General features: G+C 60.5%; 88 protein-coding genes and 2 pseudogenes (2 of these 90 only partly in view). 37 read left to right on the forward strand and 53 right to left on the reverse strand.

Annotated elements, in window-relative coordinates; translation table 11 throughout:
* Both ACN9MU_RS18295 and ACN9MU_RS18300 read right to left on the reverse strand, forming a co-directional pair.
* Positions 1 to 197, reverse strand: the 5' end (the start) of a protein-coding gene (locus tag ACN9MU_RS18295; protein WP_426172230.1) for an alpha-ketoacid dehydrogenase subunit beta. It extends 808 nt beyond the left edge of the window; only the first 197 of its 1005 coding nucleotides appear in the window; its start codon is at positions 195 to 197; its stop codon lies off the left edge, out of view.
* A gap of 28 nt (positions 198 to 225) precedes the next feature.
* The gene (locus tag ACN9MU_RS18300) at positions 226 to 1458 is read right to left on the reverse strand and encodes a 3-methyl-2-oxobutanoate dehydrogenase (2-methylpropanoyl-transferring) subunit alpha (protein ID WP_426161813.1); all 1233 of its coding nucleotides are present in this window, start codon (positions 1456 to 1458) and stop codon (positions 226 to 228) included.
* A 212-nt stretch (positions 1459 to 1670) separates the two neighbouring features.
* Between ACN9MU_RS18300 and ACN9MU_RS18305 the strand changes: the two genes are divergently transcribed.
* Complete coding sequence (locus tag ACN9MU_RS18305) at positions 1671 to 3083, forward strand: hypothetical protein (RefSeq protein WP_426318158.1); 1413 nt, start codon at positions 1671 to 1673, stop codon at positions 3081 to 3083.
* A 3-nt stretch (positions 3084 to 3086) separates the two neighbouring features.
* Here the strand turns inward: ACN9MU_RS18305 and ACN9MU_RS18310 are convergent, their stop codons facing one another.
* The 3 genes from ACN9MU_RS18310 to ACN9MU_RS18320 form a co-directional block, all read right to left on the reverse strand.
* Entirely contained in the window at positions 3087 to 3689 is a 603-nt protein-coding gene (locus tag ACN9MU_RS18310) for a serine hydrolase domain-containing protein (RefSeq protein WP_426343243.1), read from the reverse strand.
* 71 nt (positions 3690 to 3760) lie between these two features.
* Complete coding sequence (locus ACN9MU_RS18315) at positions 3761 to 4006, reverse strand: hypothetical protein (RefSeq protein WP_426161817.1); 246 nt, start codon at positions 4004 to 4006, stop codon at positions 3761 to 3763.
* 59 nt (positions 4007 to 4065) lie between these two features.
* Positions 4066 to 4803, reverse strand: a complete 738-nt coding sequence (locus tag ACN9MU_RS18320) for a substrate-binding periplasmic protein (protein ID WP_426161818.1) — start codon at positions 4801 to 4803, stop codon at positions 4066 to 4068.
* A gap of 174 nt (positions 4804 to 4977) precedes the next feature.
* Between ACN9MU_RS18320 and ACN9MU_RS18325 the strand changes: the two genes are divergently transcribed.
* The 3 genes from ACN9MU_RS18325 (at position 4978) to ACN9MU_RS18335 (ending at position 11446) form a co-directional block, all read left to right on the forward strand.
* A complete protein-coding gene (locus ACN9MU_RS18325) occupies positions 4978 to 6117 on the forward strand; it encodes an SLC13 family permease (RefSeq protein WP_426318160.1) in 1140 nt (379 codons plus the stop codon).
* Positions 6118 to 6539: 422 nt separating this feature from the next.
* The gene (locus ACN9MU_RS18330) at positions 6540 to 9335 is read left to right on the forward strand and encodes a TonB-dependent receptor plug domain-containing protein (RefSeq protein WP_426318161.1); all 2796 of its coding nucleotides are present in this window, start codon (positions 6540 to 6542) and stop codon (positions 9333 to 9335) included.
* Positions 9336 to 9349: 14 nt separating this feature from the next.
* Positions 9350 to 11446, forward strand: a complete 2097-nt coding sequence (locus tag ACN9MU_RS18335; RefSeq protein ID WP_426343244.1) for a prolyl oligopeptidase family serine peptidase — start codon at positions 9350 to 9352, stop codon at positions 11444 to 11446.
* Between the two features lie 28 nt (positions 11447 to 11474).
* On the opposite strand, the gene ACN9MU_RS18340 is transcribed toward ACN9MU_RS18335, so the two are convergent.
* Complete coding sequence (locus ACN9MU_RS18340; protein WP_426318163.1) at positions 11475 to 12224, reverse strand: helix-turn-helix domain-containing protein; 750 nt, start codon at positions 12222 to 12224, stop codon at positions 11475 to 11477.
* Positions 12225 to 12598: 374 nt separating this feature from the next.
* On the opposite strand from ACN9MU_RS18340, the gene ACN9MU_RS18345 reads away from it, so the two are divergent.
* From ACN9MU_RS18345 to ACN9MU_RS18360, 4 genes are all read left to right on the forward strand, one after another.
* On the forward strand, positions 12599 to 15271 hold the full coding sequence (locus ACN9MU_RS18345; protein ID WP_426318164.1) for a TonB-dependent receptor: 2673 nt from the start codon (positions 12599 to 12601) through the stop codon (positions 15269 to 15271).
* Between the two features lie 125 nt (positions 15272 to 15396).
* The gene (locus ACN9MU_RS18350; protein WP_426318165.1) at positions 15397 to 16464 is read left to right on the forward strand and encodes an OmpA family protein; all 1068 of its coding nucleotides are present in this window, start codon (positions 15397 to 15399) and stop codon (positions 16462 to 16464) included.
* A 181-nt stretch (positions 16465 to 16645) separates the two neighbouring features.
* Entirely contained in the window at positions 16646 to 17158 is a 513-nt protein-coding gene (locus tag ACN9MU_RS18355) for a hypothetical protein (protein WP_426335881.1), read from the forward strand.
* Between the two features lie 63 nt (positions 17159 to 17221).
* Complete coding sequence (locus ACN9MU_RS18360; protein ID WP_426323781.1) at positions 17222 to 18472, forward strand: styrene monooxygenase/indole monooxygenase family protein; 1251 nt, start codon at positions 17222 to 17224, stop codon at positions 18470 to 18472.
* Here the strand turns inward: ACN9MU_RS18360 and ACN9MU_RS18365 are convergent.
* Both ACN9MU_RS18365 and ACN9MU_RS18370 read right to left on the reverse strand, forming a co-directional pair.
* The gene (locus ACN9MU_RS18365) at positions 18439 to 19323 is read right to left on the reverse strand and encodes a class I SAM-dependent methyltransferase (protein ID WP_426343245.1); all 885 of its coding nucleotides are present in this window, start codon (positions 19321 to 19323) and stop codon (positions 18439 to 18441) included. The two genes, ACN9MU_RS18360 and ACN9MU_RS18365, sit on opposite strands and share 34 nt — an antisense overlap.
* Before the next feature lie 9 nt (positions 19324 to 19332).
* Positions 19333 to 20226, reverse strand: a complete 894-nt coding sequence (locus tag ACN9MU_RS18370) for an NAD(P)/FAD-dependent oxidoreductase (protein ID WP_426343246.1) — start codon at positions 20224 to 20226, stop codon at positions 19333 to 19335.
* An 83-nt stretch (positions 20227 to 20309) separates the two neighbouring features.
* On the opposite strand from ACN9MU_RS18370, the gene ACN9MU_RS18375 reads away from it, so the two are divergent.
* Positions 20310 to 20972, forward strand: a complete 663-nt coding sequence (locus ACN9MU_RS18375; protein ID WP_426161830.1) for a TetR/AcrR family transcriptional regulator — start codon at positions 20310 to 20312, stop codon at positions 20970 to 20972.
* 38 nt (positions 20973 to 21010) lie between these two features.
* On the opposite strand, the gene ACN9MU_RS18380 is transcribed toward ACN9MU_RS18375, so the two are convergent.
* The 4 genes from ACN9MU_RS18380 to ACN9MU_RS18395 all read right to left on the reverse strand — a co-directional run bounded on the left by ACN9MU_RS18380 (position 21011) and on the right by ACN9MU_RS18395 (position 24182).
* Entirely contained in the window at positions 21011 to 22012 is a 1002-nt protein-coding gene (locus tag ACN9MU_RS18380) for an NADP-dependent oxidoreductase (protein WP_426161832.1), read from the reverse strand.
* A 106-nt stretch (positions 22013 to 22118) separates the two neighbouring features.
* On the reverse strand, positions 22119 to 22727 hold the full coding sequence (locus ACN9MU_RS18385) for a TetR/AcrR family transcriptional regulator (RefSeq protein ID WP_426161833.1): 609 nt from the start codon (positions 22725 to 22727) through the stop codon (positions 22119 to 22121).
* Positions 22728 to 22894: 167 nt separating this feature from the next.
* Positions 22895 to 23404, reverse strand: a complete 510-nt coding sequence (locus ACN9MU_RS18390) for a hypothetical protein (RefSeq protein WP_426161834.1) — start codon at positions 23402 to 23404, stop codon at positions 22895 to 22897.
* A 16-nt stretch (positions 23405 to 23420) separates the two neighbouring features.
* On the reverse strand, positions 23421 to 24182 hold the full coding sequence (locus tag ACN9MU_RS18395) for a hypothetical protein (protein WP_426161835.1): 762 nt from the start codon (positions 24180 to 24182) through the stop codon (positions 23421 to 23423).
* Positions 24183 to 24578: 396 nt separating this feature from the next.
* Between ACN9MU_RS18395 and ACN9MU_RS18400 the strand changes: the two genes are divergently transcribed.
* Entirely contained in the window at positions 24579 to 27176 is a 2598-nt protein-coding gene (locus ACN9MU_RS18400) for a discoidin domain-containing protein (RefSeq protein WP_426335885.1), read from the forward strand.
* Positions 27177 to 27222: 46 nt separating this feature from the next.
* Here the strand turns inward: ACN9MU_RS18400 and ACN9MU_RS18405 are convergent, their stop codons facing one another.
* The 10 genes from ACN9MU_RS18405 to ACN9MU_RS18450 form a co-directional block, all read right to left on the reverse strand.
* Positions 27223 to 28623, reverse strand: a complete 1401-nt coding sequence (locus ACN9MU_RS18405; protein WP_426161837.1) for a glycoside hydrolase family 43 protein — start codon at positions 28621 to 28623, stop codon at positions 27223 to 27225.
* Between the two features lie 40 nt (positions 28624 to 28663).
* Positions 28664 to 29524: an alpha/beta hydrolase family esterase gene (locus ACN9MU_RS18410; protein ID WP_426343247.1), complete on the reverse strand. Its 861-nt coding sequence runs from the start codon at positions 29522 to 29524 to the stop codon at positions 28664 to 28666.
* A gap of 106 nt (positions 29525 to 29630) precedes the next feature.
* The gene (locus ACN9MU_RS18415) at positions 29631 to 30008 is read right to left on the reverse strand and encodes a hypothetical protein (RefSeq protein WP_426343248.1); all 378 of its coding nucleotides are present in this window, start codon (positions 30006 to 30008) and stop codon (positions 29631 to 29633) included.
* 32 nt (positions 30009 to 30040) lie between these two features.
* Entirely contained in the window at positions 30041 to 31222 is a 1182-nt protein-coding gene (locus ACN9MU_RS18420; RefSeq protein ID WP_426343249.1) for an MFS transporter, read from the reverse strand.
* Between the two features lie 85 nt (positions 31223 to 31307).
* Positions 31308 to 31889, reverse strand: a complete 582-nt coding sequence (vioE, locus tag ACN9MU_RS18425) for a violacein biosynthesis enzyme VioE (protein ID WP_426343250.1) — start codon at positions 31887 to 31889, stop codon at positions 31308 to 31310.
* 10 nt (positions 31890 to 31899) lie between these two features.
* A complete protein-coding gene (locus ACN9MU_RS18430) occupies positions 31900 to 33018 on the reverse strand; it encodes a tryptophan hydroxylase (RefSeq protein WP_426343251.1) in 1119 nt (372 codons plus the stop codon).
* Positions 33018 to 34307, reverse strand: coding sequence for an FAD-dependent oxidoreductase (locus tag ACN9MU_RS18435; RefSeq protein WP_426318176.1), 1290 nt, complete (start codon positions 34305 to 34307; stop codon positions 33018 to 33020). The genes ACN9MU_RS18430 and ACN9MU_RS18435 overlap by 1 nt, the downstream gene beginning before the upstream one ends.
* Before the next feature lies 1 nt (position 34308).
* Complete coding sequence (gene vioB, locus ACN9MU_RS18440) at positions 34309 to 37329, reverse strand: iminophenyl-pyruvate dimer synthase VioB (protein ID WP_426343252.1); 3021 nt, start codon at positions 37327 to 37329, stop codon at positions 34309 to 34311.
* Positions 37326 to 38630, reverse strand: coding sequence for a flavin monoamine oxidase family protein (locus ACN9MU_RS18445; protein ID WP_426343253.1), 1305 nt, complete (start codon positions 38628 to 38630; stop codon positions 37326 to 37328). Before ACN9MU_RS18445 ends, vioB begins: the two co-directional genes overlap by 4 nt.
* A gap of 670 nt (positions 38631 to 39300) precedes the next feature.
* A complete protein-coding gene (locus tag ACN9MU_RS18450; RefSeq protein ID WP_426318179.1) occupies positions 39301 to 41364 on the reverse strand; it encodes a beta-galactosidase in 2064 nt (687 codons plus the stop codon).
* 315 nt (positions 41365 to 41679) lie between these two features.
* Between ACN9MU_RS18450 and ACN9MU_RS18455 the strand changes: the two genes are divergently transcribed.
* The 3 genes from ACN9MU_RS18455 to ACN9MU_RS18465 all read left to right on the forward strand — a co-directional run bounded on the left by ACN9MU_RS18455 (position 41680) and on the right by ACN9MU_RS18465 (position 46338).
* Positions 41680 to 43221 carry an alpha-L-fucosidase gene (locus ACN9MU_RS18455; RefSeq protein WP_426343254.1) on the forward strand — a complete coding sequence of 514 codons (1542 nt, stop codon included), beginning with the start codon at positions 41680 to 41682 and terminating at the stop codon, positions 43219 to 43221.
* A 151-nt stretch (positions 43222 to 43372) separates the two neighbouring features.
* Positions 43373 to 45742, forward strand: a complete 2370-nt coding sequence (locus tag ACN9MU_RS18460) for a dockerin (protein ID WP_426343255.1) — start codon at positions 43373 to 43375, stop codon at positions 45740 to 45742.
* A gap of 14 nt (positions 45743 to 45756) precedes the next feature.
* Complete coding sequence (locus ACN9MU_RS18465; protein WP_426343256.1) at positions 45757 to 46338, forward strand: hypothetical protein; 582 nt, start codon at positions 45757 to 45759, stop codon at positions 46336 to 46338.
* Here the strand turns inward: ACN9MU_RS18465 and ACN9MU_RS18470 are convergent.
* From ACN9MU_RS18470 to ACN9MU_RS18480, 3 genes are read right to left on the reverse strand one after another with little or no spacing between them, the layout of a single operon-like run.
* Positions 46335 to 47255: a putative DNA-binding domain-containing protein gene (locus ACN9MU_RS18470; RefSeq protein ID WP_426343257.1), complete on the reverse strand. Its 921-nt coding sequence runs from the start codon at positions 47253 to 47255 to the stop codon at positions 46335 to 46337. The genes ACN9MU_RS18465 and ACN9MU_RS18470 overlap by 4 nt on opposite strands.
* Positions 47242 to 48189 carry a DUF692 domain-containing protein gene (locus ACN9MU_RS18475; RefSeq protein WP_426344896.1) on the reverse strand — a complete coding sequence of 316 codons (948 nt, stop codon included), beginning with the start codon at positions 48187 to 48189 and terminating at the stop codon, positions 47242 to 47244. Before ACN9MU_RS18475 ends, ACN9MU_RS18470 begins: the two co-directional genes overlap by 14 nt.
* Positions 48189 to 50186: a ferritin-like domain-containing protein gene (locus ACN9MU_RS18480; RefSeq protein ID WP_426343258.1), complete on the reverse strand. Its 1998-nt coding sequence runs from the start codon at positions 50184 to 50186 to the stop codon at positions 48189 to 48191. Before ACN9MU_RS18480 ends, ACN9MU_RS18475 begins: the two co-directional genes overlap by 1 nt.
* 490 nt (positions 50187 to 50676) lie before the next feature.
* Here ACN9MU_RS18480 and ACN9MU_RS18485 point away from each other — a divergent pair, with 490 nt between their 5' ends.
* Genes ACN9MU_RS18485 through ACN9MU_RS18515 form a run of 7 tightly spaced genes read left to right on the forward strand, consistent with a single transcriptional unit; the run spans position 50677 to position 64271 of the window.
* On the forward strand, positions 50677 to 52230 hold the full coding sequence (locus tag ACN9MU_RS18485; RefSeq protein ID WP_426161854.1) for a TolC family protein: 1554 nt from the start codon (positions 50677 to 50679) through the stop codon (positions 52228 to 52230).
* Positions 52227 to 53000 carry an efflux RND transporter periplasmic adaptor subunit gene (locus ACN9MU_RS18490; RefSeq protein WP_426161855.1) on the forward strand — a complete coding sequence of 258 codons (774 nt, stop codon included), beginning with the start codon at positions 52227 to 52229 and terminating at the stop codon, positions 52998 to 53000. Before ACN9MU_RS18485 ends, ACN9MU_RS18490 begins: the two co-directional genes overlap by 4 nt.
* 32 nt (positions 53001 to 53032) lie before the next feature.
* Positions 53033 to 53869, forward strand: a complete 837-nt coding sequence (locus tag ACN9MU_RS18495; RefSeq protein WP_426318187.1) for a phage tail protein — start codon at positions 53033 to 53035, stop codon at positions 53867 to 53869.
* Positions 53870 to 53912: 43 nt separating this feature from the next.
* On the forward strand, positions 53913 to 54896 hold the full coding sequence (locus ACN9MU_RS18500) for a tetratricopeptide repeat protein (RefSeq protein ID WP_426343259.1): 984 nt from the start codon (positions 53913 to 53915) through the stop codon (positions 54894 to 54896).
* Position 54897: 1 nt separating this feature from the next.
* Positions 54898 to 60804, forward strand: coding sequence for an Ig-like domain-containing protein (locus ACN9MU_RS18505; protein ID WP_426343260.1), 5907 nt, complete (start codon positions 54898 to 54900; stop codon positions 60802 to 60804).
* A complete protein-coding gene (locus ACN9MU_RS18510) occupies positions 60801 to 62159 on the forward strand; it encodes an efflux RND transporter periplasmic adaptor subunit (RefSeq protein ID WP_426343261.1) in 1359 nt (452 codons plus the stop codon). Before ACN9MU_RS18505 ends, ACN9MU_RS18510 begins: the two co-directional genes overlap by 4 nt.
* A gap of 9 nt (positions 62160 to 62168) precedes the next feature.
* Complete coding sequence (locus ACN9MU_RS18515; RefSeq protein WP_426343262.1) at positions 62169 to 64271, forward strand: HlyD family efflux transporter periplasmic adaptor subunit; 2103 nt, start codon at positions 62169 to 62171, stop codon at positions 64269 to 64271.
* Positions 64272 to 64334: 63 nt separating this feature from the next.
* Here ACN9MU_RS18515 and ACN9MU_RS18520 read toward each other — a convergent pair whose 3' ends face one another.
* The 6 genes from ACN9MU_RS18520 to ACN9MU_RS18545 all read right to left on the reverse strand — a co-directional run bounded on the left by ACN9MU_RS18520 (position 64335) and on the right by ACN9MU_RS18545 (position 68817).
* Positions 64335 to 64775: a hypothetical protein gene (locus tag ACN9MU_RS18520; RefSeq protein WP_426343263.1), complete on the reverse strand. Its 441-nt coding sequence runs from the start codon at positions 64773 to 64775 to the stop codon at positions 64335 to 64337.
* A 593-nt stretch (positions 64776 to 65368) separates the two neighbouring features.
* Positions 65369 to 65932, reverse strand: coding sequence for an imm11 family protein (locus ACN9MU_RS18525; RefSeq protein ID WP_426343264.1), 564 nt, complete (start codon positions 65930 to 65932; stop codon positions 65369 to 65371).
* 48 nt (positions 65933 to 65980) lie between these two features.
* Entirely contained in the window at positions 65981 to 66358 is a 378-nt protein-coding gene (locus ACN9MU_RS18530; RefSeq protein ID WP_426343265.1) for a hypothetical protein, read from the reverse strand.
* A 46-nt stretch (positions 66359 to 66404) separates the two neighbouring features.
* Positions 66405 to 67235 (reverse strand): hypothetical protein, encoded by an 831-nt coding sequence (locus ACN9MU_RS18535; protein WP_426343266.1) that lies wholly within the window; start codon positions 67233 to 67235, stop codon positions 66405 to 66407.
* Positions 67236 to 67476: 241 nt separating this feature from the next.
* Positions 67477 to 68499 carry a diguanylate cyclase domain-containing protein gene (locus tag ACN9MU_RS18540; protein ID WP_426335898.1) on the reverse strand — a complete coding sequence of 341 codons (1023 nt, stop codon included), beginning with the start codon at positions 68497 to 68499 and terminating at the stop codon, positions 67477 to 67479.
* Between the two features lie 69 nt (positions 68500 to 68568).
* Positions 68569 to 68817: a hypothetical protein gene (locus ACN9MU_RS18545; RefSeq protein WP_426343267.1), complete on the reverse strand. Its 249-nt coding sequence runs from the start codon at positions 68815 to 68817 to the stop codon at positions 68569 to 68571.
* Positions 68818 to 69225: 408 nt separating this feature from the next.
* On the opposite strand from ACN9MU_RS18545, the gene ACN9MU_RS18550 reads away from it, so the two are divergent.
* Positions 69226 to 69435 (forward strand): cold-shock protein, encoded by a 210-nt coding sequence (locus tag ACN9MU_RS18550; RefSeq protein ID WP_426318194.1) that lies wholly within the window; start codon positions 69226 to 69228, stop codon positions 69433 to 69435.
* Here the strand turns inward: ACN9MU_RS18550 and ACN9MU_RS18555 are convergent.
* Both ACN9MU_RS18555 and ACN9MU_RS18560 read right to left on the reverse strand, forming a co-directional pair.
* Positions 69422 to 69676: a hypothetical protein gene (locus ACN9MU_RS18555; RefSeq protein WP_426161871.1), complete on the reverse strand. Its 255-nt coding sequence runs from the start codon at positions 69674 to 69676 to the stop codon at positions 69422 to 69424. The two genes, ACN9MU_RS18550 and ACN9MU_RS18555, sit on opposite strands and share 14 nt — an antisense overlap.
* Positions 69677 to 69904: 228 nt before the next feature.
* A complete protein-coding gene (locus tag ACN9MU_RS18560; RefSeq protein WP_426161873.1) occupies positions 69905 to 70252 on the reverse strand; it encodes a hypothetical protein in 348 nt (115 codons plus the stop codon).
* 618 nt (positions 70253 to 70870) lie between these two features.
* On the opposite strand from ACN9MU_RS18560, the gene ACN9MU_RS18565 reads away from it, so the two are divergent.
* The 3 genes from ACN9MU_RS18565 to ACN9MU_RS18575 all read left to right on the forward strand — a co-directional run bounded on the left by ACN9MU_RS18565 (position 70871) and on the right by ACN9MU_RS18575 (position 73183).
* Positions 70871 to 71140, forward strand: a complete 270-nt coding sequence (locus tag ACN9MU_RS18565; protein WP_426161874.1) for a hypothetical protein — start codon at positions 70871 to 70873, stop codon at positions 71138 to 71140.
* A 92-nt stretch (positions 71141 to 71232) separates the two neighbouring features.
* Positions 71233 to 71541 carry a transcriptional regulator gene (locus ACN9MU_RS18570; RefSeq protein WP_426161875.1) on the forward strand — a complete coding sequence of 103 codons (309 nt, stop codon included), beginning with the start codon at positions 71233 to 71235 and terminating at the stop codon, positions 71539 to 71541.
* 391 nt (positions 71542 to 71932) lie between these two features.
* The gene (locus ACN9MU_RS18575) at positions 71933 to 73183 is read left to right on the forward strand and encodes a cation:proton antiporter (RefSeq protein ID WP_426323785.1); all 1251 of its coding nucleotides are present in this window, start codon (positions 71933 to 71935) and stop codon (positions 73181 to 73183) included.
* A 785-nt stretch (positions 73184 to 73968) separates the two neighbouring features.
* Here ACN9MU_RS18575 and ACN9MU_RS18580 read toward each other — a convergent pair.
* Together ACN9MU_RS18580 and ACN9MU_RS18585 are read right to left on the reverse strand one after the other, a co-directional pair.
* Positions 73969 to 74619, reverse strand: a complete 651-nt coding sequence (locus ACN9MU_RS18580) for a hypothetical protein (RefSeq protein WP_426161878.1) — start codon at positions 74617 to 74619, stop codon at positions 73969 to 73971.
* A gap of 18 nt (positions 74620 to 74637) precedes the next feature.
* A complete protein-coding gene (locus ACN9MU_RS18585; protein WP_426161879.1) occupies positions 74638 to 75060 on the reverse strand; it encodes a hypothetical protein in 423 nt (140 codons plus the stop codon).
* A 277-nt stretch (positions 75061 to 75337) separates the two neighbouring features.
* Between ACN9MU_RS18585 and ACN9MU_RS18590 the strand changes: the two genes are divergently transcribed.
* The gene (locus ACN9MU_RS18590) at positions 75338 to 75547 is read left to right on the forward strand and encodes a cold-shock protein (RefSeq protein WP_426161880.1); all 210 of its coding nucleotides are present in this window, start codon (positions 75338 to 75340) and stop codon (positions 75545 to 75547) included.
* A gap of 1439 nt (positions 75548 to 76986) precedes the next feature.
* Here the strand turns inward: ACN9MU_RS18590 and ACN9MU_RS18595 are convergent.
* The 4 genes and pseudogenes from ACN9MU_RS18595 to ACN9MU_RS18610 form a co-directional block, all read right to left on the reverse strand.
* Positions 76987 to 78171 (reverse strand): DesA family fatty acid desaturase, encoded by a 1185-nt coding sequence (locus ACN9MU_RS18595; RefSeq protein WP_426318197.1) that lies wholly within the window; start codon positions 78169 to 78171, stop codon positions 76987 to 76989.
* 27 nt (positions 78172 to 78198) lie between these two features.
* Complete coding sequence (locus ACN9MU_RS18600; protein ID WP_426161882.1) at positions 78199 to 78795, reverse strand: hypothetical protein; 597 nt, start codon at positions 78793 to 78795, stop codon at positions 78199 to 78201.
* A 204-nt stretch (positions 78796 to 78999) separates the two neighbouring features.
* A complete protein-coding gene (locus ACN9MU_RS18605) occupies positions 79000 to 79332 on the reverse strand; it encodes a hypothetical protein (protein WP_426161883.1) in 333 nt (110 codons plus the stop codon).
* A gap of 97 nt (positions 79333 to 79429) precedes the next feature.
* Positions 79430 to 80238: pseudogene (locus tag ACN9MU_RS18610) on the reverse strand (GGDEF domain-containing protein).
* A 198-nt stretch (positions 80239 to 80436) separates the two neighbouring features.
* On the opposite strand from ACN9MU_RS18610, the gene ACN9MU_RS18615 reads away from it, so the two are divergent.
* Both ACN9MU_RS18615 and ACN9MU_RS18620 read left to right on the forward strand, forming a co-directional pair.
* The gene (locus ACN9MU_RS18615) at positions 80437 to 80781 is read left to right on the forward strand and encodes a hypothetical protein (RefSeq protein ID WP_426335901.1); all 345 of its coding nucleotides are present in this window, start codon (positions 80437 to 80439) and stop codon (positions 80779 to 80781) included.
* A gap of 416 nt (positions 80782 to 81197) precedes the next feature.
* Positions 81198 to 83105, forward strand: a complete 1908-nt coding sequence (locus ACN9MU_RS18620; RefSeq protein ID WP_426318200.1) for a PAS domain S-box protein — start codon at positions 81198 to 81200, stop codon at positions 83103 to 83105.
* A 369-nt stretch (positions 83106 to 83474) separates the two neighbouring features.
* Here the strand turns inward: ACN9MU_RS18620 and infA are convergent, their stop codons facing one another.
* The 4 genes from infA to ACN9MU_RS18640 form a co-directional block, all read right to left on the reverse strand.
* Positions 83475 to 83741: a translation initiation factor IF-1 gene (gene infA, locus ACN9MU_RS18625; protein ID WP_426161886.1), complete on the reverse strand. Its 267-nt coding sequence runs from the start codon at positions 83739 to 83741 to the stop codon at positions 83475 to 83477.
* A 900-nt stretch (positions 83742 to 84641) separates the two neighbouring features.
* Positions 84642 to 84890: a DUF86 domain-containing protein gene (locus ACN9MU_RS18630; protein WP_426318201.1), complete on the reverse strand. Its 249-nt coding sequence runs from the start codon at positions 84888 to 84890 to the stop codon at positions 84642 to 84644.
* Entirely contained in the window at positions 84887 to 85093 is a 207-nt protein-coding gene (locus tag ACN9MU_RS18635; protein ID WP_426318202.1) for a hypothetical protein, read from the reverse strand. The genes ACN9MU_RS18630 and ACN9MU_RS18635 overlap by 4 nt, the downstream gene beginning before the upstream one ends.
* 213 nt (positions 85094 to 85306) lie before the next feature.
* The gene (locus ACN9MU_RS18640; RefSeq protein WP_426343268.1) at positions 85307 to 86827 is read right to left on the reverse strand and encodes a nucleoside hydrolase-like domain-containing protein; all 1521 of its coding nucleotides are present in this window, start codon (positions 86825 to 86827) and stop codon (positions 85307 to 85309) included.
* 1065 nt (positions 86828 to 87892) lie between these two features.
* On the opposite strand from ACN9MU_RS18640, the gene ACN9MU_RS18645 reads away from it, so the two are divergent.
* The 5 genes from ACN9MU_RS18645 to ACN9MU_RS18665 all read left to right on the forward strand — a co-directional run bounded on the left by ACN9MU_RS18645 (position 87893) and on the right by ACN9MU_RS18665 (position 97152).
* Entirely contained in the window at positions 87893 to 88954 is a 1062-nt protein-coding gene (locus ACN9MU_RS18645) for a non-reducing end alpha-L-arabinofuranosidase family hydrolase (protein ID WP_426343269.1), read from the forward strand.
* 98 nt (positions 88955 to 89052) lie between these two features.
* A complete protein-coding gene (locus ACN9MU_RS18650; RefSeq protein ID WP_426343270.1) occupies positions 89053 to 90591 on the forward strand; it encodes an alpha-N-arabinofuranosidase in 1539 nt (512 codons plus the stop codon).
* 97 nt (positions 90592 to 90688) lie between these two features.
* The gene (locus ACN9MU_RS18655) at positions 90689 to 93763 is read left to right on the forward strand and encodes a family 43 glycosylhydrolase (protein WP_426343271.1); all 3075 of its coding nucleotides are present in this window, start codon (positions 90689 to 90691) and stop codon (positions 93761 to 93763) included.
* 378 nt (positions 93764 to 94141) lie between these two features.
* Positions 94142 to 96052 carry a cellulase family glycosylhydrolase gene (locus ACN9MU_RS18660; protein ID WP_426318207.1) on the forward strand — a complete coding sequence of 637 codons (1911 nt, stop codon included), beginning with the start codon at positions 94142 to 94144 and terminating at the stop codon, positions 96050 to 96052.
* Between the two features lie 416 nt (positions 96053 to 96468).
* The gene (locus ACN9MU_RS18665) at positions 96469 to 97152 is read left to right on the forward strand and encodes a PA14 domain-containing protein (protein WP_426343272.1); all 684 of its coding nucleotides are present in this window, start codon (positions 96469 to 96471) and stop codon (positions 97150 to 97152) included.
* 13 nt (positions 97153 to 97165) lie between these two features.
* On the opposite strand, the gene ACN9MU_RS18670 is transcribed toward ACN9MU_RS18665, so the two are convergent.
* Positions 97166 to 98212: an RNA-guided endonuclease InsQ/TnpB family protein gene (locus ACN9MU_RS18670; protein WP_426318209.1), complete on the reverse strand. Its 1047-nt coding sequence runs from the start codon at positions 98210 to 98212 to the stop codon at positions 97166 to 97168.
* Positions 98213 to 98517: 305 nt separating this feature from the next.
* On the opposite strand from ACN9MU_RS18670, the gene ACN9MU_RS18675 reads away from it, so the two are divergent.
* Positions 98518 to 99753: a glycoside hydrolase family 27 protein gene (locus ACN9MU_RS18675; RefSeq protein WP_426318210.1), complete on the forward strand. Its 1236-nt coding sequence runs from the start codon at positions 98518 to 98520 to the stop codon at positions 99751 to 99753.
* Here the strand turns inward: ACN9MU_RS18675 and ACN9MU_RS18680 are convergent.
* From ACN9MU_RS18680 to guaB, 7 genes and pseudogenes are all read right to left on the reverse strand, one after another.
* Positions 99636 to 100232 (reverse strand): tryptophan 7-halogenase, encoded by a 597-nt coding sequence (locus ACN9MU_RS18680; protein ID WP_426343273.1) that lies wholly within the window; start codon positions 100230 to 100232, stop codon positions 99636 to 99638. The two genes, ACN9MU_RS18675 and ACN9MU_RS18680, sit on opposite strands and share 118 nt — an antisense overlap.
* Positions 100233 to 100404: 172 nt before the next feature.
* Positions 100405 to 103548 carry a TonB-dependent receptor gene (locus ACN9MU_RS18685; RefSeq protein ID WP_426318212.1) on the reverse strand — a complete coding sequence of 1048 codons (3144 nt, stop codon included), beginning with the start codon at positions 103546 to 103548 and terminating at the stop codon, positions 100405 to 100407.
* Between the two features lie 95 nt (positions 103549 to 103643).
* Positions 103644 to 104915: a hypothetical protein gene (locus tag ACN9MU_RS18690; RefSeq protein WP_426318213.1), complete on the reverse strand. Its 1272-nt coding sequence runs from the start codon at positions 104913 to 104915 to the stop codon at positions 103644 to 103646.
* 1014 nt (positions 104916 to 105929) lie between these two features.
* Positions 105930 to 107042 carry a helix-turn-helix domain-containing protein gene (locus tag ACN9MU_RS18695; protein WP_426343274.1) on the reverse strand — a complete coding sequence of 371 codons (1113 nt, stop codon included), beginning with the start codon at positions 107040 to 107042 and terminating at the stop codon, positions 105930 to 105932.
* A gap of 291 nt (positions 107043 to 107333) precedes the next feature.
* A pseudogene (locus ACN9MU_RS18700) lies at positions 107334 to 107639 on the reverse strand (tyrosine-type recombinase/integrase); the annotation flags it as partial.
* A 133-nt stretch (positions 107640 to 107772) separates the two neighbouring features.
* A complete protein-coding gene (guaA, locus tag ACN9MU_RS18705; RefSeq protein WP_426161887.1) occupies positions 107773 to 109374 on the reverse strand; it encodes a glutamine-hydrolyzing GMP synthase in 1602 nt (533 codons plus the stop codon).
* Positions 109375 to 109430: 56 nt separating this feature from the next.
* Positions 109431 to 110891: an IMP dehydrogenase gene (gene guaB / locus ACN9MU_RS18710; protein WP_130312186.1), complete on the reverse strand. Its 1461-nt coding sequence runs from the start codon at positions 110889 to 110891 to the stop codon at positions 109431 to 109433.
* 228 nt (positions 110892 to 111119) lie between these two features.
* On the opposite strand from guaB, the gene ACN9MU_RS18715 reads away from it, so the two are divergent.
* From ACN9MU_RS18715 to ACN9MU_RS18730, 4 genes are all read left to right on the forward strand, one after another.
* Entirely contained in the window at positions 111120 to 111617 is a 498-nt protein-coding gene (locus tag ACN9MU_RS18715; RefSeq protein ID WP_426318216.1) for a gluconokinase, read from the forward strand.
* A gap of 19 nt (positions 111618 to 111636) precedes the next feature.
* Positions 111637 to 112950, forward strand: a complete 1314-nt coding sequence (locus tag ACN9MU_RS18720; RefSeq protein ID WP_426343275.1) for an MFS transporter — start codon at positions 111637 to 111639, stop codon at positions 112948 to 112950.
* A gap of 33 nt (positions 112951 to 112983) precedes the next feature.
* Positions 112984 to 114051, forward strand: coding sequence for a porin (locus tag ACN9MU_RS18725; RefSeq protein ID WP_426343276.1), 1068 nt, complete (start codon positions 112984 to 112986; stop codon positions 114049 to 114051).
* Between the two features lie 94 nt (positions 114052 to 114145).
* Complete coding sequence (locus ACN9MU_RS18730) at positions 114146 to 114670, forward strand: DUF4124 domain-containing protein (RefSeq protein WP_426318219.1); 525 nt, start codon at positions 114146 to 114148, stop codon at positions 114668 to 114670.
* Positions 114671 to 114750: 80 nt separating this feature from the next.
* Here ACN9MU_RS18730 and ACN9MU_RS18735 read toward each other — a convergent pair whose 3' ends face one another.
* Positions 114751 to 115032: an RnfH family protein gene (locus ACN9MU_RS18735; protein ID WP_426161893.1), complete on the reverse strand. Its 282-nt coding sequence runs from the start codon at positions 115030 to 115032 to the stop codon at positions 114751 to 114753.
* Positions 115025 to 115343: the 3' portion of a type II toxin-antitoxin system RatA family toxin gene (locus ACN9MU_RS18740; RefSeq protein ID WP_426161894.1), read on the reverse strand. The gene runs 113 nt beyond the window's last position; the window shows 319 of its 432 coding nt (coding positions 114-432); its start codon lies beyond the right edge, outside the window; it ends in the stop codon at positions 115025 to 115027. The genes ACN9MU_RS18735 and ACN9MU_RS18740 overlap by 8 nt, the downstream gene beginning before the upstream one ends.

A 115343-nucleotide genomic window follows, 5' to 3' on the forward strand; every position in this document is an offset into this window, starting at 1 on the left:
CCGATGGCCACGCCGACGATGCCGCCCTCGGAAATCGGCGTGTCGAACACGCGCGATTTGCCGTATTTCTTTTGGAGGCCCTCGGTGCAGCGAAACACGCCGCCGAAGTAGCCCACGTCCTGGCCGAAGACCACGACGTTTTCGTCCTTCTCCATCATCACATCCATCGCCGACCGCAGCGCCTGGATCATGGTCATGGAAGTTTTCACTGTGTTTTCCGCCATCTCAGATCCCCAGTTGCTGTCGTTGTACACGCAAGTGTTCCGGCAGCTCCTTATAGATGCCATCGAACATTTCTGCGGGACTGAAGGTATGGCCGCTGGCCATGGTGCCGTATTGTTCCGCCTCCTTCTGCGCGGCCAGTACCTCCGCCTCCAGCAGCTTCTGGGTTTCTTCGTGCTCCTGTTCGGACCAGGCGCCAGCCTTGATCAGGTACTGCTTCAGGCGTGCGATCGGGTCGCCCAGCGGAAAATGCGACCAGTCGTCGCCGGGACGGTACTTCGACGGATCGTCCGAGGTCGAATGCGGGCCGGCGCGGTAGGTGACCCATTCGATCAGGCATGGTCCGAGGTTGCGCCGCGCCCGCTCGGCCGCCCAGCGCGACGCTGCGTACACCGCCAGGAAGTCATTGCCGTCGACACGCAACGAGGCGATGCCGCAGCCGACGCCGCGCGCCGCAAACGTTGTATCCTCGCCGCCCGCGATGGCCTGGAAAGTCGAGATCGCCCATTGGTTATTGACCACGTTCAGGATCACCGGGGCGCGATAGACGTGGGCGAACGTCAGGGCGGTATCGAAGTCCGCTTCGGCAGTGGCGCCGTCGCCGATCCATGCCGAGGCAATCTTGGTATCGCCCTTGATCGCCGACGCCATGCCCCAGCCTACTGCCTGGATGTACTGCGTCGCCAGGTTGCCGGAAATCGAGAAAAAGCCGGCCTTTTTCACCGAATACATGACGGGCAACTGCCGACCCTTGAGCGGGTCGCGTTCGTTCGACATCAGCTGGCAGATCATGTCGACCATTGGATAGTCGCGCACGACGAGGATGCTTTGCTGGCGGTAGGTGGGAAAACACATGTCGTCCACATTGAGCGCCAGCGCCTGCGCGGTGCCGATCGCCTCTTCGCCAAGGCTTTGCATGTAGAACGACATCTTCTTCTGGCGCTGCGCCATCAGCATGCGGCTATCGAAGATGCGCGTCTTCATCATTGCGCGCAATCCTTTGCGCACGACTTCGATATCGATTTGCGGCACCCAGGGCCCCACGGCGTTGCCTTCGGCATCGAGCACGCTGATCAGGGAATACGCAAGATCGCGCGTATCCATTGGGGCTACGTCGACCTCGGGACGGCGCACAGCACCGGCCGGCGACAGCCGGAGATAGGAAAAATCAGTTGCACAGCCTGGACGTCCCGTGGGTTCGGGCACGTGCAGGCGAAGTGGTTCGCCCTTGCTCATTCAGATTCCTTCAATTGCGATGGTGACGCAGGATCATTCCCGGCGGGCCTGCGGCGGGTAGCCTCGGCCGGCCTGGACTGTGGAACCGCCCGCCGAGGATCGCAAAGCGGGCACGAAAAAACATTTCCTTCAAAGCAATGGTAGGGTAGCACGCTTTTTCGTGGCGAAGGGTCACAATTAAAGTTTCATTAATAAATCGCCGTTAAGGGGGAATGAGCCCAATCTCCTCCCTCTCCAACTGGCAACCGGCCGCCCGCTATGCCGTGACCGCCCCCGCGCGGAAGGCCGATCCTCTCCTGGCCAGGCTGGACGCGGCCACCGCTCCACCAGCTTCCACCATCGTGACGCTGAGCCCGGAAGCGATCGCCGCAGCCTCCGCGCCCGTCCCGACCAGCCTGCGCTACCAGGACCTTGGTGCGGACATGCTCAAGCAGCTCGGCGCCGGCTCGGTCATAGCGCTGGACCATGCCAGGCTGCCGGACAGGGTCGACAACAAATTCACGCTGGGCATCACCACGCGCAGCGGGACCCAGGTCGAGCTCACGCTGGCCGATGTCGATGACGAAATGATCTACCAGGTCAGCTCGAGCGCCAGGCTTGATGATGATGAGCGTAAAGCCCTGTCCACGCTGGCAGCGGGCTTCCAGGCTGCTATCGATGGGATGGCGGGAGCGGCCCCTCAGGTCCGGCTGAGCGGCCTGACACAGTTCGACAGCAGGTTTGTTCAGTCGATCGACTTCCATGCCGAAGTGTCCGGTCCTGAGCCTGCGCCGCAGACCCTGGATTTCCACATTGACGACGCGTTGCGCAAGGCACGCATCAACGGGCCTGATGGCCAGGCTGAAGTGAACGTGGACACAAGCACCCTGGAACACCTGGGCACCAGGAAGCAGCAGGCAAAAGCCATCAACAACTACCTGGCGCAATTCGACCAGGCGCTCGCACGCGGGCACGGTGACAAGAAGTTGATGTCCATGTTCAAAGACGCCTTCTCGGACATGAATCGAACGGCCGTCGCCGAAGAGACTGACGACTTCCTGCACATTCCATCGAAGTGGCAGCTGAATTCGGACGACCGTTCCGCGCTGACAGGTCTTTCCGATTTCAGCGCCTCCCTGACCCAGACGCCCAAGTCCAGCAATCCGCTCAAGGCATGGGAACAGGACACGTTCTCCTATGAGGTATCGCAAGCGACCAAACTGGAGGGGACAAGCCGCGACGACCGCAAGATTGGCCAGGACCAGCAATCGCGCCTTAGCGCCCAGTACCACACCGATATCGGCAAATCCAGTCCTCCATGGTTCGACGGGACCCTGCAGACCCAGAACTACGAATACCACCAGGTCGAGGATAGCGCGCGCAGCAATGTCTCCCTCGAATACCGGCTGGGCAAGCTGAAAAAAGCAAGCCTGGAACAGATCGCCGGCCAGTCGGAGCAAGTAAAGACGATCATCCTGGGCAAGCTGAAGTCAGACAAGTCCATTCCGAGCCAGCAGTCGCTTGTACGCGACCTGCTCCCATCGCTCACCTCATACGAACACATCAAAGGTGCGGATAATCTGAACGATCATGTCTTCCTGCTTGGTTCGCCTGGCGAAATCGTCGCGCGCAACGAGCAGTTCTAGGTCTCAGGCCACTGGCGGAAAACGGAAGGCGCCGTGATCCGAAGGCAGCACCTGCTGCGCGATTGAAGCGGCGAGCGGCATGCCCCGTTCGCTGTTTGTCAGGACCACAAAGCCATCCTTCGTCGTGGTCGACGCCATCGCAAATGCGCGGAAGCCGGGGTTGTTCCCCCACTGCCAGACATGGCTTCCGCCCGAGCCGCGCTCGATACCCCAGCCCAGCCCCCATGCCAGGCCAAGCGGCTTGCTCACGTCTACAGGCGCGGCAAGCGCCATCTGCATCAGCGCATCGTCGGCCAGGAAGGCCGACATGAAGCGCGCATAGTCTGCTGCCGTGGTGCAAAGGGTGAATGCGGCCAGCGCGTTCTGGAAACAAGCCCGCCGCGAAAAGCCAAGAAACATCTTGCCTGGGACGGCCCGTTCCTCGAATGCCTCGCGCCAGACCAGGCTCGTGTCGCGCATCTCCAGCGGCGCAAACAGATGCTGGTCGAGATAGGCTGCAAGGCCCGTCCGGGTAATGGCCTCCATGATGCCTTGCAGGAGCACGTAGCCTTCGCCGGAATAATTCCAGCCCTGGCCAGGTTCCGCAACAAAGGCCAGCGGTTTCATGGCTTCCCGCCGGGCGTAAAGTAAGGCGGAAAGTATTGCCCAAGCGATAACCGTTGTAAATTAAGTAAAGCTTAAAGCAGCACGCACGGTGCCGGGCGTCGCGCTTGCTGCAATAGCTCCGCACAACATGCCGCCTGCCCCTGTGCGGCAATCAGCGCCTGCTCATACGCGCGCAACTGGCTAAGCGAAGGGAGCACCCCGCTGCCTTTCACCGCCCTGGCCGCGACTGCCGTGATTTCCGTCATCAGGCGGTTGGTCTTGTCGTGCGCCGCCTTGAGTTCGGCCAGGTGATCCAGCAACGCTTCTTTTGCATCCATAGCTCCTCCTCGAAAACGTCGTAACCGGGCCAGTAATTTTTGGCCTGGCCTGGAAGATTTCAAGAGGAGTCGTGCGGCCTGTAACGCGCCAGGATCGATCGGATCGTGCCGCGGGCCTTGAGCGTAGCGATCGCCTGGTTCAGGTCCCTGATACCGAGTTTGCCTTGTGGATGAACTGCGCAATAAGTATCAAAATCCGTGATCTTCAGGTTATGGGATGCCAGGCGCGCCCGCTCAGGGTGAACCTTGCGCTGGTAGTCGAAATAGATGCGGTTGGTGAAAATGAAGTCGAAGCGCCCGAGCAGCAACTTTTCAAGGTTCTGGCTATCGTTCGCCGCGTTATCGCGCAGGATTGGTGGCTGCAAGTGTTCAATCTCCGGGTACCTGTATCCCCGGATCGTTCCCACCCGCAGGCCCGCGATAGCGTTCAGGGAGGCCGGCACTGGCGTTTCACTGCGCATGGCGACCATCATTCGATTCGAAATAATGGCGTCCGACCAGAGGAAGCCCTGGTTGTCGAGCCATTCGGGCCGCAGGTCGCACAGCAAATCGGCATGTCCCCGCAGCAGCGCGCCTTCAACACGCGTGCGCGGCAGGATCATATAACGGGGCTCGAGATGCAGCAAACCGCCTAGCGCGTCGCCGAATTCCTTAAGTATCCCGCCCTTGAGTTCCTCGCCGCGAATATCGGTCATCGGCATGCCACTACCGTTGGAGATTGCCATCACCAGATCGGATGCATGGACGGTCTTTGAAGCTAGGAGGAAAGCGAATAGTAATTGACGCGTGAAGTACATCGTGGACCCGCGAGTTATCGTAGGGCAAGCGTTATTGATCGGTTTTGCTGATGATAACCCTTCCGGAAGACGCGGAGCTTCACAATTGCGGCAATGCAGGCGTGCTTGGCCCTGCGCACGCGCCCTTGCCCGCTCCTGTTATCATGCGCACGTTTGCCCACGCAGAAAACTTACATGCTTGTGACCACCGAACCAACCACCGCGCAGCCATTCCTGCGCCAGATTATCCAGCCTTTCCTGCGCGACCGCCTGATGCACCTGCTGCTGCTCGCCGCCATTGCTCTTTCCATCCTGTCGCCGCATCCGCTCACGGAGTATAAGAACTGGGTAGACTGGCACACCATCGCGACGCTCGCCGGCATGCTGTTGCTAACCACCGGCATCGAAGCCAGCGGCTACCTGGAACACCTGGGGCGGCTCATCATCAACAGGCTGCGGCAGGAGCGGGTGCTGGCGGTGTTCCTGGTGGCGGCATCCACGGTGTTGTCGACCGTACTGACCAACGATATCGCGCTCTTCATCGTCGTGCCGCTGACTGTCGGCCTGTCCGGCATCCGCGGCCTGCCTGTCGGGCGCCTGGTGATCTTCGAAGCGCTGGCAGTCAACGCGGGTTCGCTGTTGACGCCGATCGGCAATCCCCAGAACATCCTGCTGTGGCAACGCTCGCACCAGTCCTTCGCTGAATTCACCTGGCAAATGGCGCCGCTTGCGTTGGCGGTTTTTGCCGTACTGCTGCTGGCGACCTGGTTCTGCTTCCCCAAACAGACCATCCATGCCGAGCTGAATGACGATCCCGCGGCCTACCATGTCGGCTTGCTCAGGACTTGCGGCATGCTTTATATCGCCTTCCTGGTGACTGTGGAACTCGGGTATCCCGGATGGGGCCTGGCCGGCGTGGGGCTCGCTGTCCTGCTGTCCTGCCGCGGCATCATCGCCAAGGTTGACTGGAGCCTGATCGTTGTCTTCATCCTGATGTTCATCGATATCCGGTTGCTGTCACAGCAGCATTTCATCCAGGGCTGGATTGAATCTGTTCCCCATTTCTCCCGACTGGAACTGTTCCTGGCAGGCCTGCTCGGTTCCCAGGTGATCAGCAACGTCCCGGCAACCATCCTGCTGGTCCAGCATTCCGTCGACTACAAGGTCATCGCCTATGCCGTGAATGCAGGAGGCTTTGGGCTGGCGATCGGCTCGCTGGCCAATATCATCGCCCTGCGCATGGCGCCCGAACGCCGCCTGTGGCTGCGCTTCCACCTGTACTCCTTCCCCTTCCTTCTGCTGTCGGCGCTGATTGCATGGGGGCTCCTGCGTTAATTGGCAACTCCACCGATTAATACGCGGTGTTCTGCAAGATTCTTATTGCCTTTGCGTTCTCCAGGCACCCCCATCTTGCTTTATAGTCCACCGCGTTGCGGCCGGCTCCTTTCATTCCCTGCCCTGAAGGACGGGTTTCTCGGAGCAACTCTGATAAATGATGTAGATACACGGCTGGGTTTCCGGCGCCGGGTTCTCCGATGAGGTGACTCGGAAGGATGATAGAAGTGCGCAGCGAGGTAATACCAGTATCAATGGGTATCTGCAAGCGCGGCGCGGTGCACAGGCCATTGGTCGCTGCGGTATGCCATTTTCAGCGTATTAGCGCGGGAAAACGCTCAAGACCGTGCGCTCCCTCGAAAGTATCCTTGCGACGACATGTAGAACGATCCAAATCGTCCATGAAGTACAAGGAGACAAACGTGAAGCACAGCAAGAAGTTGAAGTACAGCGTCCTGGTCGGATCAATCGTTGCCGCCTTCCCCGCGATCACCCTGGCACAGGCTGCGCAAGACAAGAACGTCCAGCGCGTCGTCGTGACGGGCTCGAACATCAAGCGCGTGGACCAGGAAACCGCGTCCCCGGTTCAGGTCCTGTCGCGCCAGGAGATTGAACAAAGCGGCGCGCAGACCGTTGCGCAAATCCTCGACAACCTGACCAGCAATGACCGCGGCGCGATCAGCGACCTGGGTGGTACCAATTCCTGGGCGAGCGGCGCCACCGGCGTCTCCCTGCGCAACCTCGGCACGGGTGCGACCCTGGTCCTGCTTAATGGCCGCCGGCTCTCCTCCTACGGTTTTGCGGACGGGCTTCAATCGAACTTCGTCAACATCGATTCCATTCCAAGCGACGTCATTGAACGCGTCGAGATTCTCAAAGACGGCGCTTCCGCGATCTATGGCTCCGATGCAGTTGCCGGTGTCGTCAACATCATCACCCGCAAGAATTATCGGGGCGTTGGCGTGAAAGCTTCGGCCCAGCAATCGCTGAAGCGCTCCTTCCTCGATCGCGAACGCAAGGCTTCGATCATCGGCGGCACCGGGGACTTCGAGGAGGACGGCTATAACGCCTTCGCTCATCTCGAAGTCTATTCGCGCGGCAAATTCACCGATCGCCAGGTGCGCCCCTTGCTCCCCGACTGGTTCATCCGCATGAACCCGGATCGCGACGCGACTTCCACCGGCTCGATTCCCGGCAACTATGTCGGCCGCTACCCCGCCAATTACCACGATCCTGCCCTGGCCGGCAAATCGATCAATGTCGCGGCCCCTGGCTGCGCGCCGGAGAACCTGAGCGGCGGCCTGTGCTTCTATGACTATTGGCAGGACAGCCTGGCCCGTGCGCCTGCCGAGAGGGTAACCTTCCTGGGTTCGGGACGCCTCAAGCTTTCCGGCGATACGGTAGCCTACGGCGAACTGCAGCTTGCCAAGACGCGCAACAACTACAACACGGCGCCTCCGCGCAGCAATGTCACCGGTGTTCCCCTGTCCTGGTATGATTCGATCAGCGGCACGATGCAGTACTTTACCGATCCCAAACTGCCGGTCGGCCATCCGAACAACCCATATGACTTCCCCATTGGCCTGAATTACCGTTTCGCCGACGATCGCGACATGTTCAAGAACGTCGGATCATCGGAGCAGTTCCGCGCCCTCGCCGGCATCCAGGGCGCAAGCTTTGGCTGGGAGTGGGATGGTGCAATCGGCCATATGGGCTCCAAGGCCCGCCAGCGCCAGCACCTGTACCGCGATCGTTACGGCTACTACGATGCCATCGTCAGCGGCGCCTACAAATTCGGCCAGCAGAATGACCGCGCCCTGCTCGAAACCATGTTCCCTGAAATGGGTTCGCATGGCGAGTACCGCCAGACCTTCCTGGACTTCAAGGCGAACCGCGAGCTGTTCATGCTGGGCGGCGGTCCACTCCAGCTTGCGACCGGCGTCGACCTGCGCCACGAGTCCTTTGAGCATCAGAGCAGCGACAACGTCCTGGCCGCGCGCATCGTCCAGTTCAGCGGCGTGAAGATCAATGGATCGCGCAAGGTCGCGGCGGCCTTCCTGGAGCTTGGGGCGCCATTCACCAAGCAGCTGGAAGCGAGTTTTGCGGTCCGCGGCGACAAGGTGATCGACGGGGCCGGCGCGGTCGTGCCCAAGCTTGGCCTGCGCTATACCGTGAACGACATGCTGATGGTGCGCGGCACGGTGTCCAAGGGCTTCCGCGCGCCAAGCCTGCCGGAGACCGGCAACGGCGGCGCGTCCTGGTTCAACAACGGCTACAACGACCCCAAACGCTGCGCAGCCGCCACGGAGCTCAGGAACATCCTGAATACCGGCAACGCGGCCGACAAGAACCTGGCCCTGACCGCCTATGGCCTGGGCTGCTCGGTCAGCTTCCCGTCCGCGGTCACTCCAAATCCCGACCTGAAGCCAGAATATACCAACAGCTTCACGGCGGGCCTGGTGCTGCAGCCGATTCGCGCGCTCAGTTTTACGATCGACTACTACAACATCAAGCGCCGCGATGAAATCGCCGTCAAGAGCATCGACCAGACGCTCGCCAACGAAGACCGGCTGGCCGGGCTGGTGGAGCGCGACCCGCTGACGTCACAGGACCTGGACATCGCACGCCGTGCCTTCGAGCTGTCCGGCAGAACGGTCGGCTTCCCTGTGGGACCAATCAGGACCATCGCAGCCCAGTATGAAAACTACGGCAAGTCGCGCGTTTCCGGTATCGACCTTGATGCCAAGGCGCGCTGGAACCTTGGCGAAGCCGGTACCCTTAACCTCGGCCTGGAACTCAACCGCCAGTTCAAATACCAGAGCTGGGATAGCTTTGCCAAGACCTACACCGAGAACTATGTCGGTTATCGCGACAAACCTCGCACGCGCGCCGTCGCCAAGATGTCGTGGGAACGGGGCCCGCTCGTTGCAGGCCTGCGCGCGAATTATACAGACTCCACCAAGCTCGCCTGGGGCGTACTTGATACGACCAGCAGCATCGAGGGATGCGAGGACCGCGGCGTGAGCGCGGGCGAATGCCATATCGCTTCTGATACGACGGTCGACCTGTGGACCCGCTATACCTTCCAGCCTGGCACCACCGTATCGGCGAACGTATTCAACCTCTTCGACCGCAAGGCCCCCGTCAAGCTGTATCCGGGAAGTTCCCTGCCCCTGCGCTCGCGTACCTTGATGCTGACGGTTGAGCACAAGTTCTGAGGAAATTGAGAAACATGCTTCCAATCGAAAAGCTGAGCCTGACGGCGGCGGCCGCACTCCTGTCCTGCACAATGGCGCAGGCACAGGCACCGGCGGCCGATGCCGATCCTTATCTTTGGCTTGAAGAAGTCAGCTCGAAGCGGGCGCTGGACTGGGTCAAGCAGTGGAATAGCCTCACCACCAACCAGCTGGACGGACTGCCGGGCATCCAGCAGACCACCAATGCAATCCGCGAAGTCGTCGACTCGCGCGAGCGGATTCCTTTCGTCGAGAAACAAGGCCAGTACCTCTACAACTTCTGGAAAGACGCCGAGCACCCGCGCGGCGTGCTGCGGCGTACCACGCTGGAACGCTACGGGACTGATGCGCCGCAGTGGGACGTGGTATTGGATCTCGACCGGCTGGCGCGGGATGAGAAGGAAAACTGGGTCTGGCATGGCATGGAGTGCCTCAAGCCGCACGCGGAGCGCTGCCTGTTCTCGCTGACCCGGGGCGGCGGGGACGCGCATGTTGTGCGCGAGTTCGACACGAGCAGCCTGCAGTTTGTCCCGCAGGGCTTCTACCTTCCCGAAGCGAAGAGCGACGTCAATTGGGTGAGCCGCGACCGCCTGTTCGTAGCGACCGACTTCGGCCCCGGCTCGCTCACCAGCTCAGGATATCCGCGCATCGTCAAGGAATGGAAACGGGGAACGCCATTGCAGTCTGCGAAGCTGGTGTTCGAGGGCAAGCTGGCCGACATCAGCGTGTCCGGGTACTCTGACCACTATCCGCGATTTAAGCGCGAATTTGTCCTGCGCTACACCTCGTTTTTCACGAACGAACTGTACTTCCGCCATGCCGGGAAGCTGGTCAAGCTCGACAAGCCGAACAGCGCAACGGCCTTCACCTTCAAGGACCAGCTCCTGATCCGCCTGCGCGGAGACTGGAACGTCGGGAATCGCCAGTACCAGCAAGGCTCGCTCCTGTCGATCGACTTTTCCGGCTTCATGGCGGGCAAGCGCAACTTCACCATTCTGTACGAGCCAGACGCCACCCGCTCGCTGCAATCGGTCGCGACGACCAGGAGCGCGATCCTGCTGACAGAGCTGGTCAATGTGCGCAGCCAGGTGCAGGAGCTGCGCATGCAGAAAGGAAAATGGGAACGCCGGACGGTACCGACGCCGGCATTTGCCAGCGTCTCGATCTCATCGCTGGACTACCTGGATTCAGACCAGTACTTCATGGTGCAGAACGACTTTCTCACCCCCACCACGCTGCACCTGGCTCAGGTCAGTTCCGACGAACGGCGGCAACTGAAATCGCAGCCGGGCTTCTTCGATACTTCGGGCCTCAAGGTGGAGCAGCACTTCGCCTCCGCCAAGGATGGCACGCGGATTCCGTATTTCGTCGTCATGCGCAAGGACCTCAAGTACGACGGCAGCAATCCGACGCTGCTGTACGGCTATGGCGGGTTCGAGATATCGATGAAGCCCTCGTACAATGCCACGGTCGGCCGCGCCTGGCTGGAAAAAGGCGGCGTGTACGTGCTCTCGAACATTCGCGGCGGTGGCGAGTTCGGGCCGCGCTGGCACGAAGCCGCGCTGAAGGAAAAGCGCCAGGTATCGTATGACGATTTCATCACAGTGGCCGAAGACCTGATTGCGCGGAAAGTCACGTCGCCGCAGCATCTCGGCATCATGGGCGGCAGCCTGGGCGGCATGCTGGTGTCCGTGGCAGCCTTGCAGCGCCCGGAGCTGTTCAATGCCGTCGTCAGCCAGGTGCCGCTGGCCGACATGAAGCGCTACCACCGCATGCTGGCAGGCGCCTCATGGATTGACGAGTATGGCGACCCGGACCGCCCCGAAGAATGGGACTACATCTCGCGCTATTCTCCCTACCACCTGCTCGACAGGAACCGGTCCTATCCGCCGGTGTTTTTCACCAGTTCGACCAGGGACGATCGCGTGCATCCGGCCCATGCCCGCAAGATGGTCGCGCGCATGAAGGAACAAGGCCACCAGGTCCTGTATTGGGAGAACATGGATGGCGGCCATGGCGGCGCGGTGAACGGTGAACAGCAGGCCCGCCTCTACGGCATGGTCTACAGCTTCCTTTGGGACCGCTTGAAGTAGGTATTTGCCGGCCGCGCGGGGACCACAGTCAAGTCCCCGTGCGGCCCGCCACGCGGCTGTATTCGGTCGGACTCATTCCCACCACCGATTTGAACTGGCGGCTGAAAGCGCTGTGGTCGGAATAGCCGCATTCATGAGCGATGTCGGCGATCCTGGCGTCCGGCTTTTTATCGATGATGGCCCTGGCCGCCGAAAGCCTGCACTGAACCAGCATTTGCCGCGGCGAGTGATGAAAGACTTTCTGGAACAGGCGCTCAACCTGCGAGAGCGATAGCCCCGCCTGGTCGGCCAGCTCCTGGACGCACACGTTGCGCTGATAATTCTCGCGAATGTAGTCCGCGATATGGGCAATCTGGCGGTATGCGGGATTCACGTCGTCGGGCAAGCCGAGATCGCGTGAAGTGCCGATCAGGCCGACAATCCTGCCCTTCGTGTCCTGCAAAGGCATCTTCCTGGTGATGCACCAACCGCGGCTGCGCCCCGGGTAGATGTGCAATTCAAGGTGCCTGTCGATGCAAGCGCCGCTGTCAATCACCTTGCGGTCCTGGGCAAAATAGGTTTCCGCCAGGGCCTGAGGAAACAGGTCCAGCGCGGTTTTTCCGATCACCTCTTCCTTGTCCCGCGCCCCGCAACGGCGCACCATCGTCCGGTTGATGCCGAAATAGCGCCCTTCCCTGTCCTTGACGAAAAAGGCAATGTCATTCAAAGCGTCGAACATGGTCAAGATGGCGTCGATATTAATCGCCTCCAGCTCGCCAAAGCATGCCTGACTGATCATCTCCATTCCTCCGCAGCACGAAAAATGTTCACTTTGCATTGGCTTGGCAAGGATGGCAACGCCACTGTTGCGCCCCGTGCCAGGACATGGCCGGACTATGCCGATTTCCGTGTGATCCCGATCGAAAACATGCAAATTGGAAGTCAGCAAAAACGTTGTAATCACAACGAAATTGCGACTTGCATGTGCTCCAGTGCGCACAAGTCGCACAACGTTGCATACACTGCAATTGTTCCATAACAACTCAAGCTTAGTTAATCGGGTACGAATACCAACTTACGAGGACTGATCGCATGAAAATACCTGGCACGCACAAGGCATCGGCATTCCGCCGCTCCCAATGCACCCATGCTGTATTGCTCGCACTTGGCTGCATGAGTTTGGACGCCGTCGCGCAAACCATGCCGCGCGTGGAAATCACCGGCTCCAGCATCAAGCGCATCGAGGGCGAGTCCGCACTGCCAGTTGAAGTCATCAAGCGCGAAGACATTGAAAAGACGGGCGTGACCACGGCTGCCGAATTGCTGCAAAAGATCTCCTCGAATGTGGGCGGCCTGACCGATGGCACCAGCGTCAGCGATGTCATGGGCGGCCAGCGCGGCTTTAACGGCGCCAACCTGCGTGGCCTGGGCGTCTCCAGCACGCTGGTGCTGCTGAATGGCCGGCGCATGGCCAACTTCGCCAGCCCTGGCGACAATTCCGGCGTCGACCTGAACAACATTCCCGCCGGCGCCATCCAGCGCGTGGAAGTGCTCAAGGACGGCGCATCGGCAATCTACGGCACCGATGCCATGGGCGGCGTGATCAACTTCATCACCCGCAAGGATTACCAGGGCGGCGATGCCAGCGTGTATGCCCTGCGTACGGACGAAGGCGGCGGCGGCAAGAAATCTGCCTCGCTGTCCGGCGGCGTCGGCGATCTGAACACCGACCGCTACAACCTGTTCGGCGCACTGGACGTGCAAAAGACGAACCGCCTGGCCAGTTCGCAACGCAAATTCATGCAGGAATATAGCCTGCCCGACCGCCTGTCGCCGCAGCTGTCGAGCTACTCATTCCCAGCCAACGTCGACCTGACTCCCGCCCAGTTGGCAACCCTGAACCAATCGAGCTACCTGAAGGGCTCCGGCCCTGGCGGCACCTGGGTGCCGTCGCCTGGTCGCCGCGTCAATTTCGGCAAGGAGTCCTGCGTGGACGGCAGCCCGAACGTGGTGCGGCCGCTCGGTCCCGGCGGCACGGAAGGCTGTTCCTTCAACTACATGGGCGATTCGGAAGTCTATCCGGAATCGAAGAAGCGAAGCTTTATCGGCCGCGCCACCTTCCAGGTGACGGATGCCCACCAGGTGTTTGCTGAAGTTCTGCTGAGCAGGGCCGAGACCAGCTATGCCGCCTCGCCTGCCGTATCGAGCAGCATCAACGGCACGACCAGCGGCATCTTCCTGCCGGCCGACCTGCAAGCCAGGACCGGCATCACGGACCCGATCAATTTCCGCTTCCGGCTGTCGGACGCAGGCCGCCGCACCTCGGAAGTGACCAGCAAAGCGTCACGCCTGGTGCTCGGTGCGACCGGCAAGGTGGGCGACTGGGATTACGATACGGCCTACAACCACAGCGTCAACAAGGCAACCGACCTGGATATCGATGGCTGGGTGTCGCACAGCAAGATGTTGGCCGGTATTGCCAGCGGCCAGTACAACCCCTTTGTCCCTGCCACGGATGACTCCGGCCGCAAGTTCATGGACTCGATCAAGATCCATGACGCGGCACGCATGTCCAAGGGCACCAGCGACAGCATCGATGGCAAGGTGAGCCGCCCCCTGATGGCGCTGGGCGGAGGCGATGCCGTGCTGGCCATCGGCGCTGAACTGCGGCGCGAAAAGACTTCGTTCACCTCCTCCGAAGCACTGCGCAGCAACGATGTGCAAGGTGACCGCGCCAGCTCGGACGAATTGCTGGCCGACTCGTCCAATTCGCGCCGGATCACCGGCATCTACGCGGAGATCGACGCGCCGTTCAGCAAGGAATGGGAAGGCCAGTTCGCCATCCGTCACGACCGCTACAAAGGCGTACATGATCCGCTGACCAATATCACCACGCCGGCACTGAACACCACCAACCCGAAAGTCGCAATCAGCTACCGCCCGAGCAAGGAAGTGCTGGGGCGCGCCTCCTACGGCACCGGCTTCCGCGCACCTTCGATTTCCGAAATGTTCCTGCCCGTCCGTTCCGATACCACGGCAAGCTTCGTGAAAGACCCGATCTCGGGCGAAGTAGCCCAGTTCGACCTGGACCGCTACGGCAACCCGCAACTGAAGCCGGAAAAGTCCAGGCAGTTTTCGGTCGGCCTGGTACTGCAGCCGAACAAGAACTGGAATGGCAGCCTCGACTACTGGATCATCCGCAAGACCGACATCATTTCGGAAATCGGCGAACAAACCGTGTTCGACAATCCGGTCTACTACAACGACCCCAACATCGTGGTGCGTGATGAAGATGGTGTCGTTTCCTTCCTTCAGTTCAAGAAGGAGAATCGGGGCAAGCTCAACACAGCCGGTCTCGATATTGACCTTAACTGGCACGGCGATGCCACTTCAATGGGCCGCTTCAGCGCCAGCCTGAACGGCACGCTGATCACCAAGTACAAGTTCCAGTCCGATCCGCTCTCGCCGATGACGAATGGCCTGGGCGTCTTCCGCGACGACAAGGCTGTGCAGCGCTGGCGCCACAAGCTGAATATCGACTGGAGCCAGGGGCCCTTCAGCCTGAGCCTGGGCAACACCTTCTTCTCCAGCTATCGCGACCAGAACATCGCCGGCCTGGCTGATCCGGGATGGAACGACCGTGACGTGAAAGCCTATTCGCTGTGGGACCTGACAGGCAGCTATGCCTTCAACAGCAAGCTCAAGCTGCGCGCCGGCGTGATCAATATGTTCGATACGCCGCCGCCATTCACCAACCAGTCGCGCTACTTCGAAGTGACCTGGGACCCAACCTATGGTGATCCGCGCGGCCGCTCGTTCTTTGCCAACCTGCAGTACAAGTTCTAGTGTGGCGTCGTTAATTCAGCCTTCCGATTACCGACGCGTTTGAATGGAGAGCGATCACGACGCAGTATAAGATTTACATCATTGCACTGCGTCGTGCTCTGACATTCTTCGCGAAAGGATAAACCTTGAAACTACTGTCCTCCCCTCTGGCACGCCACTTCGCCGCCACCGCATTCTGCCTGTCTTCGTTTGCTATCGCCGCCCCCGCCTCCGCCGGACCTGACTGGGCAATCGATGTCGCTGGCGGAGAAGACCATCCCCTGATCCAGCGCTATAACAATTCCTGGATGATGGCGTACAAGAAAATCGGCTTTGACCAAACGACTTTCCCCGGCAAAATGGGCTTGGACAGCCATAATGCTTTCCAGGCGCCGGTCACCGTGGAAGGCCAGATCACCCGCATGGTGTATTTCGCCCCGCTCGGCAAGTCGCCGCTGGAAGTACATCGCAACTATGAACAGGCCCTGAAGGCAGCGGGATTCAAAGCCATCGTCAGTTGCACGCCGCGCGACAAAGGCTGCGATAGCATGCGCTACGGTTTTGACGATCATTATGGCGCCATGAAGGAAGCCGACTTCCGTGCCAACCGCTCACGCCATCCGGAGAAATCCACGCTGTATAACCAGATGTATTCCCTGGGCGGTTCGAACATGCTCGGTACCGATGACATCTATTTTACTTACGGCACCTTGTCAAAGGATGGGAACCTCGTCCACGTGATGGTGAATTCAGGAAAGGTATATCGCACCGACTTCACCACGACTTACATCGAAATCGCCGAACCCCAGGCGATGCAAGGCGGACAGGTGACTGTCAACGCCGATGCATTGAAGGCAGCCTTGCAGTCGAGCGGCAAGATTGCCCTGTACGGCATCTACTTCGATACCAGCAAGGCAGAGATCAAAGCCGCGGAATCCAGGACCCAGCTGGACGAGATGGCGAAACTGTTGAAAAGCCAGCCTGCCCTCAAGGTCTACATCGTGGGCCACACGGACAACCAGGGCAATCTCGACGCCAACCAGCTGTTGTCGCAGCAACGTGCACAAGCGGTTGTCTCCGCGCTGGCGAGGCAGTACCAGATCCCTTCCACGCGCCTGACGAGCAAAGGTGTCGCCAGCCTGGCCCCCGTCGCTTCCAACGGAGATGAAACTGGTCGAGCCAAGAATCGCCGGGTGGAACTGGTCGTTCAGTAGATAAGCGAAAGTCCCGGCGTGCGCCCAGCCGGCAAGCACTAATCTGGGTATGGGACTCGACCTAAATTAGGTGGCAGTACCGATTCCCGCCCCGCTCCTCCAGCCCATGATAAGCAGGCCGTTGCCCCTCGCGGGCAGCGGCTTCGCTGTTCAAACAGTAGCGTTTTGATAGGAGACTGCCATGTGGATTGGATCGATCAGGCTGATTGTGCAAACAAAAAACGCAGCAAACGCCGGAACAGATAGCCTTGTTCAAGCCAGGATCTTGCGGGATGGCCACGAACTTCGCTTGCTCAATCTGGACTATCCGACGGAAGATGACCTGGAGGCCGGGGCCATCAGGAATTATGACTACATGGGGCCTACGAAACTGCCCCGGCGGAATGACAAGACACCGGAACTTCCACCGGGCGTGGGGCAGATACCCATGCCGTATCCGGGTTACGGCTTTGAATTCTCGAACGGGATGAGCCGTCACTTGCAGATTCAGTTGCGCATTCGCGGGGACGATATGTGGATCAAGGACAACGTCGACCTGTACGTCAGGTTTATCCGGCAACGCGCCACAAGTTTCGATACCTTGGCCTGGATCGAGGACCCGGACTGGACATACATCGCGAGCTGGGGCCGCGACGTCGCAATGAGCACGGACGCAAGAGAAGGCGTTACCACCTGGACCTTGAATTTGTCCTGATGCAGACAAGTGCACTGCGCCTGCAACGGCGAACTTCTTTGAGAAACGTATGGGAGAGAAATGATGCGCAAGATCGCCGTTGTAGGCAGTGGACAGGCCGGCCTGCCTCTGGCATTGGGCCTGTTGGCCAATGGCTTTGACGTCACCGTCGCGACCAACCGCACGCCCGACGACATTCGTAATGGCCGCGTCATGTCGAGCCAATGCATGTTCGATGCCTCACTGCAGATCGAACGGGACCTGGGCCTCAACCAATGGGAGGACGCATGCCCGACGGTGGACGGGATCGGACTGGCCGTTCCGAATCCCGATGCCCCACATGAAAAACTGATCGACTGGAGCGCCCGCCTGCAGCGTCCTGCGCAGGCCGTCGATCAGCGGATCAAGATGCCTGCCTGGCTGCAGCAGTTCGAAAGGCAAGGCGGCAGGCTGCTGATCGAAGACGTCGGCATTCCGGAACTGGAACGGCTCGCGAAGGAAAATGAACTGGTGATCGTGGCCGCGGGCAAAAGCGAAATCGTCAAGCTATTCGAACGTGATGCCATCCGATCCGCATTTGACAAACCGCAGCGCGCCCTGGCCCTCACCTACGTGAACGGTTTGCGACCAGCGCAGGAATATTCGCGCGTCGCATTCAATCTGATCCCCGGTGTCGGCGAGCATTTTGTCTTCCCTGCCCTGACCACCAGCGGCCCTTGCGACATCATGGTGTTCGAAGGCGTTCCCGGCGGCCCGATGGACTGCTGGCGCAATGTAGCAACGCCCCAGGCCCACCTGGCGCAAAGCCTCGCCCTGCTGCGTACCTTCCTGCCCTGGGAGGCCGAACGTGCCGCGCATGTGGAGCTGACCGACGCAAACGGCATCCTGGCTGGCAGCTTTGCGCCCACCGTGCGCAGGCCAGTCGCCACCCTCCCGTCAGGGAAAATGGTCTTCGGCCTGGGCGATGCCGTCGTGCTCAACGACCCGATCACCGGCCAGGGTTCGAATAACGCCACCAAGGCAGCGCGCATTTATCTCGACGCCATCCTTGCCCATGGCGACCAGCCCTACAGCCGCGAGTGGATGCAGCGGACTTTCGAACGCTTCTGGGTGTATGGCGAGCAGGTCGTTGCATGGACCAATTCGCTGCTCCGCCCGCCGCCGCCCCACGTGCTCAACATGCTGGGCGCGGCCGGCAATTGCCCTTCCCTTGCCAGCGCTGTCGCCAATGGCTTCAACAATCCGCCAGACTATTTCCCATGGTGGTTCGACGCCGAGGCCTGCGAACAGTTTGTCGCCCTTCACATGGCCAACGCTTCGCGCGCGGCAGCCTGATTGCGCGCCATGACGATCCACGCCGCGCCGTCGAACATCACCGACCGATCACCGGATTGACGCGCGAACACGGCACGCAGCGCGGCCGAGGCGCTGGCGCGGATGCCGTCGGGCTGGTCAGCGAGCGCACGCGACAACGGGCCGACCTCGAGCGCCATCTTTACCGCGTCGTCGATCGCAGCGTCGCGCGTCTCGCCTTCGCCCAACGGGATGGAAGCGTCGAAGGGCATGATGGCAATATCGGTGAAGCCGGCTGCAGCCAGGATGCACGCCACGCGCTCCCGGTCGCCGAACGAGAATGGGCCAGGCGCTTCTGGATCGGGCTGCGCGGCCGGCGGAACGATGCCCTTGATCGCACCCATCGGCAGGCGCACCCAATCGTTCTCGGCCGCTCCGCGCCAGCACACGAAAGCGACCCGCCCACCCGGCCGGAGCGCGCGCCGCATATGGGCGAACGCACCTGCCGGATCATCGAAGAACATGACCCCGAAACGCGAGAACAGGATGTCGAACGCGCCCTCGGGCAGCTCGGCGCTGCCGGCATCGGCCAACTGGAAACGGACCGGCGCATCCGGCGGCGCCAGCGCGCGCGCCCAGCCGATCAGCGGTTCGGAAATGTCGACGCCCAGCACTTGCCCGCTCGCACCGACGCGGGCGGCCAGCGCCAGGCTCGAAGTGCCCGCGCCGCAGCCAACGTCCAGCACGCGCTCGCCCGGCGCAGGAGCCACGGCGTCGATGGCGGCCTGGCCGAACACCGCCACCATGGCGTCAAGCCTGGCCTGGTGGGCAACCCAGCGCTCCCCGCTTTGACCATTCCAGTCGGCGACCTGGTAGATATTCCTTTCTGCCATGTCAAATCCTCACGCCAGCAGCGATTGCTGGGCGAAGATGCCCGCCATCGCGCCTTGCGATGACGCCTGGGTGACCGAAGGAAGGAAAGGCGTGGCGAGGTCGCCCGCGGCGTAGATGCCGGGCACGCTCGTTTGGCGGCGCTCGTCGACCTTGAGGACGATGCCGGTGGGCGTATCCACGGTGGCCAGGCCCAGTGTTTCGTGCAGGCTTGCGCACGGCTTGTTGCGCGGTTGGGCGAACAGGACGTCGACCGCGACATGACGGCCGGTATCGAGATCGACGGTGGCGATATGGCCATTGCGATGGGCGATCGCGGCGATCCGGCCGGCGACGACTGCTATGTTGCGGCCCGCCAGGTCGGCCTGGATATCGGCCGGAATGTCATGACCATCGGCGAAGACAGTCAACTTGTCGGTCCAATGCTGGAACAGCTTGACGGACTGGTGCGACTGCGGGCCTGTCCAGAGAACGCCCCAATGCCGGCCCGCGACTTCAAAACCGTCGCAATAGGGACACGGCACGATCGACGTGCCCCAGCTTTCGGCAAAGCCAGGTACATCAGGCATCTGGTCGGCGACGCCATAACTCAGGATCACGCGGCGCGCCGCAAAGGTTTCGCCATCGCCCGTGAGAACGGAGAAATGGTCGATGGCGCCGGAGACGCTGTCGGCCCGGGCATTGACCAGCCTGATCGCGGGATAACGCGCCAGCTGCTGCCGCGCCTCGGCCAGGATGTCCAGCGGCGGCTTGTGATCGTGGCCGAGCAGGCCATGCGAGTGGCCGGCGAAGCGATTGCGCGGCAGGCCGCTATCGAGAACGGTGACCGTGCGGCGGGCACGGCCAAGCTGCAGGGCGGCGGCGAGACCGGCAAAGCTGCCGCCGATGATGATGACGTCATTCATGATGATGGGCTCCGTTTGCAGATTTGAATACTACGTGGTATCCTAAATCATGACTTTGAATACTGTCAAGTACTATAATTATCATGACTGAAAACAGCCAGGGCCGGCGTGGCCGGCCAGCGAACGAGGCGCTTGCCCAAACGATCGTCGACGCCGCGTACGAACTCTTTGTGGAATTGGGCTTTCAAGCAACGACCATGGACAAGGTCGCCCAGCGCGCAAAAATATCCAAGCTCAGCATCTATCGGCACTTCGAGAACAAAGAGGCGCTATTCAGCGCCGCCATCTCGGCCCGCTGCCATCAGTTTGCACCGCAAGCCCTTTTTGAAAGCATCGGCGGGTCGGCCGAGGACCAGCTCATGGCGGTCGGATCATCCCTGCTGCGCACGCTGATGAATCCGGAAGTCCGCGGTGTCGAAGCCATGATCATGGCCGACAAGACGAATCAAAAGTCGTTAAGCAAGCTCCATTACGAAGCCGGGGCCGCCCATGTCACCGCCCAAATCGAGGTCCTGTTGCGCCAATTGCAGGCGAAGGGGGCGATGAAGGTGCCAAATCCTCGCCAGTCCGCCCGCTTGTTCGCCGCGCTTGTCAAAGGAGCCGACCTGCTGGCGATCGCACGCTTCGATGAAGCGAAAGCAATGGACGCCAGCGAAATCGAATCCTATTGCCGGTCGGCCGTCGCCATGTTCCTCGCCGCACACGGTTCTGCGCTGCCCAATAAAGGAATTGCGAACGCTGCATAGTGCTTCTTGGCTAAGCCATGTTTCCCTGCCTGAAAACATCACACCATCTGGACTACTACCTTGCCCTTGGCGCGCCCTTGTTCGAGGTGCGCCAGCCCTTCCTTCGCGCTCGTGAACGGAAACACCTTGTCGATGACAGGCCGAATGTGCGACGACTCCAGCATTTCTCCGATCTTGCCAAGCTGGCGTCCATCAGGGCGAACGAACAAGAATGAGTACCGCGCGCTGCGCTTTTGCGCCAGCCGAATGATCTTGCGGCTCAAGAGACCGAAGACGAACTTCATCAGGAAGTTCATGCCGCGCGCACTTGCAAATGCGGCATCCGGCGGGCCAACGAGGGAGACCACGCTGCTGCCAGGCTTCACGATCTTCAAGGCATTCTCAAGCCCGTCGCCGCGCACCGTGCCCAACACGGCGTCATAGCCACTCAGAGTATTCTCAAATTCCTGCTTCTTGTAATCGACGACTTCATCCGCGCCGAGACTACGCACCAGATCGACATTTGCCGTGCTGGTCGTGGTGCCCACTTTCGCGCCAAGCTGCTTGGCCAGCTGGATGGCAAAGGAACCAATGCCGCCAGAACCTGCCGGGATAAATACCTTCTGCCCTGGCTTCAACTGGGCGCGCTCGTTGAGCGCCTGCCACGACGTGAGGCCAACCATCGGAATCGATGCTGCCTGCACAAAATCCAGGTTGGCAGGTTTATGCGCTGCAGCGCGCTCAGGCACCGCAGCATACTCTGCCAGGGAGCCTGTGCCGAGATCGAACACGCTGGCGAAGACGGCATCGCCGACCTTGAAGCGGTTGACGCGGCTGCCGACTTCGACCACCACCCCAGCCAGGTCGCTTCCCATCGTGGCGGGCAAATCAAACTTGAGGATGGGCTTGAACGATCCTTTCGGAATCATGTAATCGATAGGATTGAGGCCGGCGGCATGCACGTGGACCAGGATCTCATCGGGTTTGATGCTTGGCCGTGGGACATCGGCAAAGGCGAGCGAGTCAATGCCGCCATAACGTTTCAGGACAAGTGCTTTCATTTGGACCTTCCTTCTTTATAAAAATAATACGGGCGGTCCTGGAGACCGCAATCCTGCTGCATCAATATGATGAGCATCATATTTTTGCGCAAAAAAAGTCAATGCCTCATTCGGCGGCAGCCGCAAACTGCTTCATCGTGGCTTCACACAACGCTTTGGACAAACGCGGGTCATCGACAGCGCGCGCCATTACCGTAGTGCCGATCAGGGCGCACACCAGCGCCATCGCCTGCTCATGCGCCTTTGGCTGGCCCCAATCCGGCATCTGGCGCGCGAACACGTCGATCATTTCCTTGATATGAATCGTCGCGGCTCGCCTTACTTCGGGCGATTGCCGCGGCATCTCCGAGCCCAGCGCCGATACAGGGCACCCGGTCTCGATCGCAGCAATATGCTGCGGCGACAGATATGCCTGCATCATGGCCTGCACGGCTTGGCCAGGGGGTGCGGCAGCCGCCACCCGCGCAGCCAGGGCAACCGACTCGGTGCCGGCACGATCGGCGGCTTCGGCCAGCAAAGCATCGCGCGATTCAAAGTGCGCGTAAAAGCCCCCGTGCGTCAGTCCAGCCTCTTTCATGATGTCGGCCACGCCGGTACCGTCATACCCGCTGCGACGAATGGCGCGCGACGCCACCTCCACGATACGCTCGTGGGTGAGTTCCTTGCGGCTGACAGGCGGGCGCTTGCGGGATTTGGTCGGCATGATGGTCATCATATACGATTTCAGCTAGATGTGCACGCAGCACATGCTGCCCGCCGTCGCCAACAGCGGCCATGGTTCGGTTGCCAAAAGTTTAAACTGCGAAAACGCTGGCCAGCGCGAATCAACCCGCGCCACGCCAGCGTTAATGGAAACCGGTACGGCCGGTCCAGGCCAAGCATTCACAAGTTCGAATGCACGATCGTTGCTCCCGTCTTTTTGTCCCGGACTGTTACGCTGCGTGCGCCAAGCGGACGGCCATCTGCATACAAGGGCACGACCAGGGCCCAGTCAAGCGTCCCCGTTTCATCAACCCATTGATAATCGGCGTGCGCCCTGGGGTATGCTTCGGCCTCGCGCCTCGCAGGGCTGTCGACATAGAAGGTGCGGGGCGTATCGCCCTCGATCATAACTTCCCACATCCCGCCCTCGCGGGCAAAGACCTTGGGCGCGTACGCCGCAATGCGCTTGACCGACTCGACCCGTGCGGCACGCACTTCGCCCTTCGCAACGTCAAGCTTGATCGCCAGTACGGCAACCTGCTGTTGTCCGGTCGGTGCGGCGGCTGGCCTGGCGCTTTCGATGCGCGCAGAACTTCGAAGCTCCCTCGCGCGCTCAGGGTCCTGTTGTTGGGCTTGCGCCAGGCCGAGGCCTGCCCCGCACATGCCGATGGCAATCCAGATCTTGTTCATGATGTTCTCCTCTCAATCAAGGGTGCCAAGGCGGCGGAACCGTGTAGCTCCAGTGGGCTGGTGCAAATGCGGCAGGCTGGGTGATGGTCGGGGAACCGGACAAGCCATGATAGGCCGCCCGCATCACTGCCCAATCGGCCGGCCCGGCCTCCCACACTTCGTCGCCGGCGTTGCGCATGATCAGGTTATCCGTGATATTGCCCTGCGAGCGCCACCAGACCGATCCATCCCGGCTGGACGTCATGGATTGGCAATTGCGCCAGCCGGCATTGGCGCCGTCCCCGTTACAGGCTGCCTGCGAACTGTACATGACCGGCGGCTTCACGAAGTATCCGCCATCGCAGCAATATTCGTCCGGCAGGCCGAACAGGCCATGGCCGGTTTCATGGACGATCGTTCGATAGCTGGTCGGTTCTCCAGTCGCGCGCCCGCCACCGCCGCAGTCACGCAATTCATTGCGGTGGATGAGCACGATCTGGTCGGCGAATACGCCGTCCGTGTTGACCTGCCCCGGCCAGGTAACGATCGGGCAGCGGAACTGGCCGCCCGGTCCCGGCGCTTGTTCGACAACGGAACCGCTGGCTGTCATGTAGAAGTAGTTGTACAGGCCCCAGGCGTTGAAGTAGGCGCGGTTCTGCCAGTATCCGTTTTCAATCACATTGGCCAGGTCGTTGACGAAAGCCTGGCGGTTGGCCAGGACCGACATGTCTCCATAAGAGGTGTCCGGAACGAAGAGCACGTTGAAAGCGCGATCGCGGTCGCTTTGTACAACATACATTTCGAACACCGTACTGCCGGACGCAGGCGGGTCGTCATCATGGACGACCCTCGTAATCTGACATCCCATGAGTAGCGATGCTGCAAGCGCCGCGAGCATCGCTCCCGGCAGGTTCCGTAGTTTTAGAACGTATTGCCATGACATGATGAACTCCCTTGTTTTGTTGACCGAGGCGGGCAGCAACCGCGCTGGCGCCTTGCGATGAACTTTAGGGAAGTGCGGACCGGCACGGATTGGTACTGACACCCAAATTTAGATGGCCGCGACACCCAGATTTCGGCCCAGCGAGCGTGTTTGATCAATTTCATTAAACCCGGTGGAAATATTCATAATTGCCAAGGTATGCAGCCGCGCCGACAATTGCCATGAAGCAATTTTAATCGTTGGAAGGATGGCATGAAGAGTTACAAGATGCGGACGATCGCCCTGTCGGTCATCGCAGCGAGCATCGCCGCGGGCTGCGGCGGCGATTTGAAGACTACCGGGAATACGGCTGCACCAAACAACGCCAGCAATTCCCCGGCTTCAAATGACGCTGGCGGAACGTCCGGCACTGGCGGTGCGGGCAACATTGGCAGCACGCCCGGCGCCGGCAGCACACCCGGCACAGGCACCACACCCGCAAATGACAGCGCTGTGGCGCGCGTTTTCACCCATCCAGGCGCCCCGCTCACCCGTTCGGACCTCCTCACGCTGAAGTCCTACGTCGACCAGGGCCGGGAACCATGGAAGTCCGCCTACGACCAGCTGGCAAACGATGGCAAGGCCAAGCTCACCTATGGCATGGCCGGTCCTTACGCGACGGTCGGTCGCGCGCCGAACGTCAACCTGTGGGCATGGCGCAATGACATGGTCGCGATCTGGAATCTCTCGCGCATGTGGCATTTCACTGGCAACCAGGAATACGCAAAGAAGGCGCGCGAGATCCTCATGGCGTGGGCCACAACCCAGGTGGAGTTTTCCGGCCGCGAGTCGATGCTCGACCTGGGCGACTATGCCTACATGTTCGTTGGCGGCGCTGACATCCTGCGCGGCACGTGGCCGGGCTGGACCGAAGCCGATACTGCCACCGTGAAGAAGTACTTCAAGAATGTCCTGATGCCGGCATCGAACCCTTATGGCGAACATCAGTTTGGCGCCGCCAACAAGGGGGCGTTGGCCCTGGTCGCCCTCGGCTTGATGGCCATTTTCAACGACGATACGGCGGCGCTGGACAAGGTGGTCTACCAGGTACGCACTCTGGCCCACATCGGACTGCGCAATTCCAACGATATCGGCATGCTCGGCGACTCCCTGCGCGACCAGGGCCACTTCCACGGCCAGCTGAGATCGCTGACCATGCTGGCAGAGGCGCTCTGGAAGCAAGGCATCGACATCTATTCCGACCTGGACGACCGCCTCCTGGCAGCTGGTGAGTATTTCGCGCGGGTGAACGAGCTCGTGCCAACCACCGCACTGCCTTTCGGCACCACCGATGCCTATTACACTGCTGACGTGACCAACCGCGGATGGGACGGCTGGGGTGGCGGGAACATCGTACTCAATCAGATCCATGCCGCCTACGTCCTTCGCAAGGGCATGCAGGCGCCGTTTATCGAACAAAGGCGCCGCTGGATGCCGGTGGACGGCAACAGCTTCATGTTCTTGAAGGAGGCCGACGCCTCCATCGCGGCGCCTGCACCACAGCTCAACCAGCCGTCTGCCACCTCGCTTACAAGTGGGTTGAACGGCATCGATATCGGCGGCGCCGCCCCCGGCGGCAGCGCCAGCTATAGCGCCGGCAAATGGACCGTAACGGGCGCCGGTTCAGAGATCTGGGGCACAAACGACAGCTGCCACTTCGCGTACAAGGCGCTCGTCGGCGATGGCGCCATTATCGCCAAGGTTGAATCGGTCCAGAACACAGGTCCGTCTGCCAAGGCGGGCGTGATGATGCGCACAAGCCTTGACCAGGGCGCCCCGCGTGCGTGGATGGCCATCAGCAATCGCATCCAGGCCGAGCAGAACATGCAGAAGCTCACGGCATATGGCGGCAGCAACTACGCGAACAAGGCCCTTCCAATTGCGAACCCTGCGGCCTCGTACTGGGTGAAACTCGAGCGCATCGGCAATGTCATCACCGGTTACCTCTCCCCCGATGGGACCAACTGGGCTGCCACGGACGTCGGCCGCATCGACGGTCCCCTGCCGGACACGATCTATGCAGGCCTGGTGGTCTCTTCGACCGTCAACGGCACACCTAACAGCTCAGTGTTCAGCAACGTCCAGATCACTGGAGGCGACGGTAATGCGCCGGCCGTGATCCCGGCAGCGCCGAGCGCACTGCTTGCCGCGCCGGGCGATGGCGCCGTTCCGCTGCGCTGGCAGCGCTCATTCGGCGCCACGCGCTACCTGGTCAAGCGCGCCACATCCAGCGGCGGCCCCTACACAACCATCGCAACGGATGTCAAGGGCGCCAGCTACACCGACAGGTCGGTGGCCAACGGCATGACCTACTACTACACCGTCGCTGCCGCAAACTCCGCCGGCGTGAGCGCCAATTCTCCCGAGGACGCGGCTACGCCGCTTCGGTCGATGGTCAACGTCGCCAGCGGCGGCACCGCCAACGACAGTGCGAACAATGCCGACAACGCGAAGCGCGCCTTCGACCATAACTCGGCGACGCAATGGTTCTACAAAGGTGTGCAGGGATGGCTGCAGTATGACCTGGGACACACGGAGACGGTCCAGCGCTACACCATCATCAGTTCCAACGACCAGGTTGCGCGCGATCCGAAGGCCTGGGAGCTCTTGGCTTCCAACGACGGCGTGACCTGGCAAGCACTCGACGCACAAACCAACCAGGCGTTCGCCCGGCGCTTCGCGCCGAAGAGCTACCCGGTCTCGCGACCGGGCGCCTATCGCTACTACCGGCTCAACATCACAGCCAATAACGGCGACGCTACCTTTACCGACCTCGCCGAATTCGGACTGTTCGCGGCCAGGAAAAATTGAAAATCATCGACAGCATCGGGCGCACCTCCGGGAGGTGCAACCGATGCTATTCAAACTGCCAGTAATCGATGCCGAACGGAACGTGGCGACCATGGGCGTTTAATACGAGGTAGAGGTCCTGCGTGCCGGTCACGTTCTCCGCAGGGACTGTGACGCTGCGCCAGGCGGACAAGGTACCGGTTGCGGGCACCTCGATGGTTGCGATCAACCTGCCTTCCGGCGAACCGGCCCGTACTTCGATCTTCCCTCCCGGCGCCTCGCTCGCGACGCTGATCGTGAACGTCTTCGGCCCCTTGCGCCCGAAATCGACGCCTGCCACCTGCGTGAACGCGCGTGCAGCCACAGGGGCAATGTACACGCCGGTCTGCCGATCCTTGACGCTACGCACCCCCGGTGCCCAATCAAACGGCATGTCCCGGTCGCGTTTCAGGCGCGATTCCCAGGCCATCGTCTCGGCCTCCACGCGGCGATACGGCGACAAGGGCTCCACTTGCTGGACGCCCGTCTTGTTCCAGAACGGCAGCGTCGGGATCGTGCCATCAGGACGGTAGGAAAAGTCGGCCAGGTTAACAGACCGCCGTTCACGGTGTATCGGCGTTTCAGCCCAGTTCAAGCGGTAGTTGAGCCCAAAGACATAGGACTTCCCCTTGAAATCGATGATGCCAGGGTGGTTGCCGGTTGACAGAGGGCTCGGGTCCATGATCTGCCCCCGGTATTCCCACGGACCGGTCGGCGCATCGCTCATCGCATACCCCAGTCCCTCGGAACAGCAGCTCGAGGCATACGCGAGGTAGTATTTGCCGTTGCGCTTGTAGACCCAAGGGCCCTCCTGGTAGTTGCGTGGCTTGGCGTCGATACGTGCGATCTCGCCGGCATAAGACACCATGTCGCGATTCAGCTTGACGTATGACAGATGGGGGTTGCCCCAGTACAGGTAGGCCTGGCCATCGTCGTCGATCAGGACTGTCGGATCGAAGTTCCCTTCCCCGCGTCCGATCAACGGCCGGCCCAGTGGGTCCTTGAATGGACCGTAAGGACTGTCCGATACCGCCACCCCGATGACGTTGCCGGGCGATCCGGCGACCGTAACAGGAGCGTACAAGTAATACTTGCCGTTGCGCGCAACGACTTGCGGCGCCCATGCATCGTTGTGCTGATTCGCCCAGGGGAATATGGAAAGATCGGCTACCGTACCATGGTCAGTCCAGTTCACCATGTCCTTCGAGGTGTACAGCTTCCAATCGACCATCTTGAACTCGAGCGCGTCGTCTTCGTCGTGTGTCGTGTACAAGAACACGGTGTCGCCGACTACCAGCGGTGCCGGATCGGCAGTAAAGCTGGTCTGGATGATCGGATTGGCAGCGAAGGCGCAGTTGCTGGCGAAACCGGCCACCACAAAAGCCAGGAGCGCCGCACGGACATCGGGCAACGCGGGTCTACGAACCATTTCCTTGATGATCGGCATGGGGCCGGCTCTCCTCATTGAACTACTTGAACCGGTCAAAGAAGGTTTTCGATTCCTGCGCCGAGAAATTGGGGTACCAGTGGCCGCCAGTCTCGGTGCCGCACCAGATCACCGGCTTGCCGCTGTCGCAGCCCTGGTACTCTACGCAGCCGTTGCTACCCAGCTGCACTGTGGCGGCGCCACAGCTATTGCGCTTAAGGAAAAGATCGCGCGCCTCCATCCCCGCGGTGTAAGGCACGACGTTATCGTCCTTGGCGTGAATGAACATGGCCGCCACCTTGTTGGAAGAACTGGCGCAGCCGCTCCAGAGCGAACCGGCCATGGGCACGATGGCCCGCACCACATCGCCCATCTGGCATCCGATGGCGTTGGACATCATTCCGCCGAAGCTGAAGCCGGTAGCGAAGACACGCCGGGTGTCGGTGCACGCGCCCTTCTGCACCTCGCTGATCATGGCGCGCAAGAAGCGGATATCGCGGTCGCCAGTGTTGGCCCACCCCTTATCCAGGCCTTGCGGGGCCACAAAGATGGCATTGTCGCCGTACAGGTTCTTCAGCCCGAAAAAGCCGCTCCAACCGTAGACATCGGCGGCGCTGCCATCGCGCCAGTGCAGCCCGATGATCACGGGATAGGCCTTGTTGCGGTCATAGGTGGCCGGCATCTCGATCCAGTAGCTGCGCTCGGTACCGTCGCTGGTGAGCGAGCGCAAGCCAGTGGTCAGGCTGGAACTGCCGCCGCAACCCGCAGTGCTCGTTGACGGCAGGGCGACGGGCGTCGAGGATGTTGATCCCAATGCCGGTGTTGGTGCGGTGCTGCTGGCGCCTGTTCCCCCTCCGCAAGCTACGACCGTGGTGAACAGTAACGCGGCCCAAACATATCTCATGTCTACTCCTTATTTGCATTGAGACGTTTCATGCGCGCTAAGTCTAATGGCCACGATCGGGACCGTCATTTATGTTTTTCGCCAACAGCCGACATGTTTTTGAATTTCAGGCATCGTCGCCACCCGGCTTCCGCCCGCTGGCGGGGCCGGTGCGCTTTTTCACCTCGGCTTCGCGCAGGAACGGAACATCTTCCATGATCGGCTCAATGGCCCGGAATAGTTGATCGGCATCCCGGCCATACAGATGGAGGCAGACCTCACTGCCGTCTGGCGCAGCTTCCTTGCCGCCATATTCACCAGCCCCCGCCCTGGCCAGTGCATGCCATATCCGGTCCTCCAGTTCAAGCACCCGGCTCAGGTCACGCGATCCGTACTGGAACCTGATGACCAGCGCCGGTCCTGGGTGAGGCCCTGCGTGGGCAAGCAAAAGCGTGCCCGGATAGCTCATGCCGAGAAACCCGGCAAGCGAAGCGAAAACTTCCATGCTGTCTGCTCCTTGGTAAAATCAGGCAGCGGTCAATCGGCGCGGGCCGCGAAAGCCGCGGCCTTCGCCTGGCCCGGTTTCTGCCCGAGGTAAGGCAGCAAGCTGAGCAGGCCTAGAAGCGCAAGCGCCACACCGACCCACAGCGGCGAGAGCAAGCCGTAACCGGCAGCGATGCCCACTCCGCCGATCCAGGCACCGGCACTCAGGCCGATATTGATGACGGAGGTGTGCACCGTATTGACCAGCGGCCCGGGATGGGCGACGCGCATCACGCGCGCAATGATGGCCGGGTTCATCGACATGCCGACCAGCCCGATAACGACCAGCAAAGCCAGGCTGGCGCTCTGCCGGTGGGCAAAGACGGCGAACAGCGCCAGGGCGATGCTGAGGACCACCATGCCGCCGGCCAGGATGGGTATCGTGTGCCGGTCTGCGAAGCGCCCTACCACGCCATTGCCCACCACGTTGGCAATGCCGTACACGCCCAGCAGCCAGGGAATCGCGCTGGCAGGGAAGCCGCTGACCGTGGTCAGGATGGGCGCGAAATAGCTGAAGGCGGCGAAAATCGCGCTGATGACAAGGGCGCTGGTGGCAAAAGCCGCCCACAGCTCGCGCTTGCGGAATTCGCCCAGTTCGCGGCCAAGGCTGATGTCCTCGGCCGGCCTGGAGCGTGGCACGAACAAGGCGACCAGCACCATGCACAGCAACGCCAGCACCACCACCAGCCAGAAGCTGGCCCGCCATCCCGCTTGCTGATCGATGAGCGTCGTGAGCGGCATGCCCAGCACCGACGCCAGCATGAGGCCGCCGATCACGACTGCTGCGGCGCGTCCGCGCACCGGCGGGCTGACGGCTTCGGCGCAGATGGCCAGGGAGACCCCGAAACAGGCGGCGCCGGCCACGCCGGTGAGCAGCCGGGCAGCGGCCATGAGTTCATAGCTGGCAGCCGAAGCGGCAGCCGCTTGGGCAACGGCATACATGGCGAGCAGGCAAAGCAAGCCCTGTCTGTTCGGGACGCGCAGCTTCAGCATGCCGAAAGTGACCAGGGGTCCGCCGATCACCATGCCCAGGGCATACAGTGAAATCAGGTAGCCGATGCGCGCTACCGGCTCGCCCAAGGCGTGGGCCAGCGATGGCATCATCCCCGCCACCATGAATTCAGAGGTGCTCAGCGAGAACACCGTCAATCCCAGAACATAGACAAGCAAAGGCATACAGATCTCCTGCAAAAGCCGGGCTCATGCCGGCATGAGCGGCAAAGGTGGGCGAACAGCACATGGACGGCAAACGCGCCGAGGCTCAGCCTGGCGGCGTCATGAACACGCTGTCCGGAATATCGCCGGCAAAGAAGTTGGGGAAGTCGCGCACCGAAAGATGCTGTGCGTCGTGGCCGGTAACCATGCGCAACAGGCGGTTGCCGCCGGCCTGGAGATAGAAGACCGACGGCGCCCGGCCGGCGTGCTCCACTACCCAGGCGTCGGCGGACTGGCCCAGCACGGCATGGCAGCCGTCATGGCGCGCCGCGCCGTCCTGCAGGATCGCCTGGGGCAGGAACAATTCCTGGAAGGGCGTTACCGTATCGGGCAGGGCCGCCTCGTCCAGCCGGACGCCGGCCGCCACCGTTTCCCTGGCATACGCCACCTTCTGCTTGCGGCTCTGGCCGCACCCGGCATCGCCGATTTCCGACATCCAGAGCCGATGCCCGGTATCCCGTTCCGACCAGGGATTGAACAAGCCGTCGATGCGGCAGATGTTGCGGCCATAATCGAACCAGCAATAGCCGGAGGTGATCTGGTCTTCCTCCCGCATCGGCAGCCAGTACGAGATATAGGCACTGCTCCATTGCTGCGGCAGCAGCGGCGGTGTGGCGTGGACGGGCATCGGCGTCTCCTCAACGGCCCAGGGCGTATCCCAGGGTGGCCATCAGCGCATCCTGCAGCGGCGGCAAGTCCTTGCGCCGGGCATCGAAGCTGGCGGTCAATTCCGCGTTGCTCAGTCCCATGCGTTCAGCCACGCTTTCAAACCACAGGCGGCTGCTGTTGGCATGCTCCTTGAACAGATGCGCCACAGGCAGCGCGCGGGCGTTGAAGTTGGCCAGGGCGGCCGCCGGATCGGTGTCGGCGTTGAGGGTTTTCACCAGCAGCAGGGCCAGCACCACCGCCATGGTCGTGCCGTGGCCGATCGAGAAGTGGCCCGATTGCAGCGCATCGCCGATCAGGACAAACTTGCCCTCGCAGGCGCGGTCGTGGCTGAGGGTCATGAAATTGCGCCAGCCCTGGCCGGGCTGGCTGACCAGGGCGTGGCCGCCCAGTTCGGCCTCGAACACCTTGGCGACATAGGCGGCGGCATCGCGCTCCGGGCGCATTTCCAGCTCGGCCCGGGCGTACGCCTGTTCATCGCATTCGACCACGAACGTGCTCATCGTGTCCGAATACCGGTAGGCATGGCCGATGAACATGCCTTGCGCATTGCCGCGGAACACCAGGTTCATCTGGTCGAACAGCTGGGTGGTGCCGTACCAGATGTATTTATTGCGCCCGAAGTCGATCTGCGGCGCCAGCGACGGCGGCAGCTCCAGCGTTTTGTGATTGACGCCATTGGCGACCACCACCAGGTCGTACTCGGCTTCGAGCTGCGCCTGGCTGGCCGGCGCCGTTTCGTAGCTGATGGCGATGCCGGCCGCCACGCATTTGGCGCGCAGCGCCTGCACCAGCGCGCGCCGCTCCACGCCGCACAGGGTGACGCCAGTGCTCATCAGATTGGGCTGGTCGTGGTGCACCAGCTTGAATTCTTCCAGGTACTGCGGATTGAGCCGCTCCGGCTGCTCCAGGTAGGACAAGGGATTGGCAGGATGGCGCGGCGGCCGTCCCGGCAGCACCACGCCCCAGCCCAGCACTTCTTCCTGGGTGTTCCTTTCCACGACACGGATGTCCCAGCCTGGCTGGGCTTGTTTCATTTGGCTGGCAAAGATCAATCCTGCCGGGCCGGCGCCGATAACGAGAATCTTCATTAATTTACCCTTCCAAGTTTGTACCACACGTTTTGCTTCTTCTGGATTTGCTGCAGTTCGGCGTAAGGAACCGATGTGAAATACAGTTTCTCGGCCATGTCAGGTGGATAGACCCGCGGGAATTTCTGGTGCATATAGCGGGTGTAGCGCGCCTGCAGGAAGAAAAGAAAGTTCGGATTGCTCAGCACCTCGTAGTTGGCGATCGCCATCTCCTGCATGGCGTCGGCCTGCACCTTGCGCTGGCGGGTGAACTCGGGCAAGGCCAGCTCCAGGGCATTGCCATGCTTTTCGAGCAAGCCGACGAAGACCTGCACATCTTCCAGCGCCATATTCATGCCCTGCCCGAGGAAGGGCGCGGTGGCGTGGGCCGAGTCGCCGATCAACAGCACATTGCCCTTGTAGTGGAAGGCGCTGGAGCGGACGTTGATGAGGTCATTGCTGGGCAGCGCGAGGAACTGTTCCACCAGTTCCTCGCGGCTGGCCGGCGGCAGCTTGCCAAAGTAGCGGCCGAAAAAGCCGCGCATGACGTCGCGGTCTTGCGTGTGCAGGCTGGGCGCGCCGGTATATGGCAGGCAGATTGCGAAGCTGATGCTGCCGTCCGGGATGACGGCGGCGCGGCCGGCAAATTCGCCCCGCGAATCCATGCCGAAAAAGTACAGCAGGTCCTTGCGGAAGCCGAGCGCTTCCGCATTCGGCAGCACCATGGTCTTGTAGCCATGGCGGAAAAAACTCTGCTTGAATTCGAAACGCCGCATGCTGCTCTGCATGGCGCGCCGCACCGCCGAGTGCGCGCCGTCGGCACCGATGACCAGGTCGCCATGCAGCTGCTGCACGGCGCCGTCCGGCCCCTGGACCAGCACGATCTTGCGCTCCAGGTCGACATCCAGGCATTTATGCTCGAACGAATATTTCACCTGGTGCCGGGCCGCGTACTGGTTGAGCAGGCGCTGGAAGGCATTGCGGTTCAGCGACAGCGGCAACACGCCTTCCAGCGGGTGCAGCTCGCGCACCTTGTATTGGCCGCGGATGGAAAACGCCATGCCGACCACGGGCTCGCCGCACTGGCCCAGCTCCTGCATGCTGATGCCGGCCCCCAGCACTGCCTTGATGCCGCGCACGGTCATGCTGACGCCGATGGCGCGTGAGCTGACGGGATCGGCATTGGCCAGCGGTTCCTGCAGCGGATCGGCGCGCTTTTCGACCACATGGACATCGTGTCCGCGCTGCGCCAGATAGATGGCGGCCAGGCTGCCTGCCAGGCCGCCGCCGACGATGATAATTTTATGCATATCAAGCCTCTCTAGACATCGTTCCCCGGGATAAGTCGGTCAATTGCTGATTAAAAAACTCTAGCATCTCGATCGGCGCCAGGCCGACCACGCCGGCGTCCAGGCCGCGCGCATAGCGGGCCAGCGCCAGGCATTTCTGCGCCAGCTGAGCGCACCCCTCGCTGTAGTCGACGCTGACCGTGGCGGCGGGCGGCACCGGCAGCGGTGGGCCGGCGTTGCGCCCCGGCAGGCCGGACGGCATATTCATCAGCGCCGCCGACAGGGGTCGCAGCACGCCGGTCATGATGTCGATCGAGGCGTTCATCAGGCGTGAGCGGCGCAGGCTACCTGCGGGCTTTTGCGCGAAATGGTGGGCCATCAACAGGAAGGTCAATTCGTAGCCGCCCTGGTACAGCCGCATCAGGGCAAGCGCTTTGCCATCGCTTACCCGGCAGCCCTCCGCGCCCGCATCGGGCAACGGATTTTTCAGCGCCGGCAAGGCCGGCTCGAAGGGCTTGCCGCGCGCCGCAAACCGGCCGGCCAGGGCGCGCAGCCGGTTGAAGTGTGAGCTCTCGAAATGCGGCGAATCGAGCGCCACGCCCTCCCCCTGCCCAGTGACGAAGTCGATCGCGAACAGCGCGCTGTCGCGGTCGCTCACCTCGAGCTGATAGGCGGGATAGGCGCGGTTGGTCAGCTCCTTCAGGAACAAGTGGTGTTCGCCGCCGCTCTTGCCGCTGCCGGCCGCGAACAGCTGCGGCAGGTCGGCCAGGGCGCGCCGGATCTCCGCGTAAAAGTTCGCCACCGATTTGCCCGGGGTAGGCAGGTAATCGGGCCACTCGAAGCGGACGAAGCGGGCCAGCACATGCTCGGAAAACGGCTCGAAGGCAAATTCCGTGTCCAGGCCAAAGCGCTGGCGCGCCTGCTCGCCCAGCAGCGGACGGCCGGCGTAGAACGGCTCGCCGAGTGCCATCAGCACGTTATTGACCACCAGGTAGTGGATCATTTCCTCGTGGGCTATTTCCAGCAGGGTGCCGCGCGCGCCGCTGTTGCGGCGCCGATCCGCGCCGCCGCAAGCCAGCTCCAGCTCGCCGGCCTGCCAGCGGCCTTCCGCGACCAGCTGCACGCCTTGCTCATAGTTGGGAATGGAATAGGCGGCATACAAGTACTGCAGCATGAGCGACAACTCGAGGTCGATGGCCTTCTTCAGCTCCTCGACCAGCTCGGCCTTGCTGCCGATGGCCGGCGCGGGCCCGGGCGGTGCCGCTTGACCGCTTTTCGCGCCCGCTTCAACCTGGGTCAGGTATTTCAGGAAAAGGCGTGCTTTCGGCAGCGACAGTTCGCGCGTGCTCGGCATGTAATAGCTCTTGTCGCGGTTTTGCGGATCGCACATCTGCCACATCAGGCGCGCATAGGTTTCGCATTTGCACTGGTCCGCCAGGCTGAACACCTTGTCCGCCATGAAGGGATAGATCAGCTCGTAATAGCTCATCACATGCCGGTAGAGGAAGGCGTAGTCGACCTGTCCAGCCGGGACTTCGTCCAGATGCCAATCGTCCGGCAGCACGCGTACGCCAATGTGCTGGCGTTCCAGGCCATCGCCAAGCACGATGCGGGTGACGCCGGGAACGAGCCCCGTGACGCGCAGCTCGGCATAGCCACAGCCGCGCGCCGAAGCTTGCAGATCCAGGGCCAGCATCGCACCGTCTTCGGCCCGTGGCGCCAGGGCCGGATGGTCCGCCAGGACGCCGCGGAAACGGCTTTGCAGCGTGATCGCCTGCGGATAGTCCAGACCTTTCGCGCGGTTGGGCGCCTCCAGGTACAGCTGATTGCTGTCGGACTGCAGCACCCAGTCCGCTTCCTCCCATTGCCCCAGCGCGCTGCCCAGGCGCAGCCCACCTTCGGCCACGCCAGCGTGCAGCAGCGGCACGTCGACCACCCCATGATGGCGCCAGTAATCGAGATACAGCGCCTCCGGGATGCGGGCAAGCAGCCTGCCCGCGCCATCCTCCAGCCGCAGGTCGCCCAGCGCCTGCTGGCCGCCCAGCGCATGCGTCGGGTGCTGCTCTGAAACGGCGCTGGCCGCGCGGGTGGTAAACGGAATCGCGGTCGGCATGTTCAGCGACACCCGGTCCGCGTCCACTTTCACCAGCACCGGCCCCAGGCTGCCCTGGCGCGGCAACAGCAGGCGGCCCGCCGGATAAGTGGCCAGTTCATCACGGCGCCACAGCCCGATGCTGCCGGCCAGGTCGTAGAACACCGGCGAATCGGGTTTCAGCGGCGTCGACATATTGAACAGGGCGTACTGGACCGTCAATCCCAGCACATCCTCCTCGGCCAAGGCTTCCTGCAAGGCGCACAGGCTTGCCGGTAGCGGCACCTCGGGGTTGAACAGGAAATGCGGCGCCTGCTTGGCAAGGGAAAACTGGAACAGCCGCGCGCGGCCGAATTCCTCGTCCAGAAAATGGCCGCTGCGCTCGGTAATGTGGCCGCTTCCCAGCCAGCGCACCGAGTGCGCCTGCCCGATCTCGGCACTGAACAGGCTGGGGGTGTTGGGCCCGGCCTGCTCGCCGCTCAGCGTGAACTGGCCGGCGTAAATCAGCGTGGTATCGGGCTGGGCCGGATTGTTGTCCACCCAACGTGCGCGGTTGAACGTGGTGCGCAGATAGTCATTGTAATGGCCCCACAGGGCCAGCCTGGCGCCGACCAGGGCATCGCCGGTATCGACGCCGCCCTCCCCAAGCTGGACGCCGGTGATCCGGGTGTTTTCCCAGGAAAAGTGATTATTGCCGCAGGAATTGTAGCCGGCGGCCTGGCTGAAGATACCCTCCGGATCGGGCTTGCCGGCGGCATCGAAGCGCGGCTGCAGCTGCTTCAGGTGCGCATGAAATTCCGACGGCGACCGGCTCAGGTCGAACGGCTCGCCCGCCATCGATACCACATTGGTGGCCATATCGATATGCCCGTGCGTGTTGCGGTTCGCCGTGGGCACGTTGGCGCGGGCAAAGCCGCGAAAATGCAAACGGGGGAAATCCAGAATGCTCATGCGCTCTCCGCAACCGGGGTGGCGAGCGTATCGTCACCGCTTGCTTCTTCGGGCAGCCAATTGCAGCGCTCCTGCAAGAGCTGGCAGGCTTGCTGCGCGCTGATCAGGCTGCCCTCCATCCAGCCGCAGTGCGAGGTATACGCGTCCGAGCAGGCGATGATGCCGCTCGGATGCACGAGGGCGGCCGGATGCTTGGCTTCAGGTTCCAGGTAGAACTCGACGCCATGCGGCCAATGCTTGTAGAAGTGCGATTGGATCGGCGGCAGCGCCCTGCCCTTGAGCGGCAAGGCCTCCTCCAGATGCCGCCGCACGCGCTCCAGGTAAATTTCTTCGCCCTGCTCCACGCTGTCCTGCCAATAGAGGGCGCTTTGGCTGTCGGTATAGAAGAGCAGGTATTTATCGCTCTTGAAGTAGATCTTGCGCAGGGGATTATTCGCCATCAGCATCTTGTCGCCCAGCCCCAGGCACTCGAACCAGCGTTTCTCGAACGTCAGGAAGCCCTTGAACAAAGGCAGGGAATCGTACTTGAACGTGCTCCACGCGGCCGGGAAGTCCAGGTTCAGGCCCGCCATGGCGGAGGGCGGCATGGCCAGGATCACATGGCGCGCACGCTGCATCTCGATCTCGCCATGATGGCTGAAGGCCAGCAGATGATCGGCGCCGGACTTTTCCAGCGACAGCAAGCGGTGTTCGAGGCGGAACTCCACACCAGCGGCCTGGGCCTGGCGCTGCAACTGGCGCAGCAGCTCTCCATAGCCATCCGGGGCATAGCGCCATTCGTTGCCGGCGTTTTCGGTGCAGTTTTGCGTTTCCGGATGCTTCTTGATGATGTCGTACGCCATGGCAGCCGTGACGATCGGCAGTTGCAGCGCATCGTAGCCGGTGGCCTTGAGGATCCGGAGCGCTTCGGCAGCGCCCAGATAATGGCTGACGAATTCAAGGAAGGATTCCTGCGGATGCTCTTTCACCATGGGCTGCAAGCTCAGCAGGGTTTCCTTCAACTCTTGCTGCTCGCGCTCCTGGGACGCCACTTCCGTGAACGGGTAGACCGCGTGCGCCAGCCCGCTGTCCTGCATGAGCTCCTGGAAATGCGGATGGAGTTGCGGCGAATAGCGGGCAGCGCCGAGTTCGGCGACCTCCTCGTCGATTTTGCGCGACTGGATGCGGCCACCCACGAAGCCATTCAGGTCGAACACCCGGATGCGCATCTGCTGGCCAAGGCCGGCGTTGATCAAACGGGTCGCGCAGGTCAATCCACCAATACCGGCGCCAACAATGCAAATGTCGGAATAGTTTGTCATTTAGAAATCCTTTTAGCTAGTCAAGACCGTTAACCAAACTGGCCACGCCGCATTCCGACAGTGGGAGAGGCGCGCACGAACCCGCCCGCCGCTGGCGTGAATCAAGAATGGTTGACTTTAGGTAAAGCTTTTCGGTTGCTCGGACCAGGGGTCCGTCTTGCGGGGCAAAGCGAGTACTGCTCACTGACTGCAAATTCACCAAAGCGTAACGGCGCCCCCGTTCCGGCATTAGAAAAATGCCGCTGGCAGCGATTGCCGCGGGGTCTTACATACTTGCAACTATGACATTGCGGTGCCCAGTTCCCTCAGCACTCGTAGCTCTGAGCGGGTAATTGATCTGGATCAAATTTGTCTAGACAATATCCGATGTCCAAGCCTCGGATTTGATAAAAATCAAACGAATTACTGAATGATCCACTTATCAATAAATGCAGGATGAAAACCGAATTTCATTCATCCGACAGCGATTTCAAGAACATTTCCACCGGGCGCCCGCGCGGCAGTTGGCGTTTCGGGCGCGCATGGTGATCGCGCACGAATGATCTTGATTGGCCGGTGCCCTCAGGCCGCTTTCGTTCGGCCGGCAGAAACAAAAAAAGCCCCTGGGGAGTCAGGGGCTTGGCTTGGTGGATGACCTGGGTGCAACTGCGAGAACAGAGCGCGCTTCAGGTCACTTCTCGAGGAGGTCGACGCCCAAGGGGCCAAGGCGCAGCACGCCTGGCCAGCGATTTCCGGTGAGCACACCGTTCATGGCGCCACCAAGCACCACGTCCTTGGTCTCGCCCGTAGTGTTGACGTAGAGCGTACGGCCAGCCACAACGCGCGCGTAAACCCCATCGGGCGTCTGCGGCCCCGGTGCAATGCCCAGGCTCGCGTAAAGCTGGCGGTACAACGGGCGCATGAGCTGCGGATGCGCAGCCGTGGCGACGTAGATGGCGCGTCCCTGGCCGTAGCGGTTGAGCGTGATGGCGGGCGTCTTGCCGTCAACATTGTCAAAACGTGCCAGCACTTCGGCCGTGGAAGGTTCCAGCACCTCGTAGGTCCCCAGTTCGGCCTTGATTTCTGCACCAGCAACCGTGGTCTGCAATGTGCCTGCGTTGTAGAACGCGTTGGTACGCAGGCCAAACACGTCGGACAGGCCGCCTGGCAGCGGAGTGTCGTGCCACTGATTGTTGTCATTCACCTTGGCCGACTGCGCGGTCATGATGACAGTGCCGCCGGCGGCGACGAACTCGCGCAACCTGGCGGTCGATGCCGCGTCGAGCAGATACAGGCCGGGCACGATCACCAGCTTGTAGCGTCTCAGGTCCTCGTGGCCGATGTGAATGATGGCCACGTCGATATTGTCCTTGAACAGCGGCTCGTAAGCGTTATGTGCCTGCTTCATGTAACCCGGGTTGAGGTAAGGGCGCACCGTGTTGTTCATGCCCTCCTTCGGCAAGTTGGTGGCGATCATATTGTCAAACGCGTAGGCGATCGCGACCTCGGATTGCTGGAGGCGGGGGAAGCCCAGCTTTTCCAATTGGCTGAACTCCTTCGCGATGGTAGCAAACTCATCGAGCTTCCATGAGGGCCGGTCATCGTGGTCGACCAGGCCGAACAAAGCCTGCTCCTCGCCGCCGTGGTGGCTGTGCCACGTCCATGGCATCACCGCCTGCGCGCCCATCAGCAGGCCAAAGTGCGCCCACATCCGGGAGCGCCCCGGGGTGCCATAATATCCCGGGCCGCCAGCAGTGAATTCGTTGAACCAGATCGGAGCCTTCATGCCGGCACGCATCATCGTCGCTTCGAAGCCGGCGCCCAGCGGATCGCCAGGGTAGAAGCCCATCGCGCCGTAGCTCACATAATTGCGGTACGTGGCCAAATAGTCGAAGCCCTTGCGCCCTGCGCTGTCCCATAGGTTGGAGATGGCGGGCTTGTCCGGCACATTTTTCTTGCGTACCGCTTCGAGCAGCTCCAGCACTTCAACAGTCTGGTCGGACCAGAAACGACGCATGTCGAGGTAGCGCTCGTAGGGACCAGCGCCTTCGATATACGGCAGGCGCACCTCATCCCAGTTACTGAGGTGGCGCGACCAGCGCTGCGCAGCCCAGGCCTTGTTCAAGGCGGCCAGGCTACCGTACTTGCGTTTGAGCCAGCGGATGAAGCGCTTGCGGTCAGCCTCGGAGTACGACACCATGCCATTGCCGCTTTCGTTGTTGTAGCCGATGGCGAACAGCGCCGGGTGCTTCGCATAGCGCCTGGTCATGGTGTCGGCCAGGCGTAACAGCAGGCGCCGGTAGTCGGGGTCGCTGGTATCGTCCATGTAACGCTCGACCGGATCGAGCCACGCACCGCGCTCGGTGACGATGCCGACGCCGGGATACTTCTTGTGCAGCCATACCGGCGCCGGCTGTCCCGGGATATCCATGATGACCTTCAGGCCGGCGGCCTGCATCCGGTCCATGATCCAGTCGAACAGCCTGAAGTCGAATTTCCCCTCGGCTGGCTCGAAGGCATCCCAGGCCAGGTCGCCCATGCGCACCACTTTCATCCCAGCCTGCTTCATGCGCTGGATGTCGCGCTCAATCTGATCGCGGTCCCTACGGTCGAAGGGTTGGTAGTTGGTGCCGACAAATAGCTGTCCGGCGCCAGGCCATCCGGGATGGCCTTCCGCAGATTGCGCCCAAACATCGGCATTGGAGAAGGAGGCTAGCGCCAGCGTGCACGCGGCAGCGATTGAATTGAATTTCATGACTGTGCGGGGTGCATTCGGAATTTTTAGCCTCGCATTCTGCGAGCATCCGCATCGCACTGCAATTGCGAAAATGGTCAACGCATTCAATGAAATTCAACAACTGGAAAAACGGGGGCACATTGCCGAGCGTGGCCGCGGGATGGATCAATCCATTGTGCGAGCGGTGCCAGAGGCGAGGCGATTGCGAAAGTTACCAAGCTGGCCAACGAAATTTCGTACTCTGAACTCCAGTGCCCTGGTATCGCTTGTCCATGCAACCGTTTGCCTCTAACCTGTCTCCATCCCTACAAGTTCTTAACATCCGGAGACCGAATGCCGAATCGCCGCGCCACATTGCTGGCCTTTGCCGTGCCACTGCTCACCTCGTGCATCCCACTCTCGGCTGTCCACGCCGAGGATTCCACCCTACAGTTAACCAGCGTTCCGGGGCCATTCCGCGCGGACGCAGCAACGTTCAAAACTTACCAGGCTCCCGACTGGTTCCGCGACGCGAAGTTCGGCATTTGGTCGCACTGGGGGCCACAATCCGTGCCGCGCGCGGGCGACTGGTATGCGCGCAATATGTACATCTACGGGACCGATCAGTACAAACACCATCTTGAACACTATGGGCATCCGTCCAAGTCCGGCTACAAGGACATCATCCCCCTCTGGAAAGCGGAGAAATTCGATCCCGATGCCTTGATGGCCCTGTACAAGAAGGCAGGTGCGCGCTATTTCGTCAGCATGGCCGTCCATCACGACAACTTCGATTTGTGGGACTCGCGCTTTCATGAATGGAACGCAGTCAAGATGGGGCCGAAGCGCGACATCGTCGGCGACTGGAAGAAAGCCGCGTTGAAGGCTGGCCTGCGCTTTGGCGTATCGGAACACCTGGGCGCAAGCTACAGCTGGTTCGCACCAAGCCATGGCTACGACCAGGCCTGGCCCATGCTGGGTGTGCCATATGACGGCGCCGATCCAAAATACACATCGCTCTATCACCGCCCGACCGACCAGCCCTACCGCAATTCAAGCACCTGGTACACCACCGATGCCCGCTTCCAGCAGGAGTGGTTCAACCGCATCACCGACCTGGTGACGCGCTACCAGCCCGACCTGCTCTATTCCGATGGCGGCATTCCCTTCGATAAAGTGGGCCGCACCCTGGTGGCCAACTTCTACAATGCCAACGCCGCCAAGCACGGCGGCAAGCTGGAAGCGGTGTACAACCACAAGGATATCGGCTCGGGCGAATTCATCCGCGAAGCCGGCGTGCAGGACGTGGAGCGCGGCGTCATGGACGGCATCAATCCCCGTCCCTGGCAGACCGACACCTCGATCGGCGACTGGTTCTACAGCGAAGGCTATAAATACAAGAGCATCAGCGAGGTGGTGCATATGCTGGCCGATATCGTCAGCAAGAACGGCAACCTGCTGCTGAACGTGGTGCAGTACCCGGACGGCAGCCTGCCGCCCGAGCCGATGCGTTTCCTGAAGGAGATGGCAGAGTGGATGGCGGTCAATGGCGATGCGATCTATGGGACTCGCCCCTGGAAAGTCTTTGGCGAAGGGCCGACCAAGGCGTCGTCCGGCCATTTCAATGAGAACGCCGCCTATACACCGCAGGATATCCGCTTTACCGCCAAGGATGGAGCTCTATACGCCATCACCCTTGGCACGCCCGGAACCGAGGTGCGCGTCCAATCGCTGGGCCGGAAGGCCGGATTGGAGCCGCGGCCAATAAAGACTGTCACCCTGTTGGGCAGTCCAGCCCCGCTGTCCTGGGAACTGTCTGACGAGGCCTTGACAATCCGCCTGCCTGCCGGCCGGCTGGACACAATGGCAGCCAGCTTCCGCGTCACCTTCCAATAGCGTGTAAATCTCTTCAACTTTCTGCACATTCAAGGATTTGCAAACGCGAATGCGACACCCCGTCCCGGCTTCCGCGTAGGCTGGGCTGGACCGGCCGAACGGTCTGTCATTCCAACAATCGCAGTTCAATAAATTCTCTTGGAGCCAAAGGATGAAGAAGCAAACTCTCGCCCTCGCCTGCCTCATGGCCGGCCTGGTGGCGGCCTGTGGAGGCGGCAGTAGTCCGTCTACCCAGTCGCCTGCTTTCGCCGCCACTGTCACCGCCAGCACCAGCGCCAGCACCAGCACTACCACGGCAACAGGCACGCGCTGGATGAACGTGAAGTACGGCGGCAGCGGCTATGTACCCGGGCTGGTCTTTCACCCCACCAACCCCAACGTGCTGTACGCGCGTACTGACATGGGCGGCAGCTACCGCTGGGATGCGGCGACCTCAGCCTGGACCCCGATCACCGACGGCTTCGGGATCAGGGAAGAATTTTTCAACGGTGCGGAAAGCATCGCGCTGGACGCCAACGACGACAAGCGCGTGTACCTGGTCACGGGAATGTATGACTGGGCCGGCACCAATGGCCGCCTGTATGTTTCAACGGATCGCGGCGATAACTGGACCCACGTCGATCTCCCCTTCCGCGTCGGGTCCAACGACCCGGGCCGCGCCATCGGCGAACGCCTGATGGTCGATCCGAACCAGTCCGCCGTCCTGTATTACGGTTCGCGCACTGCCGGTCTCTGGAAGAGCGCGGACTATGGCCAGACCTGGGCGCAAGTCAGCGCGCTGTCGTCGTTCCAGTATCCCGCCGAGCAGATCCCCTCGCTGCCCGGACGCACCTCGGCCGGCATCGAAGCAGTGTTGTTCGACACCTCGAGCACCGGCGCAGGCACTGCCACGCAGGGTCTTTACGCTGCCGTCGGTCCCGATTATGCAACTGCGGCAGGCCTGGCCTTCAACCTGTACAAGTCGAACGACGGCGGCGCAAGCTGGACGGGTGTACCCACCCCGGTGACCGGATACCACATCCCGCACATGGCCCGTGCCAAAGACGGCATGATCTATGTCGCGTTCACCCGCGATATGGGCCCAGGCGCTGGCGGTCCGGCAAAGCTTTACAAGTTCGACGGCAGCAACTGGACCCTGTTGAAAAGCTACGATACGCAACAGTGGGTCAACTTCGGCATGGGCGGCCTGTCAGTCTCCGGCTCGGGACCGGCCACCCGGATTGCGCTCGGCGTCACGAATTCCTGGGGCAACTGGCAGGGCCAGCCTATCGTCCAGCTCTCGGACGACGCGGGCCTGACCTGGCGTGAAATCGCTTCGATGACGCCCCATACCCCGGCTGACGTCGACTTTTCCGGCTGGGTGGACGATGTCGAAATCGACCCGCACAACCCAGACCGCATCCTGCACGTATTCGGCGGCGGGGTCTGGGAAACCAGGAACGCTTCAGCAGCCTCGCCCAGCTGGAATCTCGCGGTCACCGGCCTCGAAGAAACCGCCACTCTTGCCCTGATGACGCCACCAAAGGGGGCCAGCTACACCCTGCTGAGAAGTTCGGGCGATATCGGCATGCACGTCCAGACCGAACTCCTGAAAACGCCAACGCGCGGCCCCCGCGGATGGTTCGGCAATGGCAACAGCGCCGACATGGCGTGGTCTGCCCCCGCTTACATCGCTGCGATCGGCACGCCGGTGTGGAACACGCCGAACGTCGCCGGCGCATACTCCACCGACTCCGGCGTGACCTGGACGGCATTTGCCGCCAACCACCCGGATGCCCTGGCCAACCAGGGTGGCGAATCGAACATCGCCGTGACCATGCCAGGGAACATTGTCTGGGCGCCGGCCAACTCGCGGCCCGCCTACACCACCAATAACGGCGCCAGCTGGGCCTATACCAACCTGCCAGCCCTCAGTGCGGTGGGTATCAACCGCGGCTACCGCATCGTTGCCGACCGCAAGAATCCACTCAAGGTGTACGCCTTCAACTCGGGCGGCGCATGGTGGAACCAGTGGTCCGATACTGCGCACTTCTGGTACTCGATCGACGGCGGCCACACCTTCACCGAGAGCACCGCCTTCACTGCTGCCGGAGCGCGGGTTGCAGATTTCTCCCACTCGTCGGTCGCCGTCAACCCGAATGCCGAGGGCGACATCTGGGTGGCTGATGGCTTCAGCCTCCTCCACTCGACCGATTCGGGCGTGAGCTGGACCAGGCTGCAGGCCACGGCGCCCGACTGGGGCAACCAGCCGGCGTGGATGTACCCGGAAGTATACGGTGCGACTTCGATCGCGCTGGGCAAGGCGACTGCCGGCGCCACTTATTCCTCGACCATCTACATCGTTGGCACCATCAGCAACGTATGGGGCGTGCATCGTTCCGACGATGGCGGCGCGACCTGGCGCCGTATCAACGACGACAAGCACCAATACGCGGGCCTCGGCAACCTCGCAGCCGACCAGTCCGTGCCGGGACGCGTGTTTGCCAGCGCCGCAGGCCGTGGCGTCGTGTTCAGCTATTGAAAAAGGGAGAAACCGTGAAACTCAATACTATCCTGGCCGCCTTGTGCTTCAGCATGGCAGCAAGCAGCGCTAGCGCGACCGTCCTGGAGTTCAGCAAGCTTACCGAGATGATGTATGGCGACGGCTTTCCGCTGGCGGACAGCATGCGCTACGATGGACCGAACCTGAAGTACGAGGAGTCGGGTTTCCAGCTAACCCTGCACGCCCCTAATGCAGCACCAGGTGCGGCCAATGTTGGCAGCGGTACTTTCGAACCGCAGACCTACAACTGGCATGACGGCCTTGACAACGGCTCCGACACGTTCGTCACGCTGACCCGCATCGGTGGCGGCTTGTTCAACCTGAGTGGCTTTGACTACTTCGCAGACTGGAGCTCCATCTCCGCCGATGGGAAACTGGTTGGCGTCATCCAGGACGCAGGCATCTGGGCCACGGCCTTGACCGGCATCATGGAACTGCGCATCAGCTCCGGCGCATTCACCCAGATCGACAACATCGATGTCGAAGCTTCCACCCGGGCCGTAGGCTTGCCAGGGACTTTGTCGCTGATGCTGGCGGGATTTGCTGCCGCCGGATTCACGCGACGCCGACGCTAATCCTGTGAAGCCGCGGCAAATGGATCGCATCCACCTGCCGCGCGCCCCTTGTCCGACTCATTGCCTGTAGGGAGACTATGAATCAGGCCCGCCGCCAAGGCACCGGGCAGCCAGGCCAGCAGGTTGACCCGCATGTCGTGCTCGGACAAATCGGCGTGCCGCGCCGCCAGTGGCAAACACTGGCTGGCTAGCATGCCCTCGGGACCGGCGGCCACCAGCCGGGCCAGAAAATGGTATTGCCACTCCTGCAGTTCCTTCATGCCGACGCGGAATGCCATGCGCGTCACTGTGAGCAGCGAACGTGCGCGTGCCGGCGCGGGCGGTACGTCGTCGGCGGCAAGCAGGGCGCGCGCATAGTCAAGCGCCGGCACGTCCAGGTCCAGCAGGCGCAGGCAGGCCGGCGTGCGCAGCAAGGGATCGCCCCCCATCAACCAATCCAGCGGCGAGACGGCTTGCCCGGCGGCGCGGCCGGCAGCCTCTAGCCCGGGCGCTCGGCCAGCCTCGGTGCAGGCGCGCTCCAACTGCGCCAGCGCGACCGGCAACCGCAGTGCCCCATCGGCGCCCTGTCCCGCCTGGCTCGCGGCCAGGAAGCCGGCAAAACCCGCGCCCAGGTCATACAGCGATGTGGTGGATGGAGGATGGCGCCAGATGTAGCCTCTCGCAAAGAAGGAAAACAAGTCCTCGCCCAACAGCTTGTGCACCAGTGGGTAGTCGGCGCGCAGGCAGTCCAACAGTCGCAGCACATAGCCGTCGGCGTAGATGCGCATGCGCGCGGCCGGCGCTGCCCCATGGCCGTGGGCGATCACGTCGTCCAGGCGCCAGCCATGGCGTTGCAGCGCCAGCGCCTGCCCCTGCTCGACGCCACCCGGCGACGTCATCACCGTCAGGAACCAGGCTTGCAAATCAGGCAGAGACATCGACGCCATCCCCCTGCCCCAGGCAGAAATCGAGCGGCGTCGAAACGGCGCCTTCGCGGCGCGCGGCGGCAACGCTCAGCGGCACCTCGCCGCGGAGGACCTGGCGCGCCTTGCCCAGTTCGTCCAGTAATTCCGGATAGGAGGGAATCTTCGCATCCCATTCCAGCAGGGTCGACACCCCGCCCGTCAGGCGCTGGGCAAGCGCGTACAGCTGCCATACAGGCCCGGGCACCGGCGCATCGTGCGTGTCGACCAGGTAGGCGCCGCAGTCCGCCGGCCCGGCCAGGTGGATCTGGACGATGCGCCCGTGCGGCAGGCGCCGGATGTATTCCGCCGCGTCAAAGCCATGGTTGAAGGCCGAAACGTACACATTGTTCACGTCGAGCAGCAAGCCACAGCCGGTGGCTTCCGCCAGCCGTCCGAGGAACTCCCATTCCGGCATCTGCGAGGCGCGGAACTCCGCATAGCTGCTGGGATTCTCCAGGACCAGCGGGCGCTCCAGGTAGTCCTGCACCTGGCGCACGCGCGCCGTCACGTGGGCCAGGCACGCGTCCGTCAACGGCAGCGGCAGCAGGTCGTGCGCGTTGTGCGATGCCACGCCGGTCCAGCACAGGTGGTCCGAGACCCAGGCCGGCCCGATGTCGCCGGCCAGCCGCTTCAATCCGTCCAGATAGGCGAAGTTGAGCGGCGCCGTGCTGCCGATCGACAGCGACACTCCGTGCATGACCAGCGGCACCTGGCACGCCACGGTCTCCAGCACATGACGCGCATGGCCGTGGTGGCCGATGAAATTCTCGCTGATGATTTCGAACCAGTCGACACCGGGACCATCCGCCAGGATGTGCTGAAAATGCGGCGTGCGCAGGCCCAGGCCGAGCCCAAGATTGGGCAGGCCCAGGCGCTGGCGCACATTGCCGGGCGCTTCGCCTGCCATCAGGTGGATGGCGGCAGGGCCACGCGCAGGTCGGTCGGCTCCGGCATGGGCGCCGTCACCGGGGCGCCGCGCTTGGCCATTACCGCCTTGTAGGCTTCCCATGCCTTCTCGTACACCGAGTCGCCCTTGGTGAACGCCATGGTCTGCCCCAGCGGCACCGCCTGGTGGTCCGGCCCCTCGAAGTCGTACAGCTTCATGGCCGGCGGCGGCGCCGTCTCCGGATACAGCTGCGAGGCCGAAATCGGCACCGCGCAGCCGCCGAAGCTGGCGCACTTGTTGTCGCTCGGCGCGCTGTATGGCGTCACTTTGCCGGTGCTGCCTGCAGCAGGCGCCTGTGCCACCTTGGCGCCGCACAGTCCTCCGCCTCCCGTATCGCGCTGCGCGAAGCCGCAGCCGCCCTGTGCATGGCAACCGTTGGAACCGCGGCAGGTATGGTAGATCTCGATTGCCGCGCAGCTGGCGCCGGTATCCGGCTTGGACAGCGACAAGCCCTGGCAGGCGTGGTACAAGGTATCCTTGCCAGGCGCGTCCAGGCCGTGGCGCAGGTCCGCCGACTGCCCCGTGATGGCCCAGCAGATCGACATGCGGTCACCCGATCCCACCATCGATGGATAGGGGAAGCTGGCGCCCTGGTCCTGCCAGTATGTGTCGAGCACCGTGGTGATGCCGGCGATGGCGCCCACGGCCACCTCGCTCAGCATCTTGCGGGTGGCGGAACCCTGCGCCTTCAGGCGATTGAGCGCATCGGCCACCTGCTGCGGCGTGGGGATGTTGTGGGGCGCCGTTTCGGGATCGTACTGCGCGTTGGTCAGGTCGGCGGCGCTCCAGCCCTTGCCCTCCTTGTCCCATGCCGCATGCCACGTTTCCCAGGTCACGACCTGCTTGAGGATTTCGCGCACTTCCAGAAAGCGCTCGAAATGGTCCTGCTTCTTGCTGTCGGCGCGCGCCGCGGCATCGCGCGACGGCGACTGCTTGCCGTCCTGGTCGTAGGATGGATAGTCCGCTTCCAGCGCGGCGCGATCTTCCTGGTATTTCCCATCCACCGCAGTCAACAGGCGTTGCTTGCGGTAGCGCTGGATCTCGATGGTATTGCCCTCCCCCTGGTCGGAGATCGCACTCATCATGTCGATCACCTTGTCGAAGGCGGTGGCGGCGCTGGCCTGGTCTTCCGTCGTCAGCAAGGTGTCGAAGCGCGGGAACTCTTTCTTCGGGTGGCCATCGGCCTTGGAGTTGAACATGTCCTGCTGCACCGAGCCGGCGCGGAACATTTTCGTGAACAGCGATTCGCCATCCGCATATTCAATGCTCAGGTACTGGGCATAGCATTCGTACATCCAGCCGATGGTGCCGAACATCGGCAGGTTGCGCTCGGTGTAGTCCACCTGCCAGCCGGCGAACGGGACCTCGGGGAAATACCTCTTCGCGTTCTCAGGATCGCCTTCCAGTTCCTTGCGCGCATCCTTTTCCGGCTGCTCGATGGCCAGGAACAGCTTGCACTGGTTTTCGTTCAGCGCTTCCAGGTTGACGCGCACTTGGCTGTAGTTACTGGTGTTCTTCAGGTCGACGATGTGGGGAATCACGCTGCAGTCGGGTCCATAGCAATGCCAGCCATGCTCTTTCGTCTGCAGCGACAGGCTGGTGAAGGACGGCTTGACGTCCAGGGCCGTAGCGATGTTGGAGGCCATCTGCAAATGCAGCATCTCCTGGATGAACACACTGAAGATGATGTTGAATGCCTTGGCGTTCGGCGTGCCCGGCATGGCGCGGGTCGACATGCCCGGCCATTCGCGGCCCTTGTAGTAGGTGGTGCTGTCGGAGTTGATCTGGTGCATGCCGTGGATCGAGTACATGGTGCTCATGTACAGGGGAATGGTGAACAGCTCCACGTTGATGGCCGCTTGCGCCATGGCGCGTGCGGCCGACTTGTCTTCCTCGACGAACTTCAGGCTGCGTCCGGTAATCGGCTTGATGGTCTTGCCCAACAATGGAATCTGCATGGAGCTTCTCCTCGGGGTGGTGAACCAGCGGGCGGCCCGCTGTGCCGCTACGACCTATAGCTCGGCAAGTGTGCCCGAGTCCCCTGCCCGGAATTCTCTCCAAATATTTACTTCGCGGAATATTTCGTTGCCGCTCCTTGAATTGCCTTGAGTTTCGCAACACTTGCGAATTACGAGCCGGACAAAATGGACTGATAATTAGTTATCAAAGCAAGCACGTATTAATACTTTTAAAAAAGTAAAAAAGCATGCGCCCGCCTTCCATTTAATTCTCTCCAATGCTCACATATTGAATTGAAAGCCTAAGTTCAAGCCCAGCCACCCTTTCCTGATGGTTGCGGAAATCCTACACATTCGTTCGGAAGCGTAACAGAATATTGTTTTTCCAGAGGCAAGTCTAAAATCCCATGTATTTTATGGTCCTATGAGCCAGTAAGCCAAACCCTTACCTCCTCGATAACCTGGCACCATTAACTGAGAAATCAAATTAATGCGCTCCATTCCTTGCAAGCTTCAGAATAAATACCGTCCAATAAACAAAATCGCGCTTGGCGCCGCCAGCCTGCTGATCCTGTCAGGCTGCTCGACGTTGAACGTCGATGGCGCCAAGCTGACGTTGCCTGAAGTGCGCGCCGCGCTGCGGGAGGACAAAACCGCCCTGGCCCGCGACGTCGAGCCGCTAAACGGCCCGCTGACCTTGGACAACGCCATCGCCCGCGCCATCAAATACAACGCTGACCGCCGCTTCCGCGCTATAGAACTGGCAGTGGCTCAGGACAGTTTTGAAGCAGGCAAATACGATATGCTGCCCAAGCTGGTAGCCTCGGCCGGCTACCGCGACCGCAGCAACGACCTGATCACGCGCAGCACCGATTCGGTCACCGGTGAACCGTCGCTGGCCCACCCGTATATTTCTTCCGAACGGCAGGCGCTGAATACAGAAATTGGCATTTCCTGGAGCCTGCTCGACTTCGGCCAAAGCTATTACGCCGCGCGCCAGAACGCCGACCGTGTATTGATCGCCGCCGAGCGCCATCGCAAGGCCCTGAATAACCTGGTGCAGGACGTTCGCTCGGCCTACTGGCGGGTCGTGGCGGCGCAAAATCTGCTGCCGCAGCTGCGCCAGACCATTGCCGATTCCGAGGCGGCGCTCAAGGATGCGCGCAAGGCTGAAGACGACCGCATCCGTACGCCGCTGGAACCGCTGCGTTACCAACGCCAGCTGCTGGAAAACCTGCGCCTGCTGGAAACGATCGAACAGGAGCTGTCGACCGGCAAAGTCGAGTTGGCCACCCTGGCAAACCTGCCGCTGACAGCTGACTACACCGTGGTCGAGCCGGCCAACGAAGTCAACGCTGCTTGGCTGCAGCAGCCGGTCGACCGTCTGGAAGAGTACGCACTATTGCGCAACCCGGACCTGCGCGAAGGCATCTACAACGCCCGCATCGCCCAGCAGGAAACCCGGCGTGCGCTGCTGAAGATCTTCCCTGGCCTGTCATTCAACTATGGCGTCAAGCACAGCAATGACGACTACCTGATCCACCGCAACTGGAACGAAGCGGGCGCACAGATTTCCTTCAACCTCCTGGGCTTGCTATCGGCCCCGGCACAGATGCGCCTGGCCGATGATGGTGTTGCGCTGGCCAACCAGCGCCGCATGGCGACCCAAATGGCCGTGCTGAGCCAACTGCATATCGCGCGCCTGCAATATGCCAACACGATCCGCCAGTACGAGCGCGCCGACGCCATTGCGGGCGTCGACAATCGCATCGCCCAGCACGTCGCCAACCAGGCCGAAGTGCAGAAGCAGTCGGCCCTGGACCGCATTTCGCAGCAGAGCAGCACTGTCCTGTCGCAGCTGCGCCGCTACCAGGCGCTGTCCAACGCGCAGGCCGCTGCCTCGCGCCTGCAGGCGACGCTGGGCATGGAGCCGGCCATCGCAGGTGCCGCCAACATGCCGCTGGACCAACTGACCGCGGCCGTCGGGCAGTCGCTGCAACGCTGGAACCAGGGCCAGCTGCCGCCGCTGAAGGACGGTAAATGAGCGCTGGACGCACTACCCTGGCCAGCCTGCTGGCAGCTGCCGCCCTGCCCCTGTTGAGCACCCGGGCCGCCACGCCGCCAACGGTCGGCGCTGCGCTCGATAGCCGTGAGATCCGTGCCCAGTTGATGCCGCGCCGCTACACGACCCTTGCCGCCGAGATCGGCGCCAAGATCAATCGCCTGCCGCTGGCTGAAGGCGCATCGTTCAAGCAGGGCCAGTTGCTGGTGCAGTTCGACTGTACGCTGCAGCAAGCGCAGCAGGCCAAGGCCGAGGCGGCGCTGATGGCGGCCGACACCAACTGGAAGGGCAACCAGAAGCTGGCTCAACTGAACTCGGTTGGCAAGGTCGAGCTGGATGTGTCAAAGGCGGAAATGCTGAAGGCCCAGGCCGAAGTGGGGGCCAGCCGCGCGCTGCTGGGCAAATGCCAGGTCAGCGCGCCATTTGCCGGCCGCATCGCCGAGCAAAAGGCGCGTGAGCAGCAGTATGTGCAGCCCGGCCAGGCATTGATGGAGATCATCGACGACAGCGCGCTGGAACTGGAATTCATTGTGCCGTCGCGCTGGCTCAACTGGGTGCACAGCGGCAGCGCCTTCCAGGTCAGTATCGATGAAACCGGCAAGACCTACCCGGCCAAGGTGCAGCGTATCGCTGCCAAAGTCGACCCGGTCAGCCAGTCGGTCAAATTGACAGCCGTCATCGAAGGCCGCTACGGCGAGCTGATCGCCGGCATGAGCGGCAAAGTGCTGATGACACCGCCAACGCCGAAGTGATCTTTTACCACAACGGAAAGAAAGGGGATCCAATGAATTCGCGCTCTCACCGCATCACCCGTTGTCTCACCCTGACTGCGACCCTGGCTGCTGCCGCTGGCTGGAACAGCGCCGCCTATGCCTGCTCGGCAGAACCGTATTTGTCGTCAGTCTGCATCATGGCCTGGAGCAGCAATGACTTCCGCGGTTTTCTGCCGGCCGCCGGTCAGCTGCTGAACATCTCGCAAAACTCCGCCTTGTTCTCCCTGCTTGGCACGACCTATGGCGGCAACGGGCAGAGCACGTTCGCCCTGCCCGACCTGCGCGGCCGCGTGGTGGTAGGCGCGGGCACCGGTGCCGATGGCATCCCCTATACCGTGGGCCAAGCTGGCGGCGTTGCCAACGCCACCCTGACGATGGCGCAAATGCCTCTCCACGTCCATAGCTCCGGCGCGGCCAGCCTGAACGGCGTCGCGGTCACGCTCGACCTGAGCAAAGCCACCGGCGCCACCGCCGCGCTGAGCGGTGCGACCTTCACGGCGAATACCAGCGCCCTGACGCTGAAAGCGTTCAGTGGCAACGGTACAGCCTCGGCTCCCGGAGGTGCTGCACTGGCGACTACGGCCTCCCCAAGCAACAAGATTTACTCGACTACCGCGCCTGACGTCAACATGGCGGCGGGCACCTTCGGCGGCAGCATCGCGGTGAGCTCCACCAGCACGATCCCCGTCACCCTGCCGGCATCGGCCAGCGCCACGCTGAGCGGCACCGCGCCGGGCAGCGGCAACACCGGCCCGGCCGGCGGTAGCACGCCGTTCAGCAATATGCAGCCTTACCTTGTGATGAATTACTTTATTTCCACCCAGGGCGTTTACCCTTCCCGCAACTAAAGCAACGCGGCCGCTCTTCAGGGAGAGCGGCCAGTGGAACGATATGCAGTCTATTCGCATTTCCCTCCTGCTCGCCGCCGCGCTGTCTGCGGCGCCAGCGAGCGCAAAAAAGGCATCCGACCATGCGGAGCCGCTGCATGCCGCCTACGCTTTGCTGGACAAAGGCGATTATGCGCACGCCTATCCTGCATTCCTGCGCCAGAGTGGCAAGAATCCACTGGCTCAATTCATGCTCGGGCTGTTTCACCAGATTGGCTGGGGCCGCCCCGTTGACCAGGATGCCGCCTGTGCCTGGTTTGCCAAGGCTGCCAGGGGCAAGATTCCGACCGCCCAGCACTACAGTGCGACCTGCCTGATGCGCACACCCGACGTACCTGGAAACGCGGGTGCCGCGCTGGCCGAATACCTGGCCGCTGCCGAAGGCGGCCACAAAATCTCGCTGTGTTCGGCAGCCGAGTTCTACATCCGTGGTCGTTACGTCGCCAGGGATGTGGTGCGCGGCCTGAACCTGTGCGGCCAGGCCGCGATGGCCAATTCGCCGCCAGCCATGCTGTTGCTGGCCAAATACCTGCAAAACGATCCCGACGTGCCGCGCGACCTGGCCGGCGCGCGCCACTGGTACCAACTGGCTGCGGGACACAACGTGCCCGAGGCACGGTACCAGCTGGCCATCATGCAGTCCCAGGGCGATGGCGGCCCGGTCGACAGCAGTGCGGCGCTGGGCAATATGGAAGCCCTGGCTGCCGCCGGCTACGCCGCAGCCTACCTGCCTACCGCCGTCCTGTATGCCCATCAGCCACCGCAAGCCGACACCGGCGCGCCCAGCGCAGAACACCTGGCCAAGGCCTACCTGTGGGCCAGCGCAGCCAAGGCCAGCCTGGCCGACCCGGCCCCGGCTGAAAAACTGCTGGCCAGTGTCCTGGCCCTCATGCCCGCCGAATGGCGCCCCGGACTGGACCGGAAAGTCGCCGACCATTTGGCCAAATTTGCCGCACCTCGCGCCACCGGCGCATCCCCTGGAGCCTGACATGAACGATTCATCCTTCCCCGCCGATCGACGCCGCCGCCCCCTGCGCCGCAGCTCCCAACTGCTGCCGCTGGAGCAGCGTTTCATGTTCGACGGTGCTGTCGCCGATGCTGCGCATGCCGCCCAGGCGCACGAAGCACCGCCGGTCCCGCCCGCGGTCACGGTGCGGGCGGCCGAGCCGGCCAAGGACCAAGGCAAGAAGGAAGTGGCGATCGTCGATACCTCGCTGGCCAACTACAAGACTCTGGAAGCCGGCCTGCGCGCCGGCGTCGGCATCGTCGAATTCGACGGCAGCAAGGACGGCCTGGCGCAAATCGCGCAATGGGCTGCCAGCCAAAACGGTTACGACGCGATTCACGTCCTGTCGCACGGTGCGCAAAGCGTGGTCGATCTCGGCACCATGCACCTGAGCGAGAGCTCGCTGTCGTCGGCCGCGACCCAGCGGGAACTGGCGCAACTGGGCAAGGCGCTGTCCAGCGACGGCGACCTGCTGTTCTATGCCTGCGATGTCGCCGCCGGTGGCAAAGGCACTGCGCTGCTGGATGGCCTGGCACGCGCGACCGGCGCCGATGTGGCGGCGTCGACCGACGCGACCGGCGCCGCCGGCAAAGGCGGCAACTGGGGGCTTGAAGTCCGTGCGGGCAAGATTGAAACCGAGGCGCTGCGCATCAGTGACTACCAGGACTTGCTGACCCTGGTCACCATCACCAACAGCGACGCCGATTATTCGAACTACCAGTTCACCAAGAGCGTCAATGGCGTTACCTTTACCTTTGCCGGCGACCCGAGCTTCGGCGTCGGCATGGATGCATCCTTCGGGCCAGACGGATTGTATGCATTCGATACCAGTACCGGGAGTGGCGTCAAGCTGACCATCTCCGCCCAGTCTGGTTATATGTTCGACCTGAGCGGCCTTGATGTGGGCACCAATGCCAGCGGAATAAGCATCCAATACACCGATGCCGGCAACCATACCAACACGGTGTCGCCGGGCGTGGCAAACGGCAGCTGGCAAACCCTCTCAGGTTTGGGCAGCACGGTCAGGAACGTAGTCAGCATCGTGCTGACCGCAAATGATTTCACCCTTTTCCAAAATTTTAATTTCATCAACATCCAGACGATAGCGCCGGCCGCCGTGGTCAATAGCGCCTCGCTGTCGTCCGATAGCGGCACCAGCAGCAGCGACTTCATCACCAACGTTGCCAGCCAGACGATCAGCGGTACGCTGAGCAGTGCGCTGGGCACGGGTGAAAAGGTGCAGGTGTCTTACGACAACGGCAGTACCTGGAGCGATGCCACCAGCTACACCGTCGGCTCCAGCAGCTGGAGCACCACCACCACCCTGTCCGGCAGCAATACCTTCCAGGCCCGCGTTTCCAATTCCAATACCTCCAGTACGGCCTATACGCACACCTACACCCTGGACACCACGGCGCCCGCCACCACCTTCAGCAACGCGGCGCTGGGAACCGATACCGGTGCCAGCAACACCGACTTGATCACCAACGTCTCCAGCCAGACCATCAGCGCCACCCTCGGCAGTACGCTGAGCGCGGGCGATGTGCTCAAGGGCTCGCTCGATGGTGGCAGCACCTGGACCGATATCACCGCCAAGGTTTCCGGCACCACGCTGACGTGGAACGGGGCCACGCTTGGCAGCGGGACCAATACCCTGATGCTGAAGGTGACCGACGCTGCCGGCAACGACAGCAGCACCTACAGCAAGAGCTATACGCTGGATACCGTCGCGCCGGCCACCACGATCAGCACCGTCAGCTTCTCGAACGACAGCGGCAGTTCCGGCAGCGACTTCAACACCAACGTCGGGTCGCAAACGGTCAGTGGCACGCTATCGGCCAACCTGCAATCCGGCGAGACGGTGTACGTCTCGATGAACAACGGCGCCACCTGGACCGCGGCCACCGCGACAGTCGGCACGAATACATGGTCGCTGGCAGGCGTCACGCTCACCGCCAGCAACAATATGCGCGTCAAGGTGTCCGACACTGCCGGAAACGATGGCACCGTGCTAGTCCAGGCCTATGTCTACGACGCCACGGCGCCCGGCACGACGTTCAGCGGCCTGGCTTTCTCCAACGACAGCGGAGTCGCCGGCGACTTCATCACCAATACCGCCAGCCAGACCATCAGTGCCACATTGAGTGGCAGCCTGGCAGGAGGCGATATCCTGTACGGTTCGCTCGATGGCGGCAGCACATGGACGAACATCACCAGCAACGTCAGCGGCACCGCGCTGAGCTGGACGGGCGTTACCCTCACAGGCAGCAACACCGTGCAGCTGAAGGTAGTGGACGCCGCCGGCAACCAGGGCGCGGCAAGCAGCCAAGCGTATGTGCTGGACACCGGCGCCCCTTCCGCGCCGTCCGCGCCGGTGCTGACCATCGACAGCGGTATTTCCAGCAGCGACCTGGTCACCAATGTCAACACGCCTACGTTCACGGGAAGCGCAGAGAATGGCAGCACGGTCAGGATCTACGATGCCGCTGTACTGCTGGGCAGCGTGACCGCCACCGGTGGTGTCTGGAGCTACACTTCGACCACGCTTGGCGAGGGCAGCCACAACATCTCTGCAACGGCAACTGACGCGGCCGGCAATGTCTCTGCATCGTCCAGTGCCATTGCGGTGACAGTGGATACCACTGCTCCAGTGGTCAATTCCGTGTCCGTGCCGGCGAACGCCACTTACTACACTGGCAATACGCTGGACTTCATTGTCAACTTCAGCGAAGCCGTATACGTGGACACCAGTGGCGGCACGCCGCGTATCGCGATGGTGATTGGCGCCACCACACGCTACGCCAACTACCTTTCCGGCTCTGGCACCAGTGCCCTGGTGTTCCGCTATACCGTGGTCAACGGCGACAGCGACAGTGACGGCATCACGGTCGGCGCCATGACATCCAACGGTGGCGTGCTGTCCGACTTGGCGGGAAACATCGGCGTCAACACGCTGAATAGCGTCGGCAGCACGGCAGCGGTCCTGGTCGATGGCTCGCAACCCAGTGTCACCAACATCAGCTCGACTACCGCCGACGGCGCCTATCGCACTGGCAGCACCATCACCATCACGGTCGATTTCAGCGGCACCGTGAACGTTGACACTACCGGCGGCACGCCGACGCTGGCACTCAATTCCGGTGGTACCGCTACGTACAGCGGCGGCAGCGGCAGCAGCACCCTGACCTTCAGCTATACGGTGATGGCGGGAGAAAACAGCGCCGATCTCGATTACACCAGCAGCAGCGCCCTTTCCCTTAATGGCGCCACCATTGCGGACGCGGGCGCCAGCGGCCAAAGCGCCTCCTTGACACTGGCCGCACCGGGCGCCGCCAGCTCGCTCGGCGCCAACAAGAACATTGATATCGACACCATTGCGCCTGTCGTCACCGGAAGCACGGCTGCATTCTCGGCCGATACCGGCATTTCCAGCACGGACCTGATCACCAATGTGGCAGCGCAAAGCATCAGCGGCACGCTGACCGGGAGCCTGCCGGCCGGGGACAGCGTACAAGTCTCGCTGGACAACGGCGCCACCTGGACCACCGCTCTTGCCTCAGGCAACAGCTGGTCGCTTGCCGCACCCGTCGTACTTACCGGCAGCAATACATTGCAAGTGCGCGTCGTCGACCCCGCCGGCAACGCCGGCAGCGCCGCCTCCTTTGCCTACGTGCTGGACACCGCCGCCCCTGCTACCGCTTTCAGCAATATCGCCTTCTCCAGCGACACCGGCATCAGCAATATCGACCTGGTCACCAACATCAGCGCGCAAACCATCAGCGCCAACCTGAGCGCCGCTATGGCAAGCGGCGAACGGCTGTTTGGTTCGCTGGACAACGGCGCCACCTGGGCCGACATCACCAGCAAGGTCAGCGGCACGACGCTGAACTGGGACGGCATCACGCTAAGCGGCAGCAACACCTTGCAGCTGCGTATGACAGATGCCGCCGGCAATGATGGCGCCATTACCAGCAAGGCCTACGTGCTCGACACGACGGCACCGGGCACCGCCATCGCCAGCGCATCCTTTTCCGGCGACAGCGGCAGCAGCGCGAGCGATTTCATCACCAGCGTGGCGGCTCAAGTCCTCAGTGGCACGCTGTCCACCAACCTGGGGGCCGGCGAAACCGTTTACGTTTCCCTGGACAATGGCGCCACCTGGCACGCCGCCAGCGCCAGCGTCGGCCAGAATAGCTGGTCGCTTGGCGGCCAGACGCTCAGTGCCAGCAATACCCTGCTGGTGAAAGTCAGCGACGTCGCCGGCAACGATGGTCCGGTCCACGCGCAAGCCTATGTTTTCGACACAACAGCGCCAGTCAGTCCATCTGCCGATACCGTGTTCAGTAGCGATCTGGCGCCGGTGCTGTCAGGCAGCGCTGCGCTTGCTAGCGGCGAGACGCTTACCGTCACGGTCGGCGGTGCGAAATACATCGTCAGCCCGGTCGGTGGCCACTGGAGCCTGGACCTTTCCAGCGCCACGCCCGCCAGCGGCACCCTGGCCCTTGCTCAAAACAGCAGCTACGACATCCTTGCGACCGCCACCGATTCCGCCGGCAATACCAGCAGCGGCACCGGCAAGCTAACCATCGCCTCCACGCCACTGGTTACCGGCTTCCAGCTGTCGGCCGATAGCGGCATCAGCAACAGCGATTTCATCACCAACGTGGCTGCACAGACCGTGAGCGGAACTTTATCGGCCCCACTGTTCAACGGCCAAACGGTGGAAGTGTCAGTCGACGGCGGCGCCACCTGGAGCCCGGCAAATGCCAGCGGAAATAGCTGGAGCGCCAACGTGACGCTCAATGGCAGCAACACCCTGATGGCGCGCGTTACCAGCGTCAGCGGGAGCGGCACGCCACTGCAGCATGCATTCACACTGGACACCACACCACCAACCACCGCGCCATCGCTCATCTCGCTAAGCACGGAAGGTATCGTCGACGGTGCCCTCTCGGCCCCTTTGGCTGCCGGCGAAGCCTTGCACGCTTCGTTAGATGGCGGAACCACCTGGTCTGCCGTCAGCACCATCGGTCGAGCCTGGTCCGTGAACAGCAACGGTGCCAGCAGCGTCCAAGTAGCCGTGCGCGACACCGCCGGGAATAGCGGCGCCACGCTGGTGATCAATACTGCGGTGCCGCCAGCGATTCCCTTGCCCGTTACGCCGATGATGGCAGTTGCCCCGCCCAGTGCGCCATTCACCGTCGTTCCGGGTGGGGATGAACAGCAGGGGCAGGACCACCCGGCTGCGACGGCGCCATTGGTGCTGCCGCTGACCAGCATGGGCGGGGACATTGCCTCCAGTTGGCCGGGCGCCGCGCCCAAACCGGTGCTGGACATTCTGCCAGCCACCGTCGCACTGGCACCGGTTCCAGGATTCGACCCCGGCCAAAGCGCAACGGCCTTCAGGGATGTACAAGGATCGACCGGTGTCACCTTCCAGATCGCCATCGTGCCGGAACTGCCGGGTGGCGATACGCTGGTGGCATACCGGCCTATCCCGGATGTCAGCAGCGCTAGCGGCCAGCGGATATCCGTACAGATAGGCAGCGATGCCTTTGCCCAATCGAGCAAGAGCGCGAGCGTCATGTTGAGCGCGCAATCGGCGGACGGTTCACCGCTTCCCGGATGGATCAGGTTTGATGCCCGCACCGGGCGCTTTGAAGGCACGTCACCGCCGGCTTTCGAAGGCACCCTGAGCTTCAAGGTCATTGCGCGCGACAGCAAAGGCCATATCGCAACACAGGTGTTCAAGATTGTCGTTTCCAAGGATGGGCAAGCCGGTAAGCACAGCGAATGGCATGCAGAACCGGCCGGCCGGTCAAGTCTCGGTGAACAGCTGCGCGCGGCGCGCAGTGCGGCTGCGGCCCGTCTGGCGGCGCTCTCGCCATGAACGACGGCGCACTGCAGAATCCCTTGCTGCTCCTGCTGGAACTGGCCCAGCGCGCGCGCGCTGCGGCCAGTGCCAACGAACTGGCCTTCCTGGCGGTGAACGACAGCCGTGCGATGGCGCCTTATCGCCAGGCTGCGCTATGGTTCCAGTCCAGTGGCGTGCATACCCTGTCCGCCGTGGTCACGGTGGAAGCCAATGCACCCTACGCGCAGTGGCTGGACCAGCTTTGCCGCACACTCTCCGAACAGCACACGCTGACGACGCCGCTGGACATCGATCCAGCCCAGCTTCCAACTGCCATCAAAGGCGAATGGGACGAATGGCTGCCAGCGCACGCGACCTGGTTGCCGCTGCGTGGCTTGGCCAGTCCAGGCGGCCTGCTGCTGGCCGGTGAGGCTGCCCTGCCGCCCCATCAACTGGCGCTGTTGAGCGAATGGATGGACATCTGGCAGCACGCCTGGCGCGCCGCGCATCCGCCGCCGGGCTGGTCACTGGGCCGCCTGCCCACGCTGCTACGCGGCTGGTGGCAAGGCGGCACCCAGGACAAGCGCTGGCCTCGCCGGCTGGGCACTGTTGCCGTGCTTCTGGCCGTGCTGATGTTTCCGGTTCGGCTGACGGTTCTGGCGCCGGGCGAACTGGTGCCGGCCAATCCGGCCACCATACGCGCGCCGCTCGATGGCGTGATCGCCGCAATCTCCGTACGTCCGAACCAGGTGGTGACGGCTGGCCAGCCGCTGTTCTCATTCGACCAGGCTCCTATTGGCAGCCGGCTGAATGTGGCGCGCGAGGCCCTGTCCACCGCACAGGCAGAGTATCGCCAGAACGCCCAGCTGATGCTCAACGATCCACGCGCACGAAGCCAGCTGGCCGCGGCGCTCGGCAAGGTGGCGGAGAAGCAGGCCCAGGCCGAATTCCTTGAAGGCCTGGCGCAGCGCTCGCGGGTGTTGGCGCCGCAGGCCGGCATCGTCCTGTTCGACGATCCATCCGAATGGATAGGCCGTCCGGTGCAAACCGGCGAGCGCATCATGCAGGTCGCAGCGCCTGACGATGTTGAAATCGAAGCCTGGGTACCGATTGGCGATGCCATCCCCCTGGCCAACAACGCCCCACTACATCTCTACCTGGCCACGACGCCAATGTCGCCACTGAGCGGTTCGCTACGCTACATGAGCCACCGCGCCGTGACTCGTCCGGACGGAAGCTACGCCTATCGGGTGCGCGCGAGGCTGAACGCCCCCTCCGGCCAGCGTATCGGCCTCAAAGGCACAGCCAAACTGGGCGGAGAGCGTGTACCACTGATCTACTGGATACTGCGCCGGCCGTTGGCCAGCATTCGCCAGTTCATCGCACTTTAAGGGCGCCCCATGTCATCACGCCTTCCCCTGCTGCGCCAGGAACTATCGATCTCAGTCGGGCCGCGCCTGGCCGACGGCCAGCCCAGCTGGACGCTGCACGACCCGGTGCGCAATCTGTTCTTCCAACTGGACTGGCCCAGCTTTGAAATGCTGAACCGCTGGGGCCTGCACGAGCCACAAGCCTTGCTTGCACAGGTCAACCGCGATACCACCTTGCAGCTGGAAGCAGGAGATCTCGAACGATTGCAGGCCTTCCTCGCAAATCAGCAACTCCTGCAACCAGCGCTTGGCGCTGCTGCGGAACTGGCCGCCATGCGCGACCGCCAGCGCGGCAGCTGGTACGAATGGCTGCTGCATAACTATCTGTTCTTCCGCATCCCGCTGCTGAAGCCGGATCGCTGGCTTGGCAGGCTCACACCGCAACTGACCTTTCTGTTCTCGCCGCTATTCCTCTGGCTGACGCTGGCCGCTGGCGTGTTCGGACTGGCCGGTGCCTACCGCGAGTGGGACCGTTTTACCGCAACGCTGATGGACACCCTGAGCTGGCAAGGTGCGCTTCTGTACGGCTGCGCCGTCACCTTCGCAAAGATCTGCCATGAATTCGGACACGCACTGACGGCCAAGCGTTACGGCTGTCGCGTACCGGCCATGGGCATCGCCTTCCTGGTCATGTGGCCTGTGGCCTACACCGACACCAACGAAGTATGGAAATTGCCGCGCCGCGAACAGCGCCTGGCAGTCGCAGGTGCCGGTATCGCGACAGAACTGATGATCGCCGCATGGGCCACGCTGGCATGGGTGTGGTTGCCGGACGGAGCACCGAAACAGCTCGCCTTCCTGCTCTCCACTACCACCTGGATTTCGACCGTGGTGATCAACGCCAGCCCGTTCATGCGTTTTGACGGCTACTTCCTGCTGTCGGATTATCTTGGCATGCCCAACCTGCACAACCGAGCGTTTGCACTGGCACGCTGGGATCTGCGCGAGCGCCTGTTCGCGCTGGGCGACCCAGTTCCCGAACCTTTTCCGCCGCGTTTGCAGAAAGGGCTGATTCTATTTGCCTGGATGGTGTGGATTTATCGCTTGGTCGTATTCCTCGGGATTGCCGCGCTTGTCTACCACTTCTTCATCAAGGCCGTGGGCATCCTTCTGTTCATGGTGGAGATCAGCTGGTTCGTCGCATTGCCAGTGTGGCGCGAGCTGCAAGCGTGGCGCACGCGCTGGAGCGTCCTTCGCCATAGCCGCCGCGCCAAACGCAGTGCCGTCGTTTTCCTGTTCTTGGCGGGCCTGTTCCTGATACCGTGGCCGAATCGCGTGCTGAGTTCGGGGCTGCTGCAACCGAGCCAGCGCCTGGCGCTGTATGCACCGGGTAATGCAGTCCTCGAGGCGCTGCCGGTAAAGAATGGCCAGCAAGTAGCAGCAGGCATGCCGCTGCTACGCCTGTCTACGCCAGAACTGGCGCTTCGCGAAGGTGAGACCAGTGCGCACCAGGATGCGCTGGCCTGGCAGTCAGCAGCAGCCGGCCTGGACACGGCAAGCCGCAAGGACTGGCAGGTTCTGCATGACCAGCTGGTTTATGCCAATGCAGAAAGCGCGACTGTGGACTCGGACCTGCAGCGCTACCGTCCAGTGGCGCCGAATGCCGGCGTGCTGGTCGATATCGACCCTGACCTGCGCCCTGGCGACTGGCTGAAGGGCCAGGAATACCTGGGATCGCTGATTACGCCAGGGCGTTGGCAAGTTGTCACCTATATCGACGAAGAGGCCGTGCGACGTATCGCCAAAGGAGATCGTGCGCTGTTCATTGCCGACGGCATGTCCGGGCCCGTGGTGCACCTGAGCGTGTCGAGCATCGACCGCGATGCCAGCCGTACCTTGGGCGAGCCTGAGTTAGCCGCAACGTTTGGTGGCGACGTGCTGGTGCGGGAGAAGGCTGGCGCGCTGTATCCTGAACATGCTGTGTACCGCGTGCTGCTTGTGGCGGATGCTGAACTGCCTCCGACGAATCCGGAATGGCGCGGCCATGTCGCCATTGCCGGGCAATGGGAGGCGCCTGCGTTGCGCTTCCTGCGCACCGCAGCCTCAGTAGCCTGGCGCGAAGCGGGTTTTTAATCTGAGCATCGCCATCCATCTTGACCAATGGGCCAACTTTAATCCTCAGCACGTCTCAAGGCTTCATACCACTCGCCAATCCCAATTCGGGTCCAAGGTAATATTTCGCAAGAAATTAGAGCCCGAAATTAACTGGCCATAATCGTTATCTATCCACGTCTCTTCAAGATCGGCTCGAAAATGCAACAACAAGGTACCCATCACACTCTTAGCTAGCTCAAAATCGTTGAAGCTGAGAAGATAGAATTTGCTCCTCACTAATGAGCTTCGCAAAACGTCAGACAAGCCTACACACTCAGCATAATCTTGAGCGGCTTCGCCTGCGTCCAATTCAGCAATCGAAACATAAACCGCATGAGACTCAGCATTAACCTGCTGAATATGCAGATCGCTGCTTCCGCTTTGCCGTTGAATCCAAGCAACTCGCCAGCGGTCGCCAAGAATCGTTTCAATCGCCTTCAGCCCACATGAACTTGGCGTAATAACCCCCATTGATTGGGACATTGAAATTCCTCCATTTAATAGCACCAATCAGATCTTGAATGTTACGGGTGATCAATTGGCCTCGCCTGGATATTTTATTAACAACCTTCTACCCAGCCCTTGTCGTATCGTTGATGAACGTGACCGTTCAATCTACGTAAGGCAATGTTCTGTCGAGGACTTGAGTTAACACAGCATGAGCGCTTGATACCTCATTCTTGTATTGAGGCGTCACAACATCACTCTCGCCAGCAGAATTCCTGCCAGGAGTATTATAGTTTTCGACATTGACGCCTTGCACTTTAACCCCGCCAGCAACTAGCTTCTCGACAAATTCGGCCAAACAAGGGTTTTTGATTTGTTGGAGGGCAGAGCCGGAATCGAACTAGCGCGCAGGGCTTTGCAGGCCGCTTGTTCATTTTAAAATCAATAACTTACAGCGCTGTTACGTTTGCCGATACCTTTTAATCAATTCTACCAACGGTTCACTTAAAGGGCCTCTAATTCTAGAACGAAACTGCGCCGTAGGACGCGTCTTGATGGCTTCGCCCCGTGCCGATGATATATATCGGAAGTGTCCGTGCTGCTGGGGAAGTGCAACCCGACTAAGACTTTCATGTTAACGGCTCAAAACTTATTCCAGCCACCCCCATCTTTTCCAACAATTCCTTTACCTCGCTCGAAACCACCATCGCGATCATCCAGTCACTTAATCGGAAGATATGATGCTCGCCGACTTTATTAGGATCAATGCGAAGATGGGTGATCGAGCGAATCTTCCCAATCTTATCTGGTCGAGCACTATCCTCACCCCATCTTTCAAAGCCAGACTTTCGCTCATCAAGGCACGCCACTGAATCAAGAACATTCAATATTCCATAATCGTTTTTAACTCCTTCGATTTTAACCTGAATCCATTGAATTCGGTTCCCAGCAATTTCCGAGATCGCCATAAATATTCTTGAGGTAACAACAGGCATATCAAAATCACAGAAGTTAAATTCCATCCGATTGCCAGTGCTTCGAACAGGGAACGTCAGGCCAACACTCTGCAAATATGGTTCACACTTCGTAAATCGCCTTGGATCGATATCCACCCCGCTTAAATCAACTGGCGACTTCAAATACCATCTATTCCATACTCTTGAATCGGCATCCACTCGGAAGAATTTTTTCATTAAAATCTCACTTCGTAAAGCAGTCATTTAGTTTCGATCCCACAGTAGTTATCTCTGTCCTGATCGCCCGAAGTTCATTCTGCAACGCTTCACGATATGCACCTCCTTGCAGATCAGCGGTCGCTTCGACAAGGCGATCGAAAACTGCGCGATGATGCGCTTCCGGATGAGGACCCCGCCCTCCACGAAATGCAGTTCGCCATCCCGACCAGTCGTACAGGAAAAGTAATGTACCGCCCGGTGCAGATGCAAATCCTCCAGATCCTCGGGAATACCCTTCTCATCCAGGTAGGCCGGCGCCGCGCAGGTAATCCACCGCAGCTCACCCAAGCGGCGCGCGACCAGCGCCGAGTCATGCGTCGACAGCTTGCATTCGCAGCCGGGACGCCTCCCCCGCAGGCATTGGGCGCCGCGAGGCTCGGCCAAACCGCCGCAAAGACTAACGCGGTCACCACCGTGCGCCCTAAGCCGATTACCTTAACCCGTCCGAAATACCAATGGCTTTGAGCACGAACGTCCGTTCATCCATTACGCCTTCAGACGTTGTGCCGCAACCGCTATGAGTTTGTTGATCAAGAAAGTAGCGCATCGTCGCAAGTAACAGTCCGTCGCGGCGATCCCAGACGGTTATGTCGACGGACTCGAGATTACTTTTGGTGTCCTTGGGATCGATCCGAGATACCTTGTATTTCACCAGTACATCGGCGGTCGACTCTGGAACACCGAAGTAAGATGCAGAGTTGTCTCCATCATTCTGGCGGCGAATGAACGGATGAATCCCGTTCGTTGCGGCACCTTCAAGCTGACAGCACCGGACCTCAGTGAACTTAATCGACCTAGGAAATCTCGGAGGGTCGCTTCGCAAATTCTGAGCAGTACCCCGAGCATCCAAGGTGAAATAGTTGATCCGGGGTGGATACGTGGCAGGTTCCCAATCATATGCGAGCGACTCCACAGTCGATGCCGGTTTGGCAATGAAGCGCGGCCCCACGTCTTTGCATACGGCTTCGAGCTTAGGTGAGTTGGGTTTAAACGAGTTGAAAGCGATGACGACGGGTATGCTCGCCAACGCGACGATATAGCCCACAGGCAGTGTTAGGCAAGCAGTGCCGATGGCGGTCGACCGTTTCCCCTCAGCGCAAAGTACAAGCGAACCCAACGAAGAGAGAGCAATCCACGAAAAGCCGAAGATCCACACCTGGAACATTCCCTTTGCACTGCCGTCGCCGGCGGCTAGGAACGAAAAGAAGAACAGAACGACGCAGTTCAGGATCGCGATGAGGAGGACGACAATATATGCCATGAGGCGCTAGTGTTGATGCAAAACGGCCTATGGTGCCATGTGACTGTTGGTAAAGCAATATTAGCTCAAGCGCCGATCCTTACCTTGCATCGCGTTCTCACCATCGGCAAATAGAAAAAGCCCCTGAAGAATCAGGGGCTTGGCGGTGTTTTTTTTACCGCGTGCTGCGCTATGCAGCCTGACGGGAAACCTCGACGAGGATGCAACGACGGCGAAGCGTCGTCTGCCGGAGGCGCCTGATTCAATGCAGACGGCTCCGCTTTTGCGCATACATTTGTTCGTCTGCCAGGAGGACGTAGTACGACAGGGTCTGGTTCGCAGATGAATCGACCAGCACGACGCCGGCACTGATCGAGACGCAATACGGCCGCTCCTGCATCAAGTTGAATGCACTCAGGTTAGCCTCGATACGCGCCAGGATGACCCCTGGCTGCTCGTCGTCCAGGGTATATGCAACAAATTCGTCGCCGCCGAGGCGTGCAACAACATCGGCATGGCGAAACGACTGGCGGAACACAAGCGCGGCGTCCTTGATCATGGCATCTCCGGCCTCATGCCCCAGTTGATCGTTTACACGCTTCAGGCCATCGATATCTGCGAAGATCACGGCACTCTTCGTACGCTTGCGGCGCGCAAGCTTATAGATCTGTTCGGCCTGCAGGAAGAAGCCGCGCCTGTTGTACAGACCTGTCAGCACGTCGGTCAACGACAGCATCCGCATTTCGCTCACCGCTGCGTCCCTTTGCTGCAATTCTTCCGCATGGCTTACTGACGTGTCAGCGATTTCCTGGCGTTGTTCGCGTAGCAGCCGCTCTAGTGAAGTCTGCGACTCGATTTTGCCCAGCGCTGCCCCAGCCAACTGCAAAATATATGAGAGCGTGCGTTCGTAGGCGTCCTGCGTCGCCGTATCCAAGTCGTGATCCCAACTGACTGCGAGGACCACCGCAGCGGCGTGCGCTGGCACGGCCAGCACCAGCCTGCGCGGCCCTCTGTATTCGAGCTGCTGTTCATCATAGGACTGGGCGTTCGCAGCCTCTACCGCGTCGGCGGTCATACGCACGGCGGCGCGGTATAGCGGATGGTCTGTGCCGGCCGAACGCGCAATGCCGTGGCTGTCGAATTCGACCAGTTCCGTCCGGTCGCTGCGCAGGAGCAGCAAGGCCGAATCGAACCGGACAGTCTCCGCCAGCGCGCGGCCGATCAGTGCCAACGAACCTTGCGCCTCGTCGGTCTGAAGCAGGTCGCGCGCCAGGGTCAACAACATGCGCAACTGGGCTGGTCCGAGCTGCCGCGTTTCCACCCGATCCTTTCTCATTGGGCATCGCCCTCCATGCTAGTCCTCCACCTCGTCTGTCGTCGGCGGCGCATCGGACGGAGTGATTGCCTCCGAGACCAGTTGATCGGTACTGGGGGCTCGGCGCAGCAACGGCTTGTCGAGCACTCGTGCAATCACGTCCGAGGGAACGCGCCTGTATTCCATGTATTTCTGTGCCAGCGCCCGGTTGCGTACCGACTCGATGTTGACGCCGCGCGCCACCGCCTTTGCGGTACCAATGTCAGAGCGTTTTTGCCGTTCGTTCATTTCGGGCCCGATATGCTAAACATGTTGATGCTTCATGACTTCCGGTTCCCCAGCCACAAGGCGTTCTTCGCTTTTGCGGCCTGCACTGAGTGTATTCCTATTCCGGCCCATGCGCCGCCCACTTTCCTGGTCCTTCAAGTGTTGTTTGCTGAGTGGCACCGCCGCCTCGTATTGGCCAATCAACTCATCAACCGGCAGAGCTGACACGTTCCGTGAAAATCGCTAGGTGTTCGTCTGAAAGACCTGTATATTGGATTCACCGCGTATTCAGCACCGCTAAAGAATTGCCGGTTTCTCTCCTGTCTCGCCTATCTTGGCGACTCCCGTCTGATTCCCTCATCTGTTGCCCCTGCTCGTTGGCGCGTATCGCCGGAAACGGCCCGACTCTACATCTTTTGAGGTTATTTGATGACTACCCAAACCGGAATCGTTAAATGGTTCAACGAAGCCAAGGGCTTCGGCTTTATCACCCCAGACGCAGGAGGACCAGATCTGTTCGTCCATTTTCAGGACATCCAGGCTACTGGCTTCAAATCGCTCGCCGAGAACCAGCGCGTCTCGTTCGAGCGCAGCCCCAGCCCTAAAGGCGAAAAGGCGACCAACGTCAGTCCTTCCTGACAATCTGCGCTGCCTTCCGTTCGCGCGTGTGCTGGACCTTCAACCGCTTTTCCCACCAGCCATAATCTGACAAGGTTTCCTTGGCCACCTCCACGCATCGCAAATAGTCGGGGACGGCCTTGGAGCATGGCGGGGCCGGTGGTTCAATGCCCTGGGAGGTGCAATAGCGTACTGCATCCTCCAGGTCGCCGTCATTGAGCAAATCCCGGCACGCGGTCGAGTGAATCAGTGCAAGGTTCATGTCCCTATCCAGAACTCACCAATCGCCTGGAAAAGCGCTGCAGGAGACGCTGGCCGCAACGCTCCAGCGTGGCAAAGGTCGGCTGCCGCATCGCGGTAGAGATCGGTCCGGTCATGTACGCGGTCCCCAGTCCGGCCAGCGAAAGCTGCCGCCAGCTTAAGGAGAGACGGCCTTCAGCCCCCCCCTGCAGATACCTCTTCATACCGGCGCTCCTTCACGATCCTGGGTCTACAAGTTGGGGTGGTCCTCAGCAAACGCGATCGCGTCGCACAGTTGGCCATACCGATAGCCTCCATACAGGAAGTGGCCCTCAATATAGGCGATGCCATGCAGTTTCATCATGCTTTCGTCTTCGTCGGTTGGGTGATATGCCGCCACCCAGCTCGGTTGGAACGCATCATCGCGCAAGAAGCCGGCTTTGGCGTGTTCTGCGACTGCGTAACGCAAGGCATCCCGAAATACATCGTAATGGTGCTGCCGAAATGCATACCGCCTCCCATCGAACGAAATCTCAAATTGTGCCGCCAGGCTTTCATCCGATTCCTGCTGCATATTCGTGTCGCGCGTGCTTTCCATGACCTTCCCACCTGAACTATCCCGACTCCCATTCATTACGCAGATCTGACGCCGGGCCTTTAACATCGCGTCGGTGTTGGCGTCCTCTCGGGATCCGAACGCCTCGTCCGGGAAGATAATCGTTCGCCTGATGCTGTGCGGCCATTGAAGGCTGGTGCAGTCCGATGATGGCGGCATATGTTTGAGTATGGCAGTCGAGGCGTACTTCAGTGCTCCGTCCTGGCACCTGAACTCAGCGCACCTGAGCAGGATATTCCACCCCTGGAACCACGTTGTTGAGTGTTGGCGCATGGCGCCCTCCTTCGCTCGCGTTCAGGAACAATCTCGGAAAGGTGGCGGCAACGAGCAAGCCTTCCTTCCCGGCGCTGCACGCCAACGGCGTGCCAAACGCATGTGCAATACCAATTCAGGACGATTATGGGCTTTGACGCGATTGCGCTGTCAGGCAGCAATGCTGAGGAAGACCGGCACGAAACTCGATATTGGCTAGGTACCTGCTTACCCAATATACGCCCACAAACGAAATTCACCTAATGAATTCGGCAGCCAAGACGAGCCGTGCAAACGGGCCATTGCCGGATATACTGGAATGGTGGATTCGGGCGCTGGGAGGAACCGATGGAGAGCATGCTGCAGTGGAAAGTCTCCTATTGCCGCTCAGATGGGAGCACCGGCCTGGTCTTCATCGCGCTGCCCAGCGAACCTCTATGCACTGACCTGATGGACTCCATTCTTCAATGGGATACGGATCGCGCATACCTTCACCCAGGCGCGCTGCCAGAAACCGATCGGTTTGCGCAAGCGATCGCATTCTTTGAGTTTAATCACATCACAAATATGCGCGTGAAGTCACTTGATGACCAGATAGACTCTACGTCCGACGCCTAGTTCCCGGCAACATGCGGCGTCAGTACAGCGCGAAACTGGGACCCGCGTCAATGGCAAGCGATGGCGTCGGCAGGATCACTTTGGGAGGATGTATGGAACTGCTCGAAACAGAAGACATTGCCGAGTTTCGGAAGATTTTGCGCAGGAGTCGCTTACTTCGTGCAGACTTTTCTCTCAGCGCTACGGACACAACCGATCCGAAGACTGATGAAGTGCCGGCATTGCAGGGTGAATTGACGGTGCGACGAAAATCGACCGGACAGACCAAACAATACCTGATCAGTGACAGCACCTCGTGGCTCGACCTGTTTCGCAATGACATCAAGAGCGGCGCGTTTATTGGACAGGATTCTTTGCAAGTGCGCTATCCGGCAAGTTGGCCGCACAAGACCAGCCATTAACGTGCGCTCTGCCCCAGCCTATTCTGCCCATCGAACCTGGCTGCATAGTACAGAATTGTGCCCAGCATCGATGCGCGCCGGTCGCCGACACGCATCGCTCGGCGCTTTAGCGCTCTTTGACTCTGCTCCCGGCGTGGTATCAGTGCGCCCACTAAATGCCCGCAATCGAGCATGGGCCAATGCACTCTTGGCGCCAGGCAGCGGAAGCGGCGGCACCGAGCCCGCAACGGAGCCGCCCCTTGGCGCCGATGCAGGTAGACTCGAGCAATCTCGCACCAATGGACGAATGTGCAGTCATGACAACTGACGGTCCCGGGTGATCCCATCGTTGCAAACTCTAATGCCTTCGTCATATTGGGTCCTCCTTGCAGGCCTCTTGCTCATCGCAATGATGTTGGGCGGGACGTTGCTTGGGCGTCTCCCGCTGAGCGGAGCCATGATTTACCTCGCAGTTGGCTACGTGCTTGGTGTGGCGGGGCTTATCACCCCGGACCCGATCCGCCATGCCGGGGCTCTGCAACTGGCGACGGAAGGCGCCCTGCTCATTTCGCTCTTTTCGGTCGGCCTTAAGCTGGAGCTTCCATTGCTGGACCGTCGTTGGCTCGCACCTTTCCGACTTGCCTTCGCAGCGATGGCAATGACCGTGGCGCTCATCGCTGTTATCACTGTCTATGGGTTCGGCTTGTCTGTTGGCGCCGCGATCCTGCTTGGCGCAATTCTGGCACCTACGGATCCTGTGCTCGCATCGGCGATTCATTCGGAGTCAGGACCGGCGCCCGATCCGACCCGCTTCAGTCTCGCCGGAGAAGGCGCACTCAACGATGGCACGGCATTCCCCTTCGTTCTACTGGGCTTGGGTATCATGCAGCTGCATGATCTCGGGGAATCCGGATGGCGTTGGTGGGTTATCGACCTGCTCTGGTCAACCGCCGGCGGAATGCTGATTGGGGCAGCCGTCGGCGGCATGCTCGGCACACTTGTGATCTACCTGAGAACGCGACACCAAAGCGCAGTCGGATTGGACGAGTTCCTCTCGCTTGGCGTCATCGCGGTCTCGTTCAGCCTGGCACAGTTGGCATTAGCTTCCGGCTTCTTGTCGGTCTTCTTCGCCGGTTTAGCGCTGCGACGCGCGCGAGACTTTCCCATCACCGGGACGACGCCGATGACGCGGAGCGCGGGCTTGGAAGCCTCGCCCACCAATGCGTCAACCCATTCCCATCATGCCAGTGGCGTCATGACCCGGGCAGTACTGAGCTTCAATGAGCAGTTGGAGCGTCTCGCCGAGCTGGCAATTGTATTGATGATCGGCGCCATGCTGCCTTCGATGGTCCTATTTAGCGGATTGTGGTGGCTCATCCCAGCGATCTTCTTTGTTGTGCGCCCCGTGTCGGTCGTGCTTGCATTTGCCGGCTCCAAAGTGCCAACGCACCAGTTGGCAGCCTTGAGCTGGTTAGGGATCCGAGGGATCGGGTCTATCTATTATCTGATGTTCGCCATCCGCAGGAACATCGACGATGGGCTCGCTCAACAGCTCGTCACGTGCACCCTGGCTGTCGTTACGACATCAATCATCGCGCATGGCATCACCGTTCTACCACTGTTGAAATGGTACGCATCCCGTAACCGCGGAGCCGCAAAATGATATGCTATAACTAAGGCGGAACCCACGGGGATTGGCGTTGACGAGAATGAGTTCGCCACTGCCGCTCTTTGTACCGTACTGCCCTTGAGGACAGGTGGCTTGCGATGAATACGTTACTTGAAAAAGAGCGGAGGCGGGATTGGCGTATGGCCGAGCTTGTACAGTACGGCATGACGCTGCGCGCTGTTATCGGCCTAGCGGAAGCCCAACGATACTTGCTCTCCCGCTGTGTTCCCCAGGCGGTGGTCGATCGCGCTTTGAATGCCGTCGGACCTCGGCCATCCATGCCGACGCGCATCGCGCAGGAATTGGAACGGTGCCTACTCACCAAACCCGTTCGATCCGTGCTGGATTAGCTGGGCATAGACTTGGGCAGCACCTCTCCCCTATAGGTCGAACCTCTTCTTGGTTTCAATGGTGGCCCGATCGCTCCAGCGGCCGCCGCGCTGAAGTGTAAATCTTAACAGCGATCTGTCGTGGTACACGGCCCGCAGAAAATGACCATGAGCCTGGTGTGAATTGCCGCGCTCATACCGAGCGATCCAGGCATTCTCGGCCGTGCGGCGGCCCCAGGCGTCGTACCGCAATGAGAATGCAGAGACGGCGAAGCGCCGTTTGCCGGAGGCGCCAGATTCAATGCCGGCGGCTCCGCTTTTGCGCATACATTTGTTCATCTGCCAGGAGGACATAGTAAGACAGGGTCTGGTCCGCGGATGAATCGACCAGCACGACGCCGGCACTGATCGAGACGCAATACGGCCGCTCCTGCATCAAGTTGAATGCGCTCAGGTTGGCCTGTTGTACAGACCTGTCAGCACGTCGGTCAACGACAGCATCCGCATTTCGCTCACCGCTGCGTCCCTTTGCTGCAATTCTTCGGCATGGCTTACTGACGTGTCAGCGATTTCCTGGCGTTGTTCGCGTAGCAGCCGCTCGAGTGAAGTCTGCGACTCGATTTTGCCCAGCGCTGCCCCAGCCAACTGCAAAATGTATGAGAGCGTGCGTTCGTAGGCATCCTGCGTCGCCGTATCCAAGTCGTGATCCCAGCTGACTGCGAGCACCACCGCAGCGGCGTGCGCTGGCACGGCCAGCACCAGCCTGCGCGTCCCTCTGTATTCGAGCTGCTGTTCATCATAGGACTGGGCGTTCGCAGCCTCTACCGCGTCGGCCGTCATACGCACGGCGGCGCGGTATAGCGGATGGTCTGTGCCGGCCGAACGCGCAATGCCGTGGCTGTCGAACTCGACCAGATCCATCCGGTCGCTGCGCAGGAGCAGCAAGGCCGAATCGAACCGGACAGTCTCCGCCAGCGCGCGGCCGATCAGTGCCAACGAACCTTGCGCCTCGTCGTTCTGAAGCAGGTCGCGCGCCAGCATCAACAGTATGCGCAACTGGGTCGGCCCGAGCTGCCGCGTTTCCACCCGATCCTTTCTCATTGGGCATCGCCCTCCATGCTAGTCCTCTGCCTCGTCTGTCGTCGGCGGCGCATTGGACGGAGTGATGGCCTCCGAGACCAGTTGATCGGTACTGGGGGCTCGGCGCAGCAACGGCTTGTCGAGCACTCGTGCAATCACGTCCGAGGGAACGCGCCTGTATTCCATGTATTTCTGTGCCAGCGCCCGGTTGCGTACCGACTCGATGTTGACGCCGCGCGCCACCGCCTTCGCGGTACCAATGTCAGAGCGTTTTTGCCGTTCGTTCATTTCGGGCCCGATATGTTGAACATATTGATGCTTCATGACTTCCGGTTCCCCAGCCGCAAGAGATTCTTCACGCGTCATAATCGCGACGCCGTCACCGGCACTCTGGGCCAGCGCAGGGAAAGAAAATTTCAGTCCAGCATTATCAAGGTGCTTCGCCTGATTTGCGGCCTGCACCGAGTGTATTCCTATTACGGCCATGCGCCGCCTACTTTCCTGGCCCTGCAACGCAGTCAGCTGCCAGAACTAACAAATTCCGTGAAAATCGCTAGGTGTTCGTCAGAAAGGCATGTACACTGGACTCACCGCGTATTCAGCACCGCTAAAGAATTGCCGGTTTCTCTCCTGTCTCGCCTTTGTTGGCGACTCCCGTCTGATTCCCTCATTTGTTGACCCTGCTCGTTGGCGCGTATCGCCGGAAACGGCCCGACTCTACATCTTTTGAGGTTATTTCATGACTACGCAAACCGGAATCGTTAAATGGTTCAACGAAGCCAAGGGCTTCGGCTTTATCACCCCGGACGCAGGAGGACCAGATCTGTTCGTCCATTTTCAGGACATCCAGGCTACTGGCTTCAAATCGCTCGCCGAGAACCAGCGCGTCTCATTCGAGCGCAGCCCTAGCCCCAAAGGCGAGAAGGCTACCAACGTCTGTCCTTCCTGACAATCCACGCATCCTTCGACTCCCAATACAGGTGAGCCACATGTCCATATGGCGAATTCAATACCAAGACGATCATGGAGCGCATCAAGAATGTTTTGGGGAACGAGACGGCCGGCCGAGTCCTCATGAAGCCATGGAGATCGTGGTCCAAAGCCTTATTCTGGCTGCACACACCGGCATGAGCGCTGTACCAAACTTGACGCTGCTATCGGCAGACGCGCTTTCCGAATTTCGGGTCCACTTCATTTCACCAGTTAGCGCGATTTCCCAGACCAACCGAGAAACCAAGTGCCCGCCCGAACGGTAGTAAATGACAACTGGACCTTCAACCTTTTGGCTCATGTTCTTCATCCATAGGTCGCCAAACACCTGACAAAGCGCTGAAGGGGGCATGGCGCAACAGTCGCTTCGCCTGGACTGAAGTTGAATGCGGGACCAGCCTCGCCAAGGCGCTACGTTCAGACTGAAATACGTCCAGCGTCAGGATGGTCAGCTCACGCGTCTATAGCGCACGATGGCCAAGGACGGTTCAAAGTCTCCAAGGTCGGCACGAACTGTCCTGCGCATCGCGTCAAGAGCTGCGGGGGGGCCGAAGCCGCCTCCCATTGCCGCGTCATCATCCCCGTCGTCAACCCAAGCCAGCAGCGGAAGCAATGTGCCACGAAAGGTTGCAGCATGAGGGAACGATGGGTCTAACAACGTGCAAATATATCGTCACCGTGACGATCGTCATGTGCGTGGTCACCAGTCAGATCAGCGAAAGCGGCCACCAGATTTAGGCGAGAAGACCTTCAGCCGTCTACTGCAGACACCTCTCCATGCCGGCGATCATTAGCTGGGGGGATTACCAGTTGCCTTGCAATGGACGGCCCGAAGAGATAAGCCGGCTTCAATGTATGCTGGAGTTCCCGCTCGATCAAATTTATAGGCATTCGATAGAAGCGCCGCACATACCCACTACATTTCTTTTAGGTACGGGACTTGTGCAGGATCGACGCCAACACATTCACTCGCCAGACGCGGCTCAAGCAGAAAGTGGTAACTCATTCAGTTCGTCTTCATCTGTCCGAACTTCGACGATCTCTGCGCGCCGTCTGATCAAGCTGGATGCGCGTACACACAAGAGGCCGAACGAAGACCGCTTTGATCAGAGTCATCCGCAGACCATATGACACAGCCGTGCGCAATCCTGCCGTTGTGCCAAAGGCAACTCTAGTTAGAAGGACGATGGACATCTGTTGAGCAGTAACTTGGTCAACGCGTCGTTTCTTTTGCATAGATCCCATCCATCTTCGGAACGCATTTCGGATGAAGCCTTTTTACAAGGCTGGAATGCCGAAGGACTCCTTGCGCCAGACAATAAAGCATGGCGCCAGCCAGAGCGCCTTCGTTCAACAGCTCTTGGCATGTAGGTGAACGTATCGAGAGAACTCATCGCGTCACCCGTAACTGGCCAGTTGCCGCGCGAAGCGCTGCAAGGGGCGCGGCCCACAACGCTCCGCATCAGTGCACCATCGTTGCAGGCGGGCCAACAGTTGCTCTTGCGTTTCAGACGAGCGGTCCCACAGCGTTTCAAGCGTCTTCTGCGCCATATGCATTCGATGAAGACGTTCACTATGCGTCAACACCCGTTCGAGATCCCCGCACTGCGCACCAGAGAGACGGCATGGCGCTTGCTGCAACAACCCCTTGGCTTGCTGTAGGTCTGCCCTCGATATCAAGTTCGCCATTCGCGGACGCTCAGCCTGAAAGACCGCTTGTTTGAGCACAGTCAATTCCCGCATCAGGACCGCGCGATGTCCCAGAACCAATTGCAGCGTGCGCAGGGTCGGCGCGAACTGGCCGGCACAGCGCGTCAATGGAACGGGCGCCTTGCGCAGTGTTGCGAGACGCATCAATCCCATCAGCCTGATATAGACCCAGCCGACGTCCACTTCGAACCAGCGGACGGAGAACTTTGCCGAGGTAGGAAAAGTGTGGTGGTTGTTGTGCAGCTCTTCGCCACCGATCAGTACCCCAAACGGCAAGATGTTAGTCGCGGCCTCTTTGCATTCGAAGTTGCGGTAGCCGAAATAGTGCCCGAGACCATTGACCACCCCTGCGGCCAGAAACGGAATCCACATCATTTGGAACGCCCATAGCGTCAGCCCCGGAATTCCAAACAAAAGTAGTTCAATCACCAATAACAGGCCCACGCCTTGCCAGGTATAACGCCCGTAAATTTTTCGTTCCATCCAGTCGTCCGGACCACCTCCCCCATAGCGCCCAACCAAGCCGGGGGCGCTAGCCGCTTTCCGGTAGAGCTCAGCGCCCCGCCACAAAACTTCATTAATGCCCTCCTGTAACGGGCTGTGCGGATCTCTTGCTGTTTCGCAGTGCGCATGATGACACCGGTGTACCGCCACCCACTCCCTCGTCACCATCCCCGTGGTTAGCCATAGCCAGAAACGAAAGCAGTGCGCCACAACTGGATGTAAGGTCAATGCGTGATGCGTTTGGCACCGATGCAGGTAGATCGTCACGGCGACGATCGTCGCATGCGTCATCGCCATTCCGACCAGGATCAATTTCCACCAGCTCCAGGCCAGCAATCCCCCCATCAACCATTGCACGGTTTCTCCCATCACGCAGATCCTTTCAACTTCACTAAACTACAGCCCCGGATGTGCGATGGCGTAAGTGACCGCATCACGCAACTGGTCGTACCGATAGCCGCCGTAATGAAAGCGCCCTGTTGCAAAGACGATGCGATGCTGACGCATCAAGAAGTCCTCCGCGTCTGTCGGGCGATAAGCGCTCCGCCAATTCGGCCGAAAGCCATCATCAGGTACGAACCCCTCTTTGGCATGTTCAGCGATGGCGTAGCGTAAAGCATCGCCAAAGACATCGTAACGATATTGCCGGAAGGTGTACCGGAGCCCGTCGAAAGAAATCTCGTACTGTTCCGCCAGGAGCTGGTCCGCCGATGGCTTGCGCAACGTGCCGTCAACGCATTCCGTATCCCCGGCCCCACCAGCGACAATGCCGCTTTCCATGGCAATGATTTCGCGCTTGGCGCGCGAAGTGGCGGCAACATTGGCATCCTCTCGCGTATCAAAGGCCTCCTCGGGGAACACGACGGAACGTTTGCCGAGGTTCCGGAGAATAGCAGTCGACGCGAACCTGCGCACGCCATCCTGGCAACGAAACTCGGTACATCGCAAGACGATACGCCATCCATGGAACAAGGTGTCTTCCCGCCATCTCATCGCGCACTCCTTCGCTCGCGTTGGTGAAGGATTAGTGAAATGAGGTCGCGACGAGCAAGCTCTCGTTTCAGGCGAACCACGACTTAGAGAGGAGTGTAGGCCATACCGCCATCCTGGTTAGTCCCGAGAATTAAGGCTGCCCGGCGCCAATCATTGGTCAAAGAAGCGTCATGACCCCACTATACGCGCAGCGTACGAAACCACCTATTCATTTCGGTGGCCCTGCGTGCCTTGGTGCTTCATGAACTCAGCCTCACTGGCAGCGTTGCGCTCTTCGCGCGCGGCAATGGGATCGCCGCCGCTATCAATCCGGTTTGCGGCGCGCTCGGCGTCAGTGTGCGGCCCTTCGGCACCGGTTTCATGCGTGTCATCGTCGCCCGGAGGATGCAGCATGTCCTTCAACATGGCACTTAGTTCAGCAGCATCCGGGGCCAACCCGCGCCTTTTCCTCTGATGGATATAGTGTTGGATTTCGGCTTCTTGTTCGGCGCTCAAGGGCAACCCGTGGAAAGCGGTTTCTGGTTCATTGCTGTGCACGATATCTCTCCAGTCCGGCATGACACCAAGTCTACGCTCTATTCCACAACTATTGGAAACCGATTTCGCTGTCCATGAGCGAACTGCGTTTGCCTGGCTAACTTGTTAGCGACAAGGCATGGTCGCGTGGTTGCACCAGATTGAACTCGGCGATCCGGGCAAGTATCCGCTTTGTGATTGCGCGCGGGGTCGCATTATCGAATGTGAATGCGGCAAATTTGTCCCCGCCAACACGTCCCACCACGTCGGCCTGCCGAAAGGCGCTACGAAAGAGCCGTGCTGCTTCGCGAATCAGGTCGTCTCCCGCAGCGTGGCCAGTTGGTCATTCACATTTTTTAGTCCATCGACATCGGCGAAAATGACGGCGCAGGCAAGACGCTGGCGGCGGGCGATCAACAAACACTGTTCCGATTTGGCGAGAAAACCGCGTCGATTCTGCAGGCCCGTCAGTTCATCCTGAACGGCCATTTCACGTGCTACCACTGCCTCACTCTCACTGATTCTTAACTCTTCGACGAGCCGCGATTCTGCCGCCGCATGGGCCTCGTGCTGTTCATGAACCAGTTCGTCACAGTTCAGCTGATGCCACAGGGTCCGAATGCCCGCCAGTTCGGCGATAAGCGGGAGTACAGTGCACGCTCCGCGCTGGATAAAAGGGCCCGCGGGCCGGTCCAACGGGACTTTCTCCAACATCTTCCTTAGTTTGCGGCATTCCTGATGGTTCATTTCCAGGAATTTTTTCTTTCCGGGAGGATCGAGGTAGTAACAACTGTCGCCGCCCCCTCGATTGCTGATCAACAAAACACCGTCAGGCTTCAATGACGACAAATTCTGATAGATGGATCGTAATGCGGCTTCGACGTTTACGGCACTCATCAAAGCCTTTGCAATCCGCAACAGCATCATGTCTTGGCGCGCTCTCTGTCGTTGGAGGCAACGGGCAATGCCTGAGCTAACCACTTCAGTTCCCCACTGCCTTGCGGACCAACAATGATCGCGGTGCAACAACGCTGTAGCATTTACAAATCAGAGAGCCGGCGCTAAGCTAGAAGTTCAGCCGAATACATTATGTCATCTTCGAAATAGGACAAAGGAGACGCAGACGTGCGTGTGTTGACTGCCGCAATTTCGGTGGTAAAAATTCAGATCGATCCGCCTGCAGAGGGCGGACAGACCACCGTGCTTGTTTATCAGCACGTGAATCGCAAATCACTGGTACCTTGCCAACCAGAGACGAGCTATTTTGTTGTTTCGGATGGAGAAGAGAGGCGTATCGCCAGGGCACCAGAATGGGATGACGCACTTGGTGGTTTTGAGAAAGCGTTTTGGGATGAATCCGGAAACGCTTATATTGCTTCGGATTCAATGGGTAAGATCGATCGCATCTTCCCGTCCCCTTCAATGGGCCACTCTACTTGTTTGGATGCAGACAGCCTCGACCTTCGATAAGCGCTTCCAGCCTTCCCACCAAGAGCGCATTCGTGCCCAAGCATCGAAATAGCCAGCTTTTCTCACACGTGGCCACGGTGACTTAATGAAGGGCGGCGTAATCACCCGCTATAGGTGCATTCTGCCGTCGACATCGGCAATACCATTCCATGAAGAGATAAGACTTGCTCATCGTTCTGGCGCGATTCGACGAGGACCGTGACGTCGTGTTGGACGAATGGCGAGACGCATTCGACGAGCGACGCTAGACATGTCCTGTATCCGCGAGCGGACTGCGTCCGAGCTCCTGTTGTGACTGGACAGCCCACACCGTACGTCTGCGTTTGACCGCCCTCCCCATTCCAGCTACTCTCGATCAATGCTTCTCCATTCAGCGCCCCTGGAGCACCTGTTGGGCACATCTTTGCTACCCTGCCATGACCTTCCACGTTAAACGGCTTGCAGCACATCAGTTCGAGCAGTTCATCTCAGAGGTGGCAGACTACGCTATCTATACGATATCTCCGGAAGGCGAGATTACCAGCTGGAATGTCGGCGCGGAACAATCGACGCAATACGCCGAAACGGAGGTGCTGGGCAAGCATTTCTCGCTGTTCTGCACCGCCGAAGATCGCATTACGCGACTTCCTGAGGTGGCACTCCGCGTGGCTGCAGAGCAGCGTTTCGAAGGCGAAGGCTGGTGTGTCCGTAAGGACGGAACCCAGTTTTGGGCAAATACCGTGGTGGATGCAGTGCGTGACGTAACGGCAAAGCTGATCGGCTTTACCGTCATCACACGGGACATCACGGAGCGGGTTCGGGCGCAGGAAGCACTCTATGCGAGCGAACAGCAATTTCGGCTGCTGGTACAAAGCGTAACTGACTACGCCATCTACCTCCTTTCGCCCTCCGGCATCGTCACCAGCTGGAACACCGGCGCCGCGCGCATCAAAGGCTACGAGAGTGAGGAGATCGTTGGCCAACATTTTTCACGTTTCTATACGAACGAAGACAAGGCCGCTGGGCTTCCTGAGATCGCACTGAAGACTGCCGAGCGAGAAGGGAGATTTGAACGCGAAGGCTGGCGCGTCCGCCGGGACGGCACCCGATTCTGGGCACACGTCGTCATCGACCCGGTGCGGGACCGTATGGGCCAACTGATAGGGTTTGCCAAGGTGACACGCGACGTCACTGCGAAACGGTATGCCGACGATGCACTTGCGCGTGCGAAGGACGCGCTATTCCAGTCCCAAAAGGTAGAAGCACTTGGCAAGCTGACAGGGGGCGTCTCGCATGATTTCAACAACCTCCTGAACGTCATCGTCAATGGTTTGCACTTGCTAAAACTCGAATCGAACCGTGAGACGCAACAGCGTACGATCGATACAATGGAGCGCGCCGCAAAGCGCGGCGCCAAATTGACGCAACAGTTGCTGGCCTTCGCGCGCCAGCAGCCGATTCGGCAGGAGCATGTCAACGTCAATCAGGTATTGACAAGTTTTGAGCCCGTCCTCCGGCGCGCAATCCGCAGCGATATCTCGCTCGATCTGTCTCTTGCTCCCCATTTGCCCGACATCCTGGTGGACGAAGCCCAACTGAAAGCAGCAGTGCTCAACCTGGTCGTCAATGCTCGCGATGCCATCCAAGGGAACGGCAGGATCGTGATCAGCACAGAACTGGACGACACCCCTGCCAAGCGGCCAGATACCGGAACTGGGATCGCGTGCGACATTCTCCTGAGAGTAGAAGATACTGGGACAGGGATGAGTGAAGAGGTCGCTCAACGGGCTATCGAGCCTTTTTACACGACCAAGCCGCTCGGCGAAGGCACTGGACTCGGCCTCAGCCAGGTTTACGGACTCGCGGGACAGTCGGGGGGCACTCTCACTCTCGCCTCTTCGCTGGGCCGCGGCACCATCGTCACGCTTGCCATCCCCATAGTAGCAAGCGCAACCGCGAACGCATCCACATCATGTCCCATCAAGGTCCTGGTCGTTGACGATCAGCCTGAGGTACTGGAGATGACCGTTCAGCTCATCGAGAGCCTCGGATACTTAGCTCTCTCCGCGCATAGCGGCCAAGCGGCCCTGGACCTGCTGAGTCACGAGCCCGGCATAAGCATTCTCTTCAGCGATGTCGTGATGCCTGGGATGAACGGCCTCGAATTGGCGTCGAGTGCGATCGAACTGGCACCTATGCTGAAGGTGATCCTCGCAACCGGGTACATGAATTCCTTCCTGCTCGAGCAGCGGCACGGCTTCGGATTGGACAATTTCCCACTGCTGCAAAAGCCGTTTTCCTTCGAGGATGTCGCCCGACAACTGAAAGTGCTCGCCACCACATGAAAGGTGAGACCGTGATATTCCCTGGTTGTCGATACGGTTAATCCGGAAGCCTCGACGGCAAAGCCGGCTTGAGCTAGCGCTTGTGGCGCACAAAGGAACTTCCGACGAGACTGGATTTTGGAAATGCCCGTCAAAGCCCGTCAGCTGCAATGCATGATGGGCTTGTCCAGTTCCGTTCTCAAATAGTGCGGGCCGGACACCTGTGCCGTTATACTGATTGTCTTGAACTGCCCACGAGCACTCAATGCACTGCTACCAGACTGGCTTTCGAACCGCGTCGCCACAAAGTTTATGCGGTCACGTGAGGACCGCACAGACAACTGGATGGTACGGACGCCCATTTCCGAATGCTTATCTTTGTGATCCAGGTTAGCGGCTGCGCCGGAATGCATTGCGCGGCGCCGCCCGCTTCGGCGAATCGATGTGACGGAATGTGATGCGCCCCTTGCTCAGGTCATACGCCGACAACTCAAGCGTCACCCGGTCACCCGCGAGGATGCGAATAAAGTTCTTTTTCATACGCCCTGCCGCATAAGCGATCAGGCGATGCCCATTTTCCAGTTCAACACGAAAACGGCTGTCAGGAAGCACCTCGTGCACCACGCCCGGCATTTCAATAAGGTCTTCTTTTGCCATCTCTCACAACCTTCGCACAATGTGGATATTGGTGGCGCGAGAACCCCACGCCGACTCGGTGAGCTCATACGAAACGAGCTTTTGCTCGAGTAAGCCGGCAGATTGATCTCCAACAAAGTCTCCAATCTCGGCTGCAATATCGCATCCCCCAGCATCCGGTCTGATCTGACCGATGCCCTTTAGCCTGCTAAACCAATGAATCGTGCCTGTATGTGTGCTCATGTGCTGCTCCTTGCTGTAGACGTGCGAACCCAATTCTCAAGTAGAGCCAGTGGTCGAGGATCGGACAGGAATGGCCGCCAGGCCGAGACAGGTAGGAAACAGGACGGTGACGAAGTACCGAAGTGGGAGGTCAGTGTATAGGAAGTTGGCCAAATCACCTAATCTGCTTGTTCCGATAGTTCTTCAATTCAACATTCTCTGAGGGGAGAACTGGGCAAGCATGAGCCGGCCCGAATAAGCACGTCCCATGGGTAAATGGGTTGCACGTTCCCAAGCTGTTGATTTCCTTAGAAATTGTACAAAAACGCACATCAGTTCGAGGCGTAGGGCCCTGCAGTACGTTTGCAGTGTTTTGGAGGAAGTTATGCAGGCACTGTGATCGGCTTTGCGTTCATGGGGAGCAAATCATCCAGGAGCGAGGAATCAGCGTTACAGGAACTGGCCAGAATTAAAGCTCATTGATAATTCTGTGGGGCGATCATGCGATTTTTCTGGCAAGCGTATGCACCTAAAAATAAAGCCCTGTAAAAACAGGGCCTTACTGGTCATTTAAGCTGGAAATCTAATATTGCCATTTGGAAATTCACTCCCACTCGGATATCATCGAGGTTTATAAGGCCCTGATTTATTGCCGTTTTTCTGATATCGAAAACTCCAATACCATCAACAATACCATTATCAAAACCTTGACGCCGAGCCATCAAAACCCTGAACTTCACTATACTTGCAATGACATTCTGCACCTAACCTACAGTACAGGAAGGTCGGTGTGAATCGTCTTCCAACTTTGAAGTAAACATAGGCAACTGCGTTGCGCATCTCGTAAGCGAACGCCAGCGGCAACTCGGGATGCCGTGTTGCGAACTCCGGATAATGTTTTTGGATGTTGTTGCTAGCCTCGCCCAGGATCTCAAGGTTACGGATCACGGCATCCTGAACCAGCTCTTTCGCAAAAAGACGACTTCGTCCAGATTATCGGTGTATCGAGTGATGCGTTCGATCACCTGCAACATGTGCGCAAGATAGTCGATCAAGCGCTGCTCATCCTTGCTCATACAGGCACAGCTTTTGCGAAAACGGCGGCACTGAATTTCTCTGGCAGTGCTTTCGAGTGGGTCAGCGAATTTCATCAGGGCCAGCGGTAACGCCGCACACAAGGCCGGATAACTGCGACTTTTCTAGTCTTAAATTGCTTGAAATACCTTGCAAAAGGGAGGCGTCCATATAGATTGAATCGCCGCGCGTCTAAGCCGCCTGCCGACCTACCAGCAGGCGGGCCACGTGGGCCGTCATGGCGACGCCCGTGTGCGCAAGATCAGAGCCGTGCTTCTGGCGCAGCCTGCTCAGGGCGCAGACGGCACGAGAGTGACGATGACGCGTCGGTAGCGCGTCAGCGCTGGTCTGCCCTTATCGACCACCTTTACGATGAAGTGGGCGGTCTCCGTCTTGGTTACCACTGGCGCCTGCCCCGATACGGTATGATGATTTTCCGCATACCCCAGCTTGATCGGCTCCCTGTAGCTGCCAGCTTCCGGGTACTGAAACCACAGGTAGCTCAAGCTATCTCCATCGGGGTCGGAGCTGCCGGCGGCGCTCATCACGAAGTTTTCGCCGGATTTGATGGTCAGCCGATCGCTATGACCGAGCTTGACGACCGGCGGATGATTCGCCTCCTTGTATGGCTTGGTGGTCCAATCCATTCGAGCTGCGAAATCGTTCTGAAAGTCTTTGCGCCAGCGCATGATGGTGGTTCTGTACCCAGTGAAAACCTTATCGTGAGCCCGCACGCTGCGGAAATAGTCGCTGTTGACCATCGGAGTGTAAGTATCCACGGCGTTGGTCCAGATGGCACGGGGCTCTTGCAATACTGGTACATTGCCGGTGAAGCCTTTTGGATCGGTTGTCTCCAACGCTGGCGTGTACAACTCGTAGCGCCCACCCCAGCCGCCCCAGTCCGGATGCTCGGGCGCGTTCAGGCCGTTTGGGATCAAGGAAAGGAAGGATGGCGTATCGCCCTCCACGCTAAAAGAGACATCGGGATAGATCGCGCCCAGCGGTCCATGCCCCTGTTGAATATTCGTAGCGATCCAGTCGTTGCTGACCTCCGTGCTGTCGAAGCCCGGCTCGATCGTGTGCATGCCGGTCCAAGTGCCATTGCCATACCCGCCGGGGCTGACGATATAAAACAGTTCGGGAAACCGAGTGCGCATCCAGATTCCGGAATCGTCCTGATCGGAGATCGTATAAACGCGCAATTTACTTACCAGGTGAGCAGCCTGCTCCGGGGTCCTGTCGCGGCCAATGCGATACAACGCTTGAGCGAGAGTATTTGCACCGCCCCAGACCGCAACCCATAGCGGCCGCGTGTCATTTTTTTCCAGGGCCTTGATAATGGCGTCCGATCCCGGCGAGTCCTTGCCATCGCCGACACCAAGCATACCGTACAGTTGCCGGCCGGAGCGCACCACGGCTTTCAGCCTCGCCGGTTTCGGAAAACCCGGTTCGTGCTTCAACAGCTGGGGTTGTACTCGGCCGTAGGCGTCGATGATCGCATGGATGGATTCCGGAGCGACACGCGACTTCTGATGCGTGGAGGTAGTGGCGACGATGCCTTCGATATCGATCTGGTTCGCGTACAGAAGCAAGCGCACGAGCGACTGGCTGTCGTCGGGATCGGCCTCGATATCGGTGAGAACAATCAGGCGTTGTTTCGGTTCGGCGAAGCTAAGGGCCGGCACGCAGGCCAATAACGCCATCGATATCGTCATGATTGGAAGTAGTCGCATCATCTCTGTATTGGATTGGGCGCCGGTGGCGCGCACCGCGTCGCCGAAGATCTGGTGGTAAGAATTGAGCGTCGACAAATTGTCACACGGCCAAGAAGGTTTTCTACGGCCAAGCTGAAGCATAGAGAGGACGGCGCAGTCGACGGTAGCGATTTTTCTGGAAATGCTTGCAGTGTGCGGATAGTTGAAAGACTTGGGGATTTACTTCTGTTTGCCGAGTGCTCTGACGGTGAAGCCAATCCGGCGAGCCGCTTCCGTATGGCGCAGTTTGTTCAAGCCGCAGATGCCGCACACGCGCCAAGTCTACTTGGCCGACACAAGGCGGTCATATTGGAGGTGATGCGGCGCGCTCACGAATTCGGCTTGCCAGCAGACGGCAGGTGCGCGCCAACCACGAGCGCTGCCAAGCTGGAATTGGCTTGGCGCGTGAGCAGTGGCCACGGCAGGCGGGTTGCCGCCGATTGCCCGATACTCAAAGCGCTCTATTGTTGACTTCTGCGGTTGGGATCTTGGTGGTCCAGCAGCAGCACGGCGGCGGCTCGGCGCCCCGTCGCCATCGGAACAAAGCGATGGCCAGCCTCATTGCGCATCGCCGGCACGAGCCAGACGTGCGGTAAAAGGACACGGGATGGCAGGCACCGAAATAGCGCTAATGGTGAAGATAGTACAAGCGTGCAGATAATCGCATTGATTATGCACTTCCTTGCGGTCGATGTGCGGCGACGGCGGTACGGCCGCTGGCACTCAGGTGGTGGCTGGCTCGAACAGCGGCCCTTTAAAGCGCGCAATAGCAAAATCTGCACGAGCTCGCGTACCGGCCGTGCAGAATTTTCGCCCAAGGCCGTCATGGCAGGCGGCGGCCCATTTTGGCGTGTATTTTTGCCGCAAAATTTGGGATAGACTCCGCCGGATTGCTGGGCAGGTGGCCGGACGCCCCATCCCGCAAACGAAACCAGTCAACGGCATGTCGGGCGTGTTCGGCGCCGACAGTGGCGGCGGCAGCTGGCGCCGCATCCCCGACGATAAGCATCAGTTTGGCGGTATCAGACCCATGGCGGCCGATCAGAACGAAACAGGATGCGCTGGCGGACGCATGCTTCGATTCGGCCGTCTACGTGTGCCAAGAAAGAGAGAAAGATCTCAATGAAACTAAAAAAATGCAGTATGGGGGTGACCTTGTGGGCTGCCTTGGCAATATGTGGCTGTGGTGGGAACAAAGCAATTGCCAACAGCCCTACCGAGCCTGCCAAGACGACATTTGATTGGACTTCGAGTCCGCCGCTTATTGCGCCACAACCAGATCCAACTCAAAAAATTTTCGGCGTGAAGGATCCTACGGTTGTTTACGCGAACGGCAAATATCACGTATTCATCACGACGGCCGGGTCTACTGGTTGGGGTCTCGGGTACACAAGCTTCGACAAGTGGTCGAACGCGTCGGCTGCGAAAATAGTCCCACTTAACAAATCCCCTATGGGCCCAGGTTATCGCGCAGCGCCGCAAGTATTCTATTTCGCTCCGCAGAAAACATGGTACCTGGTCTATCAAGGCGCCGATCCGCTGTATTCGACCTCGAAAGATATCGACGATCCCCTGTCCTGGAGCGCGCCGAAAAAGTTCTTTCCAGTCGAACCCGACATCGTCAAGGCCCCGCTCGGTGTTGGCTGGCTGGATTTCTGGGTGATTTGCGACGACAAAAAATGCTATATGTTCGCTACCGACGACAATGGGCGTTTGCTTCGATCCGAAACCGGGTTAAGCCAGTTCCCGAATGGTTTCCGCAATACCGTCGCCGTCATGACCGAGAAGAAGGAAGATCTGTTCGAGGCAAGCAATACCTACAAGATTGCCAACACGAACACCTACATTACTCTGGTAGAGGCAATTTCGCCAAAAGGACGTTACTTCCGCGTTTGGAAGAGCGATAGCCTGGGCGGGAAATGGGAGCCATTCTCTTCCACGCCAATGAACGCTTTCGCGACTAGCGATAACGTTGAACAGATTTGGTCGGAAGGGATTTCCCACGGTGAAGTGGTGCGGACTAATACCGATCAGACGATGACAATCGATCCTTGTCGGCCGCTCGAATACCTCTTCCAGGGGAATGACCCTGCAGTGCGTGTGGACGATTACATCAAAATTCCATACCGGTTAGGTGTTCTCACGGCAAAGGGTGAAAACCCGGTGAGCGCCCTCTGCCGCTGATCCAGCGGCCTACATCGAACGCTTCCTGCAGGAGCTGCCGCGCAGCCGGCGGCTCTGCCGCAATCCTTAAAAGACATATTCTGGAATCCGATCTCCGTATGAACATTATCAGACAAAGCCTCGTCATTCTCGGCATGATCGCGGCACCGGCTTTTGCCGCCAGCCAGGTCAGCATCAGCATCGACGCCGGCAAACCCGGCACTGTCATCAACAAGAACGTGTACGGCCAGTTCGCCGAACACCTCGGAACCGGCGTCTACGAAGGCATGTGGGTCGGCCCGCAGTCGAACATCCCCAACACCAGGGGCTGGCGCAACGACGTCGTCGGCGCGCTCAAGGAGTTGCATGTGCCGCTGGTGCGCTGGCCGGGCGGCTGTTTCGCCGACACCTACCATTGGCGCGACGGCATAGGCCAGCAGGACAAGCGGCCGAGCAACGTCCACGCCAATGGCAGCGTCGACCAGATCAACGCCGTCGGCACCCACGAATTCTTCGACCTGATCGAGATGCTGGGCGCCGAGGCCTACGTCAACGGCAACGTCGGTACCGGCAGCGTGCAGGAAATGTCCGACTGGGTCGAGTACATGACTGCGGAAGGCGGCTCGCCCCTGGCCAGGCTGCGCGCGCAGAACGGGCGTGAAAAGCCCTTCAAAGTCGCCTACTTCGGTATCGGCAATGAGTTGTGGGGCTGCGGCGGCAACATGAAGCCCGACTACTATGCGAACCTGTACAGCAATTACGAGCATTTCCTGCGGGCGCCCGAGAAGTCCAGGCCGAAAATGATCGCCAGCGGCGGCAGTGGCTTCGACACCGCGTGGACCCAGGTCCTGAGCAAGGAACTGAAGGACCGCACGACCGGCATCAGCGTTCACCAGTACACCATCCCGACCGGCAAGTGGGACGTCAAGGGCAAGGACCTCGGCTTCAAGGAAGGCGAGTGGATCTCGACCCTCGCCAATACCTTGAAAATGGATCAGCTGATCAAAGATCACGTGGTCGTGCTGGACAAGAACGATCCCGAAAAGAAGATCGGGCTGATGATCGACGAGTGGGGTACCTGGTATGACGAAGTGGGTGCCAAGAGCGCGTTGTTCCAGCAGAACTCCCTGCGCGACGCGCTCGTGGCGGCGCTCAACTTCCATATCTTCCACGAGCACGCCCAGCGGGTCCCGATGGCCACCATCGCCCAGATGGTCAACGTCCTGCAGGCAATGATCCTGACCGACAAGGAGAAAATGGTCCTGACCCCGACCTACTACACCTTCCAGATGTATGTGCCGTTCCAGGATGCCAGGTCCCTGCCCCTGGCAATCAAAGACAACACCAGCTACACCCTGGGCGGATTGACCATTCCCGGCGTGAGCGCTTCTGCGGCGCGCGCCAAGGACGGCAAGCTCTACCTGGCGCTGGTCAACACCGATCCGCACAAGGCGACCGATGTTGCCGTCAACGTCGCCGGCGCCAAGGTAACAGCCGCGACTGGCAAGGTGCTGACCTCGACCATGATGGACGCGCACAACACCTTCCAGTCTCCGCAGGCCATCAAGCCGGCGACCTTCAGCACGCGTGCCGCAAGCGGCAAGCTCTCGATCAAGGTACCCGCCAAGGCCGTGATGGTAGTCGCTCTGGAGGAGTAATCGCCGCACGCGCAAGCGCTACGTGATCGCAATGTCCACGCACGCCCATCGGCACCGATGTGCAACATCCTGTCCGCTAACCACTTTTCGACCCCTTATGAAACCAACCAGCCTCGCCGCCGTGCTTCTTGTGTCCGCATTTGCCTCGCTGCCTGTGATCTCCTATGCGCTCAACCCGGTTATCCAAACGATGTATACCGCCGATCCGGCTCCGATGGTCCATAAGGGCACGCTCTACCTGTTCTCCAGCCACGACGAAGACGTCGGGGAAAAGAACAACTTCAAAATGAAGAACTGGGTGCTCGCCACGACGACGGACATGGTGAACTGGACCCAGTATGGCGTGATCGCCTCGCTACGGGATTTCCCCTGGGCCGCCAAGGAGAACTCCGGTTGGGACGGTTTCGACAACGGCGCCTGGGCTCCCCAGGTGATCGAGAGGGATGGCAAATGGTATCTCTATGCGCCGGTGCACGGCCGGGGCATAGGCGTGCTGGTGGCCGATAATCCCCTGGGGCCCTACAGCGATCCCCTCCGGAAACCACTGATCGCCGGCCACGCCGGCGGCCTGTACGACAGCATCGATCCGACCGTGTACGTCGACGACCAGGGCCAGGCCTATCTCGCCTGGGGCAATCCCAATCTGTGGTCGGTGAAGCTGAACAAGGACATGATTTCCTACGACACCAGCGTCGGTGAGAACGGCATCATTGGCCACCCGATGACCGTCAAGGCACTGGGCGAGCGCAACCCGCCGGACACACAGGGCGTCACGTTGCCCAAGCCTGCTCTGCGCGGCACATCATACGAAGAGGGTCCCTGGTTCTACAAGCGCAAGAATCTCCATTACCTGTTTTTTGCCGGTGGCCCCATCCCTGAGCACCTCGCCTACTCCACCGGCCCGACACCCGAAGGCCCGTGGACCTACGGCGGGGTCGTCATGCCCCCGCAAAGCGCCTTCACCAACCACCCGGGCGTGATCGACTACAAAGGCAAGACCTACCTCTTCTACCACAACGCCGCGCTGCCGGGAGGCGACGGCTTCAAACGTTCAGTGGCCGTCGACGAGTTGAAGTTCAATCCGGATGGCTCGGTCCAGATGGTGCAGCCGACCAAGGAAGGGCCGGCGCCGATTGCCACCCTCGCCCCCTACAAGCGCGTCGAAGCCGAGACCATCGCCTGGGCTTCCGGAGTCAAGATCGAGCCCAGCAGCGCTGGCGGACAGAATGTGCGGGACATCCACGACGGGGACCACATCCAGGTGCGCAATGTCGATTTCGGCGAGATCGGCGCGCGCGCCTTCATGGCAAGCGTCTCCAGCACGGCCAAGGCGAAGCATGCCACTGGCGCGCAGATCGAGATTCGCCTGGACAAACTCGACGGCCAGTTGATCGGCACGCTGGCGGTCGCGGGAAGCGGCGGCCAATGGATGTCGCAGTCCACCCGGATCGCCGCGGTCTCCGGCGTCCACGATCTTTTTTTCGTGTTCCGCGGCGCGGCAGGCGAAGAACTGTTCAAGTTCGATTACTGGCAATTTTCCGAACGCGAACAGCCCGATGCGTCCCGTCCCCTCGCGGCGGCACAGGCGAGTCCTGCCCATAACCCCCTGATCTGGGCCGACGTCCCGGATATCGCAATCATCCGAGTAGGAAAAACCTACTACATGAGCAGCACGACGATGCACATGAGCCCGGGCCTGCCGATCATGAAGTCGACGGATCTGGTCAACTGGAGCATGGCCTCCTACGCCTATGACACCCTGGCCGACGACGAAGCCTACCGCCTCGAGAACGGCAAGAACGTCTACGGCGCCGGTTCCTGGGCCAGCAGCCTGCGCTATCACGACGGCGTGTTTCATGCCTCGACTTTTGCCGCTACTGCGGGAGGACGCACTCATATCTTCACCACGCGCGATCCCGATCGCGGCCCATGGAAGGAGACGAGTTTCGAGCCCCTGATGAACGACCACAGCCTGTTCTTCGACGACGACGGCCGGGTCTATATGGTCTGGGGCTGCAACCGCATCATGCTCACCGAGCTGAAACGCGACCTCACCGGCATCAAGCCCGGCGGCGTCAACAAGCCCATCATCGAGCACGTCAACGCCCTCTTCGGCGCCGACCAGGGCGGACTCTGTGGCGAGGGATCGCAGCTTTCCAAGATCAACGGCCGCTACTACCTCTTCAACATCGCCTCTCCCAAGACCCGCTGGGCGCGCACCGTCATCGTCCACCGCGCCGACAAGATCGACGGCCCCTACGAGGGCCGCATCGCGCTCGATGACCGCGGTATCGCCCAGGGCGGCCTGATCGACACCCCGGACGGTAAATGGTATGCCTACTTGTTCAAGGACAATGGCGCCGTCGGTCGCATCCCCTACCTTGTACCCGTGACCTGGAAAGATGGCTGGCCTGTGCTGGGCAAGGACGGCGAGGTGCCCATGAAGCTCGACCTCCCTGCCGGCGGCCAGGGCACCTCCGGCGCCTCCGGCATCGTCGCCTCCGACGAATTCGACCGCCTGCCCGGCGCCCTCGACCTGCCCCTCGCCTGGCAATGGAATCACAATCCCGAGCCTCGAACCTGGTCGCTCACCAAGCGCCCTGGCTACCTGAGCCTGGTTACCAGCCGGGTCGATTCCAGCCTGCCCGAGGCCAGGAATACCCTCACCCAGCGCACCTTTGGCCCTGACAGTTTCGCCACCACCAGCATCGACGTGAGCAGCATGCAAGACGGGGATTGGGCTGGCCTGGCCGCGTTTCAGAAGAAGTATGGTTTTGTCGGCGTCAAGATGAGCGGCGGCGCCAGATCGCTCGTCATGGTGAGCGCCGACTCCGACCACCCCGAGGAGATCGCCTCGATTCCCCTCTCCGGCAAAACCGTTCACCTCAAGGTCGAGTGCGAGTTTCAATCTGCGTCCGGTGACGCCCGCTTCGGCCTCGACGAAACTGGTGCCAAGACCTACGGCATGCCCGGCGCGCCTGAACTAGCCCGCTTCTCCTACAGCCTCGACGGTAAATCCTGGACCCCTATCGGTCGCCCCTCGCGCCTTGCTTACACCTTCCCGCACTTCATGGGTTACCGCTACGCGCTTTTCTTTTATTCGACCAAGACCTCTGGCGGCCGCGTCGACTTTGACTACTACCGGATCGGCCAAAGCGGGGCCTCCCGCTGACCGCCTCGCCATCACGGGACAAGCAACGGCATAGCGCGAATGGCGAAGATTTTAGAAGGTGCAGAAAATGGCATAGATACTGCACTTCCTTGCATTCGGCCTGCGGCGATGGCGGCGCAGCCGATGGCGCCTTGATGGTGGCCCGATTTGAACGGCCGGCTGTAGAGCGATCAATAGCAGAATCTGCACGAGTATCGATACCGGCCGTGCAGAATTTTCGAGCGCCGCCAGAATGGCCGGCGGCAGCGCATTTCAGCGTCTATTTTTACCGAATTTCTTGGGATAGACTCGGCCGGTTTGCTGGGCAACTTGGCCTGCCCACCGTCCTGCAAGCGAAGCCAGACTTACGGAAGTAGCCGTCTCGCGGGCAGGCATTCCATGTCTCCCCATAACGTTAATAATGATGAGGTAATTGAAATGAATAGACGTTGGATCAATACATTCCTTCTTATGACTTTAGGGAACGTTGTGAGTGCGCAGGCTCAGACTTGCACTCCAACAGCGGTGACACCCTATATTCATTCGTCTGGCGCCTGGAATATGTCGGCGGCTGCAACGGTGAATGCCGGGAGCCAGATCGTATTTGGCCCGCAACCAATACAAGGCGGCCCCTGGTCATGGAGCGGGTCCTGCGGGACATCAGGTTCTGCGCGTGAGCAAATCGTTACGCCAAGCGCTAGCTGCAGTGCAACAGCTGTCTACACCAACAGTTGCGGTGCAAAAACTGCGCAGGATTTCACGATTACGGTTCCTCTTTATCCTAATTACAATACCAATCCACTTCCTCCGGATGCGACTGGCATGAGCAGCAATGCCAAAGAGTTGGCTGCCAAGATGAAGCTGGGCACGAACATTGGCAACACCATGGAGGCTTGGGGGTGCAGCCCCGCCGCAGAGACTTGCTGGGGTCTGCCCATGGTTTCTGCCGCCTACGTCAAATTGGTCAAGGACAGCGGTTTCGACGCGATTCGGATCCCCGTATCCTGGGATCAGTATGCCGATCAGGTCACTGGAAAAATCAGCGATGCTTGGCTCAACCGCGTGAAGCAGGTGGTGCAGTATGCCGTGGATAACGGGCTCTACGTGATCGTCAACATCCATTGGGATGGTGGTTGGTTGGAGAGGAATATCTCCGAAGAAAAGAAGGCCGCAGTCAACGCCAAGCAGAAAGCCTATTGGGAGCAAATCGCCACGAAGCTGCGTGACTTTGACGAACGTGTCTTGTTTGCTAGCGCTAACGAGCCCGATGCTGAGACTGCCGAGGAAATCGCCGTTCTTGACAGCTACCACCAAACCTTTGTGGATGCGGTTCGTTCGACAGGCGGCAAGAACGCTTATCGGGTGCTGGTGATCCAGGCGCCAAGAACCGACATCAATCTGGCTCACGAACATTGGGATGTCATGCCATCCGACACGGTAGCGGGTCGCCAAATGGCTGAAGTCCATTTTTACCCGTTCAGTTTTACGCTCCAGGACAAGGATGAACCGTGGTCACAAATGTTCTATTACTGGGGCAATGGTTACCACTCGACGACCGATACCTATCGCAATTCGACGCGAGAAGAAGAGGCCCATGTCGATGAACAATTCGCCAAAATGAAAACCAAGTTTGTGGACCAGGGAACGCCAGTCGTGTTGGGGGAGTACGCCGCAATGCTGCGTCCTCACCTTACTGGGGATGATCTCGCCCTGCATCGCGCTTCGCGGGCGTATTACCACCAATACGTGACTCGCAAGGCGCTTGAAAATGGCATGTTGCCGTTCATGTGGGAAGTCGGCGTGGACCCCGGTCTGTTGTTTGACCGCGGTACTCCGGCTGTAGGGGATCAGCAAACACTTGATGCACTTTTGGCAGGCGCTGGCAAAGCCATTGTATTGGATACTCGCCCAAATAAATGGGCCTTGAGCAGTGGCGCCACAAGTGGTGGATCAGCTTCGTATACCCAATTTACTCTAAGCCAAGCGGGCGCTGCTGCCGGCTACACGTTCGCCAATCCGGTTAGTTGGACCGGGGCGAGCCTGAAAGTGGTCCTTAATTTCGACCAGGCGTTTGTTTCAAATCAAAATGGAGGAATGGATCCCTTGTTCCAGTTCTACACTTATTCGGCCAATTGGGCTGCTTCCGAGTTTAAGTGCTGGACTGAAAATAGAACGCTGGTTGCAGGTCAGGATACAGAGTTCACGTGTTCTGGTTTTGGCCTCCAGAACGCAGTGGGGGTAGGTATCCAATTCGCCGGCTCCGCAGGTTCGGTGACCATTAAACGAGCGAGTATCAGGCTTGCTCAATAAGATGCATGAGCAGTTGCGACGCCTCGCGCGACGCGGCTGCTCACCGGCGCGGAAAGCATGTTCCTCGTTGCCAACGCGCCGCCGCCTGCTTAAGTTGTCGACCTCTTATCGATGTTTATTTTCTGTAGAAACGCATGTGCCCAACACTGCCAGAAACCAGTTTGCCCCCGTCCGGAGCTGAACGTGAGCCGCACTGGGAGCGCAAGCATAATCGCTCCGCCATAGGCCTTGTGATTCTCCTCCATCTGGCACTGGGAGCGATCGTGATGCTGGAGCCCTCGCGCAAGCCTCCACCCAAACCGGGGCCGCGCAGTGTCGATGTCGTGCTCTTCGAGGCGAAGGTGCTGGAACGAGACATTCCCGAACCTCTGCCCGAACCACGCGAAGTCGCGCCTCCCACGGTAGAGCCCCCGTCCATGCCGGATCTGCCTCCCGTCAAAGTGGCCGAAAGCCCGGTGGCTGCGCCGCTTGCGGTCGATGCCGTGCCGGCGCCGGCGCCATCAATCGCCGCAGCACCTCCCCCTCCCCCTCCCCCGCCGCAGCCTGCGGCCAAGGAGGCCAGCGAACCGCCCAAGCTGTTCGAAGAGTGTGCCGACTCGTCGGATCGGCAAATGGTTGCCGACGTCTATCGCCTCACCGTCGGCAACCAGTCGGTGTCCGAGATGCGACGGAAGAAGCCTATCAAGCGGGTTTGCCTGGCCCAACTCGATATCACGCCGCGCTCCTTCCGCGAAGGCTTTCCCGGCATGGGCTCGACAGTCGAATGGTTCGGGATGGATATTCGCTTTACCGTCAATATCGCTGAAACCGCCACATGGGAACTGCTGCTCTTAGCCGACGATGGCGCCATTCTCAGCGTCCACGATGAAAACGTGATCGAGAACGATGGCATTCACGCCCCTACGCCCGTCGCGACCAGGATCAAGCTGGAGAAGGGCCTGCGCAATTTCCGCGTGCGCTACTTCCAGGGTCCTGGCCCGGATCTCGCATTGATGCTTGCCTGGAAAAAACCGGGCGCGGCCGATTACAGCTACCTGCCGCGTAGCCTGCTAGGGCGGCCCCCGGCCGGCGCGCTGCCACCGATCCAGCACAGGGATTGACGTCCGCCTCGCCCTAAAGGACGCGGATTCCTGCGGCCAGCGTCGCACGCCCGCGACGGAGAATGTTTATCGCAGCATTGATATCACGATCATGGAAAGTACCGCAATCGCTACACTGCCATTCTCTTATTCCAAGCCCTGCGATACCGGTAGGCCGCGCATCGGGCATCGCGCCGCAATGCGAGCAGAGTTGGGTGGTAAAGCGTTCGTCCACTTCGGCGAACCAGGCGCCATGCTTAACAGCCTTGTACGCCAACATTTGACGGAAGCTCGTCCAACCGGCGTCGAGCACCGATTTGGCCATGCGCGTTTGCGCCAGCGCCGCGGCGTTGACGTTGCCCACGGCGATCAAGTCATCTTGGCGCACCAAGTCAGTCGTTGCCTTGTGCAGGAAGTCCCGCCTGCGTCGCGCAACCTGGGCGTGGATGGCCCGCACACGCCGCGTCTTACGCGCCCGCTGGGCAATGGCCAGCGCCGCTTGCGCATGGCGGTAGAACTGGGGCGCCTCGAGCGTTTTGCCATCCGATTGCTTGGCGAGAGCGTGCAGGCCAAGGTCGATGCCCACCTGCCGCACCGGGAGGCGTTTGTCCGTCACCGCCACATCGACCACAATGTTCAAGTACCAATAGCCACGACTGTCGCGGGAGAAATTTGTGCCGTCCTTGATCTTCCCTTCGGGCAGTGGGCGACTATTGAAGACGCGGAAGGTATGGCCGGCAAAGCGAAACGCATCACCTTCGCGTTTGAGATCACGCCCCTTGAGCGGCACCCAGCCCGACGCTTTCCGGCCTCGGTAGCGCAAGAACGGGCGCTTTCTCTGCGCACGCGATTTGGTGTACTGCTCACAGACTGCATTGATGCTGCCCGAATGCAGTCGCAATTCCTTGCTGCTGCCGGTGGTCAGTACGTTCAGGTCGAATCCCGTCAGCCAAGCTCTGCCAAAGCGCAGGGCATCCTTCTGCCGGCCATTGCAGTAATTCCATACGAAGTTGACTGTACGCGCTTGCTCATTGAGCAGGCCGCTCAGCGACTTGACGCGATATCGGAAGACCATAATCATACTGTACTTATATACAGTATATGCCGCCGACTGACGCACGCTTGCACGCCTTTCAAGCGTGCCAAACGACTGCTGCGGCGTGGCCTTTCACGGGGCCCGAATTGCTGCGCAATTCGCAGTCGGCTCCTTTCACTCCTCGCCCTGAAGGGCGAGATTTCTCGGAGCAAAAACTGATGAAAATAAAGCAGGTAACACATAGACCACTCGTGCAGAGCACGGCAATAATGGCGGCCGCTGCGAATCGCCGGCACCGATGGCGCCGCGCTGGTAGCGGCGCCATCGAACACATGATGAAGGGATTCGAGTTGAATACCAAACGCACGGCGCAGCTCCTGTTAGGCGCCGTGCTGGGCGCCGCCGCCTGCGGCAATAGCTGGGCTCAAAAGGCTGAAGGCCTGGCCGCCACCCCGCCAATGGGCTGGAACAGCTGGAACAAATTTGCCTGCGATATCGACGAACGCCTGATTCGTGAGACCGCCGATGCCATGGTCAAGACGGGCTTGAAGGACGCCGGCTACCAGTACGTGAACATTGACGATTGCTGGCAAGGCCAGCGCGACGCCAACGGCGACATCCAGCCCGACCCCACCCGCTTCCCATCCGGCATGAAAGCGCTGGCGGACTATGTGCACGGCAAGGGGCTCAAGCTGGGCATCTACTCGGATGCCGGCGCGACCACCTGCGGCGGCCGTCCCGGCAGCCGCGGCTACGAGTATCAGGATGCGCGCACCTATGCGAAATGGGGTATCGATTACGTCAAGTACGACTGGTGCGACACCCCCGGCTTGAACGCCGAAGCGGCCTACACGACGATGCGCGACGCGATCGCCAAGACGGGCCGTCCGATGGTGTTCAGCATATGCGAGTGGGGCATGAGCAAGCCGTGGGAGTGGGCCGGCAAGGTCGGCCATATGTGGCGCACCACGCCCGATATCTATAATTGCTTCGACTGCCAATTCAGTCCCGGTTTCTCGACTGGTCTGGGCGTGCTGCGCATCCTCGACAAGCACGCTGAAGTAGGCCTGCGCAAGTTCGCAGGACCCGGCCACTGGAACGATATGGACATGCTTGAAGTGGGCAACGGCATGAGCGAGGATGAAGACCGCGCCCATCTGTCGATCTGGGCCATGATGGCCTCGCCCCTCATCCTGGGCAACGACCTGCGTTCCATGTCCGAGACTACCCGCCGCATCCTGACCAACCCCAGCGTCATCGCGGTAAATCAGGACAAGCTGGGTGTGCAGGCGTTGCGCATCCTGGCCGATGGTCCGCTGGAGGTCTATGCCAAGCCGCTCGACGGCGGGGAATGGGCACTGATGTTCCTGAACCGCTCCAACCAGGCTGCCGACGTTCAACATGATTGGAAAAAGCAGGTCCTGATCGATGACCTGAGCAAGAGGTCGGTCGATTTCACGCAGACCGTCTACCGCTGGTCCGACCTGTGGAGCAAGAAGACGGGCGACACCAGCGCCAAACTGCAAGCGCGCCTGGCGCCGCACAGCGTGCTGATGCTGCGCCTGACCGCTCCCGCGAAACCATAGGACGCGCCCGGCCGAGCGGCGCGCAAGGTGTCCTTACCTTTGACCTGGCATCGATGGCCGGGCCGCACAGGGTCCGGATCATAGGTCATGGTTGGGGTCAATGTCCCAGACGCCCGCGCAAGTAAGCGGCGTGCGTGGGCATGGCCGCCACGGCGGTAGCGATGCATTCGCGGCGCCACTGCAATGCGTGCAGCGCCGCGCTCGACGTCGCCCAGCGCAGGGTCGGTGCGCTCGGGCCAATGGCTGGCCATTGCCGAGGGCACGCATTGCTCGCCCAGGGAGCCAAGGCCGGATTCGCCCAGCCGGTGGTACTGGCTCCGCACCGAGTGGGATCCGCTCAGTTCGCCGAAATCGCCGAAGGTGTGGAAATAGCTTTCGCCGCGCGCGCGCCAGTCGCAAAACTGGATGCCCAACTTGTAGCTGCCGTTGGCGGCGCGCAGGAACTCGGCCTCGTCGATGCCGCGGTGGCCGTCATCCACCCGGCCGCGCCGCCGCCGATGATGACGATTGTTCGATGGCTTTGTCAGGCATCGGCAACCCATAAAAAAAGAGGCGGCCGGAGCCGCCTCTGAAACTGCCGGCAAAGCCGGCAGGAGAGGACGGTAGGTTCATTGCGCCTGAGTGGCGAGGGACTTGGTCCGGGTCCGCGGTCTAGTACGTGTAGCGCAGCGCCACGCGATAACTGCGGCCAGGTTCGAACCAGGCGCGGGTCATGTTGCCGATATTCTGCTGCTGGGTCTGCTTAACGACGGTATCGAGGATGTTGCTTGCCGAGAAATTGGCCTGGACATGTTCGTTAAACCTATAGTCGAACCCGAAGTCCAACTGTCCGGCCGCTTCCTGCCAGGTCGGTAAGCCCCAGCCCACGTCCCGCGGATAGACCGTCTTGCCATCAACAACCGTCGCCCGGGTCGGGTCGGCACTGGTGGCATCCTGGCCCTGCGTGCCATTGACGGTGACGCCCTGCAGGAAGCGACCGCGCCAGCTGTACGCCAGACGCATCGACATCGGCCCCCTGTCGTAAAAGAACATGAAGTTGTAAGCGTTTTTCGACAGGTACTGCAAGGGCATCTCGGTGAACGGCATGCCATTGGTGTCGCAGCCAAGCAGGTTCAAGGAACTATTGTTGAAGGAATTGGCGGCCGGGCAGTACTTCAGATTGTACGGATGGTGCAGCGTCTGCTTGCTCTTGATGTAGGTGTAGTTCGCCGAGACGCCGAAGCCCTTGGCCCATTCCGGAAGAACGCTCGCCAACGCTGGCACGTTATTGAAGTAGGTCTGGCCGGCGAGCTCCAGTCCAGTCACTGAACCGTCCGCTGCGTTGTTTGGCGCGGTGATCACGAAGGTTTGCGGGTTGCCGGCCAGGTCGTTGTAGTCGCGCGTATAGGCCGAGCGCAAGATGATGTCACGCAATCGCTTGTGAAACAGGGCGCCCGTCAGCGACGAACCGTGACCCGGATACCACTCGAGCGTCACGTCAAAGCTGTCGGCCTTGGTGGGCCTCAGCTGGACGTTGCCCTTGTTATTACCCCGATAGTTGATGTCCTGTATGGTGGCGCCGCCGGGGGCAAAGATGACGTTTTGAAACAGCTCGACGTATTCGTTCAGGTCGCCAAAGCTCGGCCGATACATCGACTTTCCGAACGCGAAGCGCGATTGCAGCTGAGGGGTAAGTTCCATCTTCAGGTTAACACTCGGCAGCACGTCCACGGCGCTGCGGCCGTCGATAATCGGCTCGTTGATCGGTCCGAACTTCGGCACCGACGGCGCCGTGCCCGTGCCGTAGGTCGGTTTGAACACCGTGTAGCCGTGGGCCCGCGTGTCGGTGTGGACCACGCGCACACCGGCGCTGCCCTCGATCGGGAAACGCAGCTCGTCGAAGCCGAAGCGCGTCATCAGGTAGGCGGCCTCCGTCGTCTCCGACTGGCGTGCGGTTTTGGCCGGGTTGCCGTCGAAGACGAGCGGCATCCACGGATCGGGCAAGTTCGAGCAATCGTTGTTGGTCTGGGACTGCGCATTGCCCTGCTCGCATTGGATCTTCATGATCGGATTCGCCGCCTGCGCGTAGGCGTTGGGATAGTCCTTGACCGCAGCCAGGGCCGGCGTCACCAGGGCGCCCGGGTTGGGGATCTTGCCGTTGAAGAAGTCGTTGAAGGTGTATAGGCTGGTCGGCACCAAGGCTGCGACCCGCGGATCGCTCAGGTAGGTGAAATTGGCGCGCGACGCCCAGGTCGGCTCGTCCGTCTTGGAGGCCGGCTGCCCCGGTGTGGACGAGTTTCTGACTTCCCATGGCCTGGCGATGCTGTACCATTCCGAGCCGCTCGCCGCGACGCGGTTCGCCGTGCGCTTGGTCGCACGCACGCCGAAGCGAACGTCGCGCATGACCGGATGGTCGAACTTGAAGCGCACGTCGGTCTTCCACGCATACAGGTCGGCGTCCGCCTTGTCCCTGCCCGGCCCGAACATCTCCAGGTAGTAGTTTGCCGGATTGCGCAGGTGCGCCTTCGCCTTGTCGTCGAAGGTGATCTCCCCAATATTCTTGCTCAGGTCGATATTCATGCTCGGCACGAAGGTGGCCAGGGTCATGTTGCCGCTATTGGACTTGTTGGTGGCATGGACCCATTGCAGGTCGTTCTGGAGCGACCAGCGCTCGTTGATAGTCCACTTGACGTTCCAGGCGATCTCGCGGGTCTGTGAGCGCCTGTCGTGATAGGTTTGGTTGGTATTGAAACCCAGACCGCCGTCCACGAAATTGTTCGCGCCCCGGCCGCCGATCGGGTAGGTGTAACGGGCCGCCTGCAGGATGCCCTTGCTGTCGAACACCGGGTCGATGAGCTTGGACTTGTAGGAATCTTCCACACCCGTGAACAGCGCGTTCTCGGTGCCGGTTTCCTTGTAGCCGGAGTGGAAGTAAGTGAGCGCGGACGCAGCCCCCCCCTTCTTCCACTGTAGCGCAGCATACACACCGGCGCGGTCGGTCTTGCTGAGGTTGGTGCGCCACGAGGCCGATTTGGGCACCCACACTGTTTGGCCGTCGACGATATCGGTGCGCGGAAAGTAGGCGTCGACTTGCACCGTGTCGTTGCGGGAATGGTTCTGGTTGGCGGACAAGTTGAGCAGCGCGCCCCATTGGCCGAAGTCGTTGTCCCAGCGTTTCGAGATCAGGCCGGAGAGGGCGGGCGAGGTTTGCCGGCCGAGTTCGCTGTGGTTCACGTAGGTCGATGCCGCGAATTTGTCGCCCTTGTAGTCGAAAGGCAGCGCGGTGCGCAAGTCGACCTGACCGCTCACGCCGCCTTCGATCAACTCGGCCGGCGGGTTCTTGTGCACGATCACCGCTGACATCAGTTCCGCCGGAATATCGCCCCAGCTCAATTCGCGCCCCGGCCACCCGGCCGAAAACGATTCCCGTCCATTCAAGGTGGACGAACCCCAGGTCAGGCCGCGCACCGAAATGCCGGAACCCTCGACCGAGAAATGCTCCGGGTCGCCGCGCGAGCGGTTGCGGTCCATCGTCACGCCGACGACGCGCTGCAGTACCTCGGTGATCGACTTGTCGGGCAGTTTGCCGGCCTCTTCGGCGACGACGCCGTCGACGACTTCCTCGGCATTCTGTTTGAGCTTGGTTGCGGACTGCATCGCAGCGCGCTGTCCGCTCACGACCACCACGTTCTCCTCTTCCTTGGAAGCCGCTGGTGCCGGCGCCGTTTGCGCCTGCGCGGCGCCGCTGTAAAGCGCAGCGACCTGCGCCGCCGCGAACGCCAGCGCGGTCATCCTCAAGGGTTTGCGCTTGATCATTGTTCCAATTGTCCTCATTCTCTCAATCCTCTTGAAATCCTGTTTCGTTTTGGCTGCCCACCGCGCCGCGCGGCACGGTAAATGGCCTTGCGCCATCACTGGAAGGTGATTGGCCCGGTCAGCGTGATCGTGGTCGGGTAATTCGGAGCCGAGGCGGTCGGACTCGGCACTCTGAAGTTGCCGACCGGTGAGGCGAACCTGATCGCGACGATCGGGTAGTCTTGCAGCTCAAACCAGGGGCTTAGGTCCTTCAATTCACACGCCTCCGAGACTGTGAAGTCCTTGAGCTTAAGACTGTAGTTCGCCGGTACCGGGGAGCTTGGCTTGAACGTCGCCCGCACCCTCACGTTGCAGGCGTCATTGTTCGCTTTGCGGTTGAAGTGGCCGAGGATCAAGTCGACTTCGACCTGGTTTTCGCCCGTGGCGAACCATTCCTGGTTCTGCGAGAAGTTGAACTTCAGCGCCGCCTGGGCATCGATCCGCACGCCTTCCGGCGTGTCCGAGGTGGTCGAGATCTGCGTCACGTTAGGTGCGTACAGGTCGATTTCGGACCAAACCCTCCACCAGCGTCCGTCGGTGTGGGGCTCGTTCTTATAGGTGTAGGTATTGCTGACGCTGCTGCCGTCCGCCGTAACGCTTGTGTCGCACCAGCCGTTGCACCACCAACCGGTCTCGCTGCTGCCTCCGCGTTGCTCAACCTTCCCCGCCTCGCTGGTGCTCGTTGCATTCTTGTAACCACTCAAGAACTTGATCTCGGGCGCCAGTGCGCTGCCGATCGGCATGGTCTTGACCACTTTCGCCGTCTCGTAGATATCACCGCCGTCCAAGGTGGCGGTGACGGTGCACAACCCATCGGCGAGCTTTTGCAACGTGGTCCCGCTCACCGAGCACACCGTAGGCGTGCTGCTGGTAAAAACGGGGGTGATGCCGGCCACGGTGGACGTTGCATCCAATTGCAAAGGCTGCGAGTCCAGGGGCAGCGGCCCCGGGTTGCGGAAGAAGACCGCCGCCGGCCGCTTGGGAATGACAAAGAGTTGGCGTTGCGTGGCTGCAGCGTAGCCATTCCCACCGACCTGGTTGGCGTTTACCGAGCACTCGCCTGCTTTCAGCAGCGACAGCGTGGCGCCGCTGACGGTGCAGGTGCCCGGCGTGTTCGACACGTAGGTAATCGGCCCGCCGGAGCTGGCCGTGGCCCTCAGCGTGATCGTGGCGATGGTCGGCGGAACAGCCACCGTCTCCCCGCCCGGGAACGGGAAGGAAACTGATTGCGCCATTCCGCCTTCACCGCCGCTCCCACCCCCACTGCCACCGCAGGCGGCCAGCAGGGCAACGCAGCCCAGCCCAATAGCCGTAATCTGGAATCTCATTTGGTGTCTCCTAAGGATTTGATGCTTCTACTCTGTTGCGTTTACTAGAGCTTGCTTATCAGCGGCACCGCAGCCGAAAACGTGCGATTCGCCTCCGCCAGGGCATCGCCGTGCATAGGATGAGCACGAGGTGTGCATTGGCTCTCGACCGCTGTCGCTGCGAACGCAGCCGGCTTGGCGGCACCTTTCTGCTTAAGGGTGTTGATCGCCAGATTCAGTTCGCCCGCCTGGCGCGCGCAACGGAGGTGCCAATGCCAGGAACGCCGTTGATGATGGCGCCGGCTTGTCCGGATTGATGTTGATGGCCACTCCTGCGAGCACTTGCGTGGCCGCCAGCTTTGCAGGCGCAACTGCGCCGCGTCTCACTACACTCATGTCTTCTCCATCCTATTTTTTTTGGCGATGCTGTCGATTGACAGTTTGGATTTCGCTTGAGGGACGGCACGTTCCACCTGCCCACCAAGTCGGCGGAGTGTAGCCCGAATATTGCGGCAAAAATACCCGCTGAAATGGGCTGCGGCATGCCATAACGGCCTCGGATGAAAAAAGCTGCACGGCCAGTAACGGTACTCGTGCAGATTTTGCTATTGATCTCTTAGCAGTCGGCTGTTCGATTCAGCCACCAACCTGGATCCCGTGGCCGCGCCGGCATCGCCGCACGCTGGATGCAAGGATGTGCAGCATCTATGCGACTATCTGCACCTTTGTAATATCTTCACAATTCGCGCTATTCCGGCCCGTATCCCGCCGTCTCCTTTTTGCAGCTCGCCTGGCCCGTACCGGCGGCGTGCGATACGGCACCATAGAGCGCAGTATCGGCTCACTGGAGCGGCACGCAGACCGATCGACTTTAATTTCCGGAAGAAGGCAGGCGTCGCACTCGAGGTACGAACGTTAAGCAACCGTAAATCGAATCATTGGTTGAGAGAAGGGTTTCACGCGAACGCCGGCGCCGGCGCCGGCGGGTACACCCGTGAAGGCGAGCGCGCTCAGCGCCGCCAGAGAAATGCGGGCTTAAGGCGTCGACTCCCGCGCCTCCGCTTTGCAGGCCTCCCGGAAAGCCTTGGGCGTGCATTGGTATTCTTCCTTGAAGAGCTTATTGAAGTACGAGGAATTCTTGTACCCGACCGAGTAGGCGATTTCAGCGATGCTGGCGTTGCTGTTTTCAACTAAGAGCCGCGATGCTTCGGTCAGTCTGAGCTTGTTCAGGTAACCAATAAAGGTATATCCCATTTCCGCCTTCAGTATGTCGTTGACCTTATTGCGGTTGACGCCGGTTTCGGATACCACGGTTTCCAGATCCAGTTCTGAATCGGCATAACGCGTCGCCAGCAATTTCAAAATGGCGGATTTTCCCTTTTCCCGGTGCGGCTCCAGCGCCAGCTGCTGATACGCCACCAGCGGCAGGTCTTTCTGCATCCGACCGTGCAGGTCATTGGCCAAAGCCGCCGCATACTGCTTGACGAACCAAAACCCGAAACCAGTCCAGGCTAGTATCAGGAACGCGGCGAGAAGATACAGGTAGCCGTATTTCCGCTCGTGCATTTCGATTCTGGCGATCTCAATACGCGATGGGACGCCGACGGGGCTCGCATTACTGGTGCCGACTTCGATCTGCGCAACCTCTGCCAGCGAATAGCCCTGGTCGGATGGATTGATTTTGTTCAGGGTGAGCCACCATTCCGGAATGGTCAAATGCGCTAGATCGAGTTCGGCTCGAGCTCCGTCTTGATTGCATTTGATGTATGCCGATGGCGAGCGGTAGGTCTCCAGCTGGTCCGGTTTGGAGAGCTTGTCATCGAAGGTGGTCAGGCCCACCCGGATTGTGCCGGCGGGGAAGCAGCGCAGCTCGAAACTGATCTTGCCGAACCTGGACCAGTCAAACAATGCCGGTTTGCCGCTGCGGTCCGTGAAGAACAGACTGGCCGATGCAAAGGAATAGGGAGTACTGTCCGACAGGACGTATTCCATGATGAGGCGCGTGCCATCGACTTTCGCGTTCAAGGGATTGGTCGCGTCGTTGCCGTTGTGCGACTTGCGCAACTGCCAGGAAAAATCTTCTTGCTCAAACAATGGGACGCGGTGATAGCTGCGGCTGACACACAAATACCCGACCAGGATACTCATACCGAGAAACAGGACCAGCCGAAGGAGTGCCTTTGAATGTAACGCGTGCATATAGATAAAGGTTGGATGGTCGGACAATGGCGAGCCCGCCGGCTGCCTGGGCCGCCGCAGTCGCGAATTCTCGCAATGTACAACATGTCCTGTTGTCTGTCACTGCCATCGCTCTGCCCAGGTCCTAAAACTCTCTCCGCCAGCCTGTTTGCGTTGAGTACTTACCTAACCCGCGTCTATCGATCAGCAAGACACGTTGGTCAAGGGCGCTCTTCAAAAAAGCCTGGTCGGAACAGTATCCTGGCTTTCATTTGCGAGGCACTTCTCGATCCGATCGGTGTTATAGCCGGCTTCATGCAACAAAGTCGATGCGGTGCGCCGGAGATCGTGGGGCGTGTAGTCGGCCAGCGGCCGGCCAGCGGCACGAGCAACCCGGGACACAGACGTTGTCACCTGGTTCAGCGTGGCATTCGAGATCGGCAGATCAGCATCGTAGCGTGAAGGCAGCACGTATATCGAGCCGGCGGCACAGGTACGCAGCGCAATAAATTTGTCGATAGCCTGCCGAAAGAGATAGCCGTTGTGCAGATTCCGCCGTGGGTCCCGAACGGCGAAGCTAAATCTGCAAAGCGCCAGCCATTGCAACCGGGGTACTTTGAAAACCAAAAAATAAAGCCCTGCAAAATAACAGGGCTGTTATTTAATCATTTTTGGAAACTTCCGTTTCCACAATGAAACCCTACTCCCACTCGATGGTCGCTGGCGGTTTACCGCTGATGTCGTACACCACACGGTTCAGCCCACGCACTTCATTGATAATGCGGTTGGACACCTTGCCCAGCAGCGAGTGCGGCAGGTGCGCCCAGTGCGCGGTCATGAAATCCTGGGTCTGCACGGCGCGCAGGGCTACGACGTAATCGTAGGTGCGGCCATCGCCCATCACGCCCACCGATTTCACCGGCAGGAACACTGCGAATGCCTGCGAAGTCGCGTCATACCAGTTCTGCGGTGCGTCCTCGCCTGCCATCACGGCGCCTTCGTATGGGGTGTTGCGCAGTTCTTCGATGAAGATGGCATCAGCGCGGCGCAGCAGGTCGGCGTATTCCTTCTTCACTTCGCCCAGGATGCGCACGCCCAGGCCTGGGCCAGGGAATGGATGGCGGTACACCATCTCGTGCGGCAGGCCCAGGGCCACGCCCAGCTTGCGCACCTCGTCCTTGAACAGTTCGCGCAGCGGCTCGAGCAGCTGCAGCTTCATGGTCTCCGGCAGGCCGCCCACGTTGTGGTGCGACTTGATGGTCTGGCCTTTCTTGCCCTTGCCCGCGGATTCGATCACGTCAGGGTAAATGGTGCCTTGCGCCAGCCACTTGGCGTTCACCAGCTTGGCCGATTCGGCCTGGAACACTTCCACGAACTCGCGGCCGATGATCTTGCGCTTCTGCTCCGGATCGGTCACGCCGGCCAGGTGGCCCATGAACTGTTCGGTCGCATCGACCTGGATCACTTTCACGCCCAGGTTCTTGGAGAACATGTCCATCACCATCTTGCCTTCGTTCAGGCGCAGCAGGCCGTGGTCGACGAAGACGCAGGTCAGCTGGTCGCCGATGGCGCGGTGGATCAGGGCTGCAGCCACGGACGAATCGACGCCGCCCGACAGGCCTAGGATCACTTCATCTTTGCCTACCTGGGCGCGGATCTTTTCCACGGCTTCGGTGATGTAGTCCGGCATGTTCCAGTCTGCCTTGCAGCCGCAGATCTCGTGCACGAAGCGGCCCAGCATGGCCTTGCCCTGCACGGTGTGGGTCACTTCCGGGTGCCATTGCACGGCGTAGAACTTGCGATCTTCGTCGGCCATGCCGGCGATCGGGCAGGATTCGGTGGATGCCATCAGCTTGAAGCCAGGTGGCAGGTCCAGCACCTTGTCGCCGTGGCTCATCCAGACCTTCAGCATGCCGTGGCCTTCATCGGTGACGAAGTCGTTGATGCCGTTCAGCAGCGCAGTGTGGTTGCGGGCGCGCACTTCAGCGTAGCCGAATTCGCGTACCAGGCCGTTTTCCACTTTGCCGCCCAGTTGCGCAGCCATGGTCTGCATGCCGTAGCAGATGCCCAGTACCGGCACGCCGATTTCAAATACGGCTTGCGGTGCGCGCGGGGAGTCGCCCTCCAGCGTGGAGTTGTGGGAGCCGGACAGGATGATGCCCGATGCGCCGTAGTTGCGAATGAATTCGTCGTCTACGTCGTATGGGTAAACCTCGGAGAACACACCCGCGTCGCGCACGCGGCGTGCGATCAGCTGGGTCACCTGGGAACCGAAATCAAGGATGAGGATTTTTGAATGCATATTTTCGGGGGCAAAAAATAGTGCGGCGACACTTGGTCGCCGCCTTGCGGAGTTTCTTATTCGGAGCGGTAGTTCGGCGCTTCTTTGGTGATCTGGACGTCGTGCACGTGCGATTCGCGCATGCCGGCCGACGTGATCTCGACAAATTCTGCCTTCTCTTTCAGTTCGTCGATGGTGGCGCAGCCGCAGTAGCCCATGGACTGGCGCACGCCGCCCACCAGCTGGAACAGGATCGCCAGCACGGAGCCCTTGTAGGCCACGCGGCCTTCAATGCCTTCCGGTACGAACTTGTCCTGCTTCGCGCTGGCGTCCTGGAAGTAGCGGTCTGCCGAACCATCGGCCATCGCACCCAGGGAGCCCATGCCGCGGTAGGACTTGTACGAACGGCCCTGGTACAGGATCACTTCGCCCGGCGCTTCTTCTGTACCGGCGAACATGGAGCCCATCATCACGGTCGATGCGCCGGCTGCCAGTGCTTTCGAAATGTCGCCCGAGAAGCGGATGCCGCCGTCGGCGATACATGGAACGCCGGTGCCCTTCAGCGCTTCGGCCACGTTGGAGATCGCGGTGATCTGCGGCACGCCCACGCCTGCAACGATACGGGTGGTGCAGATCGAACCTGGGCCGATGCCGACCTTGACCGCGTCCGCGCCGTATTCAACCAGCGCCTTCGCCGCGGCTGCGGTGGCGATATTGCCGCCGATGACGTCAACGTGCGGATACTTGGTCTTGATGTACTTCACGCGATCCAGGATGCCCTGGGAGTGGCCGTGGGCGGTGTCGACCACCAGCACGTCCACGCCTGCCGCTACCAGCAGGTCGATGCGTTCTTCGTCTTTCGCGCCGACGCCGACTGCCGCGCCAACCAGCAGCTTGCCGTGCTGGTCTTTTGATGCGTTCGGGTGCTCGGTCGATTTCTGGATGTCCTTGACGGTGATCAGGCCGCGCAGTTCAAACGCTTCGTTCACCACCAGCACGCGCTCCAGGCGGTGCTTGTTCATGAGGCGCTTGGCTTCTTCGGTGTTGGCTTCTTCGTTGACGGTGACCAGCTTTTCGCGCGGGGTCATCTTGGCGCGCACTTCAGCGTCCAGTTCTTTTTCAAAGCGCAGGTCGCGGTTGGTGATGATGCCGACCACTTCTTTGCCCTGAACGACCGGGAAGCCGGAAATACCATATTGCTCGGTCAGCTTGATCACGTCGCGGATCTTCATGTCCGGCGGAATGGTGATCGGGTCGCGCAGCACGCCAGCCTCGAAACGCTTGACCTTCGACACCTCACGCGCCTGGTCTTTCGGCTTCAGGTTCTTGTGAATGATGCCGATGCCGCCTTCCTGTGCCATCGCGATCGCCAGGCGGCTTTCAGTGACGGTATCCATTGCTGCGGACAGCAGGGGAATATTCAGGGAGATGTTACGGGTCAGGCGAGTCTTGAGAGACGTATCCGCAGGCAGGATGTTGGAATACGCGGGGACGAGGAGCACGTCATCGAAAGTGAGTGCTTTTTGGAGCAGACGCATAGTATTTCCTATAGGCGCAAAAGCAGATTATACAGGAAACATTCGCTTTCGTCTCGGCAATCCTCAAGCACAGTTCTGGCCTATATGGGCGAAGATGATGCTAGCGCTATCATCCAAACAACACCTTGCTGCACCGCAATCCAAATTTGTTTACAAATTCTTGCGTTCGTCTAAACTTGATATCACTGATAGCGCTATCAGCCATTAAGGAGATTTATGGAGAACAATATGAACTTGCGCTGGGTTGTCATGGGCGTCAGTGGCGCCGGGAAAAGCGAGATCGGCGCGCGCCTGGCCGCGGCACTTGGCGTGCCCTTCCTTGAAGGCGATAGCTTTCACCCTGAAGAAAACGTGGCCAAGATGTCGGCCGGCATCCCTCTGAACGACGAGGACCGCGCGGGCTGGCTGCAAAAGCTGCGCTGTGAAATCAGTGCCGCCCGCGAACGCGGTGAGGGCCTGGTGCTGTCCTGCTCTTCGCTCAAGCGACGCTACCGCGACTTGCTTCGCAGCGGCGATCCGGAATTGCGCTTCGCCCACCTGCACGGCGAACGCGAAATCCTCGAGCAGCGCATGCGCACCCGCCCCGGCCATTACATGCCGGCCTCGCTGCTGGAAAGCCAACTGCGCGACCTCGAACCGCTGCAAGCCGACGAAGCCGGCGTCTATCTCGACCTGACACAGCCGCCGCAACAGCTGGTCAGCCAGATCCTGCAGCGCCAAGCCTAAAACCAACACTGGAGACAGCATGAAATCAGCCATCACCGCCAAGGTCGCCAAACGCCGCTGGGGCATAGGCGCCCTGCTAGGCATCGGCGTCCTGATCAACTATATCGACCGCATCGGCCTGTCGGTCGCCGCGCCGCAAATCCAGGAGGCCTTCAACCTGACGCCAGTCGACATGGGCCTTCTGTTCAGCGCCTTCGCCTGGTCTTACTCGCTGCTGCAGATCCCAGTCGGCATGGTACTGGACCGCTTCGGCCCGACCCGCGTTGGGCGCTGGGGCGCTTTCCTGTGGGGCCTGGCTTCCGTCATTACTGCCTTCTCCAGCGGCTTTGCCGGCATTTTCGCCGCCCGCATCCTGCTCGGCATTGCCGAAGCGCCGGCCTTCCCGGTCAGCTCCAAGGCCACCGGCTACTGGTTCCCGCGCAATGAACGCGGCACTGCCACCGCCATCTTCGATGCCGCCGCCAAATTCTCCAACGTGATCGGCGTGCCGCTGGTGGCCGTAACTGTGGTGGCCTTCGGCTGGCGCTGGGGCTTCGGCCTGACCGCGGTGCTGAGTTTCAGCTACTTCTTCGCCTTCCTGCTGTTGTATCGCGACCCGAGCGCCGATACCAGGTTGAGCAAGGCTGAACTCGATTACATCCAGCGCGGCGGCGCCGCACCGGAAGGCCCGGCAGAAGGCGGCGCCGTCAATATGCTGGGCTACCTGCTCACCAAGTCCAAGGTCTGGGGCCTGACCATCGGCTTTGCCGCCTACGGCTATACCTTCTACCTGTTCCTTACCTGGCTGCCTGGCTACCTGGTGCAGACCATGCACATGAGTATCATCAAGTCGGCCGGCTTTGCAGCCATTCCATGGGCCGTGGCGACGGTAACCGACCTCTTCGTCGGCGGCTGGCTGATCGACCACCTGATCGCCAAAGGCAAGAATGAATCCGTGGTGCGCAAGAGCGTGCTGGTGATCGGCATGCTGTTCGGCCTGGCGGTGTTCGGCGCGACGCAAACCACCGATCCGGCATGGGCCATCTTCTGGATCTCGATCGCACTGGGCGGCCTGGCATCCGCAGCACCGGTCGGCTGGTCGCTGCCCTCGCTGATCGCGCCGAAGGGCGGTGCCGGCACCGTCGGCGGCATCATGAACTTTGCCAATAACCTGATGGGTGCTGCTGCCCCTATCGTGACCGGCATGATCGTCGGCGCGACCAATTCCTTCGCCAACGCCTTCATGGTTGCCGGCGTGATCCTGCTGGTGGGCATTGTGTCCTTTGTCTTCGTACTTGGGAAAATCGAGCCCCTGCCAGATCCGGTCCCGCGTGGCAGCACGGTCCCTGCATAAGCGCGCCGCCCCCTAATCAAAAACGGAGACAGCATGAACAAACGCACTACTGCGGTGGCGACGCTCGCCCTTACCGTTTGCAGCAACGCCGCATTGGGGCAGAGCAATGTCGCTTTCTACGGCGTGATGGACCTTGGCATTTCACAGGACCGCGGCGGCCTGGCCGGCACCTCGACCCGCGTTACCAGCGGCATGGCGACCCAGAGCCGCTGGGGCTTCAAAGGCAACGAAGACCTGGGCGGCGGCCTGTCGGCCTTCTTCGTGATCGAAGGCGGCATCCACGGCGACGTGGGCAATTCGACCCAGAACAATACCTTGTTCGGCCGCACCAGCATCGTCGGCCTGCGCAGCGCCAAACTAGGCTCGGTGTCCATCGGCCTGCAGGACACGCCGCTGTTCACGACCCTGAACACGATTGTCGACCCGCTGCGCAACCGCATCGCTCGCTCCAACAACCTGATGCCTTCGACCGGGTTCCGCGCCAGCAACTCGGTACTGTTTCGCACCGCCGACATGCATGGCTTCAGTGCCGACTTCATGGTGGCGGCCGGCGAGGTGGCGGGTGACAGCAGCGCCAGCCGCGCGCTTGGCGGCTCGGTCGGCTACGCCAAAGGCCCCTTGAACATCCGGCTCGCCTACCACGACCGCAATAACGACAGCGCCAACGTGAAGAACACCGGCAGCGGGCGCAATTTCCTGCTCGGCGCAAATGTCGACTTCGAAGTGGCCAAGCTGTGGTTCGGCCTCGGCGTCGACAAGGGCTTGAACAGCGCGCCGTTGAACAGTTCAGGCGCGCCATTCGGCACTACGCCACCGACGCCATCGACCGACAGCCGCGACCTCCTCCTCGGTGTATCGGTCCCGTTCGGACCGCACACCATTGTCGCCACCGCCATTGCCAAGGACGACCGCGGCGTGCCGAAACAGGACGCGCAACAGTATGCCCTGGCCTATATGTACGCTTTCTCGAAGCGTACGGACGTCTACACCTCATACGCCCGCATCCGCAATCACAATGGCGCGGGCTATACAGAGGGCAATAGTGAAGAGCCGGGCTTGGGTGACCGCCAGTTCACGGTCGGCCTGCGCCACCGCTTCTGAGCTGTCACCGAACCCACGATTCTTTTGGGAAATAAATTTGACAACAGGGGGATTTCGGGGTGAAATGTGCGTTCTCACCCAAGGAATTCCCTCTATGAATCAACGTATTACCCGCCTGGCGCTGGCAACGGCGCTGATTGCCTGCACTTCCCTTGCCCAAGCGCAGTGGATGTGGGTGAACGACAAAGGCGTGAAGCAACTGTCCGACCAGCCGCCGCCACCGGGCACGCCACCAAACCGCATCCTGAAAGCACCACGCGGCGCTGCCGCTGCCGAGCTGCGCAAGGAAATGGCTGCGTCCGCCGCCAACGGTGACGAAGCCCCAGCCGCCGAAGAGAAAGCCGCACCAGTCAAGCCGACGTTGGCTGAACGCAACGCCGACTATAAGAAGCGCCAGCAGGAAGCCGCGGAAAAGACCGCCAAGGCCAATGAGCAGGCCAAGGTCGACGCCGAGAAGAAGAAGTACTGCGCGGAAGCCAAGAGCAATATCGGCATGCTGGAAAGCGGCGTTCGCGTATCCGAAATGGGCCCGAACGGCGAGCGCAACTTCATGTCCGACGAAGCCCGCGCGCAAAAGATCAAAGAACAGCGCGAGTCCGTCAACAACATCTGCAAATAAACGGGAACTCGCATTGCCGGGCATGGCCTGAGCATGCAACTGGCCATGATCGGCGCCCTGCTGCGCCTGGCGCGAGTTTTCTAGGCTTTCTTCGCCCGGCGGCGCCGGGCGTCCTTCGGATCGGCGATCAGAGGACGGTAGATCTCGACCCGGTCGCGTGCACGGACCACGGTATCCAAGGTTTTCTTCTTGCCGTAAATCCCGACCGGCATCGTCACCAGGTTGATCTCCGGCGCCTCCTGCATGATGCCGCTGATCTCGATAGCCTGGCCGATCGTCGTGCCCTCATCCACTTCCAGCGCATACAGCAATGGCTGTGAAGCTGGCGCATAACACACGGTAATCTTGATACGTTCAGCCATAGACAGTCTCGGCACGCTTGCAGAAGGAATCGACCATGCTATTGGCAATCATGCCGAACACCGAACCGATCACCTGTTCCAGCAGCTTGCTGGAAAACTCGTAGTGCAAATCGAGTTCGACCTTGCAGGCATCATCGCGCAGGGCCTTGAAAGTCCAGGTGCCGTCGAGGGTCTTGAAGGGTCCGTCGACCAGCTTCATGCGGATTTCGCTGACCGGCGTATTCGTATTGGACGTGGTGAAGTGCTGCTTCACACCATGGAAATTGATCCCAACGCTGGCCACAACATGGTTCTCCCCCCGTTCGCGGACA

Origin of the sequence: Pseudoduganella sp. R-32 (genome assembly GCF_049913245.1) — a bacterium.
Lineage (GTDB): Bacteria > Pseudomonadota > Gammaproteobacteria > Burkholderiales > Burkholderiaceae_D > Rugamonas.

Coding starts and splice junctions, on each gene's coding strand:
- ACN9MU_RS18455 (WP_426343254.1), top strand. CDS start 41,680: ATGCCGAATCGCCGCGCCACATTGCTGGCCTTTGCCGTGCCACTGCTC.
- ACN9MU_RS18670 (WP_426318209.1), bottom strand. CDS start 98,212: ATGATTATGGTCTTCCGATATCGCGTCAAGTCGCTGAGCGGCCTGCTC.
- ACN9MU_RS18340 (WP_426318163.1), bottom strand. CDS start 12,224: ATGATCAGTCAGGCATGCTTTGGCGAGCTGGAGGCGATTAATATCGAC.
- ACN9MU_RS18550 (WP_426318194.1), top strand. CDS start 69,226: ATGACTACCCAAACCGGAATCGTTAAATGGTTCAACGAAGCCAAGGGC.
- ACN9MU_RS18375 (WP_426161830.1), top strand. CDS start 20,310: ATGACTGAAAACAGCCAGGGCCGGCGTGGCCGGCCAGCGAACGAGGCG.
- ACN9MU_RS18365 (WP_426343245.1), bottom strand. CDS start 19,323: ATGGCAGAAAGGAATATCTACCAGGTCGCCGACTGGAATGGTCAAAGC.
- ACN9MU_RS18405 (WP_426161837.1), bottom strand. CDS start 28,623: ATGGTTCGTAGACCCGCGTTGCCCGATGTCCGTGCGGCGCTCCTGGCT.
- ACN9MU_RS18560 (WP_426161873.1), bottom strand. CDS start 70,252: ATGGAAAGCACGCGCGACACGAATATGCAGCAGGAATCGGATGAAAGC.
- ACN9MU_RS18540 (WP_426335898.1), bottom strand. CDS start 68,499: ATGTTGTTGACCCTGGCGCGCGACCTGCTTCAGACCGACGAGGCGCAA.
- ACN9MU_RS18580 (WP_426161878.1), bottom strand. CDS start 74,619: ATGAGAAAGGATCGGGTGGAAACGCGGCAGCTCGGGCCGACCCAGTTG.
- ACN9MU_RS18515 (WP_426343262.1), top strand. CDS start 62,169: ATGTCATCACGCCTTCCCCTGCTGCGCCAGGAACTATCGATCTCAGTC.
- ACN9MU_RS18320 (WP_426161818.1), bottom strand. CDS start 4,803: ATGTACTTCACGCGTCAATTACTATTCGCTTTCCTCCTAGCTTCAAAG.
- ACN9MU_RS18410 (WP_426343247.1), bottom strand. CDS start 29,524: ATGAGATATGTTTGGGCCGCGTTACTGTTCACCACGGTCGTAGCTTGC.
- ACN9MU_RS18725 (WP_426343276.1), top strand. CDS start 112,984: ATGAACAAACGCACTACTGCGGTGGCGACGCTCGCCCTTACCGTTTGC.
- ACN9MU_RS18355 (WP_426335881.1), top strand. CDS start 16,646: ATGTGGATTGGATCGATCAGGCTGATTGTGCAAACAAAAAACGCAGCA.
- guaB (WP_130312186.1), bottom strand. CDS start 110,891: ATGCGTCTGCTCCAAAAAGCACTCACTTTCGATGACGTGCTCCTCGTC.
- ACN9MU_RS18495 (WP_426318187.1), top strand. CDS start 53,033: ATGAATTCGCGCTCTCACCGCATCACCCGTTGTCTCACCCTGACTGCG.
- ACN9MU_RS18475 (WP_426344896.1), bottom strand. CDS start 48,189: ATGGCAGGCGAAGCGCCCGGCAATGTGCGCCAGCGCCTGGGCCTGCCC.
- ACN9MU_RS18535 (WP_426343266.1), bottom strand. CDS start 67,235: ATGGCATATATTGTCGTCCTCCTCATCGCGATCCTGAACTGCGTCGTT.
- ACN9MU_RS18430 (WP_426343251.1), bottom strand. CDS start 33,018: ATGAAGATTCTCGTTATCGGCGCCGGCCCGGCAGGATTGATCTTTGCC.
- guaA (WP_426161887.1), bottom strand. CDS start 109,374: ATGCATTCAAAAATCCTCATCCTTGATTTCGGTTCCCAGGTGACCCAG.
- ACN9MU_RS18325 (WP_426318160.1), top strand. CDS start 4,978: ATGCTTGTGACCACCGAACCAACCACCGCGCAGCCATTCCTGCGCCAG.
- ACN9MU_RS18595 (WP_426318197.1), bottom strand. CDS start 78,171: ATGGGAGAAACCGTGCAATGGTTGATGGGGGGATTGCTGGCCTGGAGC.
- vioE (WP_426343250.1), bottom strand. CDS start 31,889: ATGCCCGTCCACGCCACACCGCCGCTGCTGCCGCAGCAATGGAGCAGT.
- ACN9MU_RS18450 (WP_426318179.1), bottom strand. CDS start 41,364: ATGAAATTCAATTCAATCGCTGCCGCGTGCACGCTGGCGCTAGCCTCC.
- ACN9MU_RS18390 (WP_426161834.1), bottom strand. CDS start 23,404: ATGAACAAGATCTGGATTGCCATCGGCATGTGCGGGGCAGGCCTCGGC.
- ACN9MU_RS18555 (WP_426161871.1), bottom strand. CDS start 69,676: ATGAACCTTGCACTGATTCACTCGACCGCGTGCCGGGATTTGCTCAAT.
- ACN9MU_RS18685 (WP_426318212.1), bottom strand. CDS start 103,548: ATGATCAAGCGCAAACCCTTGAGGATGACCGCGCTGGCGTTCGCGGCG.
- ACN9MU_RS18370 (WP_426343246.1), bottom strand. CDS start 20,226: ATGAATGACGTCATCATCATCGGCGGCAGCTTTGCCGGTCTCGCCGCC.
- infA (WP_426161886.1), bottom strand. CDS start 83,741: ATGGCAAAAGAAGACCTTATTGAAATGCCGGGCGTGGTGCACGAGGTG.
- ACN9MU_RS18315 (WP_426161817.1), bottom strand. CDS start 4,006: ATGGATGCAAAAGAAGCGTTGCTGGATCACCTGGCCGAACTCAAGGCG.
- ACN9MU_RS18720 (WP_426343275.1), top strand. CDS start 111,637: ATGAAATCAGCCATCACCGCCAAGGTCGCCAAACGCCGCTGGGGCATA.
- ACN9MU_RS18460 (WP_426343255.1), top strand. CDS start 43,373: ATGAAGAAGCAAACTCTCGCCCTCGCCTGCCTCATGGCCGGCCTGGTG.
- ACN9MU_RS18545 (WP_426343267.1), bottom strand. CDS start 68,817: ATGAACGAACGGCAAAAACGCTCTGACATTGGTACCGCAAAGGCGGTG.
- ACN9MU_RS18620 (WP_426318200.1), top strand. CDS start 81,198: ATGACCTTCCACGTTAAACGGCTTGCAGCACATCAGTTCGAGCAGTTC.
- ACN9MU_RS18505 (WP_426343260.1), top strand. CDS start 54,898: ATGAACGATTCATCCTTCCCCGCCGATCGACGCCGCCGCCCCCTGCGC.
- ACN9MU_RS18420 (WP_426343249.1), bottom strand. CDS start 31,222: ATGCCTTTGCTTGTCTATGTTCTGGGATTGACGGTGTTCTCGCTGAGC.
- ACN9MU_RS18665 (WP_426343272.1), top strand. CDS start 96,469: ATGCCGGATCTGCCTCCCGTCAAAGTGGCCGAAAGCCCGGTGGCTGCG.
- ACN9MU_RS18735 (WP_426161893.1), bottom strand. CDS start 115,032: ATGGCTGAACGTATCAAGATTACCGTGTGTTATGCGCCAGCTTCACAG.
- ACN9MU_RS18730 (WP_426318219.1), top strand. CDS start 114,146: ATGAATCAACGTATTACCCGCCTGGCGCTGGCAACGGCGCTGATTGCC.
- ACN9MU_RS18380 (WP_426161832.1), bottom strand. CDS start 22,012: ATGAAAGCACTTGTCCTGAAACGTTATGGCGGCATTGACTCGCTCGCC.
- ACN9MU_RS18570 (WP_426161875.1), top strand. CDS start 71,233: ATGGAACTGCTCGAAACAGAAGACATTGCCGAGTTTCGGAAGATTTTG.
- ACN9MU_RS18395 (WP_426161835.1), bottom strand. CDS start 24,182: ATGTATGTTGTACAAAGCGACCGCGATCGCGCTTTCAACGTGCTCTTC.
- ACN9MU_RS18655 (WP_426343271.1), top strand. CDS start 90,689: ATGAAACCAACCAGCCTCGCCGCCGTGCTTCTTGTGTCCGCATTTGCC.
- ACN9MU_RS18690 (WP_426318213.1), bottom strand. CDS start 104,915: ATGAGATTCCAGATTACGGCTATTGGGCTGGGCTGCGTTGCCCTGCTG.
- ACN9MU_RS18575 (WP_426323785.1), top strand. CDS start 71,933: ATGTTGGGCGGGACGTTGCTTGGGCGTCTCCCGCTGAGCGGAGCCATG.
- ACN9MU_RS18415 (WP_426343248.1), bottom strand. CDS start 30,008: ATGGAAGTTTTCGCTTCGCTTGCCGGGTTTCTCGGCATGAGCTATCCG.
- ACN9MU_RS18590 (WP_426161880.1), top strand. CDS start 75,338: ATGACTACGCAAACCGGAATCGTTAAATGGTTCAACGAAGCCAAGGGC.
- ACN9MU_RS18510 (WP_426343261.1), top strand. CDS start 60,801: ATGAACGACGGCGCACTGCAGAATCCCTTGCTGCTCCTGCTGGAACTG.
- vioB (WP_426343252.1), bottom strand. CDS start 37,329: ATGAGCATTCTGGATTTCCCCCGTTTGCATTTTCGCGGCTTTGCCCGC.
- ACN9MU_RS18360 (WP_426323781.1), top strand. CDS start 17,222: ATGCGCAAGATCGCCGTTGTAGGCAGTGGACAGGCCGGCCTGCCTCTG.
- ACN9MU_RS18695 (WP_426343274.1), bottom strand. CDS start 107,042: ATGAGTATCCTGGTCGGGTATTTGTGTGTCAGCCGCAGCTATCACCGC.
- ACN9MU_RS18335 (WP_426343244.1), top strand. CDS start 9,350: ATGCTTCCAATCGAAAAGCTGAGCCTGACGGCGGCGGCCGCACTCCTG.
- ACN9MU_RS18310 (WP_426343243.1), bottom strand. CDS start 3,689: ATGAAACCGCTGGCCTTTGTTGCGGAACCTGGCCAGGGCTGGAATTAT.
- ACN9MU_RS18480 (WP_426343258.1), bottom strand. CDS start 50,186: ATGCAGATTCCATTGTTGGGCAAGACCATCAAGCCGATTACCGGACGC.
- ACN9MU_RS18485 (WP_426161854.1), top strand. CDS start 50,677: ATGCGCTCCATTCCTTGCAAGCTTCAGAATAAATACCGTCCAATAAAC.
- ACN9MU_RS18500 (WP_426343259.1), top strand. CDS start 53,913: ATGCAGTCTATTCGCATTTCCCTCCTGCTCGCCGCCGCGCTGTCTGCG.
- ACN9MU_RS18305 (WP_426318158.1), top strand. CDS start 1,671: ATGAGCCCAATCTCCTCCCTCTCCAACTGGCAACCGGCCGCCCGCTAT.
- ACN9MU_RS18635 (WP_426318202.1), bottom strand. CDS start 85,093: ATGAAATTCGCTGACCCACTCGAAAGCACTGCCAGAGAAATTCAGTGC.
- ACN9MU_RS18650 (WP_426343270.1), top strand. CDS start 89,053: ATGAACATTATCAGACAAAGCCTCGTCATTCTCGGCATGATCGCGGCA.
- ACN9MU_RS18525 (WP_426343264.1), bottom strand. CDS start 65,932: ATGAAAAAATTCTTCCGAGTGGATGCCGATTCAAGAGTATGGAATAGA.
- ACN9MU_RS18445 (WP_426343253.1), bottom strand. CDS start 38,630: ATGACAAACTATTCCGACATTTGCATTGTTGGCGCCGGTATTGGTGGA.
- ACN9MU_RS18385 (WP_426161833.1), bottom strand. CDS start 22,727: ATGATGACCATCATGCCGACCAAATCCCGCAAGCGCCCGCCTGTCAGC.
- ACN9MU_RS18345 (WP_426318164.1), top strand. CDS start 12,599: ATGAGTTTGGACGCCGTCGCGCAAACCATGCCGCGCGTGGAAATCACC.
- ACN9MU_RS18520 (WP_426343263.1), bottom strand. CDS start 64,775: ATGTCCCAATCAATGGGGGTTATTACGCCAAGTTCATGTGGGCTGAAG.
- ACN9MU_RS18600 (WP_426161882.1), bottom strand. CDS start 78,795: ATGAGATGGCGGGAAGACACCTTGTTCCATGGATGGCGTATCGTCTTG.
- ACN9MU_RS18660 (WP_426318207.1), top strand. CDS start 94,142: ATGTCTCCCCATAACGTTAATAATGATGAGGTAATTGAAATGAATAGA.
- ACN9MU_RS18400 (WP_426335885.1), top strand. CDS start 24,579: ATGAAGAGTTACAAGATGCGGACGATCGCCCTGTCGGTCATCGCAGCG.
- ACN9MU_RS18715 (WP_426318216.1), top strand. CDS start 111,120: ATGAACTTGCGCTGGGTTGTCATGGGCGTCAGTGGCGCCGGGAAAAGC.
- ACN9MU_RS18645 (WP_426343269.1), top strand. CDS start 87,893: ATGAAACTAAAAAAATGCAGTATGGGGGTGACCTTGTGGGCTGCCTTG.
- ACN9MU_RS18435 (WP_426318176.1), bottom strand. CDS start 34,307: ATGCATAAAATTATCATCGTCGGCGGCGGCCTGGCAGGCAGCCTGGCC.
- ACN9MU_RS18490 (WP_426161855.1), top strand. CDS start 52,227: ATGAGCGCTGGACGCACTACCCTGGCCAGCCTGCTGGCAGCTGCCGCC.
- ACN9MU_RS18565 (WP_426161874.1), top strand. CDS start 70,871: ATGGAGAGCATGCTGCAGTGGAAAGTCTCCTATTGCCGCTCAGATGGG.
- ACN9MU_RS18470 (WP_426343257.1), bottom strand. CDS start 47,255: ATGTCTCTGCCTGATTTGCAAGCCTGGTTCCTGACGGTGATGACGTCG.
- ACN9MU_RS18300 (WP_426161813.1), bottom strand. CDS start 1,458: ATGAGCAAGGGCGAACCACTTCGCCTGCACGTGCCCGAACCCACGGGA.